Origin of the sequence: Psychromonas sp. SP041, assembly GCF_000470315.2 — a bacterium.
In the GTDB taxonomy this organism is placed as follows: Bacteria; Pseudomonadota; Gammaproteobacteria; order Enterobacterales; family Psychromonadaceae; genus Psychromonas.
Genome location: NZ_CBRF02000021.1, coordinates 1 through 82645 on the forward strand (window position 1 = coordinate 1; position 82645 = coordinate 82645).

The 82645-nt window shown below is 35.8% G+C and carries 62 protein-coding genes and 4 tRNA genes; 33 read left to right on the plus strand and 33 right to left on the minus strand.

Annotated elements, in window-relative coordinates; genetic code table 11:
- Positions 1 to 148: 148 nt before the first annotated feature.
- The 4 genes from SP041_RS12445 to SP041_RS12460 all read left to right on the plus strand — a co-directional run bounded on the left by SP041_RS12445 (position 149) and on the right by SP041_RS12460 (position 4100).
- A complete protein-coding gene (locus SP041_RS12445; protein WP_137297871.1) occupies positions 149 to 1018 on the plus strand; it encodes a glycosyl transferase in 870 nt (289 codons plus the stop codon).
- 251 nt (positions 1019 to 1269) lie between these two features.
- Positions 1270 to 2211 (plus strand): hypothetical protein, encoded by a 942-nt coding sequence (locus tag SP041_RS12450; protein ID WP_051368445.1) that lies wholly within the window; start codon positions 1270 to 1272, stop codon positions 2209 to 2211.
- 67 nt (positions 2212 to 2278) lie between these two features.
- Positions 2279 to 3319 (plus strand): glycosyltransferase family 4 protein, encoded by a 1041-nt coding sequence (locus SP041_RS12455; RefSeq protein WP_025563154.1) that lies wholly within the window; start codon positions 2279 to 2281, stop codon positions 3317 to 3319.
- Complete coding sequence (locus SP041_RS12460) at positions 3309 to 4100, plus strand: glycosyltransferase (RefSeq protein WP_051368444.1); 792 nt, start codon at positions 3309 to 3311, stop codon at positions 4098 to 4100. The genes SP041_RS12455 and SP041_RS12460 overlap by 11 nt, the downstream gene beginning before the upstream one ends.
- An 8-nt stretch (positions 4101 to 4108) precedes the next feature.
- On the opposite strand, the gene SP041_RS12465 is transcribed toward SP041_RS12460, so the two are convergent.
- From SP041_RS12465 to mutH, 6 genes are all read right to left on the minus strand, one after another.
- On the minus strand, positions 4109 to 5338 hold the full coding sequence (locus SP041_RS12465; protein WP_025563152.1) for a sugar transferase: 1230 nt from the start codon (positions 5336 to 5338) through the stop codon (positions 4109 to 4111).
- 115 nt (positions 5339 to 5453) lie between these two features.
- A complete protein-coding gene (locus tag SP041_RS12470; protein WP_240791464.1) occupies positions 5454 to 6149 on the minus strand; it encodes a lytic transglycosylase domain-containing protein in 696 nt (231 codons plus the stop codon).
- Positions 6146 to 7885 carry a PglL family O-oligosaccharyltransferase gene (locus SP041_RS12475; protein WP_025563150.1) on the minus strand — a complete coding sequence of 580 codons (1740 nt, stop codon included), beginning with the start codon at positions 7883 to 7885 and terminating at the stop codon, positions 6146 to 6148. The genes SP041_RS12470 and SP041_RS12475 overlap by 4 nt, the downstream gene beginning before the upstream one ends.
- 53 nt (positions 7886 to 7938) lie before the next feature.
- Positions 7939 to 10785 carry an excinuclease ABC subunit UvrA gene (gene uvrA / locus SP041_RS12480; RefSeq protein WP_025563149.1) on the minus strand — a complete coding sequence of 949 codons (2847 nt, stop codon included), beginning with the start codon at positions 10783 to 10785 and terminating at the stop codon, positions 7939 to 7941.
- A gap of 561 nt (positions 10786 to 11346) precedes the next feature.
- Positions 11347 to 11676: a hypothetical protein gene (locus SP041_RS12485; protein WP_025563148.1), complete on the minus strand. Its 330-nt coding sequence runs from the start codon at positions 11674 to 11676 to the stop codon at positions 11347 to 11349.
- A gap of 80 nt (positions 11677 to 11756) precedes the next feature.
- Positions 11757 to 12428, minus strand: a complete 672-nt coding sequence (gene mutH, locus SP041_RS12490; RefSeq protein WP_025563147.1) for a DNA mismatch repair endonuclease MutH — start codon at positions 12426 to 12428, stop codon at positions 11757 to 11759.
- Positions 12429 to 13080: 652 nt separating this feature from the next.
- On the opposite strand from mutH, the gene rppH reads away from it, so the two are divergent.
- Both rppH and ptsP read left to right on the plus strand, forming a co-directional pair.
- Positions 13081 to 13617 (plus strand): RNA pyrophosphohydrolase, encoded by a 537-nt coding sequence (gene rppH / locus SP041_RS12495; protein WP_025563146.1) that lies wholly within the window; start codon positions 13081 to 13083, stop codon positions 13615 to 13617.
- Positions 13618 to 13649: 32 nt separating this feature from the next.
- The gene (gene ptsP / locus SP041_RS12500) at positions 13650 to 15920 is read left to right on the plus strand and encodes a phosphoenolpyruvate--protein phosphotransferase (protein ID WP_025563145.1); all 2271 of its coding nucleotides are present in this window, start codon (positions 13650 to 13652) and stop codon (positions 15918 to 15920) included.
- Between the two features lie 303 nt (positions 15921 to 16223).
- On the opposite strand, the gene sstT is transcribed toward ptsP, so the two are convergent.
- The gene (gene sstT, locus SP041_RS12505) at positions 16224 to 17456 is read right to left on the minus strand and encodes a serine/threonine transporter SstT (RefSeq protein ID WP_025564569.1); all 1233 of its coding nucleotides are present in this window, start codon (positions 17454 to 17456) and stop codon (positions 16224 to 16226) included.
- 368 nt (positions 17457 to 17824) lie between these two features.
- Here sstT and lgt point away from each other — a divergent pair, with 368 nt between their 5' ends.
- The gene (lgt, locus tag SP041_RS12510) at positions 17825 to 18661 is read left to right on the plus strand and encodes a prolipoprotein diacylglyceryl transferase (RefSeq protein WP_025564570.1); all 837 of its coding nucleotides are present in this window, start codon (positions 17825 to 17827) and stop codon (positions 18659 to 18661) included.
- Positions 18661 to 19512: a thymidylate synthase gene (locus SP041_RS12515; RefSeq protein WP_025564571.1), complete on the plus strand. Its 852-nt coding sequence runs from the start codon at positions 18661 to 18663 to the stop codon at positions 19510 to 19512. The genes lgt and SP041_RS12515 overlap by 1 nt, the downstream gene beginning before the upstream one ends.
- 122 nt (positions 19513 to 19634) lie before the next feature.
- Here the strand turns inward: SP041_RS12515 and SP041_RS12520 are convergent, their stop codons facing one another.
- Positions 19635 to 20225 carry a LysE family translocator gene (locus SP041_RS12520; RefSeq protein ID WP_025564572.1) on the minus strand — a complete coding sequence of 197 codons (591 nt, stop codon included), beginning with the start codon at positions 20223 to 20225 and terminating at the stop codon, positions 19635 to 19637.
- 106 nt (positions 20226 to 20331) lie between these two features.
- Here SP041_RS12520 and SP041_RS12525 point away from each other — a divergent pair, with 106 nt between their 5' ends.
- Positions 20332 to 20775, plus strand: a complete 444-nt coding sequence (locus tag SP041_RS12525) for an Lrp/AsnC family transcriptional regulator (protein ID WP_025564573.1) — start codon at positions 20332 to 20334, stop codon at positions 20773 to 20775.
- A gap of 71 nt (positions 20776 to 20846) precedes the next feature.
- Here the strand turns inward: SP041_RS12525 and SP041_RS12530 are convergent, their stop codons facing one another.
- Positions 20847 to 21083 carry a DUF1059 domain-containing protein gene (locus tag SP041_RS12530; RefSeq protein WP_025564574.1) on the minus strand — a complete coding sequence of 79 codons (237 nt, stop codon included), beginning with the start codon at positions 21081 to 21083 and terminating at the stop codon, positions 20847 to 20849.
- Positions 21084 to 21547: 464 nt separating this feature from the next.
- Between SP041_RS12530 and SP041_RS12535 the strand changes: the two genes are divergently transcribed.
- The 3 genes from SP041_RS12535 to SP041_RS12545 all read left to right on the plus strand — a co-directional run bounded on the left by SP041_RS12535 (position 21548) and on the right by SP041_RS12545 (position 25308).
- Positions 21548 to 22261, plus strand: coding sequence for a FadR/GntR family transcriptional regulator (locus tag SP041_RS12535; protein ID WP_025564575.1), 714 nt, complete (start codon positions 21548 to 21550; stop codon positions 22259 to 22261).
- 429 nt (positions 22262 to 22690) lie between these two features.
- A complete protein-coding gene (locus SP041_RS12540) occupies positions 22691 to 24553 on the plus strand; it encodes a putative nucleotidyltransferase substrate binding domain-containing protein (RefSeq protein ID WP_025564576.1) in 1863 nt (620 codons plus the stop codon).
- A 29-nt stretch (positions 24554 to 24582) separates the two neighbouring features.
- On the plus strand, positions 24583 to 25308 hold the full coding sequence (locus SP041_RS12545) for a 3'-5' exonuclease (RefSeq protein WP_025564577.1): 726 nt from the start codon (positions 24583 to 24585) through the stop codon (positions 25306 to 25308).
- An 850-nt stretch (positions 25309 to 26158) separates the two neighbouring features.
- Here SP041_RS12545 and SP041_RS12550 read toward each other — a convergent pair.
- Positions 26159 to 26899: an oligogalacturonate-specific porin KdgM family protein gene (locus SP041_RS12550; RefSeq protein WP_025565833.1), complete on the minus strand. Its 741-nt coding sequence runs from the start codon at positions 26897 to 26899 to the stop codon at positions 26159 to 26161.
- Between the two features lie 800 nt (positions 26900 to 27699).
- On the opposite strand from SP041_RS12550, the gene SP041_RS12555 reads away from it, so the two are divergent.
- Entirely contained in the window at positions 27700 to 29499 is a 1800-nt protein-coding gene (locus tag SP041_RS12555) for a transporter (protein ID WP_025565832.1), read from the plus strand.
- Between the two features lie 1256 nt (positions 29500 to 30755).
- On the opposite strand, the gene SP041_RS12560 is transcribed toward SP041_RS12555, so the two are convergent.
- From SP041_RS12560 to SP041_RS12575, 4 genes are all read right to left on the minus strand, one after another.
- Complete coding sequence (locus tag SP041_RS12560; RefSeq protein ID WP_025564585.1) at positions 30756 to 32600, minus strand: polysaccharide lyase family 7 protein; 1845 nt, start codon at positions 32598 to 32600, stop codon at positions 30756 to 30758.
- Positions 32601 to 33179: 579 nt separating this feature from the next.
- Positions 33180 to 35342, minus strand: a complete 2163-nt coding sequence (locus SP041_RS12565; RefSeq protein WP_137297872.1) for a hypothetical protein — start codon at positions 35340 to 35342, stop codon at positions 33180 to 33182.
- Between the two features lie 888 nt (positions 35343 to 36230).
- Positions 36231 to 37595 carry a glutathione-disulfide reductase gene (gene gorA / locus SP041_RS12570; protein WP_137297873.1) on the minus strand — a complete coding sequence of 455 codons (1365 nt, stop codon included), beginning with the start codon at positions 37593 to 37595 and terminating at the stop codon, positions 36231 to 36233.
- A 794-nt stretch (positions 37596 to 38389) separates the two neighbouring features.
- Positions 38390 to 39517, minus strand: a complete 1128-nt coding sequence (locus SP041_RS12575) for a phosphoserine transaminase (protein ID WP_025564614.1) — start codon at positions 39515 to 39517, stop codon at positions 38390 to 38392.
- A 375-nt stretch (positions 39518 to 39892) separates the two neighbouring features.
- Between SP041_RS12575 and SP041_RS12580 the strand changes: the two genes are divergently transcribed.
- The 4 genes from SP041_RS12580 to fbaA all read left to right on the plus strand — a co-directional run bounded on the left by SP041_RS12580 (position 39893) and on the right by fbaA (position 44373).
- Positions 39893 to 39968 (plus strand) — tRNA-Trp (locus SP041_RS12580).
- Positions 39969 to 40450: 482 nt separating this feature from the next.
- The gene (locus SP041_RS12585) at positions 40451 to 41059 is read left to right on the plus strand and encodes a MarC family protein (protein ID WP_025564615.1); all 609 of its coding nucleotides are present in this window, start codon (positions 40451 to 40453) and stop codon (positions 41057 to 41059) included.
- A 942-nt stretch (positions 41060 to 42001) separates the two neighbouring features.
- A complete protein-coding gene (locus tag SP041_RS12590; protein WP_025565255.1) occupies positions 42002 to 43174 on the plus strand; it encodes a phosphoglycerate kinase in 1173 nt (390 codons plus the stop codon).
- A gap of 122 nt (positions 43175 to 43296) precedes the next feature.
- Entirely contained in the window at positions 43297 to 44373 is a 1077-nt protein-coding gene (fbaA, locus tag SP041_RS12595) for a class II fructose-bisphosphate aldolase (protein ID WP_025565254.1), read from the plus strand.
- 99 nt (positions 44374 to 44472) lie between these two features.
- On the opposite strand, the gene SP041_RS12600 is transcribed toward fbaA, so the two are convergent.
- Positions 44473 to 45366 (minus strand): fructose bisphosphate aldolase, encoded by an 894-nt coding sequence (locus SP041_RS12600; RefSeq protein WP_025565253.1) that lies wholly within the window; start codon positions 45364 to 45366, stop codon positions 44473 to 44475.
- 341 nt (positions 45367 to 45707) lie between these two features.
- On the opposite strand from SP041_RS12600, the gene SP041_RS12605 reads away from it, so the two are divergent.
- Positions 45708 to 46397, plus strand: coding sequence for an SIMPL domain-containing protein (locus tag SP041_RS12605; protein WP_037049706.1), 690 nt, complete (start codon positions 45708 to 45710; stop codon positions 46395 to 46397).
- Here SP041_RS12605 and SP041_RS12610 read toward each other — a convergent pair.
- From SP041_RS12610 to mutY, 7 genes are all read right to left on the minus strand, one after another.
- Positions 46394 to 47203, minus strand: a complete 810-nt coding sequence (locus SP041_RS12610) for a hypothetical protein (protein WP_025565251.1) — start codon at positions 47201 to 47203, stop codon at positions 46394 to 46396. The two genes, SP041_RS12605 and SP041_RS12610, sit on opposite strands and share 4 nt — an antisense overlap.
- Positions 47204 to 47363: 160 nt before the next feature.
- A complete protein-coding gene (locus SP041_RS12615; RefSeq protein WP_240791465.1) occupies positions 47364 to 48941 on the minus strand; it encodes a phospholipase D family protein in 1578 nt (525 codons plus the stop codon).
- Positions 48942 to 49709: 768 nt separating this feature from the next.
- Positions 49710 to 49785, minus strand: a tRNA-Phe gene (locus tag SP041_RS12620).
- 32 nt (positions 49786 to 49817) lie between these two features.
- Positions 49818 to 49893: transfer RNA gene (locus SP041_RS12625), tRNA-Thr, on the minus strand.
- Between the two features lie 70 nt (positions 49894 to 49963).
- A tRNA-Phe gene (locus SP041_RS12630) sits at positions 49964 to 50039 on the minus strand.
- A 239-nt stretch (positions 50040 to 50278) separates the two neighbouring features.
- On the minus strand, positions 50279 to 50548 hold the full coding sequence (locus tag SP041_RS12635; RefSeq protein ID WP_025563347.1) for an oxidative damage protection protein: 270 nt from the start codon (positions 50546 to 50548) through the stop codon (positions 50279 to 50281).
- 3 nt (positions 50549 to 50551) lie between these two features.
- On the minus strand, positions 50552 to 51685 hold the full coding sequence (mutY, locus tag SP041_RS12640; RefSeq protein WP_081695349.1) for an A/G-specific adenine glycosylase: 1134 nt from the start codon (positions 51683 to 51685) through the stop codon (positions 50552 to 50554).
- A 57-nt stretch (positions 51686 to 51742) separates the two neighbouring features.
- Between mutY and trmB the strand changes: the two genes are divergently transcribed.
- Positions 51743 to 52489, plus strand: coding sequence for a tRNA (guanosine(46)-N7)-methyltransferase TrmB (gene trmB / locus SP041_RS12645; protein WP_025563349.1), 747 nt, complete (start codon positions 51743 to 51745; stop codon positions 52487 to 52489).
- A gap of 553 nt (positions 52490 to 53042) precedes the next feature.
- A complete protein-coding gene (locus SP041_RS12650) occupies positions 53043 to 54551 on the plus strand; it encodes a serine protease (RefSeq protein ID WP_025563350.1) in 1509 nt (502 codons plus the stop codon).
- A gap of 255 nt (positions 54552 to 54806) precedes the next feature.
- On the opposite strand, the gene SP041_RS12655 is transcribed toward SP041_RS12650, so the two are convergent.
- Positions 54807 to 55682, minus strand: coding sequence for a LysR family transcriptional regulator (locus SP041_RS12655; protein WP_025563351.1), 876 nt, complete (start codon positions 55680 to 55682; stop codon positions 54807 to 54809).
- A 189-nt stretch (positions 55683 to 55871) separates the two neighbouring features.
- Here SP041_RS12655 and SP041_RS12660 point away from each other — a divergent pair, with 189 nt between their 5' ends.
- Genes SP041_RS12660 through SP041_RS12680 form a run of 5 tightly spaced genes read left to right on the plus strand, consistent with a single transcriptional unit; the run spans position 55872 to position 60760 of the window.
- Positions 55872 to 56936, plus strand: a complete 1065-nt coding sequence (locus SP041_RS12660; RefSeq protein WP_025563352.1) for a TRAP transporter substrate-binding protein — start codon at positions 55872 to 55874, stop codon at positions 56934 to 56936.
- A 1-nt stretch (position 56937) separates the two neighbouring features.
- The gene (locus tag SP041_RS12665; protein WP_025563353.1) at positions 56938 to 57471 is read left to right on the plus strand and encodes a TRAP transporter small permease subunit; all 534 of its coding nucleotides are present in this window, start codon (positions 56938 to 56940) and stop codon (positions 57469 to 57471) included.
- Positions 57468 to 58748 (plus strand): TRAP transporter large permease, encoded by a 1281-nt coding sequence (locus SP041_RS12670; RefSeq protein ID WP_025563354.1) that lies wholly within the window; start codon positions 57468 to 57470, stop codon positions 58746 to 58748. The genes SP041_RS12665 and SP041_RS12670 overlap by 4 nt, the downstream gene beginning before the upstream one ends.
- Before the next feature lie 8 nt (positions 58749 to 58756).
- The gene (locus SP041_RS12675) at positions 58757 to 59410 is read left to right on the plus strand and encodes a DUF2848 domain-containing protein (protein ID WP_025563355.1); all 654 of its coding nucleotides are present in this window, start codon (positions 58757 to 58759) and stop codon (positions 59408 to 59410) included.
- Between the two features lie 36 nt (positions 59411 to 59446).
- Entirely contained in the window at positions 59447 to 60760 is a 1314-nt protein-coding gene (locus SP041_RS12680; protein WP_025563356.1) for an amidase family protein, read from the plus strand.
- A 60-nt stretch (positions 60761 to 60820) separates the two neighbouring features.
- Here SP041_RS12680 and SP041_RS12685 read toward each other — a convergent pair whose 3' ends face one another.
- The 4 genes from SP041_RS12685 to SP041_RS12700 form a co-directional block, all read right to left on the minus strand.
- On the minus strand, positions 60821 to 62872 hold the full coding sequence (locus tag SP041_RS12685; protein WP_025563357.1) for a bifunctional 2',3'-cyclic-nucleotide 2'-phosphodiesterase/3'-nucleotidase: 2052 nt from the start codon (positions 62870 to 62872) through the stop codon (positions 60821 to 60823).
- A 265-nt stretch (positions 62873 to 63137) separates the two neighbouring features.
- The gene (gene fecE / locus SP041_RS12690) at positions 63138 to 63902 is read right to left on the minus strand and encodes a Fe(3+) dicitrate ABC transporter ATP-binding protein FecE (protein ID WP_025563358.1); all 765 of its coding nucleotides are present in this window, start codon (positions 63900 to 63902) and stop codon (positions 63138 to 63140) included.
- On the minus strand, positions 63902 to 64885 hold the full coding sequence (locus tag SP041_RS12695; protein ID WP_025563359.1) for an iron chelate uptake ABC transporter family permease subunit: 984 nt from the start codon (positions 64883 to 64885) through the stop codon (positions 63902 to 63904). Before SP041_RS12695 ends, fecE begins: the two co-directional genes overlap by 1 nt.
- On the minus strand, positions 64882 to 65883 hold the full coding sequence (locus SP041_RS12700; RefSeq protein WP_025563360.1) for an iron chelate uptake ABC transporter family permease subunit: 1002 nt from the start codon (positions 65881 to 65883) through the stop codon (positions 64882 to 64884). The genes SP041_RS12695 and SP041_RS12700 overlap by 4 nt, the downstream gene beginning before the upstream one ends.
- A gap of 317 nt (positions 65884 to 66200) precedes the next feature.
- On the opposite strand from SP041_RS12700, the gene SP041_RS12705 reads away from it, so the two are divergent.
- From SP041_RS12705 to SP041_RS12715, 3 genes are all read left to right on the plus strand, one after another.
- Positions 66201 to 68312, plus strand: coding sequence for a TonB-dependent siderophore receptor (locus tag SP041_RS12705; RefSeq protein WP_025563361.1), 2112 nt, complete (start codon positions 66201 to 66203; stop codon positions 68310 to 68312).
- 2 nt (positions 68313 to 68314) lie between these two features.
- The gene (locus SP041_RS12710) at positions 68315 to 69235 is read left to right on the plus strand and encodes a Fe(3+) dicitrate ABC transporter substrate-binding protein (RefSeq protein ID WP_025563362.1); all 921 of its coding nucleotides are present in this window, start codon (positions 68315 to 68317) and stop codon (positions 69233 to 69235) included.
- Positions 69236 to 69448: 213 nt separating this feature from the next.
- The gene (locus tag SP041_RS12715; protein ID WP_025563363.1) at positions 69449 to 69880 is read left to right on the plus strand and encodes a universal stress protein; all 432 of its coding nucleotides are present in this window, start codon (positions 69449 to 69451) and stop codon (positions 69878 to 69880) included.
- Positions 69881 to 70045: 165 nt separating this feature from the next.
- Here the strand turns inward: SP041_RS12715 and SP041_RS12720 are convergent, their stop codons facing one another.
- Positions 70046 to 71908: a PhoX family phosphatase gene (locus SP041_RS12720; RefSeq protein ID WP_025563364.1), complete on the minus strand. Its 1863-nt coding sequence runs from the start codon at positions 71906 to 71908 to the stop codon at positions 70046 to 70048.
- 412 nt (positions 71909 to 72320) lie between these two features.
- On the opposite strand from SP041_RS12720, the gene SP041_RS12725 reads away from it, so the two are divergent.
- The gene (locus SP041_RS12725; protein ID WP_025563365.1) at positions 72321 to 72572 is read left to right on the plus strand and encodes a TIGR03643 family protein; all 252 of its coding nucleotides are present in this window, start codon (positions 72321 to 72323) and stop codon (positions 72570 to 72572) included.
- A gap of 57 nt (positions 72573 to 72629) precedes the next feature.
- Here SP041_RS12725 and SP041_RS12730 read toward each other — a convergent pair whose 3' ends face one another.
- Positions 72630 to 73559, minus strand: coding sequence for a patatin family protein (locus SP041_RS12730; protein WP_025563366.1), 930 nt, complete (start codon positions 73557 to 73559; stop codon positions 72630 to 72632).
- Between the two features lie 337 nt (positions 73560 to 73896).
- Here SP041_RS12730 and SP041_RS12735 point away from each other — a divergent pair, with 337 nt between their 5' ends.
- Together SP041_RS12735 and SP041_RS12740 are read left to right on the plus strand one after the other, a co-directional pair.
- The gene (locus SP041_RS12735) at positions 73897 to 74229 is read left to right on the plus strand and encodes a hypothetical protein (RefSeq protein WP_025563367.1); all 333 of its coding nucleotides are present in this window, start codon (positions 73897 to 73899) and stop codon (positions 74227 to 74229) included.
- A gap of 562 nt (positions 74230 to 74791) precedes the next feature.
- A complete protein-coding gene (locus SP041_RS12740) occupies positions 74792 to 75160 on the plus strand; it encodes a VOC family protein (protein WP_025563368.1) in 369 nt (122 codons plus the stop codon).
- Between the two features lie 947 nt (positions 75161 to 76107).
- On the opposite strand, the gene SP041_RS12745 is transcribed toward SP041_RS12740, so the two are convergent.
- Positions 76108 to 76800: a cupin domain-containing protein gene (locus SP041_RS12745; RefSeq protein WP_025565755.1), complete on the minus strand. Its 693-nt coding sequence runs from the start codon at positions 76798 to 76800 to the stop codon at positions 76108 to 76110.
- Between the two features lie 205 nt (positions 76801 to 77005).
- Between SP041_RS12745 and SP041_RS12750 the strand changes: the two genes are divergently transcribed.
- Both SP041_RS12750 and SP041_RS12755 read left to right on the plus strand, forming a co-directional pair.
- A complete protein-coding gene (locus tag SP041_RS12750) occupies positions 77006 to 77524 on the plus strand; it encodes a TetR/AcrR family transcriptional regulator (RefSeq protein ID WP_025565754.1) in 519 nt (172 codons plus the stop codon).
- A gap of 318 nt (positions 77525 to 77842) precedes the next feature.
- Positions 77843 to 78670, plus strand: coding sequence for a CmcJ/NvfI family oxidoreductase (locus SP041_RS12755; protein ID WP_025565753.1), 828 nt, complete (start codon positions 77843 to 77845; stop codon positions 78668 to 78670).
- 269 nt (positions 78671 to 78939) lie between these two features.
- Here SP041_RS12755 and SP041_RS12760 read toward each other — a convergent pair whose 3' ends face one another.
- The 3 genes from SP041_RS12760 to SP041_RS12770 form a co-directional block, all read right to left on the minus strand.
- Positions 78940 to 79698 (minus strand): 5'-nucleotidase, lipoprotein e(P4) family, encoded by a 759-nt coding sequence (locus SP041_RS12760; RefSeq protein ID WP_025565752.1) that lies wholly within the window; start codon positions 79696 to 79698, stop codon positions 78940 to 78942.
- Positions 79699 to 81847: 2149 nt separating this feature from the next.
- On the minus strand, positions 81848 to 82060 hold the full coding sequence (locus SP041_RS12765; RefSeq protein ID WP_137297874.1) for a hypothetical protein: 213 nt from the start codon (positions 82058 to 82060) through the stop codon (positions 81848 to 81850).
- A gap of 60 nt (positions 82061 to 82120) precedes the next feature.
- Positions 82121 to 82396: a hypothetical protein gene (locus SP041_RS12770; protein ID WP_025565961.1), complete on the minus strand. Its 276-nt coding sequence runs from the start codon at positions 82394 to 82396 to the stop codon at positions 82121 to 82123.
- Between the last annotated feature and the right edge of the window lie 249 nt (positions 82397 to 82645).

Here is an 82645-nt window from a genome sequence, read left to right on the forward strand (position 1 = left end):
ATAGAAAGTTTAATATACCGAGTCTTAATAAAAGTTTTTGTGAAATTATTTATAAATGAATATAACTAAGACAAATTATTGTTAACAAAAAGAAATTCATATGTTTTTTAGTTTACGAAAATTTATAAAAAAGTATGTGTATAGATACATGATGTACAATAATGTTGAGCGATTATTAGCTGTTACAATCAAATCTACTCATTTATTAAACTTAGCTTTAACAAGTAATACAGATATAGTTTCTAAAAGAATTGCAGGAGAAACTGAGCTAATATTAAGTTTTACAACTTATAATAAAAGAGTTCATGATGTTCACTTAGTGATTGAATCTATAGCAGAACAAACACTAAAACCTAATCGATTAATACTTTGGTTAGATGAGAATGAATTTACACTAGAGACTATCCCTCTGATTTTGCACAAGCAAATAGAGCGTGGTTTAGAAGTTCGCTTTTGCCCTAATTACAAATCTTATAAGAAGTTAATCCCCACATTAATGCAATTTCCAAATGCAAACATTATTACTATTGATGATGATGTACTTTATCCTCATGATATGATTGAAATTTTATATAAAGAAAATAAACTATTTCCTAACTGTATTTTAAGTCATATGGCTCATAAGATAGTTTTAGACCTAGAAGGTTATCCTTTACCTTATTTGAAGTGGGAAATCGGCACAGCTGAACATAAAGAGGGGAAATTGATTGTCCCAATTGGTGTTGGCGGTGTTTTTTACCCGGTAGGGGCGTTAAGCCATGAATGTTTAAATAATAAAAAATTTACTGCTTTAGCCCCACATGCCGATGATATCTGGTTTAAAGCTATGTCTTTATTAAATGATATAAAATGTAAAAAAGTAAATGATGCTCGTGATTTTTCTGAGCGATTTTTGATTCTGCAAAACAATCAAGATATAGGTTTGATGCATGAAAATTTTTTTAAAGGTAGAAATGATGAGCAAATAAAGAATGTATTTGAACAATATAATATTAAAAGCTATTTAGGTTTCAATTAATATTAAAGAATAATAAAAGAGTGTTAGCTAGACGGTTTTATTAGTTATCGAAATAATAATTGGTTTATTAGAATGTTAATTATAAATTAATTTGAACTTATGATAAGAGAAGTGAAAATATTTTGAATATTGTTTATATATCCGATTCTTACTTAGACTTGTCTATTTTTATGAGCCAAGTTCATACATTGTGTAATTATCATTCCAAACAAAACAATATAAAGCTTATAGCATTATGTAGTCATAGGGATATGAAGTTAGATAAGCCTAATGATGCAAAATATGAACTTATTAAAATATATCGCTATCCTAGAATGTTTATTCCATCTGTTAATAAACTTCGAGCTTTAACCATTTCAAATAAAATACGTAGAGAATTTGAACACGCTGATATTATACATTGCAGAGGGCATGTTGGCAGTCTATTTGCCGTTAATTTATTAAAGAGGTTTAACTTAGATAAAAAAGTGATAGCCGATATAAGAGGTGCAATAGTAGAAGAAAAAAAAAGCTCTCAAGTAAAGTTATCAAATTTTTATTCATTACAATCTAAAAAAACTGAGGAAATAGTTTTTGCACACGCATATTATTTCTTTTTTGTATCAAATAATATGCAGAAATATTATAAAGAAAAGTATAAGTTCAAACAAAATAGTGCTGTATTTCCAACGATAGTAAATGAAGAATTTTTTTATAAATCTATAAAGTTGAGAAATGAATACCGAGACAAACTTAATGTTAAAGATAAACAGGTTTATATCTATGTAGGCGGAGCAGATTACTGGCAAAATCTTGATAAAATAATTTTGAAGTTTAATGAGTTAAGTATTAAAGAAGTAAATAAATATTTTTTTATCATTATTACTAATGAGATCAATTTTGTTAAAGATTTTAGTATCAAGAATAATATTGATCTCAGCGATTTTTATATCGGTTCTTTAGCCTACTCAGATGTTTGTAAATATCTAAATGCTTCAGATTATGGTGTTATAGTAAGAAATAGCAGTGTTATTAATTATGTAGCATCCCCTACTAAAATAAATGAATATTTAGCATGTGAATTGAAAGTAATAAATTCAATAGATCAAATTGGCATCAATAATACATTTTTAAATCAAGAATATAAATCTACAGATAAAATAATAAACGAACAAAATGAAATATTTTATGCAATTGCAAAGGCATTTGATTAGTACTAATTATGCTTATTTTTAAAACTCAATCTATTAGCTGTTTCTAACCGAAATAAAAGGTGATTATATGAAAAGAGTTTTAATTATCATTCCAGATATTTCACTTGCTGGAGGAACAGAGAAAGTTGCTTCATTTATTGCCAACAGTCTTGTTACTTTGAATTTAAATGTCACGATATTAAACTTATCGAGTAATTGCAGTCCTTTCTATAGAGTATCTTCACAAGTTAAAATCGATTCATATGAAAATAAAAAATTTTTTTTATTTTCATATTTCAAAAAAAATTATTTTGATATTGTTATACCTATTTCAATGGGGAGGCTTTCTGTAGAAATATCATTCCTTTTTAAGTTATGTTCAATACCATCGACTCTTATTTTAAGCGAACATGTTTCTTATGAATCTTTCTCCAAGCCTGTAAAGATACTAAAAAAATTTGCTTATTCTTTTTCTGATCATGTAGTCTTATTAACTCAGCATGATCAACTTCTATTGAAGAAGAAAACAAATTGCAAAACTAGTGTTATTCCTAATGCAAGCCGCTTTATTCCTATAGAAAACGTTAATTGTAAACCTTCTAGTAAAATAGTCCTGGCTGTTGGGCGTATGACATATCAAAAAGGATTTGATCGTTTGCTTCATCTTTGGAGTAAAACGTCTAGTAAAGAAAACTGGAAGCTCAGGTTGATTGGTGAAGGTGAAGATAAGAAAGCTTTAATATCTTTAGCAATCATGTTAAAGATCGAGGATTCTGTGGAGTTTTTACCTGTTACTACGAATATTGATAAAGAATACTTAAATGCAGAACTTCTTGTTATGACATCTAGGTATGAAGGACTACCCTTGGCCATAGTTGAAGCAAAGTCATTTGGAACTCCCTGTATTGCTTATAATTGTAAAACGGGTCCACAAGAATTAATAGAAAATCAAGCAAGTGGAGTTTTGATCGAAAATGGTAATCAAAGTAAATTCATTTACCACTTAGAAAGGTTACTAAATGATGAAAATCATTTAACAAATTTACAAAAGGGTGCATTAAATAGTGCAAGTAATTTTACTGAGGAAAAAATTGCTTCATATTGGAGTGATTTGATAAATGCCTATTAAGTGGAATTGTTATGAAAGTAAAAATATCATGTTTATAAATGACTTAGTTTCTATCGTTATGCCTACCTATAACTCAGGTAAGTATATTATTAATAGCATAGAGTCTGTATTGTCTCAATCATATCAAAATTGGCAACTATTTATTGTCGACGATTATTCCACAGACAATACTCTCAATATTATTCTCACTTTTAAAGATCCAAGAATAATTTTGATAAAAAATGATAGTAATAAAGGGGCCGTATTCACTCGTAATAGAGCTATCCAAGCTGCAAAAGGACAATTTATTGCATTTCTTGATAGTGATGATTTATGGTTGCCTAATAAATTAAGCCAACAAATAGCTACGTTAAGACAACAAAATAATGCAGTGTGTTGCCACTCAAGCTTCAGGCGTATTGATGAGTCTGGAAAATTCATTAATGATGTTAAAACAGTTAAATATATTAACTTATCGTTAATGCGAAAAAGTAACTTTATTGGAAATTCAACAGGGATTATTGATCGTAATAAAGTTGGAACTGTATTTCAGAAGGAAAGGAAGCATGAAGATTATATCATGTGGCTAGATGTGTTAAGTAAAACAGAAGAAGCTTACTCAATTGGTATTGAAGAAGTATTGGCTGAATACCGTGTCAGATCCTCTTCACTTTCTTCTAACAAAGTCCAATCATTAAATTGGCACTGGTCAATTCTTAGGAAAGAACAAGAATTATCAATATTCAGTGCAGTTTATTATTTATGTCATTATGTTTATTTTGGGATAAAAAAAAGAACATAGCTTCTAGCTCACTTCGCCCCAAACCCCGTTAGCATGGTTTTAAGCGTTTTAAAGAATATGTTTGCATCAAGCCAGAACGAAAGGTGTTTGATGTAGTAGAGGTCGTGTGCGAGCTTCTCACGGGTTGAATCGGTATCTGCTGTATAACCTTGGACTGTTTGTGCCCAACCTGTAATGCCCGGTTTTACCATGTGACGGTAGCCATAAAACGGAATCTCGGCTTCAAAGGCTTTTACAAAGACCTCTTGCTCTGGTCTTGGCCCAATTAATGCCATTTCACCTTTTAGTACATTAAAAAATTGTGGTATTTCATCGATGCGCGTTTGACGAATAAATCTGCCAATTCTCGTGACTCTTGCCCTTTCTTCGGTAGCAAATTTAGAGTCGGCTTTTGGGCAAGTTACTTCCATGCTTCTTAGTTTATATATTTTAAATACTTTTCCGGCTTGGCCCACTCTATTTTGTGTATAAAAAATAGGGCCTTTGCTTTCTAATTTAATTGCAATGCTGACTATCATCAATAGTGGTAATAGTAGAGGTAAGCTCGCTATTATAAGGGTGGATTCTATTATCCGTTTTATTAAGCGGTAACTGGGATTGGTATTTAAAGCATTTAATGCACTTTCAGATAGGTGTGTATTGGGGACTTTACCTTCAATCATTTCTCTAATGGTTTCAGAGTGGTAAACAACGATATTATTGATACTACAGTCGGCAATAAACTTTTCTTGTTCAGGTGTTAATGGATCATGTAAATTGACGACCAAGCCTTGCTCAATTTGATTGAGGTGATAAGGCGGTGTAATCGTTTTTATTTCAATATGTCGATTCGTGCTCAGAGAAGAAAGTGAGAAATTATCAATGGCCTGTAGTTTTAAAATAGCGGATTTACGATTCAATAAAGTAGTAAAGAATAACCAACATAAAACAACACTAAAGCCATAAAGTAAAGTAGGGCGTGAATACTCAATGCGCAATAAAACAATGGCAATAATAGCAATGCTATAAGTCGATAATAGGACGGGTAAAATATATAAACTTTTATCAACTAACAGGTATTTAGTAATTCTTGGTAAGACAATAACCGTGCTTGAATACACTGCAATAGTGATCAGTAAGCTATTGTAAACAGTCGTGAATGAAAGTGGCATTAGGATATCGATAAAAGCATAAATCAATGCAACGCCAATACCATAAGAAATGTATTTGTTAGAGAGTAATTGTTTGATTTTATACATTTTTTGGTGCTACTCATGCAATGATGTAAAGAAACTAATTAATATTATTCTAGAATAACATTAATTAGTTGAGCTTGTGTTATTTGCCAATACTAAGGTTTTTTGAATTTTAAAGTCATAAATTATGTTGATAATATTGGTAAAAAGTCAGTACTTTAGACACATATTTTTGTGTTTCAGGATACGGAGGAATTTGCCTTTTGTATTTTCTTACTGCACCTTCCCCTGCATTATAAGCCGCTGCCGCTAGTTCTCTGGTCTTAAATTCTTTTAATAATATTTTTAAATATAAAGCACCTGCATAGATGTTTTGTATCGGATCAAATGAATCGGTAACTGAAAAACGTTTAGCGGTTTCAGGCATCAGTTGCATTAATCCTTGTGCTCCAGCGGAAGATATTGCTTTGCTTTGATAAGCCGACTCTGCGGTAATGATGGCATGTAAAAAAGCCGGATCCAGTTGGTTCTTTTCTGCCGCTTTTATAATAATAGGGTGGTATTTTCTTTGCAGTGTTTTATTTCGAGGAATTGAAATATTAGTATAGCTTTTGGCTTTCCAATTTCTAAAACTATGCGGTTTTTTGTTGGTATCACTGCGCAATAATAACGTGTAATTTTTATCTTCTTTTCGTTCAGAAAAGTGTTTATTTCCTTTCTTATCGATATACATATAAATATCGGCTGTGGCTATAAAAGAAATCCCACTTAAGCACAGTAATATACAAGACAAAATGCAGCGTGGCGCAGATGAAAGCATAATGTTGAATCTATCATTAGACTTTTGATTGACTCTGTTACTGAACTTCATCATTGAACCTCACTATGGCTATTTAAAGCACTGCTGGTTATTGTTTTTGTCCCTGTTGATATAGCCTCTGAAGTTATTTCTTTAGGTTTATCTGCATCCTTTAAGCCTTTATCCCCTGGGAATAAATAACGCGCATAATTAAGAGTCTCAATCGCTTGCTTTGACTGATTATTGTATTTATAAGCTATATATAATAGATGGTAAAAGAAAGGTTTCGGTGTGTTATAAACAGTTTGTTCTAATGCTAATGTGACTTGCTTAAGTTCTTCTGTATTGCCCGTATTCATGGCACTTGTTAGTCTGAAATTATATAAATGAAATGAAATATTATTATCGAATACCAATGGGTTAACAATACTAAGAAGTTCTCTAATATCTGGTGTTCTACTTCGTTCGAAGTGGGTCATTGTGTGGATAGTAAATAAATTAGTGATCATAAAAATGGCTGTGAATAGTGGAATCAAAGTACCTGCGACACGTAAAAAGAACGTCGGAGTAAAGTGCTTCTCACTGACTTTTTGTGATTCAGAATCAACATAAAATACCAGCACCATTAACACTAACCAATGCAGTGCTGAGTGATACAAAGGGTATTCCGTTTGAGTATGTAGCCCTATAGGAATGACTAAGGCTAATAGTGCTAATGCTTTTGGCCATTGAAAGGAACTTAATCGATGGAAAAAGGTGAGCACTAATAGCAACATACCTAATATTGGTGCTACTCCACCTTCAATTGCCCAAAAAATAAGGTCGTTATGAGGGTGTGTTAATACTTGCGTAAACTTTTTTAACTCGCCTTTTTCAACACGCTCTGCATGCGTTGTTAAATACGCTTTCTCAAAACCACCGTAACCATAACCGAATAATGGTTTTGCTTTTATCATGTGCAAACCATGCTGGTACATTTCGATGCGGGCGCCGCCTTCTTTCATTGCTTCGACGTTACGGGCACCTAGTGCATCACCTTTCATTGAAGCAAAACCGATACCTAATAAAATAGCTAATCCGAATAACATAAAACGTTTTTTATTACTTTGCCAAGCCCAAGGCGTTAATAGTAATAAACCAATTAATGCCCCGAGATAACCAGTTCGTGACATAGCAACACTGATCACCCAGATATTGAGCATTGCAGTGAGCAATAACCAAGCTTGTAGTTTTTTATTGTTTACTTGCTGTAATAAGTAGCCACTTAATAGCAAGGTGGTTGCCATAAAACTAGCTAATACATTGGGCTGTTGGAATATACCGTAAGGGCGACCATAACCGACGTTATAGCCAAAATAGTTGCTTGCTGGTAACAAGTAATCTTGCATTAAGCTGTAACAGGCTTGAATAAAACCCGCCAACACAATCAATAAGAGAAGCTTTTCAATCTGCTGACGAGTAAAGCTAAATTGCTGCAAGCTCAAAAAGAGCAGAATACCGGCAAAAAGGCCCAATAAACGCGTGTAGCTTTGGTCTGAAAACTCATTATTAGGGTAAAAAAGAGGGACAAAAAATAATCCTAAAGCGATGAATATGATCGCAGTATATTTTGAATAAATAATTTTTTGTTGTGCTGTTATTCTCCATAAACCTAAACCAATTAATAGAGAGAAAAATATCCAAACAACGTTATTAACTGCTATTTGTAAGCCACTACCACCTTGATTATGTTGAAAGTAGTGCGCGCCTAAGCCCATTAAAAGTGCAAAACTAATAAAGAAGGCACGTGTTAGCTTTTGTTGTAAGTCCATTTATCTCTCATGCTTTTTAAATTTTATTGATTATCTGTTTATGTGAGTATTTCTTACGATTTACTGTTTTTCTTACTGTTCTTATCTAAAATCGTTTTTAAGAATTGCCCAGTATAACTACCTTTTACTTTTATTACCTCTTCTGGAGTGCCAGTTGCGATGATCTCACCACCACCATTACCACCTTCGGGACCTAGATCAATGATCCAGTCAGCTGTTTTAATCACATCTAAGTTATGTTCAATAATAACTAATGTATTACCTTTATCACGTAACGTATGAATGACTTTTAATAACTGAGCAATATCATGAAAGTGAAGACCTGTCGTCGGCTCATCTAAGATATACAGTGTTTTACCCGTGTCTCTCTTAGATAATTCCTTCGCTAGTTTTACACGTTGGGCCTCGCCACCAGATAGTGTCGTTGCTGCTTGACCTAAACGAATATAAGAAAGGCCAACATCCATTAACGTTTGTAATTTTCTCGCGATAACAGGTACTGGCTCGAAAAATTTAAACGCATCTTCTACTGTCATATCTAATGTTTCGTGAATATTTTTACCTTTGTATTTGACCGATAAGGTTTCACGGTTATAGCGTTGACCTTTACACACGTCACATGGGACATAAACATCAGGTAAAAAATGCATTTCAACTTTGATCATGCCATCACCTTGGCAAGCTTCACAGCGTCCACCTTTAACATTAAAGCTGAAACGACCTGGTTTATAACCACGAGATCGTGACTCAGGTGTCGCTGCAAATAATTCACGTATTGGTGTGAAAATTCCCGTGTAGGTTGCTGGGTTTGAACGCGGTGTTCTACCAATTGGACTTTGGTTAATATCAACGACTTTGTCTAACTGTGATAAACCAGAGATACTCTTATGCGCTAATGCCTCTGCTGTACTGGCTTTGTTGAGTTTAGTTTGCGCTAATGGAAATAAGGTATCGTTAATTAACGTTGATTTACCTGAGCCTGACACACCAGTAACACAGGTTAATACACCCAATGGCAAGTCTAAATTGACTGATTTTAAGTTATTTGCACTGGCTGCTTTTAATTTGACCCAGCTACCTGTTAATGGTGTACGTTGAGCTGGAATGCTTATTTCTTTACGGCCACTCAAGTAGTCTGCTGTTAGCGAGTTTTTAGATTTTAAAATCTTATTGTAGTTACCTTCGGCAATGATTTCACCACCGTGAATACCTGCACCAGGGCCAATATCAATAATATGATCGGCTTGACGAATGGCATCTTCGTCATGCTCTACAACAATGACTGTATTACCTAAGTCACGTAAATGCGTTAACGTTTTCAATAAGCGTTCGTTATCACGTTGATGCAAACCGATTGAAGGTTCATCTAAAACATACATAACGCCCATTAAACCCGCACCAATCTGACTCGCTAAACGAATACGTTGTGCTTCACCGCCAGATAATGTTTCTGCACTACGTTCTAAGCTTAGGTAATTCAAACCCACATTAACTAAGAAGCTAAGTCGCTCTAAAATTTCTTTTAGTATTTTTTCGGCTATTTTGGCCTTTTGCCCAACTAATTTAATCTCTTTGAAAAATTGTTCTGCATCTGAAATAGATAATTCAGAAACATAAGCAAGATTAACGTCATTAATGAACACATTGCGAGACGATTCTTTTAAGCGCGAGCCTGCACAGCTAGAACAAGACTGACGGTTCATATATTTACTTAAATACTCACGCATTGCTGGTGATTCTGTTTCTTTATAACGGCGCGCTCGATTTGGAATGACACCTTCAAAAGCATGTAAACGTGAAACCTGATCGCCTCTGTCGTTACTGTAAGTAAAAGATATTTTTTCTGAGCCGGTACCATTTAACACATACTGTTGGTGCTTTTTAGTTAATGACTTAAACGGTTTGGTAAGTGAAAAGCCATAATGTGTAGCTACGGCTCTTAATATTTGGTAATAATAATTTGATTTACTGCTCCAACCTTCAATAGCACCGTCGGCTAAACTTAGTGAACTATCGGTGACAACTCGTGCTTCATCGAAATATTGTTCTACGCCTAAACCATCGCAGGTTTCACAAGCACCGGCTGGGCTATTAAAAGAAAATATGCGCGGCTCTAGTTCTGAAATGCTGTAGCCACAGTGTGGACAAGAGAAGTTCGCTGAAAATAATTGTTCTGGTTGGCTATCATCCATATACGCTAAAATAGCAGAACCATTACTGAGATCTAACGTTGTTTCTACCGACTCGGCAAGGCGTTGCTTTAAGTCATCACGCACTTTAAATCGGTCAACCACGACTTCGATATTGTGTTTTTTATGAAGTTCTAGCTTTGGTGGATCGCTTAAGTCACAAATATCCCCGTCAATTCGAGCTCGTAAAAAACCTTGTGCCGCTAAGCTTTCGAATGTTTTAACATGCTCACCTTTACGGCCTTTCACAATCGGAGCAAGTAACATCATTTTGCTACCTTCTGGACTCTCTAAGATAGAGTCGACCATTTGGCTGACGGTTTGAGCATGTAATGTTACCCCGTGCGTTGGGCAGCGAGGATCTCCGATACGGGCAAATAATAATCGTAAATAATCAGATATTTCGGTAATCGTGCCAACTGTTGATCGTGGATTATGCGATGTTGATTTTTGTTCAATAGAAATAGCGGGAGATAAACCTTCTATGTGTTCTACATCAGGTTTCTCCATCAATGATAAGAATTGACGAGCATAAGCTGATAATGATTCTACATAACGACGTTGACCTTCAGCATATAAAGTATCAAATGCTAATGAAGACTTTCCTGAGCCAGACAGGCCTGTGATCACGACTAATTTATCACGTGGGATCGTTAAGCTAATATTTTTTAAGTTATGTGTTTTTGCACCGCGTATTTCAATATTGTTCATTATTTCTCACTCATTAATACATTCGAATATAAGTATTCTAGTGGTCTGAAAGCATTCTTTATAATAATCATGCAGTTGTAAAATATAGTACACTGTAAATTATTACAGTGGTAGTGTCTGTTAGATCCTATGAACATAAATACCTTTTTTCGTTAAAAATCTACCTTAACAATCTACCTTTATAATAGGTTTTATTTTACATACTTTGGAGTGACTTACGAAGGAGTTATATTAGTGTTAGTTATAGGTTTTGATCGACATTTATGGATGATACGTTCAGTTATTTAATCTCGATCATAGTGTTAAAGCCAATTTAAAGATTTTTATATTAGATAAATGTTTCAATTATCGTTTTGCCATTCAATAAGCAATCAAAATAATACGGGATGAAAGCACTTCTCTTTAAGAAAAGGTTGTTAATAAAGTAAGTGTTTTAAGGTTAGGGCGTTAATTATAGAGTGAATAAATACCTATGGTGAACCATATATTATTAATCATTACTTTAAAGATGTTTTTATATTAACGGTCTTTAAAGTACCTCGCTACAGCTCGGGTCTATTATTATTCTGTCAGTAACAGGACTGCATTTTTACCGCCATCATTCATGCCATTATCAACATAACTATCTACATCATCTGGTAATAAAATAGATTCGGTGCCTGTTTCAGAGGTGACTTGATAAATAAATTGAAAGCCTTGGCGATCTTCAGATGAGATATTTTCTGCTACTTTAAATTTCCCATTTTTAAATTTTTTAAATTCGATTGGTTGCCATTGATTATGTTCAGAGAGTAAATTGATACTTACCGCATCGTTTGCTACTTCTTTACTGATCTCAAAGGTGATTTTAACTATTGGTTTGTTTTTTAAAAATTGTTTTTTAATATTCATGTTAGATCCTCAAAAAATATTATGTAGTATTTAATTTACTGTAAAAATTGTACAAATTCTAGTCACATAATCAGTGAAACTTAATTTAAATTAAATTGTTGGTTAATAATTCCCTGAGTGAATGCTTTTTTGAGGTAAAAGCCACGAGGACGTACTTTAATTAGTTCGCCATCTTCACCATAGGCATCAGTAACGACTTGTCCGTTGGCGGCTTTAGGACGAAGTTGTAGAACTTGTCCATTACGTGCACTAATTTGTTCTATTTTCCCTAGCGCAATTTTCTCCATTAGCTCATCCCAATCTTGCTGCATTAATTGTTCTTGCTGAAAAGAAGCCGTCCATAAGAAACCATTACCAACAATTCGCTCTGAAAGCGGGATTTTTCGCTCGCCTTGTACGGGTAACCACAGCACTTTACTTAGTTTATTACGGATATTGCTATTCTGCCAAGTTAGATGTGTTGTATGTAATATAGGGGTGCTACAAACAAAAGTGGTTTCTAATACTTTACCTTGGCTATCAATAGGAATGGTTTTTAATTCAATGCCTAAATGCTTAAAATCTTGTTCTGGTTTACTGCCTGCCGTTGCACCTAAGTGCCATTCTATAAGCTGTCCAACCCATCCTTTATTTTTGCGCAGATTTTCTGGTGTTTCGATATTAGCCATATCAGCTAGTTCAGATAAAGAATACCCGGCAATAGCCTCACAATATGCTAATAACTGAGCTTCAGATTGTGGTGTAGGCTGCATGGTAACTTCCTTTAGTCGATAAATAATAAATAGAGACTTTTATTGTACGCATTTTTCTTATTTGAGGTTATTCATAGTTGTAAAATGAACTTACACAGAGTTATGCACAATTTTAGTGGATAAGTGAATAGATCGTAAGATCTTAACTTTGATTTTTAAAAATGTGCATAAATATCTTAAAAATCAGTTTTTATGTTTATTTTTTGAACAAAAAGTACCATTGAAATTGACAATGACTATTTTTTAAACGCAGAAGATATTCACATTCGATTGTGAATTAAAAACACTGGATCTAATGACAGGGTCAAAAGAAAATTTATTATATTTTAAGTTCAACTTATTGTTTTTTAATGTGATAATCATGCTTTAAATAATCTAATAAAGATCTTGTAGTTTACGTTGTTTCTTTACTTTTTTATTTATGGTTAATTGTACACATAGTTATGCACAGATTTAGTGGATATATTTGATCTACAATTTTCTGTAAACGTGATGTAGGTACTATCGTTTAACCTTTTTATAGTTTATCGATTTGATGGTAAGGGGGTTCTGTGAAAGAATGCATTAATAATGATAATTCCATCTATTCTATTTTTTCGTCGATTTACTTGTGTATAAATAAGAATAGATCTTAACCTGACTAAGGTTTTTAATGATTGATGCTGACGGCTATCGCTCCAATGTAGGTATCATCATTTGTAATAAAAATGGTCAAGTTTTATGGGCTAAACGCTTCGGTCAGCATTCATGGCAATTTCCACAGGGTGGGATTAAAGAAGGCGAAACGCCTGAAAAAGCAATGTATCGTGAACTGTATGAAGAAGTGGGTCTAAAACCTGAGCATGTAAAAGTAGTTGCGAGTAGCCGTCAATGGTTACGATATAAATTACCTAAACGTTTAGTACGTTGGGAGTCTCCCGCACCTATTTGTATTGGCCAAAAACAACGTTGGTTTTTATTACAATTGATTGCAGAAGAAGAGCAAATTGAGTTTGATACATGTGGACATCCAGAATTTGATGATTGGCGATGGGTAACTTACTGGTATCCTGTACGGCAAGTGGTGTCATTTAAGCGTGATGTTTATAGAAGAGCATTGGCTGAGTTTTGTCATGCTGCTTTTTCATTAATGCACAAATCAGATAAAAAAAGAAATAAACGACCTCGTCGAGGTTCTTTCAAACAATAGGTACTGTTTTTCCTCATTAACAGGAGTGTTTTATGTTCAGCCAACTTCGTCAGATTGTAGAGCAATTCGGTGAGGCAAGTACTCTTTCTGATGCGATGAATTTATTGGTAGAACAAACCAAAAGTACAATGATCTTAGATTGTTGTTCTATTTTTGTGACGAATAAAGAAACCAAGAAGTTGTCATTAATGGCGAGTGAAGGTCTAGATAACCAAGTGGTTGGTGCAACACACTTTAATCTTGATGAAGGTATTGTTGGTTTGGTTTATCAAAAAGGTGAACCAATCAATTTAGCAAACGTATCTGAACATCCTCAATTCAAATATCTCCCTTCTAGTAATGAAGAACAATTTAAATCATTTTTAGGTGTTCCGATCATTCACAAACGTGAAGTGCTTGGCGTATTAGTTGCACAACAACGGTTACCTCGTTTATTCAATGAGCTTGAAGAATCATTCCTCGTTACATTAGCCGTGCACCTAGGCAGTGTATTAGGTGGAACGCTTTTAGATCTACCAGACGAGAAAGCACCCAAAAGACATTCACTTCATTTGCAAGGTAGCCCTGCGAGCTCTGGGATCTCTATTAATAAGGTCCATGTTTTACAAGCTCACCTTTTGTTAAGTGATGTTGGCATTGAGTTAAGTGATAAGCCTAATAGTGAAATGGAGTCCTTTACTAATGCTGTTCAGGCATGTGCTGATGAGTTTTCTAAAGTATCAATAACGCTTAAGGAACAAGTCTCTAAAGATGCCTTTATGTTATTCGATGTTTATGGGCATTTGTTAAAAGATAAAGCCCTACTGTCAGCGATTGAACTACAAATTAGAGAAGATAAGTTAACAGCCAAAAGTGCCGTAAAACGTGTTTCTGAAAGGTACATCGAACAGTTTGAAAGCATGAGTGACCCGTACTTAAGAGAACGCGCTGTCGAAATTCGTGATGTAGGTCAACGTCTTTTATACCATCTCTCAAATCGTGATGATGAAAAACACGACTTTCCTGATGAGATTATCTTAGTCGCAGAAGAAGTGACAATTTCAATGTTGGCGATGATTCCGCCAGATAAATTAAAAGGGATTGTCTCTGTACGTGGTGGGTTAAGTTCTCACGTGGCGATTTTATCTCGTGCACTTGGTATTCCTGCGGTATTGGGTGTGCCATTAAGATTAAAAAACGTAGCGCATAAAAATATCATCATCAATGGCTATGCGGGCACAATTATTATTGAGCCTGAAGCTTCTCTGATTGCGGAATATCAAATTCTGCTTGATGAAGAAAATGAGATGAAGGCGTTAGTTGAGTTAGAAGCAAATCAAGCAGCCATCACTAAAGATGGTTGTGAAATTGAAGTGTTACTCAATACCGGCTTAAATACGACGCCTGATGTTTTTAAAGAACAGAACTTCTCAGGAATTGGTTTATACCGTAGTGAATTACCTTTTATGCTTAATAGCGCTTTTCCGACTGAGCAGGAACAGGTGAGTGCTTATCAACATTTATTGGAAGAATATAAAGACTTACCCGTGACCATGAGAACGCTGGATATCGGTGGTGATAAGCAATTAAGTTATTTCCCTATTACTGAAGAAAATCCATTTTTAGGGTGGCGTGGTATTCGTTTAACGCTAGATCATCCTGAGATTTTTTTAATTCAAATACGTGCGATGTTACGTGCGAACCTTAACACTCAGAATTTACGTATTATGCTGCCTATGGTGGGGTCTGTTGGTGAAGTTGAAGAGTCTAAACGATTAATTGTTCAAGCATGGCAAGAGATTTGTTGGGAACAACATGTCACTGAAGAGCAATTTCCATTACCTGATATTGGGGTAATGATTGAGGTGCCTTCAGCTATCTTTATTATTGATCAGTTAGCGCCGCTGGTGGACTTTCTGTCAATTGGTACCAATGACTTAACTCAATACTTATTAGCTGTAGATCGTAATAACAGTCGTGTAGCAGACCTCTTTGATAGTTACCATCCTGCCGTCTTACAGGCGATGCGTTTAATACTCGAGCAAAGTAAAAAGAATAATATTGAAGTGAGTATTTGTGGTGAATTAGCAGGTGATCCGATTGGACTATTGATGTTGCTAGGGTTAGGTTATCGCAAGCTAAGTATGAATGCATTCAATATTAATAAAGTTAAATATTTGCTGAATAAAGTGACTATTCCAGAATTAGAAGCTTGCACTCAGGTTGCTTTAAAAGGGCATGATGGTAACTTCATCAAACAAACTTTTATTAACTATTTAGATGAAAAAGGATTGGGTGGATTTGTACGTGCTGGTAAGAAATAGGACTTTAGTGCTTAATTGATGTTAATTATACCAATGGAATTAAATCAGTGATTAGAAATTGCGCAGGAAAAGTTAACACTAATAAGGCGTGAGTTGTAGAAGATAGTTGTTCTCACTTCAAAACTCAGAACGCAGTTAGGGGTGATTTTAACCAACAAGAATGATCACCTTATTAATTCTTTTGGTATTAGTTTTACTTAGTTAACGCTATTTAGGTAACGTCACTTAGTTAATCTTATTTTCATCTATAAAAAAACCGATCAATTGATCGGTTTTTTTTGTTTTAAATTAATCGCTCATGCTTTAGCTTTTCGCGGCTAAATTCTTAGCTTCTTCTGCACGACAAGCAGCAGTGGTAAAGATAACATCTGTTGAACTATTTAACGCTGTTTCAGCGGAGTCTTGAACGACACCAATAATGAAACCAATCGCAACAACTTGCATTGCAATTTCATTCGGCACACCAAATAAACTACAGGCTAGTGGAATCAATAGTAGTGAACCACCTGCAACACCAGAAGCTCCACAAGCAGATACTGCTGCAACAACACTTAATAAAATAGCTGTTAAAATATCAAACTCAATTCCTAAGGTATGGACAGCTGCTAGTGTTAATACTGTAATCGTGATTGCCGCACCCGCCATATTGATGGTTGCACCCAGTGGGATAGAAACTGAGTAAGTATCTTCATGTAAATCTAATTTTTCACATAATGCCATGTTCACAGGAATGTTAGCTGCAGAACTACGTGTGAAGAAAGCGGTAACACCTGACTCACGTAAACATTGGAATATTAACGGGTAAGGGTTAGTGCCTAGCTTGATATAAACAATGATCGGGTTAACAACCAATGCAATAAATAACATTGAGCCAATTAATACCGCTAATAAGTGAGAGTAGCCAATTAATGAGTCAAAGCCTGTTTCTGCAAACGTCGTTGCGACTAAACCGAAAATACCGATAGGTGCTAATCGAATCACTAGTTGTACAATTTTAGATACGCCATAAGATAGGTCATGTAGCATATTCTTAGTCGATTCATTCGCATGTTGAAGCGCTAAACCTAACCCGATTGCCCAAGCCAAAATACCAATGAAGTTACCTGTTACTAAAGCATTGACTGGGTTATCTACAATTTTAAATAACAATGTATTTAATACTTCTAAAATACCTTCAGGTGGAGATGCAACGATATCAGTCGTTATTAATACAAGCTCTGTTGGGAAAACGTAACTAAATAGAACGGCAGTAATAGACGCTAATAAAGTGCCGATTAAATATAAATGAATAACAGGTTTAAGATTAGTGTGCGTGCCTTTACTTTGATTTGCAATCGACGATGCCACTAATATGAAAACAAGAATGGGTGCAACCGCTTTTAACGCACTAACAAAAAAACCACCAAGAAATGAAACTGATGTAGCCGTGCTTGGTGAGATAGTTGCAAGACAAACGCCTGCAATAATACCAACAACAATTTGTAATACTAAGCTACCGTTCATCATTCGTTGAATAAGGGTGGGGCTTGAACTCATAAGTATGTCCTATCTTTTTATTATTAATAGTATCTATAAAACGTCTTATGGACACTGTGATTAATGGTTTAACGCTTAGTAGAAGCAAACGCTATTTTGGTATGACGACTACAAGGGATTGTAGTGACTAATCTCATATTAGAATTAATACAGATCATAATTTGGCGCAGAAAATAGCATAATTAAGCGTAAATTAATTCAGTAATTGATATTTTTTAAGATTAAAGGTGAAAGTGTTAGAAATATTACTTGGTTTGTTTATTTTTCCGAATTTTTAAGCGTAAAAATTTTAATCCTTAAGCTGTATTTAAATATATATACAAATTACGTTATGATACCGCCATTAAACTCATCAATTAGAGCAAAATATGTCCTCATCTCCTTATGTATTACCCCAGATTGACCCGATTGCTATTAGCCTCGGTCCTATAGATATTCGCTGGTATGGATTAATGTACCTTATTGGTTTTGCTTGTGCATTCTGGATGGCAAATCGTGCCTGTGATAAATCCAATGGTGTTTGGACTCGTGAACAAGCAAGTGATCTTTTATTTGCTGGCTTTATGGGCGTTATTTTAGGTGGACGTATCGGCTACGTATTCTTTTATCAATTTCCAACCTTCATTGATAATCCAATGTACTTATTTAGAATATGGGAAGGCGGAATGTCATTCCATGGCGGTGTATTAGGGGTGCTGACGGCTATTATTATTTATGCAAAACGTCACCAACGCTCTATCTTATCGGTCGGTGATTTTATTGTACCGTTATTACCGGTTGGTTTAGGTGCAGGACGTATTGGTAATTTTATTAACTCTGAACTATGGGGAAGAGTGACTGACTCTCCATTCGGTGTGATTTTCTACAATGCTGGTCCACTTCCTCGTCATCCATCACAACTTTATGAATTTGCTTTAGAAGGTGTGGTGTTATTTATTATCTTAATTTTATTTATCCGTAAACCTAAACCAGCCGGTTCAGTAGCAGGTTTATTCTTACTCGGTTACGGTACGTTCAGATTTATTATTGAGTTTGCTCGTGAGCCTGATGCTCAGTTAGGTTTACTGACATTTAATATGAGTATGGGACAAATTCTATCGTTGCCTATGATCATTATTGGCTCAGCTTTAATGTTTTATGCTTATAAAAAGAACCCAGTGCAAGTCGTACCTAATAAAGCAAAAAACAATAAAGGTAATAAATAATGAAACAGTATTTACAGCTATGCCAACGCATTATTGATGAAGGTACTTGGATTGAAAATGAGCGTACAGGTAAACGTTGCCTGACGGTTATCAATGCTGATTTAGAATACGATGTTGGTAATAATCAATTTCCGATGATCACAACACGTAAGAGCTTTTATAAATCAGCTATTGCTGAATTTTTAGGTTATATCCGTGGTTATGATAATGCAGCTGACTTCCGTGCTTTAGGGGCTAAAACATGGGATGCGAATGCTAATTTAAATGAAGTCTGGTTGAATAGTGCACACCGTAAGGGCGAAGATGACATGGGACGTGTTTACGGCGTTCAAGGTCGTTCTTGGATGAAGCCTGATGGCAGCACCTTGGATCAATTAAAGAAGATTGTTGATAACTTAAAAAACGGCATCGATGATCGCGCAGAAATACTGACTTTTTATAACCCAGGTGAATTTGAGTTAGGTTGCTTACGTCCTTGTATGCACACTCATACCTTTTCTTTATTAGGTGATACATTGCATCTGACCAGTTATCAACGGTCGTGTGATGTCCCGCTAGGGCTGAATTTTAACCAAGTTCAAGTGTTTGCTTTCTTGGCATTAATAGCACAGATAACTGGTAAAAAAGCAGGTAAGGCTTACCATAAAATTGTTAATGCTCATATTTATGAAGATCAATTAGAGCTTATGAAAGATGTACAGTTGAAACGGGAGCCTTTCGAATCACCACAATTAAAAATTAACCCTAAAATAACGTCATTAGAAGATTTAGAAACATGGGTGACAATGGATGATTTTGAAGTTGTTGGTTACCAATGTCATGATCCAATTAAGTACCCATTTTCAGTCTAAATTATTGATATAATAGATTGTTATTAACATGACCTGTTATCAACGCTGATTATTATTAAGATATTATTAATGCAAAAAGGCCATTAGCTTAATCCGCTGGTGGCCTTTTTATTTTGACGCAATTATAAACTGAATCCTACAGACACAATTAACAAGATTGCCATTGAATAATTGAAATACATCAATCGTTGTGGATTCGATAATATATCTCGACTTTTTTTACCCGCTAATGTCCAAGCACAAGCAGAGGGCACATTGACGACTGCAAAGACTGCAATAATCATCAGCACTGCTGTTATATAGTCAATATCCGCGCTATAAACTGTAATCGCAGAGAAAGCCATAGACCAAGCTTTAGGGTTGATCCATTGAAAGCTTGCTGCAGAAAGAAGAGACATCGGTTTAAATTGAGATTGCGCCTGATGGCTCATTTTACTCGTTGCTATTTTGTAAGCTAAATAGACTAAATAAACCAAACATACTATTTGTAACGTATTTTGTAGTACAGGGTATTGTAACAAGAATTGCATCAAGCCAAATCCTATCAACAATAACATTACGCTATAACCTGTAATGATTCCGAGCATATGTGGAATAGTGCGATAGAACCCCACATTAGCACCTGACGTCATTAACATAATATTGTTTGGCCCTGGTGAAAAGCTACTTACAATTGCAAAACTAAATAAGGCCAATAATTGTGTATATTCCATGTGCAGCACTCTTTTATGAATTTATGCTTGTATATTAAAGGGAATATCAGTAAATTTTGTGTCTATATTTGTTTGAAAATCATTAATTTCACAAGATAAGTTGGCTATGGATAGATTTGACGAAAGAATATTGCAAGAGCTGAAATTAAATGGACGTTTATCGAATGTTGAATTAGCAACTCGTATTGGGTTATCACCTTCTGCAACCTTAAGGCGAGTACAAGAGTTAGAGCACAATAAAACCATTGTCGGTTATAGAGCGCTATTAAACCCAGTAAAGCAGGGCATTGAGTTTATTGCGTATGTTGAAATTGGTTTATCTGATCACAGTAATGCCGCGCAAAAACACTTTGAGTTATCCATTGAAGGAGCGAAAGAAGTCGTCGAATGTCATAATATCACTGGTGCTAAAGAATACTTGTTGAGAGTAGAGACCACTAGCTTATCCGCCTATAAACAGTTTCATTCAGAGGTGTTAGGTTCTATTAAACAAGTGCAGTCTATATCTACATCGGTTGTGATGGATAGCCCCAAGGATTTAAGAGCTTGATTTCTATTTATTCAACATTGAGGGTTAAAAAATAGCTTATGTATTTAGTAAGCTAATTATTTCTGCTTTAATTAGTCTTCTGCTAAAGCATTAAATACTTGTTCTTTGGCGTCATACCAAGCTTTAGTTGCTTCTGGATCTTTCATTAATGCTTGAATTTTTTGCATCGCTTCAAGATGTCCTTCATCTTGCTGCATAAACATTTCCATTGCATGTAATTTACTTTGTTCTACTAATTCCTCAAATGTTTTAGCTTGGAAAGATTGCTCACAAGCTCCCCCTAATTGTTTGCATGACATTGTTTTCATTATGATCCCTTATACGATAATGGTCGCTAACCTTTAGTGGTTTCTATTTATTGATATAAAACTAATATTGATAAATAGCTGATTGATTCTACTGGCTAAAACAATTCATTTTTTCAGTATAAACTTCATAAATAGAATAACTATTCATATTAATTTATACCTGAGATTGAATTGTTTTTTGCATGAAATTTAGAGCGTATGATTAATATAATCAGTATAGCTCAATGTGAGTATTTTCTGTGTGATTAAATATTATACTATAACCGACCGCTCTACAAAAACTATCATTGGCGCAGCTTCTTTTTTGTGCCTAATATGATTGGGTATTAGTTCACATATAATACAAAAGAACACTATTATTTCCCTATGTAAATCACAGAAGATAAAGAGGCATGGTTGATCGTATATCAAACCCACTTTATTTGTATTACTATTAATTCAATATAATAAAGATAAGGGTCCTTATGCAGAATGCATTTGTAGAAATAGCTGGAGTAAAACGTAGCTTACATGTGCAAGTTGCACGTGAAATTGCTCGTAAAATACTTTCAGGAGAAGTTGCTCAAAATGAGATAATTCCTGGTGAAATGACACTGTGTGAGCAATTTAAAGTCAGCAGAACCTCATTAAGAGAAGCGATTAAATTGCTCACATCAAAAGGGTTGTTAGAGTCAAAACCAAAGGTTGGAACACGTGTTACTGACCGAGAAAATTGGAATTTTTTAGATTCTCAATTATTAGATTGGTTAATTGATATTGGAGATAACAATGCTGTTTATCGAGACTTCCTCTCTTTACGTAATGCATTAGAGCCAGAAGCCGCTGCACTTGCTGCAGAAAATGCTACCGCGCAACAACGTATTTTGTTGTCCGCTACTTTTCAGCGAATGGATGATATCTCTAAGGATTTTGAGCTTGAAAGCTGGACTGAAGCTGATATGGAATTTCACCGTTTGATTTTTTTATCTACCGGTAACAGTTTTTATTTACCTTTTGCTAATGTCTTGTGCACGATGTTTAAAAGCTTTATTACACATTCATCGGTTAGAGGCAGTACTTGTATTAATGAACATAGAGCGATTTACTCTGCGATTATGGCAGGTGATTCATCGAAAGCACGACAAGCAAATATTGACTTGTTAAGTAAGAGTAAGCGCCGTTTACCAGGTAGTAGTTAATAATAATGAATGACTACTAAGCTACGTTAAATGGTTAGAAAATAGTGGTATTAATGATGAATAAACGTGCTCAAGCCATTAGGCTTTAATCTTATATTTATATTCAAACTAACAGTCAATTTCTAATATTTTTTATCTTTTTATATATGAAAAGTACTGCTAGTGTTTATTGTATTACAAAATTGCTAAACCTATTATATTGTTGCGCTTAACCTTAACTTAAATAATGTTTATGTGTCTCTTTTAGCGCTGCATAAGTAAGCTGTGAATAAGGTTAGTGTACTATCAGATCTTAGAAAACTAAGCGCTTGTTATTGAGCCTGTTAGATTCAGTTGATCACTCTCCACACTAAAGTAATATGCTCGCCATCCTCTAATAATCGAGCATGGCTTTTTGCATTAAATGGCTATATTTTTAAAGGATTATTTATGCCTCAAACATTAATTCCCAATATTCACGACTTCCTATCTAAAATCGATCCTTTTGATAAGTTACCTAAAGATCTACAACGCAAAATAGCCTGCTGCATTAAAATTTCTTATTTAGCGAAAGGTGAGCAAGTTCATTTTGGTGGAGAGCATGAATTACGTTATTTATATGTGATTCGCACTGGTTCGATGGAACAACGTAAACATAACGGTATGTTACGTGCGAAATTAGGCGCAGAAGATTTATTCGGCTTTACTTTCCTTGACGAGCATAAAGAATCCCAAGAAGACTACAGCGCAATTGCCATAGAAAACACCTTATTATATTTAGTTCCTCATTCAGACCTTTTGAATCTATTAGATGAATACCCAGACTTTGCTGAGCATTTTGCTAGTAATGTACAAGTACGTTTGCATTCTGCTTTAGATGTTGTGTGGTCAGACAGTGAAAAAGGGGTGTTTGTTAAAAAAGTCTCTGAAGTATCAAGTGATAAAATTGTTGTTGTTGATTCTAGTACACCAATAAGAAAAGTAGCTGAAGAGATAATGGCAGTTTGTTCTCCGACTGCTGTGATTACAGAAAATGGTAAAATCATTGGTTTAGTTACTGACCGAGATATGACTAAACGTGTGATCGTCGCTGGGCTGGATTATAACCGACCAGTTAAAGAAATAATGACGCCTAATCCATTAACTGTTGGACCTAATGACTTAGTATTAAAAGCATCATCTATTATGATGCAAAATAACGTGCGTAGTTTACCCGTTGTTGAAGGTAATAATGTTTTAGGTGTTTTAACAACAACACATTTGGTGCGTAACAATAGAATCCAAGCGGTCTTTTTAATTGAAAAAATTAAATACGCAAATACCGTTGCCGATCTCACTAAGTTAACCCCAGAGCGTCAAGCGATATTTGAAGCATTAGTAGAAGGGAAAGTGAGTGGTGACATTATTGGCCATGTAATGACCATGATAATGGATGCGTATAATCGTAAATTATTACAAATGGCTGAAGGGCACTTTGGTAAACCGCCTTGTGAGTTTGCTTGGATTGTAGCGGGATCTCATGCTCGAAATGAAGTGCATATGTTATCGGACCAAGATAATGCAATTATTTTAGCGGATACAGCCACTGCAGCAGATCGTATTTACTTCCAAGGGTTAGCAATGTGGGTGTGTAATTCATTAGATGCTTGTGCTTATCCATTATGTAGCGGTAAATTCATGGCTGTTAACCCTAAATGGTGTATGCCTTTAAAAGTGTGGAAAGCCTCTTACAGTAAATGGGTAGCAAATCCAGAGTATGAAAGTTTATTAAATGTAACGGTGTTTTTAGAAACACGTTGGTTATACGGTAATGAAAGCTTCAACAAAGAACTTCAAGCTCATCTATTTTCCAGTATTAAAGATTCACATGTGTTTTTATCTTCTATGGTACGAGATTCTGTGTCGGTCAATCCTCCATTAGGTATTTTTAACTCCCTTGTATTGGAAAAAAGTGGTGAGAATTCTAAAACACTGAATATTAAAAAGTTTGCTATTAATTTGTTAGTCGATTTAGCACGTATTTACGGTTTATCATCAGGTTCTGAAAAAGCTGAAACGATGGCGCGTTTCAATCATGCTCATGAAAATAATTTATTAAGTGAAGAGATGTTGAAAAATGTACAAGGGTCATTCCAGTTCCTAACACAAGTACGCTTATCTCATCAGTTAAGTGCATTAAAAGAAGGGAAAGTGCCTGATAATAATATTATCCCAGATACTTTTGGTAGCTTTGAAAGAAAACATTTAAAAGACGCATTTAGAATTATTGCTGATCTACAGGAATATACAAAATTGAAGTTTGATCGTCAGTAATCAATTACTTTGAGCGAAAGAGAGAATTTATGCGTGCCATTTTAAATCATTTCCATCCATTAAATAAATTAAAGCGTGAACGTGAGCGGTATTTAGCTAGCCATGAAGTACCTGATAATATTAAAGCACTATTATCAGCTCCTTTACCAAGCTTAGACGATGATATTTTTTCACTCGATTATCTATCGGTGGATTTTGAAACCTCTGGTTTTGATCCTAAAAACGACTCATTATTAAGTGTGGGCTATCTACCTTTAATAAAACAACAGTTATTACTCAGTGAAGCGGTAGAGACACTGATTCAATCAGCTGAAAATATCAAAGCTGAAACAGCTGTTATTAATCATATTGTCCCAGAAATGCTTGAACAAGGTAAACCATGGGCAGAAGTGATGGATACATTTTTAGCCGAGTCGGTGGGCAAAGTACTTATTGTGCACGGCAGTGTGGTTGAGAAACGTTTTTTAAACCATTACATTGCGAAACAATATAAATTACCTCCACTTCCTTTATTGTGGGCCGATACTTTGCAAATGGAGAAGTCATTACATATGTACAAAGATGACTCTGCAACAGATGACTTTCGTTTAGGATCTATTAGAGCACGCCATAATCTACCTGAATACTCTGCTCACGGTGCTTTGGTTGACTCTTTAGCGGCAGGCGAGCTTTATTTAGCGTTACTCAAAATTCATTTTGAAGGAACAGATTCAAGCGTACGCCACATGAAGTTTGATTATACAAGAGCACTATAAACACAATGCTTATGATAGCTTGATTATTTTTCCTAAAAAGCCCCTCAATAGTTAAATTACTAATTATTGAGGGGCTTTTTGACTTCCGCACATATAACTTTGTATCTAAATTTAGCAGTTACAATCAGTGATCTTATAAGTAATACAAATAAAAAATTTAGTATAAAAGCTAAGTGTTTAACGAATATTTATAATATATATTTTATCTTATAATTCACATTAAATTGTTATCTTTAAATTCAGTTTGTAAGTTATATTTATTTGACTTTAAAGAGGGAGGAGGAGAGTAGAAAGTAGGTGTCAGAGGCAGATCGCGAGGTGTTATTATCAGCATTAACAATAAGAAATATTTTATATGGGTCGTTTTACTAAATACATTTTAATGTGGATTATATACCCATTACCAATCAAGATGCATTATTCAGTCGTTAGCTAGAACACCAATACAAGACGTAACATGATGACAATAGCGAGCCCTTATCGAACGTTACATGACCTGCAAGGCAACTACCTTGGTCGTTTACCAATGGAATTAAATAAGTGATCAGAAATTGCGCAGTAAAAATTAACACTAATAAGGCGTGAGTTGTAGAAGGTAGTTGTTCTCACTTCAAAACTCAGAGCGCAGTTAGGGGGATTTAACCAGCAAGAATGATCATCTTATTAATTCTTTTCGTATTAATAAAGCCTCGATTTAACCCGTTAGATCTTTACCTTTATACTTAGAATCTGTTTACCTTACTACTTGCTGATTTTTTACATCTTGAATGGTAACGGGTATAGATACAAAAAAAGCCACTTAGTTTCCTAAGCGGCTTTTATGATTAGACTCAATTAATCATTTTAAGGTTTAGAATTTATATTTAATACCTGCGCGGTAACGTGCTTGTCTTGAACTTGAGCTTGAGCTTTCATCTACAGTCCAGATCTCTGCAAATGGACGCCAGTCACCAAATTGGTAGCCGACAACGATACCTGCATCATATTCCCAATCTTTGTTATTAAATTGTCTTACTTTATCCCATGATTTTATGTAGTTTGCTTCATAACTTAGTTTAAGGTTAGGAAGGGAATCAATTTTATAAGCACCTGTTAATGTTACTTTAGATTTAGTTGGTCGATTTACTTTATTACCTGTTTCAACATTGGTATCGCCATCAGTTGGATCTGAGTAGTTTGCAAATTCATGACGGTAACGTAATGCAGTTATTAACCCAAAGTCTGATTTATAAACAACACGAAGTTGAGGTTTGTAGGTGATTTTACGATCAGTGAGCGCAATCGGCATACCTGGTTTGATTTGCCATTTACCTATTTTGTACGTTAAGCCTAAATCTAATTCTGTTTCTGTAAGTGTTATTTCACTAAGTGTTTTTGTTCTATCCGTACTTTCAAACTTCATTTCCATGCCAAGGTTGACTTTCAAATTATCAACGCTTTCTATGTTGTAGCCTGTACCTAATTTAACTCGGCTTTTTTCTCTATGATCATTCGCTCTCCACTCATGACGGAAGTCAATTTGTGCAGCAGAAGCAGCACTTGCTAATACGGTTGTTGCAACAGCAAAAATTAATTTATTTTGTAATTTCATTTTTATCATCCAATTTGATTTTAATTTTATATTTTGGTTTTGTTGCTGCATATATTAGGGTGTTGTGTTTACTTTTAAACAATCAATCTTCCCTATGAAAGCATTAAAACCGAAAGACTTTTTATGCCACACCTGATTTGTATTGGCATTTCATAATACAAATAGAATACATAATTATTGCGGTTTTGTTCTGTGAGTTCGCTCTAATTTTTTTGTGTCAAAATTTAACAAGTTAATCCTTACATTATTTTATCTTTTATTATCAATGCTTTATGTGTGTCTTGTTGTTTTGTTTAACTAAATTATTAGTTCGTATAGAGAGCTAGGTAACATATTTGTTCTTTTTGTGACTTTATTTTTCAGTACTTTGTTGTTTTTCTATTTACTCTGTGGCAAACGCATTCAGGTGTGTGTTCTATAAATTTAACATTTCATAAGCCATTACTTTATATAGAGCCTTTCAGTGAGATATGTTATTAACGAAGATCTTAAGTAAGTTGGTATTAATCTAATCAATAAAAGCATCTTATCTATTGTTTTTATTGATGATAATAGTGTTTATTTACTTCAAATTTTATCTGTTTATTGTTTTGTTTTATCTAATTTCTATTGATTCTTTGATACTTATCACTTCTTGTTAATGACGTAGCATTAATCAGTTAAATCTGATCTAGATTAAGTTCTTTGTCATCACTATCCATTAAATATGATTTCAATCACATACTTTTATTATTGTAATACAATTAATCCTCTCTCTGAGATATGGTCGTGCCAATCTTAATAACACAAAGGGTCTTGATATGGATTTTAATATATTAGTGGTAGGGGTTTATTTCTTATTCCTTATTGCCATCGGTTGGATGTTTAGAACATTCACCACAAATACAAGTGATTACTTTCGTGGGGGCGGTAACATGCTCTGGTGGATGGTAGGTTCAACTGCCTTCATGACCCAATTTAGTGCGTGGACATTTACTGGTGCTGCTGGTAAAGCTTATAACGATGGTTTTACTGTTGCGATTATCTTTATTGCTAACGCATTCGGTTACTTGATGAACTTCTTGTACTTCGCTCCTAAATTCCGCCAACTACGTGTTGTAACGGTAATTCAAGCGGTACGCCAACGTTTTGGTAGTAAAAACGAACAAGTATTTACTTGGACGGGTATGCCAAACAGTGTTATCAACGCAGGTATCTGGTTGAATGGTCTTGCTATCATTGCTTCTGGTATCTTCGGTGTTGATATTGAAACGACTATTTGGGCAACAGGTATTGTTGTACTAATTATGTCGGTAACTGGTGGCTCATGGGCGGTAATCGCATCTGACTTTATGCAGATGGTTATTATTATGTCTGTAACGATTACTTGTGCGATTGTAGCGCTTAACCAAGGTGGTGGTATTTCAAACATCATTGAAGGTTTTGAGCAAACAAGAGAAGTTACTTTCCTTGTTGGTACACAAATTAACTACTTCAGCATCTTCGCTTTATGGTCATTCTTCATCTTTGTTAAGCAATTCAGTATTACTAATAACATGCTTAACTCTTACCGTTACCTTGCGGCAAAAGATTCAAAAAATGCACGTAAAGCTGCGTTACTAGCTTGTATCTTAATGACAATTGGTCCAATCATTTGGTTCCTACCAAGTTGGTTCTTAGCATCTACTGGTGTTGATTTAACAGCTATGTACCCTGAAGCTGGTAAAAAAGCAGCAGATTATGCTTACCTTTACTTCGTAGATGAATACATGCCTGTAGGTATGGTTGGTTTACTTATCTCTGCAATGTTTGCGGCGACTATGTCTTCAATGGATTCTGGTCTAAACCGTAACTCAGGTATCTTTGTTAAAAACTTCTACCAAGTTGTTTTACGTCCAAAGGCAACTGAAAAAGAGTTAGTAACTTGTTCTAAAATTACGTCAACGGTATTTGGTATTATCATTATTTTAGTGGCGTTATTTATTAACTCATTAAAAGGTCTGAGCTTATTTGATACAATGATGTACGTAGGTGCGTTAATCAGCTTCCCTATGACTGTTCCAGCGTTCTGTGGATTCTTTATCCGTAAAACACCGGATTGGGCTGCTTGGGCAACATTGATTGTTGGTGCTGGTGTATCTTACTACGTCGGTTTAGTTATCTCTGCCGCAGATATTCAAAACTGGTTCAACTTAGATACAGCGTTAACTGGTCGTGAATGGAAAGACCTTAAAGTAGGTCTTGGTCTACTAGGTCATATCGTTATTACTGGTGGTTTCTTCTGTAGTACTATGTTGTTCTACAAAAAACTATCACCTGAACGTGAAAAAGATGTTGATACTTTCTTCAACAACTTAGCGACTCCTCTACACAACGAGTCTAACGCTCAACAACGTCTTGATAACAAACAACGTAAAATGCTTGGCCTATTAATTAGCTTCGCTGGTGTTGGTATTATGACAATGTTCTTCTTACCAAACCCATTCATGCAAAGTTTAATCTTTGTATTATGTGGCGGTATTGTACTAGCTATCGGTTTACTGTTAGTTAATGCGGTTGATAGCAATGTAAGTGATGACGACGACGATGAAGATAAAGATAGATTACCTGAAACAAATTAATCTCTCTTTACTCTGATTAACATCAGTTCATAAAAACGGTTAGTTTATCTAACCGTTTTTTTTTGCTTTTTATTTATCATCAAGCCTATAACTATCCCTATAAATAGGCGTTCTCTATCTTGGTGTATCAACCACAGGCTTTATTTGATGGTTATACCAAAAGAATTAATAAGGTGATCATTCTTGCTGGTTAAAATTACTCCTAACTGCGTTCTGAGTTTTGAAGTGAGAACAACTATCTTCTACAACTCACGCCTTATTAGTGTTAATTTTTCCTGCGCAATTTCTGATCACTTATTTAATTCCATTGGTATTATTAATGAATGAGGCATTATTAAATTTAAGGTGAGCAATAGAAAGGTAAGTGCTGCTAATACAATCGCTGGAAGCTTTTCTGTTTATAGTTAGACTGACTCATTACACCTTGCTTACAATCACATAACCGTTCTCTGCCATTGGTTTTATACCTTATTGACACTAGATAGGGTTATTGTGTGATCGGCTATCTAGGCCCTTTCATTGAGGCTATATTATTTTATCCTCGTTCGCTTAAACTACCGTCATTATTAGTTTTATAATAAAACGCTTCCCTTTGAAAGAATATAAACTCGTAGTGCCACTCGTTGCATTAATTCTAACTATAGCCGTAAGCTGTAACCCTTAATCGTCTTATAAGTTTGAGTAGAATTCATTACTCCATAATTAGCCTTATGTATTATCTATGGTTTTTAAAATCGAATGGAATTTGAGGGTTATTTGAAGTATTTATAGTGTTTTTTCATCATATATACCGGTCTCCATTCAAGGTGCAAAAATCCGTAAATTGTGACGCAAACAAATTCTAGGCATAAAGGTAAAGATCTAACGGGTTAAATCGATACTTTATAGCAACGAAGGTGGTTGTCTCACGACTTCTCCTGCGTATCGTCAATTCAGCAAACCAATACTGCGTTGTAACATTCGATAAGGACTCGTTATTGTCGTCATGTTACGCCTTGTATTGGTATCCGAGTTAACGATTGAATAATACATCTGGATTGGTAACGGGTATAGGCTGTTTGAATACAGAAAAGGGTAGTAACAATAAGGAGGTTTTAGTGTGATGAAGTCTCAACTGTTAGGTCAGTGGTTATGACTTAGAGTGTTTTTTTATGGGGAACTTATTGTATAAAAAAGCCAATTATTAATTGCTTAATAATTGGCTAAATAAGTAAATTTAACAAGATGTTTAAAAAAGTTAATGCTTAGATCTTTTGTTAATGTGTTTTACTTAAAGAATAGAAGGTTACCTGTACATAATCAGAAGTATCGCCTGAGTTATTTTGGTTATAAGCTCCTGCTTTAAAATACATATAGTCTTCGAGTGTTTCCCCGTCTTTTACATAGTATCCATCATAACCACTGTTTTCCATATTGACAGTTTGAGTGACAGTGTCTTTATCATCTCGCATAATGCTAACGTTCAGAGTATTGCCAACAACATCAATTTCAAAACTGAATTTTTCGTCCAGTTCAATACCATCTTCAGGCTCACTTGCACTATTACTTCTTGAACCAATCATGTTGTACCACTGTTCACTGTTACCATTACTTGGTTCATGGGCAATGTAAATGGACCCTTTAGTGTGACCATCTAATAAACGGTAATATAGGCGAACAGGCTCATCACTTGCTGCATGTATTTGACCAATAATGACGCGGCCTTGGTGAGAACTATTGCCTGTACTTGTTACATGATTAACGGCTAATGTTGCGACCATATTACCATCTACACCACCTGCATCATCTTGTTGATCTTCTGGTGCATTACTGAATACCCAGTTGTTTTCATTAACGCCTTGAGTATTAATGCGAGTATTTTCACCTCGCAACATCTCACGGAATTCTGTTCGAGAGTATGAAGTGCCTGAAGATGTGCGGGCTCCTCCGATATAATTTCTAAAAACCATACCGCCATCGGTTGTATCAGTCCAAAAGTAGTTTTCTAACTCATAACCATCATTTAATTCTTCTACTGTGATTGTCGTTGCTTTTGCATAACCGTCACCTTCACCATTATCAATCGGCACACTTAAGTTCCATGTCGAAAGATCGAAGTTATCTGACGGTGGAAGGTCTGGGTCTAGTGCATTCATGTCTAGTGATGTTGTTTCATCATTATAATCGCTTTCACTATAAGTGATTGTCTTAAACTGTACGACACTATTACCATTTGTATATTGGTTATAAACACCGGCTTTAAAATAGCTGTATAAATTTGCCCAGTAATCGATATTAATATTAACTTTATTGTCATCATCTACATTAATAATTAATGTTTCATTACCTACTATAATTTCAAAATTAGTGGGGCTATTTGCATCGTAATCACTCAAGTAATAGAAGTCATACGAGTCTGGGCAATTATCATTGTAGTTAGGATTACTTTCATTCTTACACTCGTCAGCATTTGTTTTAATGATGGCCCAATAAGCATTGCTATATGAATTACCAGTGACATCGTCAGTACGGTTTTCACCATCCCAGACAACACGTAATAAAGGATGTGATAAAACACTATTGTCAGTTACGCCTGCCGTACCCTTGTTATGTACCTGTAATAAAGTGATCTCTTCACCATCGGTACTATTGGCAACCGATGTAGATGGTGAAATAGGTAATATATCAGCAGTTAACGTATATTTTGTATCAGCCGAGTTAGTTAAAAAGTTTTCTGTGAAGCGAAGTTCAGTGCGATTACTATCACCTTCCATTTCAAAGGTTAACAAACCTGAATCCGTATCAATATAAAAGTATTCGCTGTCATAACCTTCATATTCTCCTGCATCAACAACATCAGATTTTGAGCAAGTATTATTAATGTCATCATCAGTACAATCAGATAGGTCTGTTTGTTGTAAATTTGCATTATCAAGTGCGTCCACATATTGGGAATAATCATAAGGTACGCCAGTATATTCAACGCTAGATTCCGAGTCTGTAGATCCAGTGTTAGTAGAGTTTGTATTTGTTGAACTTGAGTCAGAAGAGCTACCGCCTCCACCACCACAAGCGCTGAGTAATAATGTTAATAAAAGAGTGCTTGTTAATTTATATTTCACAGTAAAAATTCCATTTAATAAAGGTTAATGAGCGCTGTTTCAGGTTAGCGTTGTCTCTCTATTTTGAGCGGTTAATCGTATTCAGATTCAATTATAATACAAATAAAAAATGGGCAAATTATAATGTTTTAAAAGTGATAAGTTGGCAGTCAATATTGATGTAAAGATGATTAATGCTAGAGATATGTTTTTGTTGATTAAGTGGAAATATATTATATGGACTTAATACTTTGAGTTGGTATAAAAGGTAGTTTTAGAAACTGATTATACTAATTACATTAAATAAGTTATCTAAATTTTGCGCAGGAAAAATGACTTAGTTTAAGGCATAAATTGAGTTAAATGATGTTCTCTTTACGAAGTTTACAATGAAGAAATAAGTTATTTTAACAAATAAAATAGATAGGTTAATTGTTGTGATTGATGCTGGATGACGACAATTTTTTTAAAATGTGATGTTCTTAATGATATTCATTGAATATAAACAAAAAAATATCGTTCATTTTCATGAACGATATTTTTAATATTTATCAAGTTTGACCTGAAATAATTATGACTTCATTTTCAACCGTCTAACTACTAAAAATTTAATAGCTCAGAGGTTGCTTCAGAAGAACTAGTATTGTAAGGAGGTACTAATGAGTCGCCTTCAACATCATCATTAAAGTCATCACTGTAGACTTCTGCTGTTTGGTCTAAAATAACAATATCATCTACGTTTAGCTCAAATGTAGATACATCGTCATTACCGCCCAATCTAAATGCAACCGTTTGCACTGTTGTTGGATCTCGACTTTCAAAAGATTCTGAGAAAGTAGCTCCGCCATCTATCGATAGTGAATAAGTCGTTTCATCCCATGCAACTACAACATCAATCGCATCACCAGGTGTGTAAGTTAAGCCTTCAATAGTTTGTTGAGAGCCTGAGCTATCACGGTATCTAATTCTACCATCACTGATGATGATAATTTCTCCGTGTGTGCCTGTTGATGAATTTGCTGAAGAATAAAGTGTTATGAATGCTGAGTTGGTTAAGTTATCACCAGCTGCATTTTCAACTTGAATCGTATCGGCATCTTCTTGTAATTGAATTGTTGCACTTACTTGGCCTTCTAGAATACTACTTACGGATGCTTGATCTTCAAGTACAATTCTTAATTCGCCAGTATCACCAACAGTGGTATCTAGTATATGTGCGCCTAGATTTACGCCCGTTTCATCAACGACTTCTTCTTCTACTACGTCATCTTCAGTAGCTTCGCCACCAAAGTTCAATAGTTCAGAAGTTGCTTCAGAAGAGCTAGTATTGTAAGGAGGTATTAATGAGTCACCTTCAATATCATCATTAAAATCATCACTGTATACTTCTGCTGTTTGATTTAAAATAACAATATCATCTACGTTTAATTCAAATGTAGATACATCGTCATTACCACCCAATCTAAATGCAACCGTTTGCACTGTTGTTGGATCTCTACTTTCAAAAGATTCTGAGAAAGTAGCTCCGCCATCTATCGATAGTGAATAAGTCGTTTCATCCCATGCAACTACAACATCAATCGCATCACCTGGAGTGTAAGTTAAGCCTTCAATAGTTTGTTGAGAGCCAGAGCTATCACGGTATCTAATTCTACCGTCACTGATGATAATAATTTCGCCGTGTGTACCTGTTGATGAATTTGCTGAAGAATAAAGTGTTATGAACGCTGAGTTGGTTAAGTTATCACCAGCTGCATTCTCAACTTGAGTCGTATCAGCATCTGCTTGTAATTGAATCGTTGCACTTACTTGGCCTTCTAGAATACTACTTACGGATGCTTGATCTTCAAGTACAATTCTTAATTCACCGGTATCACCAACAGTGGTATCTAATATGCGAGCCCCTAGATTTACGCCCGTTTCATCTACGACGACTTCTTCTGCGTCATCTTCAGTAACTTCGCCACCAAAGTTTAATAGCTCAGAAGTTGCTTCAGAAGAACTAGTATTGTAAGGAGGTACTAATGAGTCACCTTCAACATCATCATTAAAGTCATCACTGTAGACTTCTGCTGTTTGGTCTAAAATAACAATATCATCTACGTTTAGCTCAAATGTAGATACATCGTCATTACCACCCAATCTAAATGCAACTGTTTGCACTGTTGTTGGATCTCTACTTTCAAAAGATTCTGAGAAAGTAGCTCCGCCATCTATCGATAGTGAATAAGTCGTTTCATCCCATGCAACTACAACATCAATCGCATCACCTGGAGTGTAAGTTAAGCCTTCAATAGTTTGTTGAGAGCCAGAGCTATCACGGTATCTAATTCTACCGTCACTAATGATAATAATTTCGCCGTGTGTACCTGTTGATGAATTTGCTGAAGAATAAAGTGTTATGAACGCTGAGTTGGTTAAGTTATCACCAGCTGCATTCTCAACTTGAGTCGTATCGGCATCTGCTTGTAATTGAATCGTTGCACTTACTTGGCCTTCTAGAATACTACTTACGGATGCTTGATCTTCAAGTACAATTCTTAATTCACCAGTATCACCAACAGTAGTATCTAGTATACGCGCACCTAAATTTGAAGTTGTTTCTGTTTCTGTTCCTGTGCCAGGATCAGTTTCTACAACTGGGTCTGGAGTTGGTTCTTGGAACTCTAAATCACTACCACAACCAAATACTAAACTTGTGCTTAGTATTGCAGCTGCTATTTTAGTTAATTTCATTTTTTGTCCCTTCTTAGCCTTGCGCATGTATTTCTCCTTAATGAATTATTTTTTGTATTTGCTAGATGATTGTTAAGGAATAGCTAAAAAGGGTCAAACCCGACGACGCCATAAAATGATCTTGCTCTCATTAGTCTTTTTATATGTATCATAAAGTAGATCTAGTCATCATTTTTTAGAGTGTTTTGAAATTTATTTGTATGTTTATTTAATGATTTTTGACACATTAAATCCATTTTATCTTTTTGAACTATATTGGTTTTTATTTTTCAAAAGTAGTTCTTATAATTAAAATCTTATTTAAGTTTTTATTTATCAGTGCTTTATGGTTTTTTTTGTTTTTTATTATTAAGGGGTGTTTAGCTTTAAGATGTAAATGCTAATATTTCAATAATGTAATAGTATTTATAGTTTTGTATGAATAATGAATTTGGATGACTATCTACTTGAAGGTATAAGTTTTTAATACAGATCAGTCACTTATAATTAATTCTTATTATGACTTTTACCGTTAAAAGTGAACTTAAACTTGCTCATTTTATAGAGTCGACTTGTTAATTATAAATTGATTTTTTAAAGCAAAGCCACGCTTGGGAACTTTACTATCTGGATTAAATTACTCAAATTAAGTGACGACACTTTGAAGCAAGAAGTAAGGGCATTTCAATATAGCTATGCCCGTTACCATTCAAGATACAAAATTCAGCAAGCGGCAAGGTGAACAAACGCTAAGTAAAAAGAGGAAGATCTAACGGGTATATAAGGAAAAGTATCATTTCTAAGGAAACTGAAAAGTGGAAGTTAAAAGGCTGGGTTAAATGATGAAAGTGAAAAAGTAACGCATTAGAGCCACATAAAGCCCATTTGCGTTACTTTCTGAATACGGTAACTACAAAGAATTACAATAATAAGTGGTTATCGCATAGTAACAAACTCTTCAGAACCCGTCGGATGTATTGCTACAACACTATCAAAGTCTGCTTTAGTTGCGCCCATCTTCATTGCAATACTAAAGCCTTGGATCATTTCATCAACAGCAAAACCAATACCGTGTAAACCAACAACAACTTCATTCTCACCAGCACAAACTAGTTTCATTTTACAAGGTTGGCGGTGTTTAGTGATAGCGGTGTACATTGCAGTAAAACCTGATTGATATACTTTTACGCTCTTCTCACCGTACTGCTCAATGGCTTCTTGTTCTGTTAAGCCGATAGTGCCGATAGGCGGGTGACTAAATACAACCGTTGGAATTAAATCATAATCCATTTTTGCATCTGGTTTGTTATTGAATAAACGTTCAGAAAGTTGACGTCCTGCTTTAACGGCAACAGGTGTCAATTCAACACCGCCTTCCATAATGTCACCAACACAATAAATACCCGGAATGTTTGTTTCTTGGTATTCATCTACTTTGATATAACCTGCTGAATTTGTTTCAACACCCGTTGCAGCTAGATTAATAGAGTCTGTTGCAGGGTGACGGCCTATTGCCCAAATTAAAGTATCAACATTTTGGCTTTGTCCGTTTTCAAGATGCAGGGTAATACTACCATCTGCTTCTTTAGTTACTTCTTTAGGTGTTGAGTGAGTATGTAGAGTAGGGCCTTCTGCAGCCATTACTTCAACTAAAGTGTCTACTATTAATGGATCAAAACTACGTAATGGTGATTCCTTACGCACGAACAGGTGTGTTTCTGTTCCTAATGCGCTTAATACGCCTGCAATTTCAACGGCGATATAACCCGCACCAACAATCGCGACACGCTTAGGTTGTTCAACAATGTCGAAGAAACCATTGGAATCAATACCTAGCTCTGCGCCTGGTACGTTAGGGATAGTAGGGCGCCCACCTGTTGCAATAGTGATATGTTGAGCTGTGATCTGCTTACCATTCACTTCTATTGTATTTTTATCAACAAAAGTGGCAAAACCTTTAATCACTTCAACGTTATTATTACCTAGAACACGATCGTAAGATTCATGGATACGTCCGATATAAGTTTGGCGGTTTTCAACCATTTTCGCCCAGTTAAATCCTTTAACATCTAAATCAAAGCCATAATCTTCAGCATAAAGATTAATAGCTTCAGCAACTTGTGCACCATGCCACATCACTTTTTTAGGAACACAACCAACATTTACACAGGTACCACCTAGATCTTTAGCTTCAATTATCGCTACTTTTGCACCGTACATTGACGCTCGATTAGCTGAAGCAATGCCGCCACTTCCGCCACCGATACAAATGTAATCAAAATCGAATTGTTTGTTGCTCATGGTGCACCTCATTTTTCTAGTGTTGTATGTTAGGTAGTAAGACTGGTTTAATTATTTTTATGAAGAGTAAGTTACAGCATTGCAGTAAAAAACTATAGAGTTTGTAATTAATTTTGTGTTTTATGGGGACAAATTTTTTATATGTTAAATGTGTATTTTCAGTATTCGTGATTAAATTGAGTTTGACTTAAAAGCTAAATTACCACGAAGAAAAGATAATAATGAAAAAGCTATTTTATGGTTTTTAGCTTTTGACCTTAACTTCTTTATCCTTCGTCTCTTCGTGGTTAAATTGTTTTTGACTTAAAAACCAAATTACCACGAAGCGCTACGCTTCACGAAGGACACGAAGAAAAGCTAATGATTAATAAGAAGTTTTTTATATTTTTAGCCATTATCTTTAACTTTTTTACCCTTCGTTTCTTCGTGGTTAAATTGCTTTTGATTTAAAAACCAAACGACCACGAAGTGCTACGCTTCACGAAGGACACGAAGAAAAGCTAATGATTAAGAATAAGTTCTTTTATATTTTTAGCCATTGTCTTTAATTTCTTTGCCCTTCGTGGCTTCGTGGCTTCGAGGTTAAATTGTTTTTGACTTAAAAACCAAATTACCACGAAGCGCTACGCTTCACGAAGGACACGAAGAAAAGCTAATGATTAATAAGAAGTTTTTTATATTTTTAGCCGTTGCCTTTAACTTTTTTATCCTTCGTGGCTTCGTGGTTAAATTGCTTTTGACCTTAACTTCTTTACCCTTCGTACCTTCGTGGTCAAACGGTTTTGATTTACACGCTAAGCGTTAGTAACTGTTTGATAAGCCCATGTTAACCATGGCATTAGGGCTTCTAAATCGCTTTTTTCTACCGTACTACCACACCAAATACGTAAACCACTTGGTGCGTCTTTATAGGCTGCAATATCAAAAGCGACTTCTTTGTCTGTTAGTAATTTGATGAATTGCTTTAATTGATCGTTTGATAAGTTAACTGATAGGCAAACACTTGTATTAGAACGACTACTTTCTTTTTCTGCTAAAAAGTTAATCCATTCATTATTGTCTACAAATGATGATAGCACTGCTAAGTTATCTTGCGATTTTTTAATACTTGCAGCAACACCACCGATAGATTTGACCCAATTTAATGCATCTTGATAATCTGCAACACATAACATAGAAGGGGTGTTGATCGTCGCGCCAGTAAAGATACCGTCAATTAACTTTCCGCCTGCCGTTAATCTGAATATTTTAGGTAATGGCCAACTCGGTGTGTAACTCTCTAAACGCTCAACAGCACGAGGACTTAATATAATCACACCGTGTCCACCTTCGCCGCCCAACACTTTTTGCCAGCTAAACGTAGTGACATCTAACTTTTCCCATGGCATTTCCATCGCAAACACAGCGGATGTCGCATCACAAATTGTTAAACCTTCACGGTTATCACTAATAAAGTCTGCATTCTCTACTTTTACACCAGAGGTCGTACCGTTCCAGGTAAAAATACAATCATTCTCTGGTTTTACTTGTGTTAAATCTGGTAGCTGACCGTAATCCGCTTTAATTTCATTTACGTTGGGTAGTTTTAATTGCTTAGTGATATCTGCATACCAACCTTGACCAAAAGATTCCCAATAACAAATATCAACAGCACGTGGACCTAACATTGACCACATGATCATTTCCATTGCACCCGTATCTGAAGCGGGAACAATACCAACACGATAACCTTCTGGTAAGCCTAATAACTCAGCCGTATCAGTGATCACTTGTTGCAATGCATTTTTACCAATATTAGAACGATGTGAGCGGCCTAAAGTACTTAAATCTAATTTGTTAATATCGTAACCGGGACGTTTAGCACAAGGGCCAGATGAGAAATTAGGTGTCGTTGGTTTAATCGTAGGTTGTGGGCTGCTCATTCGTTCAGGTCCTTTTAAAGAAACAATTGCATGATATTGATTAAAAACTAAGTGTATTACTAAGCTGATAATGGGGGAAGATAAAAAATAATTTTATTTAATGATGTTGTACAGCATCTTGGATTCAGATCATGCTTGAAAAACAAGCATAAACAACAAGACTTATTGTCATTTATAGTTGTTTTGAATCGTTTCTTCATTATCTTTTTTATCTTAATATTTAAGATAGCCCCTACAGAATCTAAGCACAGTCCATTAAGGTCATTATTTATATAAGATGATTATTAAATTTGTTTGTTTTACAAGCAGTCATTTAAGTTTGGAAAAAAACCGCTTTACTTTAAAATTGGCTTAGGTATTATCCGTTCGGTCTGCAGGGGTGTAGTTCCAACGGCAGAACGACGGATTCCAAATCCGTATGTTGGGAGTTCGAATCTCTCCACCCCTGCCACATTCAGATGAAACCCTAGCGAGAAATCGTTAGGGTTTTTTCGTTTCTAGCTTACCTATTTCTAAACGGTTTATTTCTGAACTGCCCATTTCTAAATTATCAATATCTCATCGACTCCCTATATTTCTACTTGTTTCAGCTGGTTTACTATTCTATTTCCAGTGGAACTCCCATGTAGTCCTCTCAATACCTTTATTTTTAATGTTTTTATATTGTTATTAATAAAGCTATTGCATTAGGTTTATTTATTGAGCTCGTTACTTTGTTTTCAACTCTTTAGGTTATGAGTGTTGAATATGATTAATTCAAATAAATAATGGTTTTATTTAGCGGGTTAAAATAACTGATTTATACTTGTAATAAAGCCTGCTCATAATGTAACTTGGCTTTAATAATAGGCTGTGTATTAGATTATTAATAATTGTGAATTATTCAAAATAGATGCAACGATGGAAATTAACCCCTACTGAAATGGAACCGATATGATTGATTACGTTGCTACTTTTATTTTTTTGTTTGCTGTCATAGACCCTATCGGTACTATTCCCGTTTTTATTGCGGTGACAAGTCGTTTTAATAAAAAAGAGAAAAGGAAGGTAGCTATAAAAGCCTCATTATATGCGGCGATTATCTTGCTTTTTTTCTTAGCCGCAGGAGAATATATTTTAACCTCAATTGAGATTCCTTTATCGGCATTTCAAATAGCGGGTGGAATCATTTTATTCTTATTTGCACTTTCAATGATTTTTGGTGAAAGTAAACCAGATATCGAGCTTAAGATTGCACCTAAGGAAAGCGAAACGGCGATCTTCCCACTTGCGACACCTTCAATCGCAAGCCCTGGTGCGATGCTAGCAGTTGTTTTGTTAACTGAAAATGCGAGTTACTCTCTTTGGGAACAAACACAAACTGCTTTAGTTATGATCTTAGTGTTAATTATTACGCTTATATTAATGTTACTGGCTAGTCATATTCATCGTGTTATTGGTAATGCTGGGGCAAGTTTGATTAGTCGTGTGATGGGAATGGTATTAGCTTCTGTTGCTGTGGCGAATGTATTGGCAGGTATTAAAGAGTATTTTGCCATGTGATGTTTAAATCGATTTGCTGTAAGGATTTGGTTTGGTTATTAACAATCGTCATTCATGGCTAAACATTCATGGCTAAACATTCATGGCTAAACATTCATGACTAAACATTCATGGCTAAACATTCATGACTAAACATTCATGGCTAAACATTCATGGCTAAACATTCATGACTAAACATTCATGGCTAAACATTCATGACTAAACATTCATGACTAAACATTCATGACTAAACATTCATGACTAAACATTCATGACTAAACATTCATGACTAAACATTCATGACTAAACATTCATGACTAAACATTAATAACTAAACATTGATAGCTAAACATTAATAACTGAAGAGGGCAGGTAAGTCATTACTCTTTAAAAGCCTGTTCTTGTTTCTATGCTATATAACGAACATTTTTATAGCACTTTCACTTCATTGTTATACTGACTTTCTTTATTAGCGACACCAACTTCATTTAACCTTTATATCTACTCCACTTAATAACTATAACAATTCTGATTGATAACTATTGTTGACTTCACTTAATAACTATACCAATTTCGCTTAATAGTGATTGTTGGTTCCACTTAATAATTTATTAATTTTCTTTTTAAATAAACAATCATTATGTTTGTCTTTTCATAAAAAAGAACAATTATTTACATAAAATGTTGCTTTGTCTTTACTAACTTTTAAATTTGATTCGTTATCTTTCATAAAAAGCGCGTTATTAAATGATTCAAATCAAACCATTGCAGCTGACTAAAAAGGTAAATTACATACCACTGTTATTTGTGATCGATGTAACAAACAGTTTGGTTTATAATGCGCTCGGTATTAAAGAACAGTTCGACAATGTTGCACTTCAGACTGTGTGATAGCTGAGCCTGCTAATTGGCAGGTAAGAAATAAGAATTCTATAGTTTTCAAATAAAATGAGAGGACACATCATGTCAGTAAAAAAAATGGTTGATCTAGATTTAGCCGGTAAACGTGTATTTATCCGTCAAGATCTTAATGTTCCAATTAAGGACGGTAAAGTTACATCTGATGCGCGTATTCGTGCTTCTATCCCTACAATCAAGTTAGCACTAGAAAAAGGTGCGAAACTAATGATTACTTCTCACCTAGGTCGTCCTACTGAAGGTGCTTCAGCTGAAGAAAATGCAGCATTCTCTCTACAACCTGTTGTTGATTACTTAAATGAAGCATTAGATGTACCTGTACGTCTTGCAACTGACTACCTAAACGGCGTAGAAGTAAATGCTGGTGAAGTTGTTGTGCTTGAAAATGTTCGCTTTAATAAAGGCGAAAAGAAAAACGATGAAACATTATCTAAGCAACTTGCTGCGTTATGTGACGTTTACGTAATGGATGCATTTGGTACGGCTCACCGTGCTCAATCTTCTACTAACGGTGCTGGTCTATTTGCTCCTGTTGCTTGTGCTGGTCCTTTATTGGCTGCAGAACTTGAAGCGCTAGGTAAAGCAATGGATAACCCTGCTCGTCCATTAGTTGCCATTGTTGGTGGTTCTAAAGTATCAACTAAATTAACAGTTTTAGAGTCTTTATCTAAAATTGCTGACCAACTGGTTGTTGGTGGCGGTATTGCAAATACATTTATCGCGGCACAAGGCCACAATGTTGGTAAATCATTATACGAAGCTGATTTAGTAGAAACAGCTAAGAAACTAATGGTTGATTGTGCAATTCCTGTTGCAACTGACGTTGCCTGTGCAAAAGCATTCGATGAAAATGCTGAAGCGGTTATTAAAAACGTTGCTGACGTGCAAGATGACGATATGATTTTTGACTTAGGTCCAGATTCAACTGCTGCTCTAGCGGCTATCTTAAAAGATGCAAAAACAATTCTTTGGAATGGCCCAGTTGGCGTATTTGAATTTAAAAACTTCGAAGCGGGTACTGCTGGTATTTCAAAAGCAATCGCAGATTCAGATGCATTCTCTGTTGCTGGTGGTGGTGATACATTGGCTGCAATTGATAAATTTAATATCACAGCTGACGTTTCTTACATCTCAACGGGTGGCGGTGCTTTCCTTGAGTTTGTTGAAGGTAAAGAGTTGCCTGCTGTGGCAATGTTAGAATTACGTGCCAACGATTAATCAAATGTTTATAGCGAGATTTTTATCTCGCTTTTTTATACGAATTCTTTGTGACATAATTAACTAAGAATTAGAAAAAATTAGACTCAATTTAATTTTTAACAATAGATAGGATATATCTCATGACTAAGATTTTAGACGTTGTACAACCTGGTGTTATCACTGGTGATGATCTTCAAAAAGTATTTGCAGTTGCAAAAGAAAACAAATTTGCACTTCCAGCGGTAAACGTTGTTGGTTCTGATTCAATCAATGCTGTACTTGAAGCTGCTGCTAAAGTTAAAGCACCGGTTGTAATCCAGTTCTCTAACGGTGGCGCTGTATTTAACGCTGGTAAAGGCCTTAAACTTGAAGGTCATGAAGCTGCTGTACTTGGTGCTGTTTCTGGTGCTAAACACGTTCACGCAATGGCTGCTGCTTACGGTGTTCCAGTTATTCTACATACTGACCACGCTGCTAAAAAATTACTACCATGGATTGACGGATTACTAGACGCTTCTGAAGCACATTTTGCAGAAACTGGTAAGCCACTATTCTCTTCTCACATGATCGATCTTTCTGAAGAACCTCTAGAAGAAAACATCGAAATCTGTGGTCGTTACCTAGCGCGTATGGCTAAAATGGGCATGACGTTAGAAATCGAACTAGGTTGTACTGGTGGTGAAGAAGACGGCGTTGATAACTCTGATATGGATGAGTCTTTACTTTACACTCAACCATCTGAAGTTGATTACGCATACGTTGAATTATCAAAAATCAGCCCTCGTTTCACTATCGCTGCTTCTTTTGGTAACGTACACGGTGTATACAAGCCAGGTAATGTTAAATTAACACCTACAATCTTACGTGATTCTCAAAAATTCGTTTCTGAAAAACACGGTCTTGTTGAAAACTCATTAAACTTCGTATTCCACGGTGGTTCTGGTTCTTCTGAAGCAGAAATCCAAGAGTCTATCGGTTACGGTGTTATCAAAATGAACATCGATACAGATACACAATGGGCATGTTGGGATGGCGTTCGTGTTTACGAAGCTGCTAACCGTGACTTCCTACAAGGTCAAATCGGTAACCCAACGGGTCCTGATGCGCCTAACAAAAAATACTACGATCCACGTGTATGGTTACGCGCAGGTCAAGCATCAATGGTTACTCGTTTAGAGAAAGCATTCTCTGACCTTAATGCAGTAGACGTACTATAATTTAACCCTTATTGGGTTAACTTTATAAGTAGATAGAGCCAGCTTAATTGCTGGCTTTTTTTTGCCATTTTTTGCAGTTCACTTTCTTATTTAAAAAGCCTAAGTTTTTGACGCTGTATAAATAGGCTCAATTGTCGCAGATAATGCGGCGTTGAAATCAATGTCTGCTTGTCCTGAAAATAAATTGTTAGTCAATACTCGAGAGAAACTAGCAATCACCCCATTATTTTCGGTTAATCGATTGTTTGCTTCTTCAATCGGGTAACCCCCTGATAAAGCCACAACCTTCACAACATTAGGGTGGGCAACACACTCTTGATAGAAGTTTGCTGACTCAGGTAACGATATCTTTAGCATCACTAACTCATTATTGCTGAGTAGATCTAATTGCTTTAGAAGCTCTGTTTTTAATAGTGCCTCTGCAGCTGCTTTTTCTGGACTGTGGATATCAATTTCTGGTTCAATAATTGGGACTAAACCTGCTGCACAAATTTGTTTAGCAACGTTAAACTGTTGCTCAACTAATTTCTGTATTCCCACTGGATCCGCTAGTTTTATAACTGAACGCATTTTGGTACCAAATACATCTTTCGCTTTTGCTTTTTTTAATAACGCGTCCAAGCTAGGAATGTCCTTCATAAGTTGCACACCATCAGCTTGGGCTTCTAAGCCTTTGTCAACTTTAAGGAATGGAACTATATTTTTTTCTTCCCATAAATAAAGTGAAGAAGCTTTACCTTCGATTTCACGATCTAATGTATTTTCAAATAAAATGGCGCCAATGACGCGATCTCCACCAAATGAAGGGCTAGTAATAATGCGAGAGCGCATTGCATGCACTAAATTAAACATCTCTTCATCGTTACTGTAAGCGTCTTCATTCACGCCATAGGTTTTAAGTGCGGTAGGAGTACTGCCGCCGCTTTGATCTAATGCAGCAATAAATCCTAATTCTGTTTTAAATCTATTAAGTTGTTTTTCAAATGTTTGCATGGCTAAATCTCAGAAGGCTAATTATCGTCATTTCAATATATATATCCTTTTCCTTAATTGCAAATGATTATCATTAACTTTAATGGCTAGTGTATTATTAAACCCAATATATATTGATTAATATTAGTTAAATTAACATTAATAAAGCGAACAGTAGATAATTAATTTATACTTATCTTAGTGTTTAGGTTGATCTATTTTAAAGTTAGATCGTTAATATTACTGACTTATAGAGCTATTATTTAAAGTTTGTTTTTTTGTTAATAAATTAATGAAACTTTTTAGTAAAAAATAAGTCAATTAGATAATGATAAATGGTTGTTGTTAATCCGAGAGAGAAAATGAAAATATTTAACGTTTTATTAGTAAGTTGTTTGTTTGTTGCTACGCCATGGGTAAGTGCGAGTAATTTACCAGAAAAAGCACATGTATCTGTTTTAGGCATTGCTAAAATTCAAGTAAAACCAGACACAGTGAAAATAGAGTTCCAATCAATTGCTGTTGAAAACGATAGCGATGATGCAAAGCGAGAAGTCGATAAACAAGTACAACAAATTCTTTCTAAGTTACAAAAGGGTGGTTTTGACCAAGCGCTATTAAAGCGTGCAGATATTCAAATGCGTCCTGAGTATGAATATATTGAGAAAAAACGTACACCTGTCGGTGTTAAAGCGACGCGTAATTTAAGTTATCAATTGGGCGATGTAACTAAGGTAAATGAATTTTTACAAATTTTGGTTAAAAGTGATATTTCTAATATTGGTCAAATTAATTATGCCTTAAAAGAACCTGTTCAATGGCAGTTAAAAGCACGTGATCTCGCGGTGAAAGACTCAATTAATAAAGCGAAAGGGCTCGCTAAAAGTTATCAAGCAGCTTTAGGTGATGTGTACTCTATTAATTACCAAACTAATAATGCACAGCCTGTCTTGATGCGTATGGTGGAGAGTGACCAGATGGTGCCTAGCTATCAAAATAATGAAATTACCATTACTGAGCAAGTTAATGCGGTTTTTTTATTAAATCATTAAAAAACACTGATATTTAACCGTTTACTATCAGACTTTAAGTGAAGCTGTTTAAGGTCATTGGGTAAAAAAAGTTGCTGTAAATAGGTTATGAAATCAGTGCATTGCAGTGCAGGAAAGCTGGTTTCAACACTTAAATAAGTACTTAGCTGCTCAGGTGTTAAATGAATGGCTAAGTAATTTTCACCGCAAATTGCATTTAATGAATAGCCTTTTGGTTCAAAGCTAAAATGGTCAATTATTAGATCATCAAAAAATACGTCGAGCTTTAACTTTTCTAGGATTTGTTGTTTATCTAAGGTTTCAGTTTGTAACTTCGTTGCTAGCTTGCCATTTAATCCATGCAACATATAAATACTTTGTGTTGTAATATTCTTTTCTGATATTTCTCCGAACACAAACAAATCACCTTGGTAATCGTCTCTCCAGTGTTGTTGCTGGCCATTAAACTGTTTTTCTAATAACAAGGTGTCTTGTTGAAAGTTAGAGCTCTGTAGTTGAGGTTTCAGCGCTTGATGGCGTTGGAAAATCAGTGTACTTATTTGTTGCTTAGTCAATTCTTGTTGAAGAAACAAAGCGGCTTTCACCAATTGTGTATTACCACAGGTGATCAATAACAGTTTATCTTGCCAAACAAACAAGCTCGATTCTGATAACAAGTAAGCTTTGAGTTGAGTGCTTTGAATACTTGATAATATTTCAGCGCCGCAGTTCACAACTAACTGTTGCCAAAACTGATCGTCAAAATCAAATAAGTTAAGGCTTTTAGTGCAGATTAATAAACGTTTTTCAGTCCCCTCGTAAAACATCTAAGTAACCTTGTCTACTGCGTTAACCATAAGGTTAAACTGAAATTGGTAAGCCATTGTTTATCTATATAATAAAATCATCAGGAGCGCAGTCTAACGTATTCTTATGGTTTTGTTAAAATAGTTAAAGCATGTTAATGATTGGCGACGCTCACTCACTTTATAAAATACTTTTAGGTACTACTATTCTAGATTTAACTTTTAAACGCTTAGTTAAATCCACTTTATGGTCAGGGTTCCAATCTAGTGTTACTTCCCAAGCGTTTTCAGGCTGCATTTCAACGAGCATGGCCGCTTTCACTTTCTTAGCAATCGCTGTAGAGGGTATTATGACAACGCTTTCCGTATTTAAATTGGCGCTACGAGGGTCTAAGTTAAAGGTACCAATGACAGTTAAATTGTCATCAATCACCATTGATTTAGCATGTAAACCAAATATAGGTGCCTGCTTTAATTGTTTGGACATCTCTTGCGACATCACTTTTTGCCTTATTTGGGCATCAGGTTTAAATTCATAGATGCTAACGCCAGTCTTTAGTAAAGCATCGCGATCTCTTTGATAGCCGCTAAAAGCTTCTAAGTTATCGTTTGAAGCGAGGCTATTGGTTAATATTTTTACCTCTACTCCATTATCAACTAAGGTTTTTAAAATGCCTTTACTTAAATCGGTGGTGATTAAATAAGGCGTTTGAATAATGACTGATTTCTTCGCTTGCGTAATTAATGCAATTAACTTGCTGGTTGCGATACCACCTCCGCCTAAAAAGACCTCTCCATCATTCTTACCTGGTGCATCTGAAACGTATTCAATGTTATCTAACCAATGAACATCACCATCATCCACTGCTTTTTTAAAGGCGACTGGCATTGCTTCTATTTGCGCTCTGACTTCAGGTAAAAAATTTGTAGGATTACAAGCGTATTGATGGAGTTTTTGAAAGTTGGGCACTTCTTTTTGAAATGCTTCTTCAGTTGCTTTATCTGCTAATAAATCGGTAACAGGGACGCTTAAACTATGCTGCCAAAATTCATTAAATGATTGCTCAATATTATTGGCTGTTGGGCCTATTAATAATGTATCTCTATCTCTAAAATTATATTCATGATCATAACCAAAATATTCATCTGCAACATTCCTTCCACCAGTAATAGAAACGGCACTATCTACGGTAAAGGTTTTATTATGCATACGCTGATTAAAGGCATGAAAGTCAGTGACTAGGTTAGTGAGTTTTTGTACGATGTTTTTACCGGTGTTTACAAGTGGATTATAAATTTTAATAGCAATATTGGGGTGTGCATTGAGTATTAATAGCTCATCACCTTTAGCATCTAACATGATGTCATCAACTAATATCCGTACTTTAACGCCACGTTCAGCTGCTCTAACCAAATAATCGATAGCTAATAAACCAATGTTATCCGTAGAGAATATAAAATATTGCACATCAATGGTTTTTTCTGCATGTTCACTTAACCAAGCTCTTGTGAACATTGCTTCTGTGCCTTGCTCTAAGACATAAACACCCGTTTTTCCGTCTTCGATATAGTGAGAGTAGGCTGCAAGTTGCTCAGTGAGCGTAGTGCTCTTCTGAAAGCTAATATCTTTACAGTAATCTTCGCTATCGTTAGAAAATCTTTCTGGCGCAGGTGTGCATGCAGAAAGAAATAATAGGCTAAGTACTAAAGTGACTATTTTAAAAGTATTAATATTGCATCGCTGTGTTAATTGATTCAATTGCTTTCCCTGCTTGATAATAACCATCGTATATTTCATAGGACTGATATAAATCTTGTTAGTTGCTAATGTTAATGACTAATCTTGCTTATTAATGTTACCTGTTAATAAGCGTACTAATTATTTTTATTGAGAATTTAAATAATAACAAAACTAAAGGCTGGCTATCGAATTTTATTAATGGACTCTAATTTATCTGTTTTTATAACTTTAGCTTTTAATAGTTTCATTGCTTTTTTGATGTAGCAGGGGAGTTTTATTGTGAGGTTCTTCTATCTCTGAGTTTAAACTAAAAGCTAAACCAAGGACTCGTCCGTTTTAGATACAAAAAAAGCCACAATTAAATTAATCATTGTGGCTTAGGAATCGTTACAAAATAACTTGCGTTAAAGTGTTTCCCAAAAGCCTTAAATGACTGGCTATGTTGAAAACAAAACCGCAAATAATGTTGAAGCCGATCCTTTAATGATGGTCCTTTGTCTCTGGGTTTAAATTAAAAGTTGAACCAAGGATTTTCCACGCAAATACAAAAAAGCCCTAAGTATTTTCATACTTAGGGCTTAAATGATGGTGCTTTGTCTCGAGGGTTTAAATAAAGAGTTAAACCAAGGACTTTCCGCGCAAATACAAAAAAGCCACAATTAAATTAATAATTGTGGCTTGAATGATGGTGCTTCGTCTCGAGGGTTTAAATAAAGAGTTAAACCAAGGACTTTTCGCGCAAATACAAAAAAGCCACAATTAAATTAATAATTGTGGCTTGAATGATGGTGCTTCGTCTCGGAATTGAACCAAGGACACGAGGATTTTCAATCCTCTGCTCTACCGACTGAGCTAACGAAGCATAACTTTTATCATCTTACGATGATTTGTAAATGGTGCCGACTACCGGAGTCGAACTGGTGACCTACTGATTACAAGTCAGTTGCTCTACCTACTGAGCTAAGTCGGCACATAAACCGTTCTGAGCTTTCGCTCTTATTATTGATTGAAATAAATCTTTTCAATAATATTTTAAATAATGGTGCTTCGTCTCGGAATTGAACCAAGGACACGAGGATTTTCAATCCTCTGCTCTACCGACTGAGCTAACGAAGCATTTTTTTACTTTTCAACTCTGTCTGAATCTTTTCGACTGAGCTAATAAAGCATTGTTTCATTCTTAATTAACTCTGTCTATGTTTTCAGACCGAGCCAATGAAGCAGGAACGAGGCGTATTAAATAGATTTTAGAGTCTATCGTCAACCTATTTTTACAGATTTATTAAGTTTTTAACGTGTTTGCTTGTGCTTTGAACGTTAAATGCTTTAAATCTGAACACCTCGTTTAAGTTTAATTAATCTTTAGGTGTGAAGCCTTCAATCTCTACATCTTTATCTTCAAATAAATAACCGACCATTGCTTCTTGAATAAGTGCACGATCTTCTGCTTTCATTAGGTTTAATTTCTTTTCGTTAATCAGCATCGTTTGTTTGTGTTGCCATTTCGCCCATGCTTCTTGGCTAATGTTCTCAAAAATACGCTTGCCAGTTTCACCTGGGATTAATTGAAATGCTAAACCGGGCGCTTCTTTTTTTAAATAAGTACAAAATACAGTACGAGACATTATTTATTCCTTGTGCGTGATTTTAGTAACGGTGTTTAATATCTTTTTAGTCGCCGCCGCTAATCCAACTTTTTGTGGTTGTTGTAAGTTATACCAAAGCTGACCATTATGTTCCATGATTTGTTCAGTTTCTTGCTGACTAAATTCAACTAATATTGGCGATATATCAAAATGATAGTGGCTGAATGTATGGCGAAAAGTCGCAAGCTCTGTTGCTTGATAATCAGTAATTCCAATCTCTTTTAAACTATTTAATGCCGATTCACTGTCGATAAATTCGGGAAAGCACCAAAGGCCACCCCAAATCCCTGTCGGAGGGCGTTGAATAAGCTGTATAGATTGCTGTTTATTTCTTAATACCAACATCACTGCCGTTTTGGTCGGGATTTTTTTCTTAGACTTAGGTGTTGGGTATGCCGTCATACAATCGTCAGCTAATGCTAAACAATCAGTAGAGACAGGGCATTGGTCGCACTTCGGTTTACTGCGAGTACAAATCATTGCACCCATATCCATCATCGCTTGGTTAAATACCTTCGTATCTGTTTTAGGCGTAAGTTTATCGGCTAATGTCCAAAGTTGGTTTTCAACTTTCTTTTCACCTGTCCAACCTTCAATTTTTTGATGGCGAGTTAACACGCGTTTTACGTTACCGTCTAAAATAGAAAAGTGTTTATTCAACGTTAATGACAAGACAGCACCCGCAGTAGAGCGTCCGATACCGGGTAATGCAATCACATCATCAAATTCTTCAGGAAACTTCCCATCAAACTGGTCACGAACGATTTGTGCCGCTTTGTGTAAGTTACGTGCTCGAGCGTAATAACCTAACCCTGTCCAATGGTGTAATACTTCATCAATAGGGGCATTAGCTAAATATGAAATAGAAGGAAAAGATCGCATAAACTTATTAAAATAAGGGATCACGGTCGCCACTTGAGTTTGTTGTAACATGACTTCACTAACCCATGTTTTATACAAACTTTTATCTAACTGCCATGGTAAGGTTTTACGGCCATGTTGTTGGTGCCAATCATTGATTCTTTGGCTAAAATGCAACTCACTCACTAGAAACTCTTCGATAATAATGGGGGGGCTATAGTCTAGCAGAGTTGCACAATTAATATAACATTGCATAATGCACTGCTAATTAGCCCAATTACAGTTATAGCCGATCAATTTAAAGGTAAAAAAATGACAGAGCATGACCAGTCTGCGACAGATAATGGAACAGAAGAAAACAACATTGAAAACACGAAAGAGAAATATATTCGTAGAATTCGTTCTTTTGTTAAACGTGAAGGGCGCATGACTAAACGTCAGCAAACTGCAATTGATGATCTATGGCCAACAATGGGCGTTGATTACCAAGAAAAACAAATCAATTTTAGTGAGTTATTTGGTAATGATAACCCTGTCGTATTAGAAATTGGTTTTGGTATGGGCAAGTCATTAATTGAAATGGCACAAAGTGCACCAGAGAAAAATTTCTTAGGCATTGAAGTACATGGTCCTGGTGTTGGTGCTTGTTTAGCCGATGCGGGTGAAGCTAGCGTAACTAATTTACGTGTAATGAATCATGATGCGGTTGAAGTGTTAGAATTCATGATCCCAGATAAAAGCTTATCTACATTCCAATTATACTTTCCTGATCCGTGGCATAAAGCGCGTCATCATAAGCGTCGTATTGTACAGCCTGCTTTTATTGAAAATATGCGCCCTAAGTTAGCGATTGGTGGTGTTATCCACATGGCGACTGATTGGGAAAATTACGCAGAGCACATGTTAGAAGTATTGAAAGCTGCGACCCATTTTAAAAATGCTAGTACAGAAGGTGATTATGCACCGCGTCCTGATTGGCGCCCACTGACTAAGTTCGAGTCTCGTGGCCACCGTTTAGGTCATGGTGTATGGGATTTGTTGTTTGAGCGTGTAAGTTAAGCTATTGGCTTTTAAGTTATGTCATTTCACTCATTAATGATGTTCATTTTAGCTAACAATCTTGAATATAAAAACGAACTTAGCTAGTTCGTTTTTTTGTTTAACCTTCTATGCCCATTACCGTTCAAGTTAATGACTCAGAGAACAATTTGCGAAGTAAACACCTCATTGTTAGAATTTAACCCTTTAGAGTTTCCTCTTACTACCTAGTATCTCTTCACTTCATTGTTTGTTGAATGTTGTGCTTTGAATGGTAACGGGTATCTATAAAACAATGCATTTATTAATAGAAATTAATTAAATCCTACCTATTGAAAAGCCAGTCTATTGAAGTTATGTAATTTACAATTATTTTATATTTTCATTTAAATTTTATCTGTATCTGTTATTATTTTTTAGCTTCCTTTTTCTTTGTACATTCCTACATTTATTAATGCTATTTTTTATTATTAACTAACTTAAGTTAACGCTTGTACAAGTAAGCTAAAAATTATTAATTGAACTCTACAAAATATAATCCATATAAAATAATTTACACAATGAGTAAATAACTATGACATTAAACAACAAAATTTATTCACTCATTATCCTTGCAATGAGTCTTGCCGCATTTTCATCTAATTCTTTTGCTGAGAATACTTATCAGAGTTACCAACTAAAATTCTCTATTGAAACTAATGCTGTAGCAGAGACCGGTAGTGATAACTACTCACCGATTCCTACCGCTTATATTATTGGAGGAGATGCAGTAGAACGCGAATATCCTTGGATGGTTGCTATTTATAACTCGGATAGTTTTATTTGTGGTGGCGTTTTGATTAGCTCTAATTGGGTGGCGACGGCGGCACATTGTGTTTATGAAAGCGACGATGAAGAGGGGAGTGCGACTGCTTACGACACATCGAATTATAGTCTCATTATTGGCGAGTCTACTCATTACTCTTCAATAAGAGCTGCAAAGTCTGCAGGCGTTACGATTCATAACCTTAACAATATCGTCATCCAACCTAATTATGATGTCGATACCATTGATTATGATGTTGCGTTGCTTGAATTAGATGCTTCTTATTATCAACCAGGGCCAGCTCTTACAATCGCATCTCAATTTGATGATATTGAGGAAGGGAATTTACTGACTACGATCGGTTACGGTGTAACGTCAGCGGATGACAATGCAACACCAGCAGAAAAAATACCAACAACCTTACAAGAAGTTGATTTGCCTTATATTCCAGAAAACCAATGTTATTGGAATTCATATAATAAAATGACAGACAACATGTTTTGCGCAGGTTATTCAGATGGTACTGATATTGATAGCTGTTCGGGTGATAGTGGCGGTCCAGTATTCAGAACACTTGATGGTCAATTAAGTTTAGTGGGTTTAGTCAGTTGGGGTGGGAATACATGCTCAACCTACCCAGGTGTTTATACCAAGATTAGTAAATTACGTAGTTGGATTTTAGATAATATCGACGGGCTGCAAGTCGTTGAGCAAGGCGTTGCTAGTTATGATACTAATCAAGGTCGTTTTTCTGAAGGTTTAATCAGTGTTTATCAATATGGTTCAGACTTAGATCGTTATTTAGATATTGGTGATTTAACATTTGATGATAGTGCTTATAGCGACAGTTTAAGCGTTAGTGATTATTGTAGTAATACTTATCTGTATTCGACTTCGGATAACGAAGCAAGCTGTCAAATGAGATTTGATTTAACAGATGTGATTGACGAAGATACTTTGTTTACAGCAACCTTATTAGTGAGCGACGATAGTGAAGTAATAGTGGAAGATGATTCAAGTGGTGATGAGGTTATTGTGACAGATGATAATTCAAGTGATAGCTCAGATGATGACTCAACTGATACTGATGACACAACTGACAATGATGTAACGGAGCCAACAGATGTTACTGCAACGTCATCGAGCAGTTCTAGCGGCGGTAGTTTAGGTTTTATCTCTTTATTTGCATTGGGTTTGGTAGCTTGGCAGCGTAGAAAGCTGATGCTTTATAATTATATAATGAGTGATAAAAATAATGACTACGAAAAAACAATATAATGGAAATTTAGTTACCGTTTTTTAGATATTACTTTTTATGTGAGTTCGTTAGAATATAATTCTATGCTCTACAAATAATAAAACCTCCTTTATTAAATTAACTTAAATGCGCTTTATTTCAGTGTAAATAAATTGATATATTTTTAATTTAATAGATTTAAAGCTCATTTTAGTTAATTTAAATATAATATTAAATGGCTTTTAATATTATAAATTAAAGCTATTGTCGAGTGTGCTTTACGCTCTTAAAATTAATTATGTGGTCGAATTAGAATATTTATTAGCAATTTCTGCAGCTAAAATAGCTGTTTTATGTGTGATTTCAGATCGTGGATCATTTAAATATGATGCGGTAAAAAGTATATCGTTAGGTACCCATCCAGGATCAAATACTTTAATTCGTTGATCATTTATAAAACGTTGTGCAAGTTGAGCTGGCAATGCACCAATGCCAATTCCAGAAGCTATCATTTCAAAGCTCGTTGAAAGAGAATTTGAAGGAAATATTTGCCCTAAGGAGCCATAACGATGCATTAGTTCCGATACAATATCTTGATAAGGACGGGAGAGTCGAGAAAATGAAAATATAGGTGATTTAGAAAGGTCTGGTGACTCCTCATTAATACTACAAAACCAGTTTAATTTAAACTTAGGCAGTATAATATTTTCAACATTACCTTCTGGTAGTGGCCCCATCAAAAAAGCTAAATCTATATTCCTAGATAATAATTGTTCTCTTAAATTAATTGTTACATCGACTGAAAGTTCGATAACTAGTTTAGGATATAGTTTTCTTAATGCAGCTAGGAAATCGGATAGCCATGATTGTGCAACCGTTTCTGCAACCCCAATACGAATAAGACCTTTCACTTCTTCAGTTGGAGTTAATTCTGATTTTATTAACTCCATATAAGATTCTATTTTTTCTGCATGAGACCTTAATAAAATACCTTCTGTAGTCAAAACAACACCTGTTTTATGACGTTCAAAAAGTTGTACTCCTAACTCACTTTCTAGCGCATATATACGAGCTGAAATAGCTGGTTGAGATAAATTCATTTCATGTGCCGCTCGTCTAATTACACCAAGCTTTGCGACCCATAAAAATGTTTTTAATTGATCGAATGTCATATTTTTTTCTCATTCTTTAATTTTATTAAATATTTACGTGAAAGGTTTAAGTTATCAATAATGATAAAATAATATAGTTTGACATTATCACGTTTAAACTCGAAACTGAATTCGAGTCTTAAAGAGGTTAGAAAACACTCAGAGTAAAGTTAATATTTTAAAAAACTATTGATAAAGGAAGAGAATATTATGACCAAATGGAATTCAAAAAAAATTATAGCTGGTTCAGTTTTTAGTGCGATATTATCCATGAACGTAAGTGCAAATGAGACACTTTCTATAGTAGGAAGCTGGAGTAGTTTACCGCTTAATAAACTTTACGAGAATCCTTTTTGGAATGAAACCATCCCGGCTGATAGTAAAGGTGAATTTAAAGTTACGATGACAACTCTTGATCAAATGGGTATTGGCGGTTCTGATGTATTTCGAATGCTTGCAGATGGTGTTTTTGATATAGGTATGACTTCTGCCGATTATGCTGTTTCGGATACACCTGCTCTGGAAGGATTAGATGTTCCGTTAATTGCAAATACAGCCTCTAAAGCGAAAGAGCTCGTCGACGCAGCTAGACCAATGATAGATGACATTTTTAAAGATACTTTCAATGCTAAAGTCTTAGCTATTGTTCCTTATCCTCCTCAAGTTGTTTTCTGTAATGCAGAAGTTAAATCATTAAGTGATTTAGCGGGTTTGAAAATTAGAGCGTCCGGGCGTATGACTGCAAAATTTTTAGAAGCGCTTAATGCTCAAAGTGTCAATATTGGGTTTGGGGAAGTGCCTGGCGCATTACAACGTGGTGTTATTGATTGTGCCGTAACAGGTGCTGGATCTGGTTATAGCGCTGGCTGGTGGGAAGTTACTACACACTTGATGAATTTACCACTTGGTGGATGGGATCCTGTTGTAACTGCTATGAATCTGGATAAATGGGATTCATTAAGCGAAAAAAATCAAAACTTTATTCAAGAGTCAGTTAAAAGTAAATTTGAAAAACCAGTATGGGACTCTGCTCAAAGTGCGTTAAATGATGATATTGCTTGTTTAACAGGCAACGATAATTGTTCTAAAGGAGATGTTAGAAACTTAACGTTAGTCGAAATATCTGAGTCAGACATGCTAAAAGCTAAAGGTATTTTAGAAAGTAAAGTGCTACCAGAGTGGGCTGAACGCGCGGGAAGTGAGTGGATTCAACGATGGAATAAAACTGTTGGGCATGCAGCGGGTATAGAAATTTCAGTGAATAAGGCTCAATAGTATGATTCGCATTATTTCTTTTTTAAAGAAAATTAATAATGGGATAGCAGTTATTGCAGGTCTAGCTTTGTTAGCCTGCATTACTCTTATTATCCTTGATATTGTATTAAGAGAGATCGGAATTTCTTTTAGTGGTTCAGAAGAAATTTCTGGTTATGTAATGGCTGCGGTTACTAGCTGGGGTGTATGTTATGGATTGACCGTTAAAGCGCATGTTCGAATTGATTTTTTACGTGAAAAAGGCAATTTATTAATTAGCTCTTTATTCGATTTAATCGCTTTAGCTGCACTATCTTACGTGGCAGTTTATTTAGCATATTATGCGATACCAGTATTAAGTAAAACTCTCAAATCCGGTGCGTTATCAAACACGGCAATGGAGATCCCTCTTTATTTACCTCAAAGCATTTGGTTAGCTGGATGGATCTGGTTTGCTATTTCTTCTTCTGTACTGTTAATCATATCAATAATATTAGTTATCCAAGGGAAATATGAGATTGTGGATAAGAATATCGGCACTGGAGGTGATTTATGATTTTATTTACTTCAATGGGACTGTTGGGATTATTAGCTCTTTCTATCCCAGTTGGTATTGTATTGTTTTTATTAGCTTTTGGCGTAGATACTTTTTTTAGCCCCTTTCCTTTAATGAGGGGGTTAGGGCAAATAGTCTGGTCATCATCAAATAATTCAACATTGATAGCGATTCCTTTTTTTGTCTTAATTGGTGAAATTTTACTTCGTAGTGGGGTGGCTCAAAGAACTTATGCCGCTTTGAATACATGGGTATCTTGGTTACCGGGTGGATTGATACATGCCAATATTGCTACCGCAACAATGTTCTCTGCAACCTCTGGTTCTTCTGTCGCTACAGCCGCTACAGTCGCAACGGTCGCTACACCACAAGGTGAAAAATTAGGTTACGACCCTAGACTTTTTACTGGTTCTATAGCCGCTGGCGGTACTTTAGGTATTTTAATTCCCCCTTCGATTAATTTAATTGTTTATGGTTTCTTAACTGAAAGCTCTGTTCCTAAGTTATTTTTGGCTGGTATTGTTCCTGGTATGATGATGGCGCTGCTTTTTATGGCCATTACTATTGTGTTATGTAGTCTTTATCCTAAATTAGGCGGTCCAAAACAACATAGCTCTTGGTCTGAAAAAATTGTTGCTCTTAAATCTCTTTCACCCATTCTTTTTCTATTTTTAAGTGTTGTCGGCTCTATTTATATGGGGTGGGCTACGCCAACTGAAGCTGCTGCTATTGGCGTCGTTATTTCATTAGTGATTTCGTTTGCTTACTCAGTTATATCAACTGAAATGTTAATCAAAAGCTTAGTTGGAACGGTTAAAATAACATCAATGATTATGTTAGTCGTTATTGGTGCTTATGTACTTAACTTTGCATTAACAGCTTCAGGATTTGGGAGAGCTCTACAAGAGCTGTTACAAGGATTGGGGTTAAGCCCTATCGGTACTTTATTAGTTATTATATTAACTTATATTATATTGGGATTTTTTATTGAAACGCTGTCACTAATGGTAGCGACAATTCCTATCGTTGTTCCAATCATTATTCAAATAGGCTATGACCCAATTTGGTTTGGCATATTAATGATTATTTTAGTTGAAATGGCTTTAATAACCCCTCCTGTCGGATTGAACTTATATGTCGTCAATTCAGCTCGTAAAAAAGGAAAAATGATGGATGTGATTATAGGTAGTATTCCTTACGTCCTAATCATGTTGTTTATGGTTTTCTTACTCATCATGTTCCCTAGTCTTGCTTTATATTTACCAAACAACTATTAAGGATTTATATGTTATTTACTATTAATGGAATTGAAAGTGATTTTAAAATTAATCATCTTGTTATTGCAGGTTGGACAGCAAGAGATCAAAAAGCTGTGCAGGAGCACATTGATGAATTAGCTGAAATAGGTGTTGCTCCACCTTCAAATGTGCCGCTTTATTATCGTGCTTCTAATTTATTAGTCACTCAGGATGATTTGGTTGAAGTAGTTGGAGAAGGGTCATCAGGAGAAGTTGAACCATTGATCATTAAATCAGGTGGTAAATTATTTTTAGGTATCGGCTCTGATCATACTGATAGAGAGTTAGAGGTACAGTCAGTTGCCTTTTCTAAGCAAATTTGTCCTAAACCCGTCTCTAACCAACTGTGGGATTTTGAAGAAGTCAAAGATCATATTGATAAGCTTGAGATGCAATCATGGTTAGATGAAGGAAAAGGGTGGGCCTTGTATCAGACTGGTACATTGGCGTCTATTCGACCTTTAATTGAGCTTATTGAAAAAGCAGCTTTGAAAGAAAATAGTGCAATGTTATGTGGGACTTTTGCTGCAATTGGTGGTGTTCGCAAAACACCTAAGTTCAAAATGTCCCTTGTTGATCCTATTTTGGGACGTACGATCGAAGCGCAATACGATACGGTTGAATTACCTTCGGTAAAATAAATTGTCCTAACATTATCTATTTCAGAGAGTTTTATAATGAAAAATTTATCTAAATTCCCTTGGGAAGAACGTGATTTAGCACAACAATTAACCAAATCGAAAAAGCTTATTGAGCATCAGGCTAGTAATGTTTTTACCGAACTGTTTGATGTGACTGAGTATGCTAATGGTCGCAAGTCATCTCATCATTTAATCAATGAGCAGTATTTAAACAATGCGGTAGTGTCGGTTAAAGATTTGTTTGATGTGAAAGGTTATAAAACAAAAGCGGGTTCTACTTTTTTAAATGATGTCGATATTGCAAGTAAAGATGCGGACGCAGTAAAAAGTTTACGTAAAGCGGGTGCTGTTTTTCTTGGCCATACTAATATGACCGAACTCGCTTATTCTGGGTTAGGGGTAAATCCACATTACGGCACGCCAATAACACCGCTTTATAAAGATGAGGACCGTATTGCAGGGGGCTCAACTAGCGGAGGAGCCGTTTCAGTTGCTTTAAAAATTGTAGATATTGCTTTAGGCAGTGATACGGGAGGTTCTTTAAGAATCCCTTCAGCTTTTTGTGGTGTAACGGGGTTTAAACCTTCTCAAAATAGTGTTTCTAGAAAAGGCAGTTTACCGCTCTCTTCAAGTTTAGATAGTATCGGACCGATTGCTAATACAGTATCTGAGTGTGAAATAGCATGGGGAGTTATGTCTAATGCTGTCGTTAATAATTCTGTAGCAGAACAGGCTTATTTTGTTATACCTAGTAATTTTGGTATGGATTTACTTGACGAGAAGGTAAAAAAAGCATTTTTAGAAGTCGTTAACATTTTAAAGCAGACTTCTGGAGTGCGAGTTGAAGAGAGATCTTTACCTTTTTTAGACAGTTACAAATTACTTCCTGTGTGGCAATTCTCTGCTTTCGAAGCAATGAATTATTATACTGAAAATTATAGTATCGATCTTGATGAGCTTGATCCGAGAGTCGCTAGTCGTTTAAAGCGAGCAAATTCGATTGATGAAAAACAATTTTTAGCTACCTGTCAACAAAGAAAGTTATTAATAGAAAGGTACAAAACAGAAGAAAAAGGGGCTGTATTATTACTACCTACTGTTGCGATATTACCGCCTAAATTAGCAGAGTTAAGCGCTGATGAAGATTATGACCGCATTAACCTTTTATGTTTGCGTAACACCACGTTAGCAAATGTGTTGGACGGTTGTAGTATCTCTTTACCATATCAATATCAAGGTGATCATATTGGCGTAATGTTGACGGCTAGTAATGGTGATGACAACAATCTACTATCATTATCTAAACGGTTAGAATCTATTATTCTTAAATCCTATTCTGATACGAAATAAAAATAACATTAAATAATATAAAGCCTCAATTGAGGCTTTATATTATTTCTAAATCTAAATCTAAATCTCTTTATCTTTTAAATCAATGTTATAAACCGCAAAGCCTAACGCATCTTTTTTATTACGTTTGCTTAACTTACGTTGTGCATTGTCGGCAATAAAGCGGTTTGCTACTTCACTGTCTTGCGTTTCAAAACGTATATCCAAGGTTGTTGGTGTCTTAATGTCTAAGAACCCCCAGTTATTATCGGCTGATGGATCAACTGCACCTTTCTTATTGGTTTCATTGGTAATGTAAGCCGCTAATACGTCACGGTTGGTATCTGGTTGTTCCATTACAACATATTCAGAACCTGTACCAGCGAACTTGCCTCCGAATGCTCTGTAGTTATTAGTGGCAACAATAAAGTCTTGTTTCATTAATGCTTCACCAGTGAGGGTGATATTTTTATTATCAGTATATGTTAACTCTACAATGCGTTGTGCATCTGGATTAATCGCCGCACAATCACCATTAAACTTACTCGGTTGTGTCACATCCACTTTATAATTAACGCCATCAATCACATCAAAATTGTAAGTGCGATGATCTTGCCAATTAATTAAATATTGTGGTTCAGAAGACGTTTTATCAATTTGATTAAACTGATTAACACTGCACTCTAACCAGTCTTTTAGTTGTGCTCCGGTTATTTTCAATGCAACAACTGTGTTTGGGTAAAGATATAAATCAGCAGCATTTTTATAGGTAAGGTCACCTTTAGCAACTTGAACATAAGCATCAACATCTGAAGAGGTGCTGTGGCGTCCGCCTGCTTTAAAAGGCGCTGCAGCAGACAATATAGGTAATCCTTTTAAGGTGGGATTATCAGAAGCGGCGACTTGATCTTTGATATATTGCAATTGCGCATTCGATACAATTTGTACGGTCGGGTCGTCTTGTACTAAGGTCAAAAAGCTATACATATCATGATTTGCTTTTCCGATCGGCGCATTCACAAAATCCAAAGTACCTTGATGGTCTTCAGCAACCGCTTTATGAATACGTTCATCTGCGTCGACTAAAGCAACTTTACTACCTTTTTCATCGCGTTTGAATATTTGACGAGATTCAGATTTAGCACTTTTGATAGTCCACTTTTGGCCATTATGCTCTAACTCAAAATCTATTACCCCAAGGTTATCACCCCATCGACCAGGCATAACAGCAGGAACCCCATTGATTAACCCTTTTTCGATATCAACATTAGGGATGCTTGCAAATTGTGCGCTTGGAAAGACTGAATGACTATGACCAAACATAATGGCATCAATACCGTCGACAGTGGTTAACGCATAAGTCGCATTCTCCGCATGTACGTCATTTGGATTTTCGCTTGAGCCTATCCCTGAATGAGGGATTGCGATAATAATATCAGCCCCTGCTTTTTGCATGTCAGGTATAAATTTCTTAGCGGTTTCGACAATTCCTTTAACAGTCACTTTTCCTGTTAGATTTTGTTTATCCCATTGTAAAATTTGTGGAGGTACAAAGCCGATATAACCAATGTTAATGGTACGGTCTACGCCTTGGTTATCGATAATATTTGTTTGTTTAATCAGATAAGGTGTGAATAAATTATCACCTTGTTTTTTATTGTCCCAACAGTCTGATTGGCAATAAACATTGGCATTGATGTATGGGAAGTTAGCGCTACTAATCGCTTTTTTAAGAAAATCTAAACCGTAATTAAACTCATGGTTTCCTATATTACCGACTTCATAATTAAGTAAATTCATTGCTTTATAACTAGGGTGAATCGAAAACTCACGGCCTTCCTTAAATTCACTGGCAACATAGTCACCCATCGGACTGCCTTGTAATAAATCACCGTTATCAACCAGTAATGTATTGTCTACTTCGGTACGTGCAATGTTAATAAGGCTAGCCGTTCGAGCAAGACCGATAGTGATATCTTGCTTGGTTTGGTAATAATCATAATCCATGACATTGGCATGAATATCAGATGTTTCAAGGATACGTAATGTAGCTGAGTAACTATCATTAGTGGTATCACAACCTGCTATGGAAAAAGTGGAAGATATTAAGGCGGCAAGTAGTAATTTATTCACAGAATATTCCTTTTCTATTTATTGGAAGGGAAGTGTCAGTTATATTAAGAAGATATTAAAATAAATACTTTACGCTATATCACTAGCCTATCAAATTGAAATTAAATGTTATTTTTAAACGCTTTTTAAACCATACTGAATGCTATTCAAAATAACGATGAACATTTAAAAATAGTGAATAGCATTCAAAATAACGACGAACACTTCAAAATAGCTAAGAGCATCTGAAAATAATCAGGCATGTTTAAAAAGTGGCAAATAACGCTTAATAAGCGACACACATTGGCGTGTTAGCGATGGGATCTTTAATGACTTTTGCTTCAAGTGAAAATACATCGCGTAAAAGCTGCTCTGTAAATACTTCTTCAGGTTCACCTTCTGCTATCACGGCACCTTCTTTCATTACCACTAAATGATCGCTATATCGGCAAGCTTGGTTAAGGTCGTGTAATACCACTATCACGGTTTTTCCTTTATCTTTCATCGCTTGCATTAACTTCATTAATTCAATTTGATGGGATAAATCTAAATAAGTGGTTGGCTCATCAAGCATGATGATGTCAGTATCTTGTGCGAGGATCATGGCTATCCATGCGCGTTGTCTTTGGCCACCAGAAAGCGACTCAACGGCTTGCGTGGAAAATTCACTAACTTGCGTTTCTTGCATCGCGGCGCTGACGATATTCTTGTCTTGGTCGCCTAATTTTCCCCAATGAGAAATATAAGGTGAGCGTCCATATTCAACTAAACGTTGTACCGTAATACCTTCTGGGGTAATTAATATTTGCGGCAATAAAGACATCTGCTGTGCTAGCTGTTTATCGGCATAACTGCTTAATGGTTGGTTATTGAGTAAAACTTGCCCTGCATTAGCTTTATTAATACGGGCTAGTGCTTTTAATAAAGTAGATTTACCGCAGCCGTTAGGGCCAATTAAAGCCGTAATCTTTCCCTTTTGTAGTGTCAGATTAAGATCGTTGATGATGACTTTATCACCGTATGCAATAGTGAGGTTTTCAGTTGAAATCATTACCAAGCCTTATAGCGTTGCAGTAAAAAAATAAAGTAGGGCGCACCGATTAAGGACGTTAATACACCCGCAGGTAATTCTAAAGGAGGTTGTAAACCACGTGCTAACGTATCAGCAATAATCAACATTAATCCACCAAGTAGCGCTGAACTTGGAATAAGGTATTTATGATGATGTCCAAATAACATGCGTGCAAGATGTGGTGCTAATAAACCAATAAAGGCGATGGTTCCTGCTACTGCAACGCTAATACTGGCGAGTATCACCGCAGTTAACAATGCCATTAATTGTAGTTTTGATGGGCGAATACCTAAGGATGTTGCACAATCTTCACCGAGTCCCATCACATCAAGGCGCCATGCGAGCCAAAAAGCAAAAGGTATAATAACCGCTAACGTTCCCCAAATAAGAGGAACTTGTGTCCAGTTTCGTCCCCATAAACTACCTGTTAACCACACCATGGCAGTATTAATTTCAATAGGGTTTACAATCATTAAAAAATCGATGCCGCTTGATAAAAAGGTACTGATCGCGATACCAATTAATGCCAGTCTCATCGGCGTTGGACGGGTTTTGTAAGCAATGAATAAAATGATCGCGGCGGCGATTAACCCACCTGACAGTGCCGTTAATAATAATAAATAAACCGGGGCAGCAGCATAAAAAACTAATAAAGTCGTTGCAGCTAACCCTGCACCTGCGCTAATACCCATTAAGTCCGGAGAAGCGAGTGGGTTTCTAATCACACCTTGAATTAATGCGCCTGATAACCCTAACCCTGCACCGACACCCAGTGCTAGAAAAATTCGTGGTAAACGATATTGGTTAATAATAAAGTCATATTCACCTTGCTCAAATAAGGTGTGAATAATATCTGCTATCGAAATATCAGATGCACCAACAAATAAACTAGTGATAGCAAATAACAGAACTAATGAAGATAAAATGAAAAAATATAATGACGGTAACTTCATCGTTTTCATGACATTTTATTCCGAATGGTCAGGTACACAAAGAATGGAGTACCAATTAAAGCGGTGATCACGCCAACTGGTGTTTCTGCAGGGAAAGCAATGCCGCGCGCTAAAGAGTCAGCCCAAGCAATCAGACAGCTTCCAATTAATGCACTAACAGGTATGAGTAATAGAAAGTTATTATTAACCAGTCGTCTCGCAATATGCGGCACTATTAGACCAATGAATCCAATTGGGCCAACAACAGCAACGCTCGATGCGGTTAGTAAAACAATCGCGATACAGGATAAAAAACGGGTGAATCCAATATTGATGCCTAAGCTAACAGCAATATCATTACCTAATGCTAATAGGTTTAAGTTTTTAGCAACATAAAATGCGATTAACAAACCTAATAAGCTGGTGGGCCATAATGATTGCCAATCCTGCCAATCGATATTCGCTAGAGAACCTGATAACCAAGTGATCACGCTATAAGCTCTTTCATCGGCTAAAATAACCGCAGCACGGGTGATGCCAATTAATAATGCGTTAATGGCAATACCTGCTAGTACCAATTTTAAAGGGTTAGCGCGATCTGAGAAAAAGCCTCCTAGTAAAATGACTAATCCACCACTCACCACACCTCCAACTGCTGCAGCAAGCAAACTCGAAACGTCTCCTAAAATATGTATACCAATGCTCGATAAAGCAATGAAACAAGCAGCGCCAGAATTGATACCTAAAACAGAAGGAGAGGCGAGAGGGTTGCGTGTTAACCCTTGCATTAATACACCTGCGACAGCGAGGTTTGTACCAATTAGCATACCTGTTAATAGTCTAGGAATACGGGTTGTGGCGAGTATTTGTTGTTCGATACTGGTGTTATCAAAGTGAAATAAGTAAGCGTATAAATGTGAAAAATTTAGCGGAAAACTTGACCATGCTATTAATGAATAGCCCAACGTCAACAGTAAGAGAATAGGCACAACCAACAACGAAATATAATGACGAATAGAGAGAGGCATAATAGTTTTTACCTTAGTAATGCTTAATAGATAATCGTTTATTTGCTAAGGCTCAACGATAAAAAAATCAGCATAACCCGTCGGTTGAGTATTCTATTTCAAATAGAAATGACAATCAATATCAAATAAAAGTCTTATCTTGGTTGAAAGTGGCTTTTTGACTTGCAGATGATATAGGTTATCAATATCATCCGAAAATGGGTTCGCAAGTATTTGAATTAAATTAATTCAAATCAGGTTAATTGAGCCCAAGTGTCCCATACAGAAGGCTGTAAACGGATTTTCTCTCAACTTAAATTACAAAAATGAGCTGCCTCATGAAATTTGCTATTAACCCAGTTACCCAAAGTCTTGCTCTGATTTTGGGATTATCGTCGTATGCCTATGCTGAAGAAGTCACTGAACTCAATACTATGGTGGTAGTTGGTCAGCAAAATTCTTATTTGAACCCAGAGGTCAGTACGGCCACCAAAAGTAATGTTGACCCATTGGATACGCCATTAACGGTTAACGTCATTAATCAGCAGTTTTTAGAAGACATTAGAGCAGAGTCATTGGAAGATGCTTATGGTTACACCACTGGTTTAAGTCGCTCAGGTACTAACGCGAATAGTTTTACCTTACGTGGCATAGCTTCTGACCTTAACTCTATTCAAGTGAATGGTTTACCAGGTTTAGCTTCTCGTTTTGGTTCGCCTACCACTGCGAATGTTGAGCAAGTAGAAATACTAAAAGGTCCTGCTTCTATTTTATACGGACAAATTCAACCGGGTGGTCTCGTTAATATCATCACTAAAAAACCACAAGATGTTGCCTCTGTTAGTTTTGATGTCTCTGGTAACAGTTATAGCACTGGGGTGAGTGAGTTCGGTGACGACAATAGTTTTACTGGCACTCTCGATGCAACAGGTCCGCTTAATGACCAAAAAACGTGGTTATACCGCTTTATCGTTAGCGCTGAAGATACTAACTCATATCGCCAAGATGTTGATACTCAAAACTATTATCTATTCCCAACATTAACTTATCGTCCTAATACTGAGACAGAAGTAAGCTTTGGTTTGGAATTACAATCTGAAACACGTGTACCAGATGATGGGTTAGCCGTGTTAAATCATGATATTAACCAAATTGCTTCTTTGGATACACATTACCAATCTGCTGATGATACTGCTGAAGATAAAGGGCTGGTGGCCTTTGCCACTTTCAATACGATGGTCACAGATAATTTTGATGTGACTGTAGATTGGCGAAGCGTGTGGCATGAAGATACGCGTTCAGTTTATGAAACAAGAGACGTAGATAACGACACAGGTAAAGTGACGTTACGTGATCGCGATAATGAAAACGAACGTCAATATCATTTTGTTGATGCAAGAAGCACAGGTAGCTTATGGTGGGGTGATGTAGAGCATCAATTATTAGTTGGCGTTAATGTTGGGTACGAAGAGCGAGATTTTAAACGCCAAACAAATCCGACAAGCGACGTTGATTTTTATAACCCAGATGATTTAACCAGCCGAACAGGCAATTACACCACTTTAAACCACCGCGTGACTGAATTTGTTAACTATGGTGCTTACCTTCAAGACACCATTTATTTAAATGAGTCTTGGACGTTAATGGCGGGTTTACGTTATTCACGTCAAGATATTGATTTTGAAAGAGTTGATACAGGATTTACAGATTCTAGTTCAAGTGATGCATTTGTTTCGCAAGGCGGTATTGTGTATCACCTAACTGAAGCGACTTCATTGTACGCAAGTTACGGAGAAAGTTTTAACCCAAATAGCATTGAAGACAAAGATGTAAATGGTGATAACTTTGATCCTGAAGAAGGACGTCAATATGAAGTGGGCGCTAAAACGAACCTATTCAACGATAAAACTAATTTAACAGTCGCTTACTTCGATATTAAAAAAACTAATGTCGTAGAGGAAAACTTAATCACTGGTGAAGATGAATTATTAGGTGGCATTAAAAGCAAAGGTGTTGAAGTTGAATTGTTAATGAAGCCAATAGAAAACTGGCAGATTAAATTAGGTTATGCCTACGTTGATGCAAGAATTACTGATAATCCTGATGAAAATATTAAAGGGAATCGTACACCCGCGAGTGCATTACATGATGCTTATGTTTGGACTAAATATAACTTCCCATACCAAATTGCTAACGGGACGGTCGGCACAACATTAGGTGCTAACTACGAAAGCTCTCGTTATACCGATGAAGACTCTACTGATCGCGTTAAGTTACCAGGTTACACTACTTTTGATCTTGGCCTTCATTATGAAATTAAGCAATATCGTGCATCGTTGAATGTTGAAAATATCTTTGATGAAACCTATTACATTGCTGGTTCTTCAGATAGCAGTATTTATGCAGGTGATCCACGTAACATTACCTTTAGTTTATCGGGTAAATTCTAATAATGTTAATAGCCGTTTTTCAGCGAATAATTTTAACGTTGATACTGACTTGTAGTGTATTTTCAGTACAAGCCAGTATTGAAGTGGAACATGAGTTAGGCACGTTGGTATTACCTGACGCACCTAAACGTATTGTGGTATTAGAATATTCTTTTATCGATGCGTTAGCGGCTATTGGTATGTCACCGATTGGTGTTGCTGATGATTTAGATCCTGATCGAATTATCCCAGAGGTACGTAATTTACTTGAACCGTGGACGTCAGTTGGCATGCGTTCACAACCTAGCTTAGAAGTGATTGCTAGGCTAAAACCTGATTTGATCATTGGTGATGTTTATCGTCACCGAGTTAGTTATGAGGATCTTTCAAAAATTGCGCCGACTATTTTATTAAAAAGTCGTGGTGAAAGTTATTTAGATGCTCTTAAATCTGCTGAAATTGTTGGTAAAGCCGTTGGCAAAGAAAAGCAAATGCTTGAGCGTATTGCCCAACATAAGCAGTTAATGGAAGATTATCGTCTGCGGTTTAATAGTGCTGAAACGATGCAATTTACGACGGTTAATGAACGTGGAATGTGGATGCATGGGCCATTATCTTTTACAGGTAGTTTATTTAATTATCTCGGGTTAAAAGCCGCGTTGCCTGATTTAAAAGACAGTCACTTAGTTCAAGCGAACTTAGAAGTATTACTGCGTGTTAACCCAGACTGGTTGTTTTACGTAAGAAGTAAGCCTGTCACTGTGCTTGAAAGCTGGGAACATAATCCATTATTTAAACTATTAAAAATTAGCAAAACCCATCAAATGGTAGAAGTCTCATCTGCGCTTTGGTCTCTTAATCGCGGTATGTTGGCAGCAGAGGGGATTGCTAAAGAGTTGGATAATATCGTTAATAATAAATCTAAATCTAAATCTAAACGTTAGACCTTAGCCATAAACAATAGGTCTAACCTTAACCTTAACCTTTAATTCTAGGCCTAATACTTAACGCATGCTTAGCGATTCAATGGACTATTGATTTAGATCATTCACTCCTTAAAAACCTCTAAATTTATCAAAAAATGTGCTCCAAGTATAAGGTTAAAGCTGCCTTTAGGACTAAGATGATTAAGGTAATGTTAACTAAGGAGAATACTGATGAGTTATGGTCATATTTTAGTTGCTGTTGATTTTGAAGAAGATAACCAACAGGTTATTGATAGGGCAGTTAAATTAGCAAAACCTTTAAATGCCGACCTATCACTAGTGCATGTGAATGAAGTCATTAATGAAATTGGATTCACTGGATTAATGGACTTAGATGTCGCTAATTTATCATCTCATTCTAGTATTGATGAATTAAGCGAAAAGCTAAATGATTTAGCAAAGAGCATCGATTATAAAGTGAAACATAAGTACGTTGTTAATGGCGATATAAAGCATAGTTTAGAAGGGCCAGTGCAAGAGGCGGGAATCGATTTAATTGTATGTGGACATCATCATCATTTTTGGAGTCGTTTAAGTCCGACAGTCGGTGGGCTTGTTAATACGTCACCCGTTGATTTATTGATTGTTGCGTTGATTGATTGATATAAAAATATTGTTTTAAATGGCTTATTACAAAGACATCGGCCTCAACTTATTGGCATAAAGCCATTATGTTAATCGCTATTAGATAAAAGGCATTAATAGGAATCTATTAATGCCTTTTTGTTCGCTGTTATTCGTAAGACGTTCAGTTAACGCTTGCTAACCTTAACTACCCACCACACCGCCGTCATCTTTTGTGATTGCCACAATCGTTGAACGAGGTTTATTATCGCCACCAGCAGGGAAGTGACCGCTAGGGTGTTGAATACCCACAAACATGGTTTTTTGATCTTCAGAGAAAGTTAACCCTGTCACTTCAGAGCCTATTGGCCCAGTTAAGAAACGACGCACTTCACCGGTCATTGGGTCGCCACATAACATTTGGTTGTTACCTTGGCCTGCGAAATCCCCTTCGTTTGAATAGTTACCATCAGTTTGAATCCATAAACGACCGGCTTTATCAAAGCCAATACCGTCAGGACTGTTAAACATATTATCTTCATTGATGTTGGCGCTACCTGCGTATAAATCACCTTTATGAACCGTTGGGTTACCTGCTATCAAATATAAATCCCATTTGAACGTATTGTCTGCATGGTTACCATTAGTCGGCATCCAACGTACTATTTGTCCATAGTGGTTTTCAGCACGAGGGTTTGGCCCACCTACATCTTGACCTTCTTTAACGCCACGGTTTTTATTGTTAGTGAGTGTACAGAAAACATGTTTGTTATCTGGATGAACTGCAATCCATTCTGGTCTATCCATGGTGGTTGCTGACACTTGTGTTGCGGCTTTACGTGCAAAAATCATTACTTCAGCTTGGCTATTAAAGCCATTTTCTTTCGTTAAGCCGTTTTTACCGTAAGTTAACTCAATCCACTCACCATCGCCCTCTAGTTTGTCGGCATGCATATTAAACTTAGCAACGTATAACGTACCTTCTTCCAGTAGTTGACGGTTAGTACTGTCATTGCCTGCTTGGTATTTATGCTTAGAAACAAATTTGTAGATATGCTCGCCACGTTCGTCATCACCTAAATAAACAACAGCGTGACCATCATCATTGATAACAAAAGCTGCATTTTCATGTTTGAAACGACCTAATGCAGTACGCTTTAATGGTGTTGATGTTGGATCTTTAGGATCAATCTCTACGATCCAACCAAAGCGGTTTGGTTCATTTGGGTTTTTAGCGAGGTCAAAGCGTTCATCAAAGTTATGCCATTGATATTTACTTTGAGTTGCTTCTACACCGTAACGCTTGTAGTTGTCATCCAGTGCGACTTCTTCTTCTGCACCAAAGAAACCATTAAAGTTCTCTTCACAAGTTAAGTAAGTACCCCATGGAGTGTGGCCATTTGAACAGTTATTAATAGTACCAAGTACTTTTTTCCCCGTTGGATCTGCTTTGGTTTTTAATAAATCATGACCTGCAGCTGGGCCTGTTACGTGCATTTCAGTATTGGCTGTAATACGACGGTTAACTTTACCTTTAGGATCCATTATCCATTTACCGTCTTTTCTCACTAGTTCAACAACAGTTACCCCTAAGGCAGCTTGTGCTTTTTTAACATCATCAGCGGTCATTGCTTTGCCTTGATGATCAAATAGGTATTCGTAGTTTGTATATTCATTATTTACAGCAAGAATGGCATGGTCTTTTGATAATGGGAATACACTCATACCATCAGTATTGTCACCAAATTGCATTGCTTGTGCTGTTGAATCTTGTTTACCATTTGCATTGAATGCAGGTGCATTGGTAAAGATTGGGTCACCCCATGACATAAGGTTGCTGATGCTGTAACCCTTTGGAACGATGACAGTATCGCTAGTAGAAGCTGGCACTTGCATGAAGTTTAATAACTTACTATCTATATTCGCAGCGATAGCTTTGGCTACAGGGTTTAACGCTAGAAATGCACCTGCACCAACCGCAGCGGTTCCCATTAGGAAGCTACGGCGTGATAAACGTGCATCAATCATGTTACTAAAATCAGTTTCTTTATCTAATAAATCTGTCATCGTATTGCCTTATTTATTGGGGGGAACAATACCAATCACACTAATTAACTTATCTATTTTACTGGTTAAAATAATTTATTTATTCACTGCTATTTTCGTAAAGGGATAGACCGTTGCGAAACTTACGCTTTAAACTAAATCATTTTTTCTGCGTAAAATGTAAAACTCTTATTAATATAATGGGTATAAGTAAAACGAGCTTTAGACTAAAGCAGAAATATGACAGGTTTATTACGTTTGATTATTTGGAGTTCATTAGACATCACTGGTGGTTTTACTTCTCTTTCATGAGCCTAATTATTTCATATAAAAATTCATATAAATAATCCATATAAATTAAAGAAGCAGTAAACCCTAATCTTGTTATTAACGTATTAGTGTTTTTAAGTGAAAACTGAATGGGATGTTGATAATGGTATTGAGTGATAGCGAAGAATCTAGAGTGATTGAAATGGCTTGGGAAGATAGAACCCCTTTTGAAGCCATTGAAGATCAATTCGGTTTAGATGAAAAAGCCTTAATTAGCTTTATGCGCAATAAATTGAAGTTGGGAAGCTTCAAGCTATGGCGTAGTAGAGTAACGGGCAGAAAAACCAAACACTTAAAATTAAGATCACCAGATATAGACAGAGCTTATTGTTCTACTCAATACAAACACAGATAGTTAATCTTTTAGTGATTAACCGTCTGTGTTTTATCATCTGTACTTTACAGGCAACCTCTAATGTATTTTAAATTGTTGAGCAGACTGACTCTCTAAAAATGCAGTCCCTATTTCATACCCCATTTTATAATCGGCCATCAGAGCCTGATCGCTACTACCTAATAGGCTGCTTGCTAATTTTTGTGGTGGTGCAATCTCAATTACTTTCGCATCTTCTGGTGGAGTATGAATAAATTTAATGGCGTCGTTGTAAGCATTTTCATGGCCAGTAATAATATCTAACACCTTAGGGCATGAGTTGGTTTTACATACCCAAGATTTCAATTTGTGTGCCCAAGGTGAACGAATGCTGCGGTTCGCAGGGGCTGTACGTAATACAATAATATTCTTTGCACCACGATCATAAGCCTCTTGAATAGGAATAGGGATGGCAACGCCACCATCAACGTAATTCACATCTCCAATCGCGACCCCTTTTTTGTATAAATAAGGTAGAGCGCTTGATGCTTTTAACATCGTAAGCCAGCTATCAGCGGTGGGTTCAAGAAACGCTGGACGAAACCCTTCCATATTGGTGGCAGAAAACAGCAGTTGGCGACCCTGTAATTGATTTTGAGCACAATTCATATTCAATTGGTATTCAGGTTCGCCTACGCGATCAAAATACCAGTCCAAATCCATTGCATTACGCTTTGAAAAAGAACGTTTCATACTAAAAAAATCAGGGTGTCTCGATAACTGCATGATAGACCGTTTAGCGTATCCCGCTTGACGCGTCATATAAGTTGATAGGTTTTGAGCACCCGCTGACGTACCAATGAGTAATGAAAAAGGGTTAAAGTCTTGTGCTAACCAGCTATCCAATACACCTGCTGTAAAAATACCACGTTGTCCGCCACCTTCGACAACTAATGCGGTGCCTTTTATCGGTGCAGTTGCAGGACAGTTTGGTGTATTAAATGATTTATTTTCTAGTATTGGCTTCATGAGATTTCCCTATTCGATTACATACAATATACTTAAACTTTATAAATAGGTTAAATCGTTTTATTTTCTCAGTTTAATAGTATTTAGCTATCACAAGATGGTGAGGTGTTTTTTATAGGTAGTCGATTTTTAAAATGATTGTAAGTTGCTTATCAGAAATTAGGTAAAATCAATACAAAGGGGAACGGGTGTTGTAATATCTCTCAATAACTTATTTGCATATCAAAATCAGTTTATTGTAATTAACGCTTATTACACTTAATTTATTGAGCAATCAAAACAACCGGTTAGCCAGTTTAGACTCAATTAAAAATTTTACTTATTAAAGAAGAACAACATGACCCAATCTAAATTATTACCATACCGACTACCGTTATCTATTTTTGTTTTCTTTATTGCCTATATGGTATTAACCCATACCCCATTAGGTTATATCTCTTCTTTGACGAGTCAGCTAATTGGTTATTTTTATAGTGCGTTTGATGTGGTAAAAGAAACAGAGCAAGTCACGTTAATCTATGCACTTTTAGCAGGTGTAGTCGGGCACTTCTGGTTTAGTAAAATGTGTAAAGTAGAGGCTAAAGCCAACCAGAAAACCTTACTAAAAGGATTAGGTGTGTTGGTCTTAATTATCCTCGCTTATGGTTATAACTTGTCGCAACAAGCTTAAAAAGCCATATTCAAAAAACAATCTTCAAATAACAATCTTCAAAAAAATTAAAAAGAGAGTTTTTAATATTAAAGGGGTCATTATTGCATTTAATGAACCCCGCCTTCCCATATCATTGCTTACTTTTTATCTTCTTAATGTTTAAACCACTTAATTTTTCTATCCTAATAATTATTTTAAAGAATAATTTTAAAACAAAAAATGACTTATTTTATCGACAATGAATAAAGCGTTTATAGGATGGTACCCATAAAGTTAAATTCTCTCTAATTTAACTTTAACTTGTTGTTAATTAATGACTAATTTAAATTTGTTATTAATTAATAATATTTATTATCATCAATCAATATCTAATCTTATTTCGTTATTTTTAATCATGCCCTTTAATACATATTTTTAATCTTAGTGATTTATTGCCAGATAAATATTGACTATCTATCGATAGGTATGTAAATTTATATCCACTTAGTAAGCAAAGCACGTAATAACCGAGTGCTATTTTTACTGACATTTTTTACATGCTGAACATCAACTTTATAATTTTAAAACAGGGATTACGATAATGATTGGATATACAACGATTGGTTCAAAAGACTTAGATAAAGCAGTTTCATTTTACGATTCATTACTTGAATTAGTTGGTGGTAAAAGAGTAATGGAAATGGACCGTATTAAATTTTACGGAACAGATGCTGGTGGCGCGATGCTAGCTGTGTGTACACCGCACGACAATAAAGAACAAAGTTGTGGTAATGGCCAACAAATTGCTATCCCTGGTGGTTCAATTGAAGGTGCACAAGCGCTTTACAATAAAGCGATTGAATTAGGTGCTACTTGTGCCGGTGAACCTGGTCAACGTTTTGACTTCTTCTACGGTGCGTATGTTTTAGATTTAGATGGAAACAAACTTTGTTTCTTCCACATGACATAAGTCAGCACTAAAGTAGCTGATATAAAGTAATTTGAGTCACTTTACATCACCTTTTACAAGGACGAATACTCCTATAGCTTATGTAACTATTTGATTAGTTTATATAGCCGATAGGGCCATCGTCCTTGTTTTTTCTACCCTCTCTAAATACAGTTTTACCTCATATCCAACACTACCTTTTTAAAGTAATATCGACTTCCCTTGCTCGCTAGAAACAATACCGCAACCCTAAATAACCTCAGTTCTGGATAAGCGAAGCGATACAACACCGCTATTTCCGCGGATTTCTGCGTTAAATTATTTCTCAATAACCCGTTATTGCTTCAATAATTTGCCTTGAACTACGCAAAACTAACGGCACTGCATAGTAAAAAATAGTACCTTCTGATTTTAAATATAATGCCGCTTTCATTAACCAGAGTTGAGGTTAAATAATTAAACTCACTAAACATTACTAATCTAGACATTACTAATCTAAGCAATACTCCGCCTTATCAATCCAACTCTACGTAAATCTATTTCAAAGCTAGCCGATATGTATGCCAACACTATAGCTGTTTTAGTCTTTATAGGAGGTGTTGTGATAACTGTTGATCAATCGAGCAGGTGACGTTGGATTGTTGTAAGCGCTGGGCTGAGATAGCTGAATTTACATCGTTGGGTTACATAACGGAAACGGAGCGATACCAGTTTAGTTACATAGGCTTATTTGCATAGGTTTAGTTACATAAGTATAGCGACATAACAGAATAGCAGATCTGGTGAGCTAGTGAGTTGGGCTTTATAGCGTAGCGTGGCTAGGAAAGTAGTTGTTCTTTAACGTCATTGACTCAAACAGTCATTAACTCACCAGTTACAAAGCATAAGTAAGCTATGTTGAGTCGTTAAAAAGAACAACTATTTATGCGGATTAATATGAGTATTTAATCGATCCGCATACGGTAGTGTTAGGCATTTTGTACGCGTGAAATTTGATTCTCAACATCCGTAATATGACCTGATTTTACCCAAACTTTAGCGCCATTCTTACCTGATTTAATAGTTAAGCTCGTCTTTTCTGGTGTACGTAACCAACTGTGTTTAAGTAATATATCATCGCTCTCTTGAATTGAGCCTTCAAGTATAAATAACTCAGCGCCACCTAAGGCGTCTAACGTGTATTCTGATGTCACGTCGAAATGTAATAAACTCACTTCTTCAATCTCATCTTTATACAAAGGCGTTATCGACACACCTTTATGGTTAGGTAACGGTACTTGTCCCATCTTATTCATTTGTAACCGCACGTGAATTCTATCTTCAGGTTGAAACTGCCAAAGTTTTACTAACATAACGCAACCTTGTTCTGAACCTGGTTGATGTTTTGATTGTGGTGGGTTTCTTATATAAGAGCCCGCTGGAAAGCTGCCATGCTCATCTTGAAATACACCCTCTAGTACAATAAATTCTTCACCGCCTGTATGCACATGCTCAGTAAATTCACTGCCAGGATCGTAACTTACAATCGTCGTAGCCCTTGCGACTTCTGCACCGACTCTATCCAGAGGTTTTCGGTTAACGCCTACCATTGGAGAGGCTATCCACTCTTGTGATTGACTGTGCACAACTGCACGTTGACTAAAATCCGCCGCTATTTTCATCTTGTTCCCCTAAAGTCTTACTCAATATGTTTTAAAATAAAGTATTCAATGTATCTATCAGTAGATAGTTATATTCTCTAGCGTATAATAAGTCAACTTTGTGCGTTAATTAATATTGCTTCAGGTATTCATCGATGCGTAATAATACTTGTAAATAACTATGCACTGCTTGATAATTTCAGGCTCATTGATAGGAAATATAACCATGACCAAAAAAGAAGCATTACTAAAAGCTGCTGAAGATAAAGTTCGTCTTGGTGGCTATAATAATTTTAGCTTTCGAGAAATTGCTAATGAAGTTGGAATTAAAAGTGCGAGTGTCCATTATCATTTTCCTACTAAAGCAGATTTAGGCGCTGAACTGGCTCATCAATACACTAATGCATTTTTAAGTGCGTTAGGTGATGTGGACGACATAAAGGCTAATAATCAAAATCCTATTGACGTTTACACTCAATTATTTAGAAACGCTTTATTAACCGATAATAAAATGTGTTTATGTGGTTTGCTAGGCGCACAAAATGAAAGTTTACCGGACAAAGTGCGCCTAGAAGTAAAACGATTCTTCGATTTGAACTTAGCATGGTTAGAGCAAGCACATGTTGCCAATGGTGAAAGTGAACCGTCACATGCCGCTATCTTAACCGTTAGTTTGTTAGAAGGCGCAATGATGATCAGCAAAGCGCTGAATGACCATAGCTACTTTAAACTGGCGACCAAATAACCTATAAACCTCCTTTTATTTGTACTTAATGATTTGCCGATTTAATACGTTAAGTGCAACTTCCTCTAATTAAATTTATCGATTTATTTACTTAGCCTTTTAAGTATAGATCCTAAAAAATTAAGACTCCTCTTTTTTATATCATCATAAATTCTTATTTTTTTACTTAACTTTCATTTGCTTATCTTTTTATTCTTTATGTTAAAGAACAAACCGAAAAGACTTTCTATAAAAATTAAGTTGACAGAGAACGACTAATATCGCAACCTGCCTATCTAATGATAGGTTGTGTTTTTTACGTTATTCTGGAGAAAGGGTATGAGCGATTACATGACTGAGAAAACAAAGCTTCATTTTATTAAAGCTGAATCTACGGCGGTGCCCGTTATTAATTACTCTGGTTTCGATGAGCAGCAAGAATACAGTGATGATTATATTTTTCAGGAAACAGAAGTCATTGATGCTCGCTTAGCCAACCCTGAACAAACCTTTAGTTTAGACAAAGAAGGTTTTGAACTCGCCAGCTTTACACCAAACGAAGTTGACTTCTTAACGCCAGAAACCGTTAAATCAGATTATTACCCACAGGTTGAATCGCTTATTAAAAAGCAAACGGGGGCAACCGATGTATTCGCCTTTGACCATACCGTACGCCGCGGCATTAAAAACTCTAATCGTCATCCTGCTTACCATGTCCATAACGACTACACCCATGAAACAGGGCCAATCAGGGCACAATCAGTATTAGACGAAGCCATATTAAAACGCTTTGCTGGAAAAAGAATGATCCAGATAAACGTATGGCGTTCTATTGATGGTGTTGTAGAGAAAGACCCCTTAGCATTTTTAGACTTTTCAACGCTAAATACAAAAGATCTAGTGAAAGCAAAAATATCATTTAACGATATGCACTCAACAGAAAAGCACCAAGGCGAGATTTTTGCCCTTAAAAAGAATAACAATCAAAAGTGGTATTACTATCCAAGAATGGATGGAACAGAAGCCGTTTTAATCAAAGGGTTTGATAGTGACCCTTCTTATTCACGCTTTGCCATGCACACAGCTTTTCCGTTATTAGGACAGGGCGATAGTGGCAAACCAAGACAAAGTATTGAAACAAGAACCTATACTTTTTTTGATCTTTAAGGTTGATTGAGAAAGCTCAACGGTGGAGGAGTGGCAGCCACATTGAGCATCGTTTTGCTTGGGGATTTGTGGGAAAGTGTTTTTAAAAGGCAAAAAACAAGACTTGACCCCATTATCTCGGTTCGAAGGGTTAATAATAGAAGGTAAGTGGATAAAGATAAAATGAAGAAAGCTAAACAGTTAACTCTCTTTTTAACACGTTGATCAAACCTGCTTTATGCAGGCTTTTTAGTTACTCAACTAACACCATATTAGTCGATAATACATCGCTATTTAGCTGGTTTTTCATCCCATGCTTTTAATTCAGCGTTAGACCATGTTCCATAAGATGCATTTGGGAATACAATCCAATCTTTACCAAAGTGTTCAGCCTTTAATTTCACAAGATCTCGTTGATAGTCTGTAGACTCTTTGTTTTTAAATTCAGCAGCAAAATCAGCTAAGCTATCACCCATTAACATTACAATATCAAAATTCTGTTGGCGAACTGATTCACGACGCGTTTCTTTCATTTTTGTATAAAGTAATACGTTATCTTTACTTACTTGTGGCAGCCCTAACTCATTCAATGTTTTGAGTGTTGCGACTTTGTTCTCTTGGAAGCGATCAGAGATATAGAATATCTTGATGCCTTTTTGGTCAATAAAATTAATAAAATCTTTTGCGCCAGGAATCAAGGTTGGGTGCCCTTTTTGCTCCCAATCACTCCAAGTATCCCACGTACTAAAATCATGGCAATTATTAACATCGCGAACTAATAATGGGCTGTTATCTATTACAGTTTCATCTAAGTCCAATACTACGGCAGGTATTTTATCCGACTTATGGTCAGCAAGAATCTGGGTAATACGATATGTAGCAAATTGGTATGCTTGTAGTTGCAATGCCATTACTTCAGCCGATTGTTGTTGATAGCGCAATGCCATTTTGTATTCTTTTGGCTGGCAAAAAGCATCATCAGATGCAGCTAAAGATAATGGACTAATTAACGGTAAAGCGAGTAATAAAGAAGCGGCTATTTTTTTCATGTAAATCCTTTCTCTGTTAAATAAGTGATGAAAGATGTCATAATTCTTGGTTAAACACCAATTTAATTAAAAATAAAATATATTTTATATATATATATCAATTACTTTCTGCATAAAACACGACTAAACAACCAATAACTTAAAATAAAAAATCTATCTTAGAAAAACATCTAATTGAAATAGAAAAGTCGAAATAAGAGTAAAATCAACGAACCAAATCTGCCGTATTATCTTTATTAAGCTTTAAATTTTTTTTTACTAAAGTTTAGGCTAACAACGTAATTAGCTGTCACTAATAACTTATATGCTGAAGAAGAGCATTATTAAGTTATTTTTCAAATTTGCTTAATGCAGGCTTTTTTATATTTAGAATATGATAAATAAATGACAAACCTAAAAAGAGAATTAACCACGAAGCGCTGCGTTACACAGAAGACACGAAGGATTATGATTAGAGGTGTTTTTAAACATGGTAGTTAACACCTCCTTCAATGACTCTAATTTTAAAAGGTAAAAAAATACCTAACCCCATTTTTTTTAGCCGATTTTAGTTTTGCTTCGTCTGCGCTCATCCTGACAGCTAGCTATTTATTAGCAGTATTTTCGCCCTGTCGGCGACATCCTTTCTTTTACCAGAAAAGAAAGGATGCAAAGAAACTGGCCACCGGATCACTTTCTTATCCAACCGCTAATTGCCCTTCTTAACGCACCAGTTCATACAGCACATCCATGTGCTGAATGAACTTACAGCAAACGTCCTGTTTGCTGTTGCTGAAAGTCATTTATCGTTTGGGAAAGCTTTACGGTGGGGGAGTTGTAGCCACATTGAGCATCGTTTTTGTTGGGGTTTGTGGATAAATTTTTTAAAAGGCAAAAAAATCTAAGCCCACTCTTTTTAGCCGTTTTGAGTTTTGGTTCGTCTGCGCTCATCGTGGCAGTTTGACTTTTATTAGCAGTGTTTTCGCCCTGTCGGCGACATCCTTTCTTCTACCAGAAAAGAAAGGATGCAAAGAAACTGGCCACCGGATCACTTTCTTATCCAAACGCTAATTATACCAATGGAATTAAATAAGTGATCAGAGATTGCGCAGGAAAAATTAACACTAATAAGGCGTGAGTTGTAGGAGATAGTTGTTCTCACTTCAAAACTCACAACGCAGTTAGGGGTGATTTTAACCAGCAAGAATGATCACCTTATTAATTCTTTTGGTATTACCTTTCTTAACGCACCAGTTCATACAGCACATCCATGTGCTGAATGAACTTACAGCAAACGTCCTGTTTGCTGTTGCTGAAAGTCATTTATCGTTTGGGAAAGCTTTACGGTGGGGGAGTTGTAGCCACATTGAGCATCGTTTTTGTTGGGGTTTTGTGGATAAATTTTTTAAAAGGAAAAAAATCTAAGCCCACTCTTTTTTAGCCGTTTTGAGTTTTGCTTCGTCTGCGCTCATCGTGGCCGTTTGACTTTTATTAGCAGTGTTTTCGCCCTGTCGGCGACACCCTTTCTTTTACCAGAAAAGAAAGGATGCAAAGAAACTGGCCACCGAATCGCTTTCTTATCCAAACGCTAATTGCCTTTCTTAACGCACCAGCTCATACAGCACGTCCATGTGCTGAATGAACTTACAGCAAACGTCCTGTTTGCTGTTGCTGAAAGTCATTTATCGCTTGGGAAAGCTCAGCGGTAGGGGAGTTGTAGCTACATTGAACATCGTTTTTGTTGAGGGTTTGTGGATAAATTTTTTAAAAGGCAAAAAATATAAGCCCACTCTTTTTTAGCCGTTTTGAGTTTTGCTTCGTCTGCGCTCATCCTGGCAGCTAGCTATTTATTAGCAGTATTTTCGCCCTGTCGGCGACATCCTTTCTTTTACCAGAAAAGAAAGGATGCAAAGAAACTGGCCACCGAATCGCTTTCTTACTCCAAACGCTAATTGCCTTTCTTAACGCACCAGTTCATACAGCACATCCATGTGCTGAATGAACTTACAGCAAACGTCCTGTTTGCTGTTGCTGAAAGTCATTTATCGCTTGGGAAAGCTCAACGGTGGGGGAGTTGTAGCCACATTGAGTATCATTTTTCTTGGTATTTTGTGGAAAGTATATTTAAAAGGCAAAAAACAAGACTTGACCCGAATGGCACTGTATTTTTTTAACTAAAAAGACGATCCATTATGATAGTTTTATCATTTATTGATGGTTTATCGATATAAAAATAACTATCAGTTTCTTCATAACTAAACCCATTGAAAATAGCTTTGTGATCTATACTGACTGCAATCCCGCCGTGGTCATGGATAGTTAATAAACCTTTTAAGCCCTCTTTAACAAATTTTGTTTGTTTTACTTTTCTATAAACTTTCATAAGTAATTCCATTTCAATGATAAATATAACAAACACCAATAGGTGTAACATAATTTATACCTATTGGCGTTTGTTAGATAGAGGTTTGAAAGTTTCAATAGATGAATTATCAGATGCATTATCAAACCACCACCAACTAACTAATTCATAAGTTGATAAGCACTTGAAAGTGAAAACTGAAGCTCCATCATAATGGCTATAACCAATATTAATAAGTTCATATTGATGCCCAGAACAGATATATCCTTTAGTAAAGTCAGGATTATCAGCTAAAGCAATATAAGCTTTACCAATTTCAAAAGGGTGATCTCTCCATGTTGAACCATTCATTGCCATGAGTAATTTCTAATGTCGCATTAAGCGGACTAAAATAGAGCTAAGCGAATAGATCAATGTTTTTAGTCCTTACTGAGTTGTCTTATAGTCCGACCAAGCCATTTAATTTAATAGATTCATTCATTATTATATTAAATGGAACATGCTTCTGTTGGTTACGAATATTGAATTGCTAAACATACAATGTTTTTAACAAGACGTTCGAACCAACAGAACAACTCGCTTCAAAACGCATACTCAGGGATCGCC

Excerpts from the sequence above, each read along its gene's own strand:
- SP041_RS12445 (WP_137297871.1), top strand. The coding sequence starts at position 149 with ATGATGTACAATAATGTTGAGCGATTATTAGCTGTTACAATCAAATCT.
- SP041_RS12450 (WP_051368445.1), top strand. The coding sequence starts at position 1,270 with ATGAAGTTAGATAAGCCTAATGATGCAAAATATGAACTTATTAAAATA.
- SP041_RS12455 (WP_025563154.1), top strand. The coding sequence starts at position 2,279 with ATGAAAAGAGTTTTAATTATCATTCCAGATATTTCACTTGCTGGAGGA.
- SP041_RS12460 (WP_051368444.1), top strand. The coding sequence starts at position 3,309 with ATGCCTATTAAGTGGAATTGTTATGAAAGTAAAAATATCATGTTTATA.
- SP041_RS12465 (WP_025563152.1), bottom strand. The coding sequence starts at position 5,338 with ATGTATAAAATCAAACAATTACTCTCTAACAAATACATTTCTTATGGT.
- SP041_RS12470 (WP_240791464.1), bottom strand. The coding sequence starts at position 6,149 with ATGATGAAGTTCAGTAACAGAGTCAATCAAAAGTCTAATGATAGATTC.
- SP041_RS12475 (WP_025563150.1), bottom strand. The coding sequence starts at position 7,885 with ATGGACTTACAACAAAAGCTAACACGTGCCTTCTTTATTAGTTTTGCA.
- uvrA (WP_025563149.1), bottom strand. The coding sequence starts at position 10,785 with ATGAACAATATTGAAATACGCGGTGCAAAAACACATAACTTAAAAAAT.
- SP041_RS12485 (WP_025563148.1), bottom strand. The coding sequence starts at position 11,676 with ATGAATATTAAAAAACAATTTTTAAAAAACAAACCAATAGTTAAAATC.
- mutH (WP_025563147.1), bottom strand. The coding sequence starts at position 12,428 with ATGCAGCCTACACCACAATCTGAAGCTCAGTTATTAGCATATTGTGAG.
- rppH (WP_025563146.1), top strand. The coding sequence starts at position 13,081 with ATGATTGATGCTGACGGCTATCGCTCCAATGTAGGTATCATCATTTGT.
- ptsP (WP_025563145.1), top strand. The coding sequence starts at position 13,650 with ATGTTCAGCCAACTTCGTCAGATTGTAGAGCAATTCGGTGAGGCAAGT.
- sstT (WP_025564569.1), bottom strand. The coding sequence starts at position 17,456 with ATGAGTTCAAGCCCCACCCTTATTCAACGAATGATGAACGGTAGCTTA.
- lgt (WP_025564570.1), top strand. The coding sequence starts at position 17,825 with ATGTCCTCATCTCCTTATGTATTACCCCAGATTGACCCGATTGCTATT.
- SP041_RS12515 (WP_025564571.1), top strand. The coding sequence starts at position 18,661 with ATGAAACAGTATTTACAGCTATGCCAACGCATTATTGATGAAGGTACT.
- SP041_RS12520 (WP_025564572.1), bottom strand. The coding sequence starts at position 20,225 with ATGGAATATACACAATTATTGGCCTTATTTAGTTTTGCAATTGTAAGT.
- SP041_RS12525 (WP_025564573.1), top strand. The coding sequence starts at position 20,332 with ATGGATAGATTTGACGAAAGAATATTGCAAGAGCTGAAATTAAATGGA.
- SP041_RS12530 (WP_025564574.1), bottom strand. The coding sequence starts at position 21,083 with ATGAAAACAATGTCATGCAAACAATTAGGGGGAGCTTGTGAGCAATCT.
- SP041_RS12535 (WP_025564575.1), top strand. The coding sequence starts at position 21,548 with ATGCAGAATGCATTTGTAGAAATAGCTGGAGTAAAACGTAGCTTACAT.
- SP041_RS12540 (WP_025564576.1), top strand. The coding sequence starts at position 22,691 with ATGCCTCAAACATTAATTCCCAATATTCACGACTTCCTATCTAAAATC.
- SP041_RS12545 (WP_025564577.1), top strand. The coding sequence starts at position 24,583 with ATGCGTGCCATTTTAAATCATTTCCATCCATTAAATAAATTAAAGCGT.
- SP041_RS12550 (WP_025565833.1), bottom strand. The coding sequence starts at position 26,899 with ATGAAATTACAAAATAAATTAATTTTTGCTGTTGCAACAACCGTATTA.
- SP041_RS12555 (WP_025565832.1), top strand. The coding sequence starts at position 27,700 with ATGGATTTTAATATATTAGTGGTAGGGGTTTATTTCTTATTCCTTATT.
- SP041_RS12565 (WP_137297872.1), bottom strand. The coding sequence starts at position 35,342 with ATGCGCAAGGCTAAGAAGGGACAAAAAATGAAATTAACTAAAATAGCA.
- gorA (WP_137297873.1), bottom strand. The coding sequence starts at position 37,595 with ATGAGCAACAAACAATTCGATTTTGATTACATTTGTATCGGTGGCGGA.
- SP041_RS12575 (WP_025564614.1), bottom strand. The coding sequence starts at position 39,517 with ATGAGCAGCCCACAACCTACGATTAAACCAACGACACCTAATTTCTCA.
- SP041_RS12585 (WP_025564615.1), top strand. The coding sequence starts at position 40,451 with ATGATTGATTACGTTGCTACTTTTATTTTTTTGTTTGCTGTCATAGAC.
- SP041_RS12590 (WP_025565255.1), top strand. The coding sequence starts at position 42,002 with ATGTCAGTAAAAAAAATGGTTGATCTAGATTTAGCCGGTAAACGTGTA.
- fbaA (WP_025565254.1), top strand. The coding sequence starts at position 43,297 with ATGACTAAGATTTTAGACGTTGTACAACCTGGTGTTATCACTGGTGAT.
- SP041_RS12600 (WP_025565253.1), bottom strand. The coding sequence starts at position 45,366 with ATGCAAACATTTGAAAAACAACTTAATAGATTTAAAACAGAATTAGGA.
- SP041_RS12605 (WP_037049706.1), top strand. The coding sequence starts at position 45,708 with ATGAAAATATTTAACGTTTTATTAGTAAGTTGTTTGTTTGTTGCTACG.
- SP041_RS12610 (WP_025565251.1), bottom strand. The coding sequence starts at position 47,203 with ATGTTTTACGAGGGGACTGAAAAACGTTTATTAATCTGCACTAAAAGC.
- SP041_RS12635 (WP_025563347.1), bottom strand. The coding sequence starts at position 50,548 with ATGTCTCGTACTGTATTTTGTACTTATTTAAAAAAAGAAGCGCCCGGT.
- mutY (WP_081695349.1), bottom strand. The coding sequence starts at position 51,685 with ATGCAATGTTATATTAATTGTGCAACTCTGCTAGACTATAGCCCCCCC.
- trmB (WP_025563349.1), top strand. The coding sequence starts at position 51,743 with ATGACAGAGCATGACCAGTCTGCGACAGATAATGGAACAGAAGAAAAC.
- SP041_RS12650 (WP_025563350.1), top strand. The coding sequence starts at position 53,043 with ATGACATTAAACAACAAAATTTATTCACTCATTATCCTTGCAATGAGT.
- SP041_RS12655 (WP_025563351.1), bottom strand. The coding sequence starts at position 55,682 with ATGACATTCGATCAATTAAAAACATTTTTATGGGTCGCAAAGCTTGGT.
- SP041_RS12660 (WP_025563352.1), top strand. The coding sequence starts at position 55,872 with ATGACCAAATGGAATTCAAAAAAAATTATAGCTGGTTCAGTTTTTAGT.
- SP041_RS12665 (WP_025563353.1), top strand. The coding sequence starts at position 56,938 with ATGATTCGCATTATTTCTTTTTTAAAGAAAATTAATAATGGGATAGCA.
- SP041_RS12670 (WP_025563354.1), top strand. The coding sequence starts at position 57,468 with ATGATTTTATTTACTTCAATGGGACTGTTGGGATTATTAGCTCTTTCT.
- SP041_RS12675 (WP_025563355.1), top strand. The coding sequence starts at position 58,757 with ATGTTATTTACTATTAATGGAATTGAAAGTGATTTTAAAATTAATCAT.
- SP041_RS12680 (WP_025563356.1), top strand. The coding sequence starts at position 59,447 with ATGAAAAATTTATCTAAATTCCCTTGGGAAGAACGTGATTTAGCACAA.
- fecE (WP_025563358.1), bottom strand. The coding sequence starts at position 63,902 with ATGATTTCAACTGAAAACCTCACTATTGCATACGGTGATAAAGTCATC.
- SP041_RS12695 (WP_025563359.1), bottom strand. The coding sequence starts at position 64,885 with ATGAAAACGATGAAGTTACCGTCATTATATTTTTTCATTTTATCTTCA.
- SP041_RS12700 (WP_025563360.1), bottom strand. The coding sequence starts at position 65,883 with ATGCCTCTCTCTATTCGTCATTATATTTCGTTGTTGGTTGTGCCTATT.
- SP041_RS12705 (WP_025563361.1), top strand. The coding sequence starts at position 66,201 with ATGAAATTTGCTATTAACCCAGTTACCCAAAGTCTTGCTCTGATTTTG.
- SP041_RS12710 (WP_025563362.1), top strand. The coding sequence starts at position 68,315 with ATGTTAATAGCCGTTTTTCAGCGAATAATTTTAACGTTGATACTGACT.
- SP041_RS12715 (WP_025563363.1), top strand. The coding sequence starts at position 69,449 with ATGAGTTATGGTCATATTTTAGTTGCTGTTGATTTTGAAGAAGATAAC.
- SP041_RS12720 (WP_025563364.1), bottom strand. The coding sequence starts at position 71,908 with ATGACAGATTTATTAGATAAAGAAACTGATTTTAGTAACATGATTGAT.
- SP041_RS12725 (WP_025563365.1), top strand. The coding sequence starts at position 72,321 with ATGGTATTGAGTGATAGCGAAGAATCTAGAGTGATTGAAATGGCTTGG.
- SP041_RS12730 (WP_025563366.1), bottom strand. The coding sequence starts at position 73,559 with ATGAAGCCAATACTAGAAAATAAATCATTTAATACACCAAACTGTCCT.
- SP041_RS12735 (WP_025563367.1), top strand. The coding sequence starts at position 73,897 with ATGACCCAATCTAAATTATTACCATACCGACTACCGTTATCTATTTTT.
- SP041_RS12740 (WP_025563368.1), top strand. The coding sequence starts at position 74,792 with ATGATTGGATATACAACGATTGGTTCAAAAGACTTAGATAAAGCAGTT.
- SP041_RS12745 (WP_025565755.1), bottom strand. The coding sequence starts at position 76,800 with ATGAAAATAGCGGCGGATTTTAGTCAACGTGCAGTTGTGCACAGTCAA.
- SP041_RS12750 (WP_025565754.1), top strand. The coding sequence starts at position 77,006 with ATGACCAAAAAAGAAGCATTACTAAAAGCTGCTGAAGATAAAGTTCGT.
- SP041_RS12755 (WP_025565753.1), top strand. The coding sequence starts at position 77,843 with ATGAGCGATTACATGACTGAGAAAACAAAGCTTCATTTTATTAAAGCT.
- SP041_RS12760 (WP_025565752.1), bottom strand. The coding sequence starts at position 79,698 with ATGAAAAAAATAGCCGCTTCTTTATTACTCGCTTTACCGTTAATTAGT.
- SP041_RS12765 (WP_137297874.1), bottom strand. The coding sequence starts at position 82,060 with ATGAAAGTTTATAGAAAAGTAAAACAAACAAAATTTGTTAAAGAGGGC.
- SP041_RS12770 (WP_025565961.1), bottom strand. The coding sequence starts at position 82,396 with ATGGCAATGAATGGTTCAACATGGAGAGATCACCCTTTTGAAATTGGT.